The 83,247-nt window shown below is 58.3% G+C and carries 93 protein-coding genes and 9 pseudogenes (1 of these 102 running past the window's edge); 54 read left to right on the top strand and 48 right to left on the bottom strand.

Going from position 1 to position 83,247, the window contains the following annotated elements:
• Window positions 1-133: 133 nt before the first annotated feature.
• From ACIQV9_RS04635 to ACIQV9_RS04620, 4 genes are read right to left on the bottom strand one after another with little or no spacing between them, the layout of a single operon-like run.
• Window positions 134-925 (bottom strand): ABC transporter permease, encoded by a 792-nt coding sequence (locus ACIQV9_RS04635; RefSeq protein WP_403098576.1) that lies wholly within the window; start codon window positions 923-925, stop codon window positions 134-136.
• Window positions 922-1,653 (bottom strand): ABC transporter ATP-binding protein, encoded by a 732-nt coding sequence (locus tag ACIQV9_RS04630; protein ID WP_403098573.1) that lies wholly within the window; start codon window positions 1,651-1,653, stop codon window positions 922-924. Before ACIQV9_RS04630 ends, ACIQV9_RS04635 begins: the two co-directional genes overlap by 4 nt.
• The gene (locus tag ACIQV9_RS04625) at window positions 1,650-2,624 is read right to left on the bottom strand and encodes a YVTN family beta-propeller repeat protein (protein WP_403098570.1); all 975 of its coding nucleotides are present in this window, start codon (window positions 2,622-2,624) and stop codon (window positions 1,650-1,652) included. The genes ACIQV9_RS04630 and ACIQV9_RS04625 overlap by 4 nt, the downstream gene beginning before the upstream one ends.
• Before the next feature lie 41 nt (window positions 2,625-2,665).
• The gene (locus ACIQV9_RS04620) at window positions 2,666-3,850 is read right to left on the bottom strand and encodes an ABC transporter substrate-binding protein (protein WP_403098567.1); all 1,185 of its coding nucleotides are present in this window, start codon (window positions 3,848-3,850) and stop codon (window positions 2,666-2,668) included.
• Window positions 3,851-4,090: 240 nt separating this feature from the next.
• Between ACIQV9_RS04620 and pedF the strand changes: the two genes are divergently transcribed.
• The 12 genes and pseudogenes from pedF to ACIQV9_RS04560 all read left to right on the top strand — a co-directional run bounded on the left by pedF (window position 4,091) and on the right by ACIQV9_RS04560 (window position 17,347).
• Window positions 4,091-4,552, top strand: coding sequence for a cytochrome c-550 PedF (gene pedF, locus ACIQV9_RS04615; protein ID WP_403098565.1), 462 nt, complete (start codon window positions 4,091-4,093; stop codon window positions 4,550-4,552).
• A 3-nt stretch (window positions 4,553-4,555) separates the two neighbouring features.
• Window positions 4,556-5,428 (top strand): annotated as a pseudogene (locus ACIQV9_RS04610) (substrate-binding periplasmic protein); the annotation flags it as partial.
• The gene (locus tag ACIQV9_RS04605; protein ID WP_403098624.1) at window positions 5,420-6,193 is read left to right on the top strand and encodes a quinoprotein dehydrogenase-associated SoxYZ-like carrier; all 774 of its coding nucleotides are present in this window, start codon (window positions 5,420-5,422) and stop codon (window positions 6,191-6,193) included. The pseudogene ACIQV9_RS04610 and the gene ACIQV9_RS04605, both read left to right, overlap by 9 nt.
• Before the next feature lie 16 nt (window positions 6,194-6,209).
• Window positions 6,210-7,148 (top strand): quinoprotein relay system zinc metallohydrolase 1, encoded by a 939-nt coding sequence (locus ACIQV9_RS04600; RefSeq protein ID WP_403098562.1) that lies wholly within the window; start codon window positions 6,210-6,212, stop codon window positions 7,146-7,148.
• Between the two features lie 261 nt (window positions 7,149-7,409).
• Window positions 7,410-9,185, top strand: coding sequence for a PQQ-dependent methanol/ethanol family dehydrogenase (locus ACIQV9_RS04595; RefSeq protein WP_403098560.1), 1,776 nt, complete (start codon window positions 7,410-7,412; stop codon window positions 9,183-9,185).
• Between the two features lie 250 nt (window positions 9,186-9,435).
• On the top strand, window positions 9,436-10,956 hold the full coding sequence (locus tag ACIQV9_RS04590; protein ID WP_403098558.1) for an aldehyde dehydrogenase family protein: 1,521 nt from the start codon (window positions 9,436-9,438) through the stop codon (window positions 10,954-10,956).
• A 225-nt stretch (window positions 10,957-11,181) separates the two neighbouring features.
• Complete coding sequence (pqqA, locus tag ACIQV9_RS04585; RefSeq protein WP_010455123.1) at window positions 11,182-11,253, top strand: pyrroloquinoline quinone precursor peptide PqqA; 72 nt, start codon at window positions 11,182-11,184, stop codon at window positions 11,251-11,253.
• 53 nt (window positions 11,254-11,306) lie between these two features.
• Window positions 11,307-12,221 (top strand): pyrroloquinoline quinone biosynthesis protein PqqB, encoded by a 915-nt coding sequence (gene pqqB, locus ACIQV9_RS04580; RefSeq protein WP_403098555.1) that lies wholly within the window; start codon window positions 11,307-11,309, stop codon window positions 12,219-12,221.
• A 139-nt stretch (window positions 12,222-12,360) separates the two neighbouring features.
• On the top strand, window positions 12,361-13,113 hold the full coding sequence (gene pqqC, locus ACIQV9_RS04575) for a pyrroloquinoline-quinone synthase PqqC (RefSeq protein WP_403098553.1): 753 nt from the start codon (window positions 12,361-12,363) through the stop codon (window positions 13,111-13,113).
• Window positions 13,110-14,243 carry a pyrroloquinoline quinone biosynthesis protein PqqE gene (pqqE, locus tag ACIQV9_RS04570; protein WP_403098551.1) on the top strand — a complete coding sequence of 378 codons (1,134 nt, stop codon included), beginning with the start codon at window positions 13,110-13,112 and terminating at the stop codon, window positions 14,241-14,243. The genes pqqC and pqqE overlap by 4 nt, the downstream gene beginning before the upstream one ends.
• A gap of 229 nt (window positions 14,244-14,472) precedes the next feature.
• On the top strand, window positions 14,473-15,636 hold the full coding sequence (ercA, locus tag ACIQV9_RS04565; protein WP_403098548.1) for an alcohol dehydrogenase-like regulatory protein ErcA: 1,164 nt from the start codon (window positions 14,473-14,475) through the stop codon (window positions 15,634-15,636).
• Complete coding sequence (locus ACIQV9_RS04560; RefSeq protein ID WP_403098545.1) at window positions 15,620-17,347, top strand: NahK/ErcS family hybrid sensor histidine kinase/response regulator; 1,728 nt, start codon at window positions 15,620-15,622, stop codon at window positions 17,345-17,347. Before ercA ends, ACIQV9_RS04560 begins: the two co-directional genes overlap by 17 nt.
• Here ACIQV9_RS04560 and ACIQV9_RS04555 read toward each other — a convergent pair.
• The 7 genes from ACIQV9_RS04555 to ACIQV9_RS04525 all read right to left on the bottom strand — a co-directional run bounded on the left by ACIQV9_RS04555 (window position 17,332) and on the right by ACIQV9_RS04525 (window position 24,653).
• On the bottom strand, window positions 17,332-18,216 hold the full coding sequence (locus ACIQV9_RS04555) for an aldose 1-epimerase (protein ID WP_403098542.1): 885 nt from the start codon (window positions 18,214-18,216) through the stop codon (window positions 17,332-17,334). The two genes, ACIQV9_RS04560 and ACIQV9_RS04555, sit on opposite strands and share 16 nt — an antisense overlap.
• A 126-nt stretch (window positions 18,217-18,342) precedes the next feature.
• Complete coding sequence (locus tag ACIQV9_RS04550; protein WP_154501119.1) at window positions 18,343-19,623, bottom strand: TRAP transporter large permease; 1,281 nt, start codon at window positions 19,621-19,623, stop codon at window positions 18,343-18,345.
• On the bottom strand, window positions 19,624-20,151 hold the full coding sequence (locus ACIQV9_RS04545; protein WP_403098538.1) for a TRAP transporter small permease: 528 nt from the start codon (window positions 20,149-20,151) through the stop codon (window positions 19,624-19,626).
• A 78-nt stretch (window positions 20,152-20,229) separates the two neighbouring features.
• On the bottom strand, window positions 20,230-21,201 hold the full coding sequence (locus ACIQV9_RS04540) for a TRAP transporter substrate-binding protein (protein WP_403098535.1): 972 nt from the start codon (window positions 21,199-21,201) through the stop codon (window positions 20,230-20,232).
• A gap of 61 nt (window positions 21,202-21,262) precedes the next feature.
• Window positions 21,263-22,156 carry an SMP-30/gluconolactonase/LRE family protein gene (locus ACIQV9_RS04535; protein ID WP_403098533.1) on the bottom strand — a complete coding sequence of 298 codons (894 nt, stop codon included), beginning with the start codon at window positions 22,154-22,156 and terminating at the stop codon, window positions 21,263-21,265.
• A gap of 53 nt (window positions 22,157-22,209) precedes the next feature.
• Window positions 22,210-23,028: an NAD-dependent epimerase/dehydratase family protein gene (locus ACIQV9_RS04530; RefSeq protein ID WP_403098530.1), complete on the bottom strand. Its 819-nt coding sequence runs from the start codon at window positions 23,026-23,028 to the stop codon at window positions 22,210-22,212.
• A gap of 329 nt (window positions 23,029-23,357) precedes the next feature.
• On the bottom strand, window positions 23,358-24,653 hold the full coding sequence (locus ACIQV9_RS04525) for an OprD family porin (RefSeq protein WP_403098527.1): 1,296 nt from the start codon (window positions 24,651-24,653) through the stop codon (window positions 23,358-23,360).
• 257 nt (window positions 24,654-24,910) lie between these two features.
• On the opposite strand from ACIQV9_RS04525, the gene ACIQV9_RS04520 reads away from it, so the two are divergent.
• Complete coding sequence (locus tag ACIQV9_RS04520) at window positions 24,911-25,531, top strand: TetR/AcrR family transcriptional regulator (RefSeq protein WP_403098525.1); 621 nt, start codon at window positions 24,911-24,913, stop codon at window positions 25,529-25,531.
• A 142-nt stretch (window positions 25,532-25,673) separates the two neighbouring features.
• On the opposite strand, the gene preA is transcribed toward ACIQV9_RS04520, so the two are convergent.
• From preA to ACIQV9_RS04500, 4 genes are all read right to left on the bottom strand, one after another.
• Window positions 25,674-26,948, bottom strand: coding sequence for an NAD-dependent dihydropyrimidine dehydrogenase subunit PreA (gene preA / locus ACIQV9_RS04515; RefSeq protein ID WP_403098523.1), 1,275 nt, complete (start codon window positions 26,946-26,948; stop codon window positions 25,674-25,676).
• Window positions 26,949-28,316, bottom strand: a complete 1,368-nt coding sequence (locus ACIQV9_RS04510) for an NAD(P)-dependent oxidoreductase (RefSeq protein ID WP_403098521.1) — start codon at window positions 28,314-28,316, stop codon at window positions 26,949-26,951.
• Between the two features lie 154 nt (window positions 28,317-28,470).
• Complete coding sequence (gene hydA, locus ACIQV9_RS04505; RefSeq protein WP_403098518.1) at window positions 28,471-29,910, bottom strand: dihydropyrimidinase; 1,440 nt, start codon at window positions 29,908-29,910, stop codon at window positions 28,471-28,473.
• 261 nt (window positions 29,911-30,171) lie between these two features.
• The gene (locus tag ACIQV9_RS04500) at window positions 30,172-30,465 is read right to left on the bottom strand and encodes a hypothetical protein (protein ID WP_403098516.1); all 294 of its coding nucleotides are present in this window, start codon (window positions 30,463-30,465) and stop codon (window positions 30,172-30,174) included.
• Between ACIQV9_RS04500 and ACIQV9_RS04495 the strand changes: the two genes are divergently transcribed.
• On the top strand, window positions 30,464-31,948 hold the full coding sequence (locus ACIQV9_RS04495) for an NCS1 family nucleobase:cation symporter-1 (RefSeq protein WP_403098514.1): 1,485 nt from the start codon (window positions 30,464-30,466) through the stop codon (window positions 31,946-31,948). The two genes, ACIQV9_RS04500 and ACIQV9_RS04495, sit on opposite strands and share 2 nt — an antisense overlap.
• A 141-nt stretch (window positions 31,949-32,089) precedes the next feature.
• Complete coding sequence (locus tag ACIQV9_RS04490) at window positions 32,090-33,373, top strand: Zn-dependent hydrolase (RefSeq protein WP_403098512.1); 1,284 nt, start codon at window positions 32,090-32,092, stop codon at window positions 33,371-33,373.
• A gap of 64 nt (window positions 33,374-33,437) precedes the next feature.
• On the opposite strand, the gene ACIQV9_RS04485 is transcribed toward ACIQV9_RS04490, so the two are convergent.
• The 6 genes and pseudogenes from ACIQV9_RS04485 to ACIQV9_RS04460 all read right to left on the bottom strand — a co-directional run bounded on the left by ACIQV9_RS04485 (window position 33,438) and on the right by ACIQV9_RS04460 (window position 36,819).
• Window positions 33,438-33,851: a DUF6691 family protein gene (locus tag ACIQV9_RS04485; RefSeq protein WP_403098510.1), complete on the bottom strand. Its 414-nt coding sequence runs from the start codon at window positions 33,849-33,851 to the stop codon at window positions 33,438-33,440.
• A gap of 2 nt (window positions 33,852-33,853) precedes the next feature.
• Window positions 33,854-34,102 (bottom strand): annotated as a pseudogene (locus ACIQV9_RS04480) (YeeE/YedE family protein); the annotation flags it as partial.
• A 184-nt stretch (window positions 34,103-34,286) separates the two neighbouring features.
• Entirely contained in the window at window positions 34,287-34,508 is a 222-nt protein-coding gene (locus ACIQV9_RS04475) for a hypothetical protein (protein ID WP_403098508.1), read from the bottom strand.
• 108 nt (window positions 34,509-34,616) lie between these two features.
• Window positions 34,617-35,351 carry a substrate-binding periplasmic protein gene (locus ACIQV9_RS04470; RefSeq protein ID WP_403098506.1) on the bottom strand — a complete coding sequence of 245 codons (735 nt, stop codon included), beginning with the start codon at window positions 35,349-35,351 and terminating at the stop codon, window positions 34,617-34,619.
• A gap of 243 nt (window positions 35,352-35,594) precedes the next feature.
• Window positions 35,595-35,897, bottom strand: a complete 303-nt coding sequence (locus ACIQV9_RS04465) for a phage infection protein (RefSeq protein ID WP_403098504.1) — start codon at window positions 35,895-35,897, stop codon at window positions 35,595-35,597.
• Window positions 35,898-36,081: 184 nt separating this feature from the next.
• Entirely contained in the window at window positions 36,082-36,819 is a 738-nt protein-coding gene (locus tag ACIQV9_RS04460) for a response regulator (protein ID WP_403098500.1), read from the bottom strand.
• A 294-nt stretch (window positions 36,820-37,113) separates the two neighbouring features.
• On the opposite strand from ACIQV9_RS04460, the gene ACIQV9_RS04455 reads away from it, so the two are divergent.
• Window positions 37,114-37,359: a DUF2790 domain-containing protein gene (locus ACIQV9_RS04455; protein WP_403098497.1), complete on the top strand. Its 246-nt coding sequence runs from the start codon at window positions 37,114-37,116 to the stop codon at window positions 37,357-37,359.
• A gap of 244 nt (window positions 37,360-37,603) precedes the next feature.
• Here ACIQV9_RS04455 and ppnN read toward each other — a convergent pair whose 3' ends face one another.
• On the bottom strand, window positions 37,604-38,977 hold the full coding sequence (gene ppnN / locus ACIQV9_RS04450; protein WP_010455076.1) for a nucleotide 5'-monophosphate nucleosidase PpnN: 1,374 nt from the start codon (window positions 38,975-38,977) through the stop codon (window positions 37,604-37,606).
• Window positions 38,978-39,202: 225 nt separating this feature from the next.
• On the opposite strand from ppnN, the gene ACIQV9_RS04445 reads away from it, so the two are divergent.
• Together ACIQV9_RS04445 and ACIQV9_RS04440 are read left to right on the top strand one after the other, a co-directional pair.
• The gene (locus ACIQV9_RS04445; RefSeq protein WP_403098493.1) at window positions 39,203-39,730 is read left to right on the top strand and encodes a DUF3087 domain-containing protein; all 528 of its coding nucleotides are present in this window, start codon (window positions 39,203-39,205) and stop codon (window positions 39,728-39,730) included.
• 154 nt (window positions 39,731-39,884) lie between these two features.
• Window positions 39,885-41,462, top strand: a complete 1,578-nt coding sequence (locus ACIQV9_RS04440; protein WP_403098491.1) for a sensor domain-containing diguanylate cyclase — start codon at window positions 39,885-39,887, stop codon at window positions 41,460-41,462.
• Window positions 41,463-41,464: 2 nt separating this feature from the next.
• Here ACIQV9_RS04440 and ACIQV9_RS04435 read toward each other — a convergent pair whose 3' ends face one another.
• Both ACIQV9_RS04435 and ACIQV9_RS04430 read right to left on the bottom strand, forming a co-directional pair.
• A complete protein-coding gene (locus ACIQV9_RS04435) occupies window positions 41,465-42,382 on the bottom strand; it encodes a LysR family transcriptional regulator (protein WP_403098489.1) in 918 nt (305 codons plus the stop codon).
• A gap of 21 nt (window positions 42,383-42,403) precedes the next feature.
• A complete protein-coding gene (locus ACIQV9_RS04430; protein WP_403098487.1) occupies window positions 42,404-42,778 on the bottom strand; it encodes a DUF2784 domain-containing protein in 375 nt (124 codons plus the stop codon).
• A gap of 169 nt (window positions 42,779-42,947) precedes the next feature.
• Between ACIQV9_RS04430 and ACIQV9_RS04425 the strand changes: the two genes are divergently transcribed.
• From ACIQV9_RS04425 to ACIQV9_RS04415, 3 genes are read left to right on the top strand one after another with little or no spacing between them, the layout of a single operon-like run.
• Window positions 42,948-43,646 (top strand): AzlC family ABC transporter permease, encoded by a 699-nt coding sequence (locus ACIQV9_RS04425; RefSeq protein WP_403098485.1) that lies wholly within the window; start codon window positions 42,948-42,950, stop codon window positions 43,644-43,646.
• A complete protein-coding gene (locus ACIQV9_RS04420) occupies window positions 43,646-43,957 on the top strand; it encodes an AzlD domain-containing protein (RefSeq protein WP_401313559.1) in 312 nt (103 codons plus the stop codon). The genes ACIQV9_RS04425 and ACIQV9_RS04420 overlap by 1 nt, the downstream gene beginning before the upstream one ends.
• 55 nt (window positions 43,958-44,012) lie before the next feature.
• Window positions 44,013-44,168: a hypothetical protein gene (locus ACIQV9_RS04415; protein ID WP_403098483.1), complete on the top strand. Its 156-nt coding sequence runs from the start codon at window positions 44,013-44,015 to the stop codon at window positions 44,166-44,168.
• Between the two features lie 255 nt (window positions 44,169-44,423).
• Here ACIQV9_RS04415 and ACIQV9_RS04410 read toward each other — a convergent pair whose 3' ends face one another.
• From ACIQV9_RS04410 to ACIQV9_RS04390, 5 genes are all read right to left on the bottom strand, one after another.
• Window positions 44,424-44,696 (bottom strand): hypothetical protein, encoded by a 273-nt coding sequence (locus tag ACIQV9_RS04410; protein ID WP_403098481.1) that lies wholly within the window; start codon window positions 44,694-44,696, stop codon window positions 44,424-44,426.
• Between the two features lie 251 nt (window positions 44,697-44,947).
• Window positions 44,948-45,628: an SOS response-associated peptidase gene (locus ACIQV9_RS04405; RefSeq protein WP_403098479.1), complete on the bottom strand. Its 681-nt coding sequence runs from the start codon at window positions 45,626-45,628 to the stop codon at window positions 44,948-44,950.
• Window positions 45,629-45,677: 49 nt separating this feature from the next.
• The gene (locus ACIQV9_RS04400) at window positions 45,678-46,391 is read right to left on the bottom strand and encodes an ABC transporter ATP-binding protein (protein ID WP_403098477.1); all 714 of its coding nucleotides are present in this window, start codon (window positions 46,389-46,391) and stop codon (window positions 45,678-45,680) included.
• A gap of 3 nt (window positions 46,392-46,394) precedes the next feature.
• The gene (locus ACIQV9_RS04395; RefSeq protein WP_403098475.1) at window positions 46,395-47,231 is read right to left on the bottom strand and encodes an ABC transporter permease; all 837 of its coding nucleotides are present in this window, start codon (window positions 47,229-47,231) and stop codon (window positions 46,395-46,397) included.
• A gap of 42 nt (window positions 47,232-47,273) precedes the next feature.
• Entirely contained in the window at window positions 47,274-48,260 is a 987-nt protein-coding gene (locus ACIQV9_RS04390; RefSeq protein WP_403098472.1) for an aliphatic sulfonate ABC transporter substrate-binding protein, read from the bottom strand.
• Between the two features lie 294 nt (window positions 48,261-48,554).
• On the opposite strand from ACIQV9_RS04390, the gene ACIQV9_RS04385 reads away from it, so the two are divergent.
• Together ACIQV9_RS04385 and ACIQV9_RS04380 are read left to right on the top strand one after the other, a co-directional pair.
• On the top strand, window positions 48,555-49,502 hold the full coding sequence (locus tag ACIQV9_RS04385) for an ABC transporter substrate-binding protein (RefSeq protein ID WP_403098470.1): 948 nt from the start codon (window positions 48,555-48,557) through the stop codon (window positions 49,500-49,502).
• Between the two features lie 146 nt (window positions 49,503-49,648).
• Window positions 49,649-50,548: a polysaccharide deacetylase family protein gene (locus ACIQV9_RS04380; RefSeq protein ID WP_403098467.1), complete on the top strand. Its 900-nt coding sequence runs from the start codon at window positions 49,649-49,651 to the stop codon at window positions 50,546-50,548.
• Between the two features lie 263 nt (window positions 50,549-50,811).
• Here ACIQV9_RS04380 and ACIQV9_RS04375 read toward each other — a convergent pair whose 3' ends face one another.
• The gene (locus tag ACIQV9_RS04375; protein ID WP_403098465.1) at window positions 50,812-51,561 is read right to left on the bottom strand and encodes a LysR substrate-binding domain-containing protein; all 750 of its coding nucleotides are present in this window, start codon (window positions 51,559-51,561) and stop codon (window positions 50,812-50,814) included.
• Here ACIQV9_RS04375 and ACIQV9_RS04370 point away from each other — a divergent pair.
• From ACIQV9_RS04370 to ACIQV9_RS04355, 4 pseudogenes are all read left to right on the top strand, one after another.
• Window positions 51,493-51,633 (top strand): annotated as a pseudogene (locus ACIQV9_RS04370) (muconolactone Delta-isomerase family protein); the annotation flags it as partial. The gene ACIQV9_RS04375 and the pseudogene ACIQV9_RS04370 overlap by 69 nt on opposite strands.
• A 1-nt stretch (window position 51,634) precedes the next feature.
• Window positions 51,635-52,369: pseudogene (gene catA, locus ACIQV9_RS04365) on the top strand (catechol 1,2-dioxygenase); the annotation flags it as partial.
• A 24-nt stretch (window positions 52,370-52,393) separates the two neighbouring features.
• Window positions 52,394-52,501 (top strand): annotated as a pseudogene (locus ACIQV9_RS04360) (AraC family transcriptional regulator); the annotation flags it as partial.
• Window positions 52,483-52,602: pseudogene (locus ACIQV9_RS04355) on the top strand (AraC family transcriptional regulator); the annotation flags it as partial. The pseudogenes ACIQV9_RS04360 and ACIQV9_RS04355, both read left to right, overlap by 19 nt.
• Here ACIQV9_RS04355 and ACIQV9_RS04350 read toward each other — a convergent pair.
• A pseudogene (locus ACIQV9_RS04350) lies at window positions 52,572-52,727 on the bottom strand (transposase); the annotation flags it as partial. The pseudogenes ACIQV9_RS04355 and ACIQV9_RS04350 sit on opposite strands and share 31 nt — an antisense overlap.
• A 475-nt stretch (window positions 52,728-53,202) precedes the next feature.
• Between ACIQV9_RS04350 and ACIQV9_RS04345 the strand changes: the two are divergent.
• Window positions 53,203-53,568: a histone-like nucleoid-structuring protein, MvaT/MvaU family gene (locus tag ACIQV9_RS04345; RefSeq protein ID WP_403098462.1), complete on the top strand. Its 366-nt coding sequence runs from the start codon at window positions 53,203-53,205 to the stop codon at window positions 53,566-53,568.
• Window positions 53,569-53,620: 52 nt separating this feature from the next.
• Here the strand turns inward: ACIQV9_RS04345 and ACIQV9_RS04340 are convergent, their stop codons facing one another.
• Window positions 53,621-54,499, bottom strand: a complete 879-nt coding sequence (locus ACIQV9_RS04340; protein WP_403098459.1) for a LysR substrate-binding domain-containing protein — start codon at window positions 54,497-54,499, stop codon at window positions 53,621-53,623.
• Window positions 54,500-54,705: 206 nt separating this feature from the next.
• Here ACIQV9_RS04340 and ACIQV9_RS04335 point away from each other — a divergent pair, with 206 nt between their 5' ends.
• From ACIQV9_RS04335 to ACIQV9_RS04290, 10 genes are all read left to right on the top strand, one after another.
• Window positions 54,706-55,131, top strand: coding sequence for a VOC family protein (locus ACIQV9_RS04335; RefSeq protein ID WP_046054868.1), 426 nt, complete (start codon window positions 54,706-54,708; stop codon window positions 55,129-55,131).
• Between the two features lie 113 nt (window positions 55,132-55,244).
• Window positions 55,245-56,504: a cation:dicarboxylate symporter family transporter gene (locus ACIQV9_RS04330; RefSeq protein ID WP_403098456.1), complete on the top strand. Its 1,260-nt coding sequence runs from the start codon at window positions 55,245-55,247 to the stop codon at window positions 56,502-56,504.
• A 110-nt stretch (window positions 56,505-56,614) separates the two neighbouring features.
• Complete coding sequence (locus ACIQV9_RS04325) at window positions 56,615-57,196, top strand: TetR/AcrR family transcriptional regulator (protein WP_403098454.1); 582 nt, start codon at window positions 56,615-56,617, stop codon at window positions 57,194-57,196.
• Window positions 57,197-57,253: 57 nt separating this feature from the next.
• Window positions 57,254-58,357, top strand: coding sequence for an alkene reductase (locus ACIQV9_RS04320; RefSeq protein WP_403098452.1), 1,104 nt, complete (start codon window positions 57,254-57,256; stop codon window positions 58,355-58,357).
• Between the two features lie 72 nt (window positions 58,358-58,429).
• The gene (locus tag ACIQV9_RS04315; protein WP_403098450.1) at window positions 58,430-59,173 is read left to right on the top strand and encodes an SDR family oxidoreductase; all 744 of its coding nucleotides are present in this window, start codon (window positions 58,430-58,432) and stop codon (window positions 59,171-59,173) included.
• A 72-nt stretch (window positions 59,174-59,245) separates the two neighbouring features.
• Window positions 59,246-59,626 carry a nuclear transport factor 2 family protein gene (locus tag ACIQV9_RS04310; protein ID WP_403098448.1) on the top strand — a complete coding sequence of 127 codons (381 nt, stop codon included), beginning with the start codon at window positions 59,246-59,248 and terminating at the stop codon, window positions 59,624-59,626.
• Window positions 59,627-59,685: 59 nt separating this feature from the next.
• Window positions 59,686-60,072 carry a nuclear transport factor 2 family protein gene (locus tag ACIQV9_RS04305; protein ID WP_403098446.1) on the top strand — a complete coding sequence of 129 codons (387 nt, stop codon included), beginning with the start codon at window positions 59,686-59,688 and terminating at the stop codon, window positions 60,070-60,072.
• Window positions 60,073-60,141: 69 nt separating this feature from the next.
• Window positions 60,142-60,810: an NAD(P)-binding oxidoreductase gene (locus tag ACIQV9_RS04300; RefSeq protein ID WP_403098444.1), complete on the top strand. Its 669-nt coding sequence runs from the start codon at window positions 60,142-60,144 to the stop codon at window positions 60,808-60,810.
• Window positions 60,807-61,436, top strand: a complete 630-nt coding sequence (locus tag ACIQV9_RS04295; RefSeq protein WP_403098442.1) for an NAD-dependent dehydratase — start codon at window positions 60,807-60,809, stop codon at window positions 61,434-61,436. Before ACIQV9_RS04300 ends, ACIQV9_RS04295 begins: the two co-directional genes overlap by 4 nt.
• A 49-nt stretch (window positions 61,437-61,485) precedes the next feature.
• Entirely contained in the window at window positions 61,486-61,926 is a 441-nt protein-coding gene (locus ACIQV9_RS04290; protein WP_403098440.1) for an SRPBCC family protein, read from the top strand.
• A 459-nt stretch (window positions 61,927-62,385) separates the two neighbouring features.
• On the opposite strand, the gene ACIQV9_RS04285 is transcribed toward ACIQV9_RS04290, so the two are convergent.
• Window positions 62,386-62,781 (bottom strand): winged helix-turn-helix transcriptional regulator, encoded by a 396-nt coding sequence (locus ACIQV9_RS04285; protein WP_403098438.1) that lies wholly within the window; start codon window positions 62,779-62,781, stop codon window positions 62,386-62,388.
• Window positions 62,782-62,893: 112 nt separating this feature from the next.
• On the opposite strand from ACIQV9_RS04285, the gene namA reads away from it, so the two are divergent.
• The 4 genes from namA (at window position 62,894) to ACIQV9_RS04265 (ending at window position 66,270) form a co-directional block, all read left to right on the top strand.
• The gene (namA, locus tag ACIQV9_RS04280; RefSeq protein WP_403098435.1) at window positions 62,894-63,934 is read left to right on the top strand and encodes an NADPH dehydrogenase NamA; all 1,041 of its coding nucleotides are present in this window, start codon (window positions 62,894-62,896) and stop codon (window positions 63,932-63,934) included.
• A gap of 60 nt (window positions 63,935-63,994) precedes the next feature.
• Window positions 63,995-64,378, top strand: coding sequence for a nuclear transport factor 2 family protein (locus ACIQV9_RS04275; RefSeq protein WP_403098433.1), 384 nt, complete (start codon window positions 63,995-63,997; stop codon window positions 64,376-64,378).
• Window positions 64,379-64,583: 205 nt separating this feature from the next.
• Window positions 64,584-65,603, top strand: coding sequence for an alpha/beta hydrolase (locus tag ACIQV9_RS04270; RefSeq protein WP_403098430.1), 1,020 nt, complete (start codon window positions 64,584-64,586; stop codon window positions 65,601-65,603).
• 283 nt (window positions 65,604-65,886) lie between these two features.
• On the top strand, window positions 65,887-66,270 hold the full coding sequence (locus ACIQV9_RS04265; RefSeq protein WP_403098621.1) for a nuclear transport factor 2 family protein: 384 nt from the start codon (window positions 65,887-65,889) through the stop codon (window positions 66,268-66,270).
• Window positions 66,271-66,415: 145 nt separating this feature from the next.
• Here the strand turns inward: ACIQV9_RS04265 and ACIQV9_RS04260 are convergent, their stop codons facing one another.
• Window positions 66,416-67,435 (bottom strand): DUF4062 domain-containing protein, encoded by a 1,020-nt coding sequence (locus ACIQV9_RS04260; protein ID WP_403098428.1) that lies wholly within the window; start codon window positions 67,433-67,435, stop codon window positions 66,416-66,418.
• A gap of 69 nt (window positions 67,436-67,504) precedes the next feature.
• Window positions 67,505-68,197 carry a DUF421 domain-containing protein gene (locus ACIQV9_RS04255; protein ID WP_403098426.1) on the bottom strand — a complete coding sequence of 231 codons (693 nt, stop codon included), beginning with the start codon at window positions 68,195-68,197 and terminating at the stop codon, window positions 67,505-67,507.
• A 507-nt stretch (window positions 68,198-68,704) separates the two neighbouring features.
• Between ACIQV9_RS04255 and ACIQV9_RS04250 the strand changes: the two genes are divergently transcribed.
• From ACIQV9_RS04250 to ACIQV9_RS04240, 3 genes and pseudogenes are all read left to right on the top strand, one after another.
• Window positions 68,705-69,874, top strand: a complete 1,170-nt coding sequence (locus tag ACIQV9_RS04250) for a sensor histidine kinase (RefSeq protein ID WP_403098424.1) — start codon at window positions 68,705-68,707, stop codon at window positions 69,872-69,874.
• Between the two features lie 417 nt (window positions 69,875-70,291).
• Window positions 70,292-70,987 (top strand): VIT family protein, encoded by a 696-nt coding sequence (locus ACIQV9_RS04245; RefSeq protein ID WP_403098422.1) that lies wholly within the window; start codon window positions 70,292-70,294, stop codon window positions 70,985-70,987.
• 80 nt (window positions 70,988-71,067) lie between these two features.
• A pseudogene (locus tag ACIQV9_RS04240) lies at window positions 71,068-71,409 on the top strand (SDR family oxidoreductase); the annotation flags it as partial.
• Between the two features lie 15 nt (window positions 71,410-71,424).
• Here the strand turns inward: ACIQV9_RS04240 and ACIQV9_RS04235 are convergent.
• Complete coding sequence (locus ACIQV9_RS04235) at window positions 71,425-71,787, bottom strand: NUDIX hydrolase (RefSeq protein WP_403098420.1); 363 nt, start codon at window positions 71,785-71,787, stop codon at window positions 71,425-71,427.
• Window positions 71,788-71,999: 212 nt separating this feature from the next.
• Here ACIQV9_RS04235 and ACIQV9_RS04230 point away from each other — a divergent pair, with 212 nt between their 5' ends.
• Window positions 72,000-72,200 carry a DUF2188 domain-containing protein gene (locus ACIQV9_RS04230; protein WP_403098418.1) on the top strand — a complete coding sequence of 67 codons (201 nt, stop codon included), beginning with the start codon at window positions 72,000-72,002 and terminating at the stop codon, window positions 72,198-72,200.
• 118 nt (window positions 72,201-72,318) lie between these two features.
• Window positions 72,319-72,666, top strand: a complete 348-nt coding sequence (locus ACIQV9_RS04225; RefSeq protein ID WP_403098416.1) for a hypothetical protein — start codon at window positions 72,319-72,321, stop codon at window positions 72,664-72,666.
• Window positions 72,667-72,684: 18 nt separating this feature from the next.
• On the opposite strand, the gene osmE is transcribed toward ACIQV9_RS04225, so the two are convergent.
• Both osmE and ACIQV9_RS04215 read right to left on the bottom strand, forming a co-directional pair.
• Window positions 72,685-73,038 carry an osmotically-inducible lipoprotein OsmE gene (gene osmE, locus ACIQV9_RS04220; RefSeq protein ID WP_403098414.1) on the bottom strand — a complete coding sequence of 118 codons (354 nt, stop codon included), beginning with the start codon at window positions 73,036-73,038 and terminating at the stop codon, window positions 72,685-72,687.
• Window positions 73,039-73,051: 13 nt separating this feature from the next.
• Window positions 73,052-73,300 (bottom strand): hypothetical protein, encoded by a 249-nt coding sequence (locus tag ACIQV9_RS04215; RefSeq protein WP_403098412.1) that lies wholly within the window; start codon window positions 73,298-73,300, stop codon window positions 73,052-73,054.
• A 179-nt stretch (window positions 73,301-73,479) separates the two neighbouring features.
• Here ACIQV9_RS04215 and ACIQV9_RS04210 point away from each other — a divergent pair, with 179 nt between their 5' ends.
• The 3 genes from ACIQV9_RS04210 to ACIQV9_RS04200 all read left to right on the top strand — a co-directional run bounded on the left by ACIQV9_RS04210 (window position 73,480) and on the right by ACIQV9_RS04200 (window position 74,429).
• Window positions 73,480-73,698, top strand: a complete 219-nt coding sequence (locus ACIQV9_RS04210) for a hypothetical protein (RefSeq protein ID WP_403098410.1) — start codon at window positions 73,480-73,482, stop codon at window positions 73,696-73,698.
• Window positions 73,699-73,770: 72 nt separating this feature from the next.
• Window positions 73,771-74,106 carry a hypothetical protein gene (locus ACIQV9_RS04205; RefSeq protein ID WP_403098408.1) on the top strand — a complete coding sequence of 112 codons (336 nt, stop codon included), beginning with the start codon at window positions 73,771-73,773 and terminating at the stop codon, window positions 74,104-74,106.
• Between the two features lie 101 nt (window positions 74,107-74,207).
• Window positions 74,208-74,429: a hypothetical protein gene (locus ACIQV9_RS04200; protein WP_403098406.1), complete on the top strand. Its 222-nt coding sequence runs from the start codon at window positions 74,208-74,210 to the stop codon at window positions 74,427-74,429.
• Between the two features lie 18 nt (window positions 74,430-74,447).
• Here ACIQV9_RS04200 and ACIQV9_RS04195 read toward each other — a convergent pair whose 3' ends face one another.
• From ACIQV9_RS04195 to ACIQV9_RS04180, 4 genes and pseudogenes are all read right to left on the bottom strand, one after another.
• Entirely contained in the window at window positions 74,448-74,678 is a 231-nt protein-coding gene (locus ACIQV9_RS04195; protein ID WP_403098404.1) for a DUF6555 family protein, read from the bottom strand.
• 482 nt (window positions 74,679-75,160) lie between these two features.
• Entirely contained in the window at window positions 75,161-75,349 is a 189-nt protein-coding gene (locus ACIQV9_RS04190; RefSeq protein WP_403098402.1) for a hypothetical protein, read from the bottom strand.
• Between the two features lie 213 nt (window positions 75,350-75,562).
• A pseudogene (locus tag ACIQV9_RS04185) lies at window positions 75,563-75,808 on the bottom strand (alkene reductase); the annotation flags it as partial.
• Between the two features lie 25 nt (window positions 75,809-75,833).
• Window positions 75,834-77,429 carry a lactate dehydrogenase gene (locus ACIQV9_RS04180; protein ID WP_403098400.1) on the bottom strand — a complete coding sequence of 532 codons (1,596 nt, stop codon included), beginning with the start codon at window positions 77,427-77,429 and terminating at the stop codon, window positions 75,834-75,836.
• A gap of 155 nt (window positions 77,430-77,584) precedes the next feature.
• On the opposite strand from ACIQV9_RS04180, the gene ACIQV9_RS04175 reads away from it, so the two are divergent.
• Both ACIQV9_RS04175 and ACIQV9_RS04170 read left to right on the top strand, forming a co-directional pair.
• Complete coding sequence (locus ACIQV9_RS04175) at window positions 77,585-77,812, top strand: PLD nuclease N-terminal domain-containing protein (protein ID WP_403098398.1); 228 nt, start codon at window positions 77,585-77,587, stop codon at window positions 77,810-77,812.
• Window positions 77,813-77,953: 141 nt separating this feature from the next.
• Window positions 77,954-78,151, top strand: a complete 198-nt coding sequence (locus ACIQV9_RS04170) for a hypothetical protein (RefSeq protein WP_403098396.1) — start codon at window positions 77,954-77,956, stop codon at window positions 78,149-78,151.
• A gap of 404 nt (window positions 78,152-78,555) precedes the next feature.
• Here ACIQV9_RS04170 and ACIQV9_RS04165 read toward each other — a convergent pair whose 3' ends face one another.
• Entirely contained in the window at window positions 78,556-79,605 is a 1,050-nt protein-coding gene (locus ACIQV9_RS04165) for a tyrosine-type recombinase/integrase (RefSeq protein ID WP_403098394.1), read from the bottom strand.
• Between the two features lies 1 nt (window position 79,606).
• Window positions 79,607-79,849 (bottom strand): DUF4224 domain-containing protein, encoded by a 243-nt coding sequence (locus tag ACIQV9_RS04160; RefSeq protein ID WP_403098392.1) that lies wholly within the window; start codon window positions 79,847-79,849, stop codon window positions 79,607-79,609.
• Between the two features lie 103 nt (window positions 79,850-79,952).
• Here ACIQV9_RS04160 and ACIQV9_RS04155 point away from each other — a divergent pair, with 103 nt between their 5' ends.
• Window positions 79,953-80,174, top strand: a complete 222-nt coding sequence (locus ACIQV9_RS04155; RefSeq protein WP_403098390.1) for a hypothetical protein — start codon at window positions 79,953-79,955, stop codon at window positions 80,172-80,174.
• 268 nt (window positions 80,175-80,442) lie between these two features.
• Here ACIQV9_RS04155 and ACIQV9_RS04150 read toward each other — a convergent pair whose 3' ends face one another.
• Both ACIQV9_RS04150 and ACIQV9_RS04145 read right to left on the bottom strand, forming a co-directional pair.
• Window positions 80,443-80,631 carry a hypothetical protein gene (locus ACIQV9_RS04150; protein WP_403098388.1) on the bottom strand — a complete coding sequence of 63 codons (189 nt, stop codon included), beginning with the start codon at window positions 80,629-80,631 and terminating at the stop codon, window positions 80,443-80,445.
• Window positions 80,628-81,251, bottom strand: a complete 624-nt coding sequence (locus tag ACIQV9_RS04145; protein ID WP_403098386.1) for a hypothetical protein — start codon at window positions 81,249-81,251, stop codon at window positions 80,628-80,630. Before ACIQV9_RS04145 ends, ACIQV9_RS04150 begins: the two co-directional genes overlap by 4 nt.
• Before the next feature lie 195 nt (window positions 81,252-81,446).
• Between ACIQV9_RS04145 and ACIQV9_RS04140 the strand changes: the two genes are divergently transcribed.
• Complete coding sequence (locus tag ACIQV9_RS04140) at window positions 81,447-81,668, top strand: hypothetical protein (RefSeq protein ID WP_403098384.1); 222 nt, start codon at window positions 81,447-81,449, stop codon at window positions 81,666-81,668.
• A gap of 369 nt (window positions 81,669-82,037) precedes the next feature.
• Here ACIQV9_RS04140 and ACIQV9_RS04135 read toward each other — a convergent pair whose 3' ends face one another.
• Entirely contained in the window at window positions 82,038-82,652 is a 615-nt protein-coding gene (locus tag ACIQV9_RS04135) for a hypothetical protein (RefSeq protein WP_403098382.1), read from the bottom strand.
• 325 nt (window positions 82,653-82,977) lie between these two features.
• Window positions 82,978-83,247, bottom strand: the final stretch of a protein-coding gene (locus tag ACIQV9_RS04130) for a DNA cytosine methyltransferase (protein WP_403098380.1). The gene runs 1,776 nt beyond the window's last position; only the last 270 of its 2,046 coding nucleotides appear in the window; its start codon lies beyond the right edge, outside the window — the gene reads right to left on this strand; the stop codon is at window positions 82,978-82,980.

The raw sequence follows: 83,247 nt of genomic DNA, 5'->3' as shown, positions 1-83,247 counted from the left end.
GCAATAATCCTGTACCGCTGATAGCTTCGCTTGAATCGTGTACTTTCCCATGAAACACCCCATCGGTCGTGTCCAACTTTTGGGGTGCACACCACGGAGCGTGGGAACGATCGAGTACTGGGGAGATGCGGTGTCAGGTGGATTTGCGCAGGGCCGCGTGTTGTGGGTTGAAGGTGAGGACGGCGAGCAGCGCGAATACCAGTGTCAGCCCCGCGCACACCGCCAGCGCCAGCGGATTGAAGCGCTCATACAAGGCAAACCGCACCAGCTCCACCGCGTGGGTAAACGGGTTCAGCGCGCACAGCCAGTAGAGCCACTCGCTGGACTCACGCATTTTCCACAGCGGATACAACGCCGAAGACAGGAAAAACAGCGGGAAGATCACGAAATTCATCACCCCGGCAAAGTTCTCCAGCTGCCGGATCGCATTGGACAGCAGCAGGCCCAGGGCACTGAGCATCAACGCCACCAGCAACAACGCCGGCAACGCGATCAACAAACCCATGGCCGGTGGCTGCACGCCGTACACCCAGGCAATCGCCAGAAAGGCGTACACCTGCAACAGCGAAATCAGCGAAGTGGCCAACAGTTTGCTGCACAGCAGGAAAGTCCGGGGCAGAGGGCTGGTCAGCAGCACGCGCATGCTGCCCATCTCCCGGTCGTAGACCATCGACAGCGAACCCTGCATGCCGTTGAACAGCAGGATCATGCAGGCCAGCCCCGGGATGATGTAGACCTCATACGGAATGTAAGTGTCATAGGGCTCGATGATCGCGATCCCGAGGGCCGCGCGAAAACCCGCCGCGAACACCAGCAGCCACAGCAACGGCCGCACCAGCGCACTGAGAAACCGCGTGCGCTGCAACACAAAACGCAGCCATTCACGCAGCACGATACCGCTGAAGCATTGCCAGTACGCATTCATCGGGCGGCTCCTGATGTCGTCAGGCGGGTGAAGGCTGAACCGAGGTCGCCGCCATGTTCCTGGCTCAAGGCATCAGCCCGCCCGCTGGCCACCAGGCGGCCCTGATGAAGAATCAGCAAGTCATCGCTCGGCTGCACTTCATCCAGCAAATGGGTGGTCCAGAGCACGCTGATGTGCTGCTCGCGGCACAGACCGCGAATGTGTTGATTGAGCGCCAGCCGGCTGGCCAGGTCGAGGCCGACACTGGCCTCGTCGAGCAGCAACAACCGTGGCTCATGCAACAAGGCGCGGGCGATTTCCACCCGGCGACGGTGACCACCATTGAGTTCGCGGACCCGCTCGCGACGGCGTTCGGTCAGCGCCTGGCGCGCCAGCTCGGCGTCGACTCGCAGGCCGGTCTGGCGCCGCGACAGGCCATGCAGGGCGGCGTGATAACGCAGGTTCTGCTCGACGCTGAGGTCCAGGTCCAGTGTGCTCTGCTGGAACACCATACCCAATTGCTTGAGTGCCGGACGCGCTGCGTTGCGCAAGGAGCAGCCGCCCACCCGAATGTCACCGCGTTGAAGATCATAAAGCCGGGTGAGCAAGGCAATCAGCGTCGATTTCCCCGCACCATTCGGCCCCAGCAGCGCCGCGAAATGCCCGGGCGCAAGGCTGAAACTCACCTGCCGCAAGGCCTCCCGGCTCCCATAGGCGAAGCTCAGATCGCTGACTTCCAGTGCGTTCATGGCGTCACCACCACGCCCCACGGATAGCGCCCGACCTTCACCGATTTGGTCACTTTAAGGCTGTCGACATCAATCACCGACACATCACCGCTGACGCCGTTAGTGGCCAGCAACTGCTTCTGATCCGGGGTAAACGACATCTGCCAGACACGCCGGCCGACCAACAGATAATCAAGAATATCGAAGGTCTTGGCGTCAATCACGGCCACATGATTGGCCGGACCGAGGGCGACGAAACCGTACTTGCCGTCGGCGCTGAGCTTGATGCCCACCGGCTGGACTTTGTCCGGGTGCACGCCCTTGATCTGGAAGGTCAACGTCTTGAGGATCTGCCGCGTGGCGACATCGAGAATGGTCACCGTGCCGCCGATCTCCGCCGAGGCCCAGAGCTTGGAACCATCAGGCGCGAACTCGACGAAACGCGGCCGCTGATCCACCAGGGTGCTGTCAGCCAGTGTCTGAGTGCTGGTGTCGATCCAGTGCAGCATGTTGGTGGTTTCGCTGGTATTGACTGCCCACTTGCCGTCGGGGCTGACGGCCATGCCCTCGGGCTCGACGCCGACGTTGATCTGACCCAGCACCTTCGAGGTTTCGGTGTCGATCACGGTCACCAGTGCATCGTCTTCGTTGGAGACGTACAACCAGCGGTTGTTGGGGTGCAAGGCGAACTGCTCGGGGTCTTTGCCCGACGGCAATTCCTTGATGATCTTGCGCGTGGCGACGTCCATCACCTGAACCCGGTCCGAGTCGCTGGCGCAGATGTACAGCAGCTTGTTGTCGTGGGACAGCAGCAAACCGCGCGGGCGCTGGCCGACGGGCAGGGTGTCGGTGACTTGCAGGGTTTGCAGGTCGATCAGGCTGAGGCTGTTGTCTTTTTCGTTGGAGACCCAGGCGGTGCTGGCCGCGGCGTGCCCGGCGGCGAGCAGCAGGGCCCAGAAAAGCAGGGAGCGGCAGAGCAGGGTGCGGCGCATGGTGGATTCCTTTTTTGTTTTGGTTTTTATGGAAAGTTGGATCAGGGAAAGCGGCAAGTGACCTCGGGCTTGTCGTAGCCGAGGCTGTCCATTTCGTTAAAGGGGTGCAGGAAACCGTCCTGCGGCGACGTGCTGACCAGTGCCCGGGGCTGGACGATGGGAATCGGTTGGCGCAACTGACCGTTCCACGGGCGATAACTGAGCTTGCGACCCTTGAAGCCGTCCAGCGGCAATTGATCGCTGATTTCCAGCGTGCGGATCGCCACAGGATCGACCTGTCGCAGTTTACTCACCGCACTGGCGATGCTGCGCACGGCGATCCAGGCGGCGAAATCGCGGTCATTCATCCAGCGCCCGGCCAGGGCCTCGAAGCGTTTCTGCAATTGGGCGGCACCGTAGGTTTCCACGGTTTTGTGCCAGCCCACCGGGGTCAGGCCCTGTGTGCCGGCGACCGGCCGCGGGTACCAGGTCTGGTAGGGCACGTATTCACCGAAATCGCCGCGTTCGTCCGCCACCAGCACCACATCGTATTCGGCGGTCTGGGTGAACAGCGGCATGTCGGCCTGGGCGCTGCGACGCTGATCGTTGTCGAAGCTCCAGGCTTTTTCCGCCACCAGTTTCAGGCCGAAGCGTTTGGCGGCGCGGCGCAGGGCGGCGGCGTAGGCTTGATCGTCCGGGGTCGGGCCTACGATCAGCAGCGCCCGTTGCCATTTTCGCACCACCAGAAATTGCGCCAACGCATCGGCGAGCATCGCCCTGCTCGGCAGGCTGTGCAGCACGTTTGGCAGGCAGTCGGTGGTGCGCAGGCTGTCATCCGGGCTGCCGGCGTTGAACAGCAAACTGTCGGGCAGCACGGCGCTGAGCCGGCGCAGTGTCTCCACCGGCGCATTTACCACAAACAGGCGCAGACCCTGTGCATGCTGGGCCTTGGCCGCTTCGATCAGGGCATCCGGACTGTCGGCATTGGCGCTGACGAGGCTGTAACTCTGGTTGAGAAAACGCCCGGTGCTGTTGCTGTCGGTGATCGCCAGTTCGGCGCCGCGAAGCCCGGCATCGACCGGTTCGGGAATCACGTTGGAAAGCAGCGGGCCAGGGGCAGGCCGATAGCCCAAGTAGCCGATCTGCACCTGCAACGGCGCATCCGCCGCCTGGCTCTGCGTCGCCAGTCCGACGGCGCTGGCAATCGCCAGCAAGTAGATCAGGGCGTAAGGGGCAAGCGTTCGCATAACGGCACTCCATTACAGGTAGCGCCAGCATAGGAAGCCTCAACGGGCGGGGAAATATGCAGAAAGTACTGATGGGCCAGTACCAAGGTCGTAACGCATCCGGGTGTGCGCCCCAAGCCCTACTACCAAGGGACTAGAAGGCGACCACCAAAGCAGCATGGGGATCGTGCGAAGCCCGTACCAAGATGGGTGCCATAGCCTCTGCCAAGAGGTTTTGCGTGCAATCTTGAGGGCATAACAATGACAACAAAACGCAACGCCTTGCTCGTTGCCGGACTGCTGGCCGGTTTTATCAGTGCAGGCTCCGTCTGGGCCCATGGCAACGTGGTGCCTCAGGCCATCGAAACCAAGGGACTGACCCCGATCAAGGACGCCGGCTTGCAGGTGGATGCCGATGGTTGGGCGGCGGTGAACCCGTATCGCACTTCCCCGGAACACGATAAGGCTGTGGAAATCGGCTCTTCGGCCTACAACCAGAACTGTGCGGCTTGTCATGGACTGGAAGCCAAGTCCGGCGGCATTGCCCCCGATTTGCGCATGCTCGATGTCGGTGAAGCGGGTGATGAATGGTTCGTCGAACGCGTGCGTAACGGTGCGGTGCGGGATGGTCGGGTCTACATGCCGAAAATGGCCGATTTCTTGAGCCAGGAAGCTCTGTGGGCAGTGCGCACCTACCTGGACAGCGTTCACGTCGAGGAGTAATCCATGCGCCTGCTCGCTGTGTTGATCGGCGCTGTGTTGCTGTGCTGCCAGACGGTGCAGGCGCAGGTCCGTACCTATGACGAAATGATCGCTGCCGGGGAGCTGAAAGTGGCGGTCTACAAGGACTTCGCCCCCTACAGTTTTGAAGACGCCGGCCGGCCTCGTGGGGTTGATGTCGAGCTCGCCGAAGCCTTGGCCAAAGCGCTTGGCGTGCGCCTGACGTTGATCTGGGCGCCCGCCGGCGAGAAGCTCGATGATGACCTGCGCGACTACATCTGGCGGGCCAGCCAGTTGCATGATCTGCAATTGGCCGACCTGATGATGCGCGTGCCGTATGACCGCGATTACGCGCAAAAACGCAACGAACTGGGTGAGCTGGAAAACGGTCATGTGGTGATGTTCGGGCCGTACCAGACCGAACAATGGCAGGTCGCCTATGATCGCCGCCGACTGGAATCGGTGGGCAGCGTTGCGGTGTTCGAACACCACACGATTGGCGTTGAAGTCGACAGCGTGCCGTCGTTCTACCTGACCTCGGTGTTCAACGGCATGCTCGCCGGCAAAACCCACCACTATCCCGGTGTACCCCAGGCGTTCGCGGCGATGAAGGCCGGTGAAGTCGATGCAGTAATGGCCATGCGTGGCGAGATCGACTGGCAAGTTCACGAAGCCAACGATCCGCAAGTGGCGCTGGCGGAAAACGCCTACCCGAACATGGGCAAGCAACTCTGGGAGATCGGCATGGCGGTGCACGAAAGCAACCGTCAACTGGCCTATGCCGTGGAAGAGGCGCTGGAAGCGTTGATCCGCGAGGGTGCAGTCAACACCATTTATGGTCATTACGGCCTGCGCTATGACGTGCCCGAGATGTACCAACAGTGGAACTGGCGAGCGGGTTGTCTGCTGGTTTGCTGGTTACCCTTGGCGGCGCACGCTGCCGATATCGAGCCGGGCCAAGACCCGGTGCCCTCGGTGATGTGGGCCTTCTATCACAAGCAGATGCTCGGCGATGCGCCGTTCGTGTTCGACGAGCGGGTCAAGCTGCTGGCGCCGCCGTTCGCGGAGGATGCCCGGCAAGTGCCAATGGAAATCGACGCCCGTGCGTTCAAGGGCGAAGTGGTGAAAATCCTCGCCTGGGCGGAACTCAATCCGCTGCCAAAAATCGTCGATTTCCAACCGCTCGACCGCGTGCTGCCCTGGCTGTCGATCCGCATCCGTATCGAGCAAGCCACGCCGTTGCGCGCGGCGGTGCTGACGCGTGACGGGCTCTGGCATGTCGGCTCGACCCTGATCAATGCGGCGGGCGGCGGCTGCACAGCGCCGAGTGTGGTGCGCACTCAGCCAGGCTGGGAAGAGCACATCGGCGAAGTGCTGGGCGGTCGTTATCCCCGTGGCGAGTTCAGCCGTGTGCGCCTGCAAGTGGCGCACCCGATGGACAACGGCATGGTCAGCGGCATCCCGGAATTCTTCATCAACCACGCCGAACTGCGCGACCAAAACGATCAGCTGCTGGCAAGGCTGGAACTGTTTCCCGCCGTCAGCGAAAACCCCAACCTGGCCTTCGACATCGAAGGGGCAGGGCAGACGCGCCTGTTGTTGCGCGACAACAGCGGTAATCAATTCGATGCGGCCATACCCTGACCCCAAGGAGCGCGCGATGCGCTGGATGCTGCTGTTGTTCATGAGCCTGAGCCTGCCGGCCCTGGCGGACCTCGTCTACGTGCTCAAGCCCCGGCAGATCGCCGAAGACACCTGGCTGCTGGAAGGCAGCACTGACAATTTTGCCAAGGCCAACGGCGGCAACATCGTCAATACCGCGTTTATCGTGACCGAACGCGGGGTGGTGGTGATCGATACCGGGCCGTCGAAACGCTATGGCGAAGCGATGCGCAAAACCATTGCCACGGTGACCGATAAACCAGTGATTGATGTGCTGCTGACCCATCACCACCCGGACCATGTGCTGGGCAATCAGGCCTTCAGTGATGTGCCGATTGGTGCATTGGCTGGCACCACCGAGCTGTTGCATCGGCAGGGCGACGCCATGGCCGAAAATATGTATCGGCTGGTGGGGGACTGGATGCGTGGCACCGAAGTGCTGCTGCCGACGCGGACGTTGTCACCCGGCGTCCTCAGTTTTGGGAATCACGATTTGCGCCTGCTGAGCCTGGGTGGGCACACCGGCGCGGACCTGGCTATTCTCGACCAGCAAACCGGCGTGCTGTTTGCCGGGGACCTGGTGTTTTACCAACGGGCGCTGACCACGCCCAACAGTCCGGGGCTGTCGGTGTGGCTGGCGGACATCGCCACGCTTCAAGGCCTGCCGTGGACGCTGATCGTGCCCGGCCATGGGCCGGTGGCCAGCGATCCGCAACCGTTCGAGCAAATGCGCGACTACCTCGGCTGGCTCGATCAACTCATGCGCGACGGCGCCGCCAATGGCAGTGACATGGGGGAGATGATCCGCAGCCCCATTCCTGAGCGTTTCGCCGGGATCAGCCTGAGTCGTTACGAGCTGATTCGCAGCGTCAGCCATTTGTATCCGCGTTACGAACGCGGGCAGATGACCCGAGTGGACTCCGCCGCGAGCAAGTGATGATCGTTCCCACGCTCCCGCGTGGGAATGCCTCAACGGACGCTCCGCGTTCGGCTCCGGAAGGGACGCGGAGCGTCCCGGGCTGCATTCCCACGCAGAGCGTGGGAACGATCAAACCGGTGTTCGTCTAATCGGACCCGGTACTAAGGAACTAGCAATCTCAACACTGCGGGCAATTGTTCCAAGGGCGGCGGCGCCGAAGAATCTGCACCAGACCGGGAAAATTTCCCGGGTATAACAAAAACCGCAGAGGCAGCCGTCATGACCCAACCCGCACGTCGCCAACCCTTCGTCTTGAGCGTGCTGCTCAGTGCCATGCTGTTGTCCGGCACCGCGCTGGCCGGCGTCACCGACCAGGACATTCTCCAGGACCCCAAGAACCCGGAGCAGGTCGTCACCAACGGTCTGGGCGTCCAGGGTCAGCGCTACAGTCCGCTGGACACCCTCAACGTCAATAACGTGAAAGACTTGCGGCCGGTCTGGGCGTTTTCTTTCGGCGGGGAAAAACAACGCGGTCAACAAGCACAGCCGATGATCAAGGACGGCGTGATGTACATGACCGGTTCCTACTCGCGGGTGTTTGCGGTGGATGCGCGCACCGGCAAGAAGCTCTGGCAATACGATGCGCGCCTGCCCGATGACATCCGTCCTTGCTGCGACGTGATCAACCGGGGCGTCGCGCTGTACGGCGACCTGGTGATTTTCGGCACCCTCGACGCCAAACTCGTGGCCCTGAACAAAGACACCGGCAAAGTGGTCTGGAGCAAGAAAGTTGCCGACCACAAGGAAGGCTATTCCATCAGCGCCGCGCCGTTGGTGATCAACGGCAAACTGATCACCGGTGTCGCCGGTGGCGAGTTCGGGGTGGTCGGCAAAATAGAAGCCTACGACCCGAAAAACGGCGACTTGCTGTGGACCCGGCCCACCGTTGAAGGCCACATGGGCTTCACCTACAAGGACGGCAAAGCGTTAGAGAACGGTATCTCCGGCGGCGAAGCCGGCAAGACCTGGCCCGGCGATCTGTGGAAAACCGGCGGCGCCGCCCCTTGGCTCGGCGGTTACTACGACCCGGAAACCAATCTGCTGCTGTTCGGCACCGGCAACCCGGCGCCGTGGAACTCGCACCTGCGTCCTGGCGACAACCTTTACTCCTCGTCGCGTCTGGCGCTCAACCCGGACGACGGCACCATCAAGTGGCACTTCCAGAGCACGCCTCACGACGGCTGGGACTATGACGGCGTAAACGAGCTGGTCTCGTTCAACTACACCGAAGGCGGCAAAGAGATCAAAGCTGCCGCGACCGCTGACCGTAACGGTTTCTTCTACGTGCTGGACCGCACCAACGGCAAGTTCATCCGCGGCTTCCCGTTCGTGGACAAGATCACCTGGGCCACCGGCCTCGATAAAGAGGGCCGGCCGATCTACAACGAAGCCAGCCGCCCAGGCGCGCCGGGCTCCGAAGCGAAGGGCAGTTCGGTGTTCGTCGCCCCGGCGTTCCTAGGTGCGAAAAACTGGATGCCGATGGCCTACAACAAGGACACCGGGCTGTTCTACGTGCCGTCCAACGAGTGGGGCATGGACATCTGGAACGAAGGCATCGCCTACAAAAAAGGCGCGGCGTTCCTCGGTGCCGGTTTCACCATCAAGCCATTGAATGAAGACTACATCGGCGTGCTGCGCGCCATCGATCCGAAGACCGGCAAGGAAGTCTGGCGCCACAAGAACTTCGCGCCGCTGTGGGGCGGGGTGCTGACCACCAAGGGCAACCTGGTGTTCACCGGTACGCCGGAAGGTTTCCTGCAGGCGTTCAACGCCAAGACCGGCGAGAAAGTCTGGGAATTCCAGACCGGCTCCGGCGTCCTCGGCTCGCCCGTGACCTGGGAAATGGACGGCGAACAGTACGTCTCGGTGCTGTCCGGCTGGGGCGGCGCTGTGCCGTTGTGGGGCGGCGAAGTGGCCAAGCGCATCAAGGACTTCAACCAGGGCGGGATGCTCTGGACCTTCAAGCTGCCCAAAGACCTGGTCGCCAAGCACTGATAGCTGCCACTGATCGTTCCCACGCTCTGCGTGGGAATGCAGCCCGGGACGCTCTGCGTCCAAAGAGCCGAACGCGGAGCGTCCGTTGAGGCATTCCCACGCGGAGCGTGGGAACGATCATTGCCGCAAAACTACTACCAAATAACGAGAGTCCCCCTGCCAACGGCGCATTCGTCTGCCGCGCGAGGCTCTCTACTATCGGTTCATCGCCTGTTTGCCCGACAGGCATCGACCCAGACAGAGGCCCACCATGATCTACGCACAACCTGGAACACCCGGCGCCGTCGTTTCCTTCAAAGCGCGCTACGGCAATTTCATCGGCGGCGAGTTCGTTGCCCCGGTCAATGGCGAGTACTTCACCAACACCTCGCCGGTCACCGGTGAAGTCATCGCCGAATTCCCTCGCTCCAGCGCCGCTGACATCGAAAAAGCCCTCGACGCGGCCCATGCGGCGGCAGATGCCTGGGGCAAGACCTCGGCGCAGGATCGTTCGTTGGTGTTGCTGAAAATCGCCGACCGCATCGAACAGAACCTGGAAATCCTCGCCGTCACCGAAACCTGGGACAACGGCAAAGCCGTGCGCGAGACCCTGAACGCCGACGTGCCACTGGCCGCCGACCATTTCCGTTATTTCGCCGGCTGCATCCGTGCTCAGGAAGGCGGCGCCGCCGAGATCAACGAGCTGACCACCGCCTATCACTTTCACGAGCCGCTGGGCGTGGTCGGGCAGATCATCCCGTGGAACTTTCCGCTGCTGATGGCCGCCTGGAAACTCGCGCCGGCCCTCGCCGCCGGCAACTGCGTGGTGCTCAAACCCGCCGAACAGACGCCGCTGTCGATCATGGTCTTCGCCGAGTTGATCGCCGACTTGCTGCCGGCCGGTGTGTTGAACATCGTCCAGGGTTTCGGCCGCGAAGCGGGTGAGGCGCTGGCCACCAGCAAGCGCATCGCCAAGATTGCCTTCACTGGTTCCACGCCGATTGGCGCGCACATCATGAAATGCGCGGCCGAGAACATCATTCCAAGCACCGTCGAGCTGGGCGGCAAGTCGCCCAACATCTTCTTCGAAGACATCATGCAAGCCGAGCCGCAGTTCATCGAGAAAGCCGCCGAAGGCCTGGTGCTGGCGTTCTTCAATCAGGGCGAAGTCTGCACCTGTCCATCGCGAGCGCTGGTGCAGGAGTCGATCTACGACGACTTCATGAAAGTGGTGATGCAGAAGATCGTCAAGATCAAGCGCGGCAACCCGCTGGACACCGACACCATGGTCGGCGCCCAGGCGTCCGAGCAGCAATACGACAAGATCCTCTCGTACCTGAAAATTGCCCAGGAGGAGGGTGCCGAACTGCTCACTGGTGGCGCGGCCGAGCGTCTGGAGGGCGACTTGTCCAGCGGCTATTACATCCAGCCGACCCTGCTCAAGGGCCACAACAAAATGCGCGTGTTCCAGGAAGAAATCTTTGGGCCAGTGGTGGGCGTCACCACGTTCAAAGACGAAGCCGAAGCCCTGGCGATTGCCAATGACAGCGAGTTCGGCCTCGGCGCCGGCCTGTGGACCCGCGACATCAACCGTGCCTACCGCATGGGCCGGGCGATCAAGGCCGGGCGGGTCTGGACCAACTGCTACCACCTGTACCCAGCCCACGCCGCGTTCGGTGGCTACAAGAAATCCGGGGTCGGCCGTGAAAATCACAAGATGATGCTCGACCACTATCAGCAGACCAAAAACCTGCTGGTGAGCTACGACATCAACCCGATGGGGTTCTTCTGATTCGACCCGAAACCGTGTAACGGCCTTCGCGGGCAAGCCTCGCTCCTACAGATCACCTAAAACCTGTAGGAGCGAGGCTTGCCCGCGAATGGCCGTGTCTGACACCCCGCAACACCCCCTACCAACGCACGCCGCCACCTCGTCCCAAAGTAGCATTCGATCACTTGGCGCCCCGTGCATTAATGGCTTTACCGGAATAACCCGGCACAAGAAGAGGATTGACCCATGTGGAATAAACCCGCGTTTACCGATCTGCGCATTGGTTTTGAAGTGACGATGTATTTCGCCAACCGTTGATTGTCCACCCGGCCAGCCGTCGTGTTGGCCGGGCATGCCTTCAGGAGCCTCCCATGCACATCCGCGTTCTCGGTTCCGCCGCTGGTGGCGGTTTCCCGCAATGGAACTGCAACTGCCGCCAATGCGCCGGGATGCGCGACGGCAGCCTGCGTGCGCAACGGCGCACGCAGTCGTCGATTGCCCTGAGCGACAACGGTGTGGAGTGGGTGCTGTGCAATGCGTCACCGGACATTCGCGCGCAGCTTGAAAGTTTCCCGGCGCTGCAACCGGCCCGCCGCTTGCGCGATACGGCGATCGCCGCGGTCGTGCTGCTGGACAGCCAGATCGACCATTGCACCGGCCTGTTGAGCCTGCGTGAAGGCTGCCCGCATTCGGTCTGGTGCACGGAACGCGTTCATCAAGACCTGAGCAGCGGCTTTCCCTTGTTCCCCATGCTTGAGCACTGGAACGGCGGGTTGCAGTGGCAACCGGTCGGGCTGGACCGTGAGCCGTTCCACATCGCGGCCTGCGAACACCTGCAATTTCGGGCGATTCCCTTGGTGAGCAACGCACCGCCGTACTCGCCCAATCGCGGCAATCCACAACCGGGCGACACCATCGGTTTGTTTATCGAAGACCGGCGCAGCGGCGCCAGCGTGTTCTATGCCCCGGGCCTTGGGCAAATCGACGACGAAGTGCTGAGCTGGATGCAGCGTGCCGATTGCCTGCTGCTGGACGGCACCTTGTGGCGCGACGACGAAATGCGCGTGTGCGAAGTCGGCCAGAGCCTGGGCAGTGAAATGGGGCATCTGCCACAAAGCGGTCCTGGCGGGATGCTTGAGGTGCTGGAGGGGTTTGGCCGCCAGCGCAAAGTGCTGATCCACATCAACAATACCAACCCGATCCTCGATGAAGACTCGGCTGAGCGGGCGTTGCTGAAGCGGCGGGGGATTGAAGTGGCTTTTGATGGGATGAGTCTTGTGCTGTAGCTCATGGCCTCTTCGCGGGCAAGCCTCGCTCCTACAGGTTTTGTGTCGTGCGCCACTTCTGCGGTCGGCGAAACCTTGTAGGAGCGAGGCTTGCCCGCGAAGGCGTCAGCCGTAACACCGCGAAATCCGGAGAACCGCAATGACTGACCAACCAATGTCCACAGCCGAATTCGAGCAAGCCCTGCGCGCCAAAGGCGCCTATTACCACATCCACCACCCATTCCACCAAGCCATGTACGCCGGCCGCGCCACCCGCGAGCAGATTCAGGGCTGGGTCGCCAATCGCTTCTACTACCAGGTGAACATCCCGCTCAAGGATGCCGCGATTCTCGCCAACTGCCCGGACCGCGACGTGCGTCGTGAATGGCTGCAACGCATCCTCGACCACGATGGCGTCCCAGGCAGCGAAGGTGGCATCGAAGCCTGGCTACGGCTGGGCGAAGCCGTGGGGTTGGACCGTGAGCAAATCCTCTCTCAGGAATTGGTGCTGCCTGGCGTGCGGTTCGCCGTGGACGCCTACGTCACTTTCGCCCGTCGCGCCTGTTGGCAGGAAGCGGCCAGCAGTTCGCTCACCGAACTGTTCGCGCCGCAGATCCACCAGTCCCGTCTCGACGCCTGGCCCGCCCATTACCCATGGATCGACCCGGCCGGTTACGACTATTTCCGCACGCGCCTGAGTCAGGCACGGCGCGATGTCGAGCATGGTTTGCGCATCACTCTGGCGCACTACGTCACGGTCGAAGGCCAGCAACGCATGCTGGAGATTCTGCAGTTCAAGCTCGACGTGCTGTGGAGCATGCTCGACGCAATGAGCATGGCTTACGAGCTGGGCCGTCCGCCGTATCACACGGTGACCACGGAGAATGTCTGGCACCGGGGGATCGCCCTGTGAACCTGATCGAACAGCCACCCGGTCCACCCTTGTGGTTATTGGCCGAGCTGACATATCGCTGCCCGTTGCAATGCCCGTATTGCTCCAACCCGTTGGATTTTGCCCAGCAAGGCGAGGAATTGAGCACCGAAGAATGGATTCGGGTGTTCCGCGAAGCGCGGGAGATGGGTGCCGCGCAACTGGGTTTTTCCGGCGGTGAGCCGTTGGTGCGCCAGGACCTGGCCGAGCTGATCAAAGCTGCGCGGGATATGGGTTACTACACCAACCTCATCACGTCGGGCATCGGCCTGACCGAGCAAAAAGTCCGCGACTTCAAGGTCGCCGGGCTGGACCATATCCAGATCAGCTTTCAGGCCGCCGACGAGCAGGTCAACAACATGCTCGCCGGCTCGCGCAAGGCCTTCGCCCAGAAGCTCGACATGGCCCGGGCGGTGAAAGCCCAGGGTTACCCGATGGTCCTGAACTTCGTCACCCACCGGCACAACATCGACCAGATCGCACAGATCATCGACCTGTGCCTGGAACTGGAAGCGGACTTCGTCGAACTGGCTACGTGTCAGTTCTACGGCTGGGCCGAACTCAACCGCGTCGGCTTGCTGCCGACCCGCGAACAATTGCAGCGCGCCGAGCGCATCACCAACGAATATCGCGAGCGTCTTGAGGCCCAGGGCCATCCCTGCAAGCTGATTTTCGTCACCCCGGACTACTACGAAGAGCGCCCCAAGACCTGCATGAACGGCTGGGCCAACCTGTTTCTCGACATCACCCCGGACGGCACGGCGTTGCCTTGTCACAGCGCCCGCCAGTTACCGGTGGAGTTTCCCAGCGTGCGCGAGCACAGCATCTCGCACATCTGGACCGAATCATTCGGCTTCAATCGCTTTCGTGGCGATGACTGGATGAAAGAGCCGTGCCGCTCCTGCGATGAAAAGCACAAGGACCTGGGCGGATGCCGCTGCCAGGCGTTCATGCTGACCGGCGATGCCGAAAATGCCGACCCGGTGTGCAGCAAGTCGGCGCACCACGGGGTGATCCTCAAGGCCCGCGATGAAGCGGATGCGCCGGGGCAGGGGATGGAGCACCTGACGTTACGTAATGAGAAGGCTTCGCGGCTGATCTATCGCGGATAAAACGAGGACGACACAAATCCCCTGTAGGAGCGAGCCTGCTCGCGAAGAGGTACGCACATTCAACATCTACATTGCCTGACCCACCGCTTTCGCGAGCAGGCTCGCTCCTACAGGGGATCTGCGGTGAATACAAAATCCCCGGGTGAGCGCTACCCATTGGTCTGATTGCATTCGTGTCGGGATGGGTTAGTGTGGTTCTACCTTCAAAACAATAAAAACAGGCTTTCCAATGAGCCAGAGTCTCAGCCAGCTGCGTAAATTCGTTTCGCCTGAAATCATCTTTGGGGCCGGTTGCCGGCACAACGTCGGCAACTGCGCCAAGACCTTTGGTGCCCGCAAGGTGCTGGTGGTCAGCGACCCCGGTGTGATTGCCGCCGGTTGGGTGGCCGATGTCGAAGCCAGCCTGCAAGCCCAGGGCATCGATTACTTTTTATACAGCGACGTGTCGCCCAACCCGCGGGTCGAGGAGGTCATGCTCGGCGCCGAGTTGTACAAGGAAAATCACTGCGACGTGATCGTCGCGGTCGGTGGTGGCAGCCCGATGGATTGCGGCAAAGGCATCGGCATCGTCGTCGCCCACGGACGCAACATCCTTGAGTTCGAAGGCGTCGATACCATCCGCGTGCCCAGCCCGCCGTTGATCCTGATACCGACCACCGCCGGCACCTCGGCCGATGTCTCGCAATTCGTGATCATTTCCAATCAGCAAGAACGCATGAAGTTCTCCATCGTCAGCAAAGCCGTGGTGCCGGACGTGTCGCTGATCGACCCGGAAACCACCCTGAGCATGGACCCGTTTCTGTCGGCCTGTACCGGCATCGATGCGCTGGTGCATGCCATCGAAGCGTTCGTCTCCACCGGTCACGGGCCGCTGACCGACCCGCATGCGCTGGAAGCGATGCGCCTGATCAACGGCAACCTGGTGCAGATGATCGCCAACCCGACGGACATTGCCCTGCGCGAAAAAATCATGCTCGGCAGCATGCAGGCCGGCCTGGCGTTCTCCAATGCGATTCTTGGCGCAGTGCATGCGATGTCCCACAGCCTCGGCGGCTTCCTCGATTTGCCCCACGGTTTGTGTAACGCGGTGCTGGTCGAACACGTGGTGGCGTTCAACTACAGCTCGGCGCCGGATCGCTTCAAAGTGATCGCCGAGACCTTCGGCATCGATTGCCGTGGCCTCAATCACCGGCAGATCTGCGGGCGTCTGGTCGAACACCTGATCGCCCTGAAACACGCGATCGGCTTCCATGAAACCCTGGGTTTGCACGGGGTCAGCATGGCGGACATTCCGTTCCTGTCGCAACACGCCATGCACGACCCGTGCATCCTCACCAACCCGCGCGAATCCAGCCAGCGTGATGTCGAGGTCGTCTATGGCGAAGCCCTCTGACGAGCAGCAACGCGCGCTCGCCGGGCTACTGGGATTAGGTAGCCACTCGGCGCGCAAGAGCCATTACCCGGAACTCGCCGCTCGGCTGGACGAGCTGGAAGCCGAGCGCAATCGCTATAAATGGCTGTTCGAAAACGCCGTCCACGGGATCTTCCAGGCCAGCCTCACAGAGGGCATGCGCGCCGCCAACCCGGCCCTGGCGCGGATGCTTGGCTATCAGGACCCGCAAGAGGTGCTGTTTTCGCTGGCCGACCTGGCGAGCAACCTGTTTGTCGGCGGCGCTCAAGAGCTGGAGAAAATCCGTGAAATGCTCCAGCGCGAGCGCAGCCTGCATGGCTATGAAACCCAGTTGCGGCGCAAGGACGGCAGCAGCCTCGATGTGCTGATGAACCTGCTGCTCAAGCCCGATCAGGAAGGGCTGGTGGAGGGCTTTGTCGCCGATATTACCGAACGCAAACTAGCCCAGCAGCGCCTGCTACAACTCAATGACGAACTGGAGCAGCGGGTCACCGCGCGCACCGATGAATTGCTGGAAGCCAACCGCAACCTGCAACAGCAGATCACCCAGCGCAAACAGATCGCCGAAGCCTTGCGCGACGCCCGGGACGCCGCCGAAGCCGCCAATCGCAGCAAGGACAAATACCTCGCTGCCGCCAGCCATGACTTGCTGCAGCCACTCAACGCCGCCCGATTGCTGATATCGACGCTGCGCGAGCGCAAATTGCCGGATGTCGAGCAGGTGTTGGTGGAACGAACGCACCAGGCCCTGGAAGGCGCTGAGGATTTGCTCACCGATTTGCTGGACATTTCCCGGCTCGATCAGGCCGCCGTCAAACCGGACATTGCGCTGTACCGCCTCGACGAATTGCTCGCGCCGCTGGTCTCGGAGTTCCAGTCGGTGGCCGAGGCCGCCGGGTTGAACCTGAGGGTGCACATGGGCGATTACGCGATTCATACCGACCTGCGTTTGATGACGCGGATCCTGCGTAACTTTCTCAGCAATGCCTGCCGTTATACCGATGAGGGCAGCATTCTGCTGGGGGTCAGACGGCGCGGCGACATGCTGCGCCTGGAAGTGTGGGACACCGGGCGCGGGATCGCGGCGGATCGGCTGGACTCGATCTTCCTCGAATTCAATCAACTGGATGTCGGGCGCGCCGCCGATCGCAAGGGCGTGGGGCTGGGGCTGGCCATCGTTGAACGTATCGCCAAGATCCTCAACTACCGGATCCAGGTTCACTCGCGGCCGGGACGCGGTTCGGTGTTCAGCATCGATGTGCCGATTTCCCATGAGGTTCCGCTGCCGATCAGCCTGGCAGCGCCACAGCCGGGCACGGGCAATCCGTTGCCGGGCAGGCGCCTGCTGGTGCTGGACAATGAAGTGAGCATTCTTGACAGCATGAGCGCGCTGCTGGGGCAATGGGGCTGTGAGGTGGTCATTGCCACGGATGAGCACTCAGCGCTGGCGGCCCTGCTGGGACGGGCGCCGGAATTGATTCTGGCGGATTACCACCTCGATCACGGGGTGGTTGGCTGTGATGTGGTGCGGCATTTGCGCGAGCATTTCAGCCAGACGATTCCAGCGGTGATTATTACCGCCGATCGCACCGATCAATGCCGGCGCTCGTTGCAGCGACTTGGCGCGCCGCTGCTGAACAAACCGGTGAAACCCGGCAAGTTGCGCGCAGTGTTGAGTCAGATGCTGGGCTGATCAAGAGGGCGATAGTGCAGGCTGAAGCCGAGTTCGACGGATTGACCTTGCTCCAGCAAACGCAGCCCCGGACGCCCAGGCAAGTGGTGGGCGTTGACCGGGTGGCTGACCGGTTCGATGCAGAAAAATCCCATACCCACCGGGCAATAGAGCAGGTAGTAATCGCTGCCGGTGGCCTGGCATTCCAGTTCATAACCGAGCTCGGGTTGCTGGATCAGGCAATGACCGTCCCATTCGCAGAAACCGTTGTCGACCAGTGTGTCGGGCAGAGCTTTGAGCTGATGAAAGTCCCACTCCGCAGGCAGTGCGATGCGTTCGGTTGGCAGTTTCGATCCATCGCATAACCAGGTTTTTTCCGCCTTGGCCTGTAGCCGGGTGTTCGCTGTGCGCGGAAAGTACGGGTGCAGTCCGAGCCCATGCCACGCGGGGTGTTTGGCCAGGTGGGTGACGTGCATATCGATGCTCAGTCGGCCCTCGTTCAGATGAAACCGCTGACGGGCGCGATAGGCGAAGGGGCTTTTGCTGTTGAGTTGCAGGACGACCTCGTCATGGGTCTGCGACACCACCTGCCACGGTTGTTGCCAGGCGCTGCCGTGAATCGGCAGTGGATCGGTGAGGCTGTTGGGCTTCAAGGCGATCCATCCATCGGGGCATTCGAAGCCCCCTTCGGCGATGCGGTTTGACCACGGAATCAAGGGGTAGCAACCGAGTTTGCCTGGCAGGCCGGTGTTCAGCGCGTGGGCGTCGTTGTGGCGCAGCAGCGGTTGCCCGGTGCTGCGAACGGTCCAGTTGACGAGGCTGCCACCGAGTTCGGGGGCGAGGGTGAGGTGGGTGAGGTCGTCTGTGAGTTCGACAATGTTTGGCGTCATGTTGACCCGCGGTATTCAGGTTTTTTCGGTAATGGGTGAACAGGCTTTTTGTAGGAGCCAGGTTTGCCGGCGAAGGCGCACTCAGGGACGCTTTCGCCGGCAAGCCTGGCTCCTACAGAAAAGGTTTTACAACACCAAATGCGGCAACCACAGCGACAGCGCGGGAATGTAGGTCACGGCCAGCAGCACGAGGAACAGCACGGCGTAGAACGGCAGCAGCGCTTTCACGGTTTTTTCGATGCTGACTTTGCCCACGGCCGACCCCACAAACAATACCGCACCCACCGGCGGCGTGATCAATCCAATCCCCAGGTTCACCAGCATGATCATGCCGAACTGCACCGGGTCCACGCCAATGCCCAGAATCACCGGCATCAGGATCGGCGTCAGGATCAGGATCAGCGGCGCCATGTCCATCACGGTGCCGAGCAACAGCAGCATTACGTTGATGCACATCAGGATCACGTAACGGTTGTCCGACAGGGTCAGGAACATCGTGGTGATCTTCGACGGTATCTGCATCAGGGTCATGATGTAGCCGAAGCTCGCGGCGAAGCCGATCAGGATCATCACGATCGAAATCGTCCGCACCGTACGGTGCATCAGTTTCGGCAGCTCACTCCACTTGTAGTCGCGGTAGATGAACATGGTCACGAAGAACGACCACAGCACCGCAATCGCTGCCGATTCGGTAGCAGTGAAAATGCCCGAGAGGATCCCGCCGAGGATGATGACCATGGCCATCAGGCCCCACATCGCTTCACCGCAGATTTTCAGCGCCTGCTTCAAGGGAATGACTTCGCCCTTGGGGTAGTTGCGCTTTTTCGCGAAGATCAGGCACAGCACCATCAGGCACGCGCTCATCAGCAAGCCCGGCACCACGCCGGCCATGAACAGCGACGCAATCGACACGGTGCCGCCCGCGGCTAGGGAGTAGAGCACCGAGTTGTGGCTGGGCGGCGTCAGCAGGGCTTGCACCGAGCCGCTGACGGTCACTGCTGTAGCGAATTCACGGGGATAACCACGGCGTTCCATCTCTGGAATCAGCACCGAACCGACCGAGGCCGTATCTGCCACCGAAGAGCCGGAGATCGCGCCGAAGAAGGTCGAGGCCATGATGTTGACCAGCGACAAGCCGCCACGGACAAACCCGACCAGTACACCGGCAAACGCCACCAGCCGCCGGGACATGCCGCCCTCGGCCATGATTGCGCCCGCCAATACGAAGAACGGAATCGCCAGCAAGGAGAATTTGTTCACGCCGCCCGCGACCTGAATCATCAGCGCCTGGAACGGGATGTCGATCCACCACGCACCGATCAGGGCGGAAAGCCCCAGTGCATAGGCGACCGGCATGCCGATCAGGATCAACGCAATAAAACTGCCCAACAGAATCAACGCGTCCATTCAGGCAGCCCCTTCGCTTTCTTCAACCAGGTCGAAACGCACGACCCGACGGTTGCTCTGGTCACCGAGCAAGAGTTTTTCCAGGACAAAGATCAGCGTCAGCACACCACCAATCGGGATCGGCATGTAGGTAATGCCCACGCGCAGCGTCGGCATGGCGCTCATGAACTGGTTCCAGGTCGACAGGCACAGCTTGGTGCCCCAGATCGCCATGAACAGGCAAATGGTCGCCATCAACAACTGGGAAACAATACTCATGACTCTGCGCAACTCGGGCGCCATGCGGTCAGTGAGCATCGCCACGGCCATGTGCGCGCCGGCGCGGTAACTGGCGGCGGCGCCGATGAAGGTGAAGACCATCATCAGCAGGATCGCGGCGGGTTCCGGCCAGCTAGAGCCGGTGCCGAGTACGTAGCGGGCGAAGACGCCCCAGGGAATGATCAGGGAAATCGTCAAGACCGACAGACCGGCGACCCAGATGCAGGTCATGTAAATCCTGTCGTTGATGCGTAGCAGCAGATTCTTCATCGGGTTCCACCGTAACCGGGCGCGCGCTGACATTCACCAACGTCAACGGCGCCGGGCCTTTCATGAGGGCAGGGAGGGTTATTGAACGGCTTCGATGCGCTTGATCAGGTCGGCGTAAGGCGCGCCGTATTTCTCGCGAATCGAGGCGGTGGCCTCATAGAAAGGTTTCTTGTCGACGGTGATGAACTCGACGCCGGCTGCCTTGAGTTTCTCTTCGCTGCTGGCGGATTTTGCGTCCCACAACGTGCGTTCCTGCGCCTGTGCGGCCTTGGCGGTTTTCTTCACCAGCACTTGCTGCTCGGGGGTGAGTTTGTCCCAAGTGATCTTCGACATCACGATCGGCTCAGGCAGGATCAAGTGCCCGGTCAGGCTGTAGTACTTGGCGTTCTGGTAGTGGTTGTGTTCGAGCAGGGTCGGCGGGTTGTTTTCCGCGCCGTCGATCACGCCAGTCTGCAAGGCGCTGAAGATCTCGCCGGTGTCCATCGCAATGCCGTTACCGCCCATGGCGTTGATGGTCTCGATGAACATCGGGTTGCCTTGCACGCGGATCTTCATGCCCTTGAGGTCTTCAAGTTTGCGCACCGGTTTTTTCGTGTAGATGTTGCGCGTGCCTCCGTCCATCCAGGCCAGGGCGACCAGGTTGAATTCGGAGTTGGTGATTTTGTCGAGGATCTCGTCGCCGACGTCACCGTCGATGACTTTGCGCATGTGCGCCTGGTCACGGAACACGAACGGCATATTGAACACGTTCACGTCCGGCACCACCGGCCCGACGATGCCGAGGCTGACCCGGGCCATCTGGATGGCGCCGACCTGGGCTTGTTCAACCACTTCTTTTTCCGAGCCGAGCACACCGCCGGCGAACATCTTGAAAGTCAGCGCGCCGTTGCTGTCGGCGACCAGGGTTTTACCCAGTTGTTCCTCGGCCACCACGGTCGGGTAACCGGCAGGGTGGATGTCGGCGAATTTGATTTCCAGCGCCTGAGCGGCACTGCTGAGGGTGAAGGCCAAGGGGAGTGCAGCGGCGAGCAAGGTGCGTTTGAAGTCCATGGGGGTGTCTCCAGTTTGTTATTTTTTTTGTATTCAAGGCGCAGCGGTGCAGCAGGAGCGGTTAAAGCAGATCGTTGAACAACGGTTCCGGTAATCCTTTGACGCCGGGGTCGAGGGCGAACACGCCGCCGGCCAATGACTGCGGATCATGGTCGTCACCGGGGCGGATCGAGGTCACGAACAGCGTGTCCAGTCGACTGCCACCGAAGGCGCACATGGTGGGTTTTTTCACGGGGACGGCGAGGGAACGGTCCAGTCGACCGTCCGGGGTAAAACGGTGAATCAGTCCGGCGTCGTTGGCGCAGATCCAGTAGCCGCCTTCGGCATCAACGGCGGCGCCGTCGGGGCGACCGGGGAACTGATTCATGTCGACGAACAGCCGCCGGTTGGACGGGGTGCCGCTGTCGATGTCGTAATCGAAGGCCCAGATCTGCTGGACCAAGGGATGGGAATCGGACAGGTACATCGTCCGGCCGTCCGGGCTGAAGCTCAAGCCGTTGGGCACGATGAAGCCATCAAGCCGCGCTTCGAGCGGCCCACGCTGTCCGGAACTGTAGCGATACAACGTGCCGTCGGCGGCGTTGGCGCCCATGTTCAACACCATGCTGCCGGCCCAGAAACGCCCCTGACGATCACAGCGACCGTCGTTCAGGCGCATGTCGACGCGGGCGTGATCGACATGCGCGAGCAGCTCGGCGTCGAGGCTGCCGTCGTTGTGCGGCTGCAAATGGAAGAAGCCGCTTTCCATCCCGGCCACCCAGCCGCCGTCGCTGTGACGGGCGATGCAGGCGAGCATTTCCGGGGTGGTCCAGGCATGGACATGACCGCTGTCGGCGCTCCAGCGCTGCAGTCCGCCGGCAGGAATATCCACCCAATACAGGGCGTTTTCCTCGGGGACCCAGACCGGGCTTTCACCGACCGCGTTACGGGCATCGACAATCAATTCGGCTTGCATGGCGACTCATTCCCTTGGGTTTTTGTTGTGGGGATCAAGTGAGGTCAGCGGGTTCAGTCACCGAAAGGGCCGCACGCCACAAACGCGCCACCCTGGTAAACCATGGCCGGGTCATCAGCGGCGGGCATCGGCTGCGCTTCGACTTTTTCGCGGAACACTTCGGAGCTGTCCTGAGGCGCAAAGCCCAGGGCGGTCGCAAAACGGTTGTCCCACCAGACGTTCTTGTTGTCGGACATGCCGTAGACCACGGTGTGGCCGACGTTCGGCGCGTACAGCGCGCGTTCGAGCAAGTGGGTCAGGTCGCCGAAGCTCAGCCAGGTGCTCATCATTCGGCGGTTTTGCGGTTCCGGGAACGAGGAGCCGATGCGGATGCTGACGGTCTCGATGCCGTAGCGATCGAAGTAGAAACTCGCCATGTCTTCGCCGTAGGACTTGGACAAACCGTAATAGCTGTCTGGGCGGCGAGGGCAGTGGGCGTCGATCGTTTCGCCTTGCTTGTAGAAACCGATGACGTGGTTGGAGCTGGCGAAAATCACCCGCTTCACGCCATGGCGGCGCGCGGCTTCGTATATATGGAAGACGCCGCAGATGTTGGCGCCGAGGATTTCTTCAAACGAGCGCTCCGTCGATACGCCACCGAAATGCAAGATCGCGTCCACGCCTTCGACCAGTTGGTGCACCGCCTGCTTGTCGGCCAGATCGCAGGTGACGACTTCTTCGCGGTTATCGACGGCCGGTGCCATGTCGGCGATGTCCGACAGGCGAATGACGTTGGCATAAGGGCGCAGGCTTTCACGCAAGACTTTACCCAGGCCACCGGCGGCACCGGTCAGCAGCAGGCGATTGAAAGGGGCTGTAGGAGTGCTGGTCATGGAAGTCCCTGAGTACGCAATTATTGTTGTAGGTTGTCGTATGACTATGTCGAAGTATCGTTAGGCTTTCCGAGTCTTGTCAACGCGACTTTGGTTGAAAATGACGGAGGGTCTTGTGGCAAAGGTGTTTTCCTTTGGCAAAGGAGATACCTGAGCCAAAGGGAATACGTGTGGCGAGGGGATTTATCCCCGTTGGGCCGCGAAGCGGCCCCAAAACTGAATCTTCATTTCTTCAGGCAAACCGCGTAGCTGGATTGACGACTGCTTTGCAGCCGAACGGGGATAAATCCCCTCGCCACAGGTGATGTGAACCTGCAGAAGATGTCTGTCTACAACAACGAAATCGGGTAGCTGATGAAAATCCGGTTTTCGTCGAACTCGTTGGTGCTAAAGCTCTTGCGGATGGTCGCGTTGCGCCATTTGACGTTGAGGTTCTTCAGCGGGCCGCTTTGCACGGTGTAGGCCAGTTCCGATTCGCGGCCCCATTCCTTGCCATCGGTGATCGTGCCGGTGTGCACGTTATCGCCGCTGATGTAGCGGTTCATCATCGTCAGGCCGGGAACGCCGAGGGCGACGAAGTTGTAGTCGTGGCGCAGCTGCCAGGATTTTTCCTTGGCGTTGTCGTAGCTGGAGTTGTAACTGTCGTTGGCCAGGGTGCCGCCGCTGGTGCCGTTGACCCGCATCCAGACATCGTCGCCGCTGAGTTTTTGCAGGCCGACGTAGAAGGTGTTGCCGCCGTATTTGGCCGAGAGCATGGCGAACGCGGTTTTGTTGTCCAGGTCGCCGGCGAAGGCGCTGCCGTCTTCCTTGCCGATGAAATAACCGAGGTTGGCGCCCAGGGTCCAGTCGCCGATGGGCTGGCTGTGGCTCAGGTTGAAATACTGTTGCTGATAAATGTCACTGAGTTCCGAGTACCAGACGCCGACCTGGGTGCGTTTGTCGTTGAAAGCGTATTCGCCGCCGCCGAAGTTGAAGCGGTCCGAGGTGAACGCGGCTTTGGTGTTCATGGACATGTCTTCCATGCTCGCATCGTTGCGCGGGCTGTTTTGGCGGAACTGGCCGCCGTAGAGCGTCAGGCCGCTGATCTCGGTGGACGTCACCTGACCGCCACGGAAGGTTTGCGGCAGCGAGCGGCCGTCGTCGGAACGCAGGATCGGCAGCACCGGCATCCATTCCCCGACCTTCAATTCGGTCTTCGAGATTTTGCCTTTCAGCGCCACGCCCATGCGGCCGAAATTGTCGGCAGGGCGGCCGTCGTCGTGGATCGGCAGCAGCTGTGTGCCGCCAGTGCCTTTGCCGCCATCAAGTTTTTGCGAGTACAGGCCCAGCACGTCCACGCCGAAACCGACGGGCCCCGGGGTGAACCCGGACTTGGCGTCGAGGATGAAGTTTTGCGTCCACTCTTCAGCCTTGCCCTGTGGGTAGGCCGGGTTGGTGTAGTTGCGATTGATGTAGGCGTTGCGCAGGTTCAGCGTGGCTTTGGCGTCATCGACGAACCCTTCTGCGTTGCTGGTCATGGGCAAGGCGAAGGCCAGGCTGCTGCAACCGATCAGGCTCAGGGTGTGGCGGCGTACGAAGGTCGGGCGAGGGGTGCTGGCGAAGGAATTGCGGACGAGTTTGCTCACAGTGACGCTCCCTTTTTTCTTGTTGTTTTTATTTTTTGTCATACGTCGTCGTACAACATTGGTGGCGATTATTTGCGAGGCTTTCAGGGGTTGTCAATCAGAAGTTGTACGATGACTTAGGCAACTGCCGATATCTGAAGGGCGAACATCGGTTGCGCCAGCGGCTGATACGGCGACGAGTCATGGCTCGGAAGCAGAGGTCGCCGCGAGCTAGAGCGGATGCTAGTCTTGGCCAACGCTGTTGTCAGGGAGCCCTCATGGGCAATCACAAGATCGAGATTCGTCGCAGTAACGTCGAGAAAATTTTGCTGGGGGCCGAAAAGGTCTTCGCCGAAAAAGGCTTCGGCGGCACCGCCATGGCCGACATTGCCGCGCAAGTGCAACTGCCGCGCTCCAATCTGCATTACTACTTCAGCACCAAGACCGAACTGTACAGCGCAGTGCTGTTCGATCTGCTGGAGGTCTGGAAGCAGGATGCGTTGTGCTTCGAGATGTTCGACGATCCGCGCGTAGTACTCAGCAGCTACATCCGCGCCAAGATGAACCACTCCCGCAGCCGGCCTTATGGGTCGAAAGTCTGGGCCAATGAAATCATCCACGGCGCCCCCACCTTGGGCGTCGCGCTGGACGCGAGCCTGTACGACTGGGCCAAGATGAAAGAAGCGAAAATCCGCCAGTGGGTGGACGACAAACGCATCCTGCCGGTGGAGCCTTCAAGCCTGCTGTATATGATCTGGGCCTCGACCCAGCATTACGCGGACTTTGATCATCAGGTGAATATCCTCAATGATCATCAGCCGCTGTCGGACATGCAGTTCGAGCGGGCGGTGCAGACGGTGACGAGTGTGATATTGCGGGGGATTGGGCTGGAGCCTTGAGATTTTCGGTGTGGCTGCCGGCCTCTTCGCGGGCAAGCCTCGCTCCTACAGGTTTTGTGTCGATCCACGATTAAATGATCGACGGTGGACCCTGTAGGAGCGAGGCTTGCCCGCGAAGGCGTCAGCTCAGGCGACGCACATCTCAAACCGCGACATGGTACGGATTTCTCGGATCATGATTCCAATCCAGAAACGGCTTGCCGTTCTCCATCGGTACCATCTCGATGCAATCTTCCACCGGGCAAGTGATCTGGCACAGGTTGCAGCCGACGCACTCATCATCAATCACTTCATACTTACGCGTTCCGTCCGCCTGTTTCAGGCTGGCGACCGCCTGGTGCGAGGTATCTTCGCAAGCAATGTGGCAACGTCCGCAACCAATGCACGCGTCCTGATCAATCTTCGCAATCACCTGATAGTTGATGTCCAGGTACTTCCAGTCTGTGGTATTGCCCACCGCCCGGCCGGAAAACTCTGAGATGCTGGCGTAACCCTGACTGTCCATCCAGCGTGACAGACCGTCCTTCATTTCCTCGACAATCCGGAAGCCATGCAGCATCGCCGCGGTGCACACCTGCACCGATCCGCTGCCCAGAGCGATGAACTCCGCTGCATCACGCCAACTGCCAATGCCGCCAATGCCGGAGATCGGCAGGCCTTGGGTCTGTGGATCACGGGCGATTTCAGCGACCATGTTCAGCGCAATCGGCTTCACCGCCGAACCGCAATAACCACCGTGGGTGCTTTGGCTGCCGACGGTGGGGTTGGCGACCATGCGTTCCAGATTGACGCTGGTGATCGAGTTGATGGTGTTGATCAGCGACACCGCATCCGCGCCGCCGCGATGGGCCGCACGGGCGGCGACGCGGATGTCGGTGATGTTCGGCGTGAGCTTGACGATCACCGGCAGCGAGCAATACGTCTTGCACCAGCGGGTGACCTGCTCGACGTACTCTGGCACCTGGCCGACCGCTGCGCCCATGCCCCGTTCCGGCATGCCGTGGGGGCAACCGAAGTTCAGCTCGATACCGTCGGCGCCGGTGGCTTCCACCAGCGGCAGGATGAATTTCCACGATTCTTCGACGCAGGGCACCATCAGCGAAACGATCAGCGCGCGGTCCGGCCAGTCCTTTTTGACCTGGGTGATTTCCCGCAGGTTGATCTCCAGCGAGCGGTCGGTGATCAGCTCGATATTGTTGAAGCCCACCACTTCACGGTTGGCGCCGAAGTGCGCCGAGTAACGCGACGATACGTTGACCGCCGCCGGGTCTTCACCCAGGGTTTTCCAGACTACGCCACCCCAACCGGCTTCGAAGGCGCGAACCACGTTGTAGGCCTTGTCGGTCGGCGGCGCGGAGGCCAGCCAGAACGGATTCGGGGATTTGATGCCGGCGAAGACAATCGAGAGATCGGCCATTTACGCAGCCTCCACGTTGAGCATCAGTTGAGCGTTGATGGCCTCGGCGGCCCGTTTGCCATGTTGCACGGCTTGCACGGTGAGGTCCTGATCGAGGCTGGTGCAGTCGCCGCCGGCATACACGCCGGGGATGCTGGTGCGCAGATGTTCATCGACCTGGATTCGGTCGCCTTGGCGCTTGAGCTCGCGTGCCAGCGGGTCGGCGAGGGCGCCGGGATCGAAGGCCTGGCCGATGGCTTTGAAAATCGCGTCGGCGGCCAGCTCGAAGGTTTCGCCGGTGATTTGCAGGCGGCCGTCCACCAGGTGAGTGCGGGCGAAGCGCATGCCGCGCACGTTGCCTTGGTCGTCGAGCAGCACTTCTTCAGGTTGTGCCCACGTCAGCAAGCGCACCTGATTGGCCTTGGCGATGTCCTGTTCGTGACCGGTGGCGCCCATTTCCTCGACGCCGCGGCGGTACACCAGATTCACGTCGCGCGCCCCGAGGCGGGCCATTTGCACGGCCATGTCGATGGCCGTATTGCCGGCGCCGAGGACGATGCAATGGTCCGCCAGCGGCAGTTGGCTCAGGTCATCGGCCTGACGCAGTTCGCGGATGTAGTCGGTGGCAGCGAGCAGGCCGGGCGCGTCTTCGTGCGGCAAGCCGAGTTGTTTACTGGCGGCCAGGCCGAGGCCAAGGAACACCGCGTCGAATTGCTGATGCAGTTCGCTGAGGGTCAGGTTCTCGCCGAGCTTCTGACCGTGACGAATTTCGATGCCGCCAATCGCCAGCAGAAACTCAAGCTCCTTCTGCGCGTAGTCGTCCACCAGTTTGTACTTGGCGATCCCGTATTCGTTGAGGCCGCCCGCTTTTTCCCGTGCCTCGAAAATCACCACGTCATGGCCATGCATCGCACTGCGGTGAGCGCAGGACAAACCGGCCGGGCCGGCACCGACCACGGCGATGCGTTTGCCGGTGGTGGCGGCGCGCTGGAAGGGGTGTTCGTTGAAGTGCGCGTTGTCGACGGCGTAACGTTGCAACAGGCCGATCAGCACCGGTGCGCACTCATGATCGTTGTTGCGCACGCAGGCTTGCTGGCAGAGGATTTCCGTCGGGCACACCCGCGCGCAGCTGCCGCCAAGGATGTTGGCCGAGAGGATTTTCTGCGCGGCGCCCTGAACGTTTTCCTGGTGGATATTGCGGATGAACGACGGAATGTCGATCTCGCTCGGGCAGGCATTGACGCAAGGCGCGTCGTAGCAATACAGGCAGCGCGAGGCTTCCAGATGCGCCTGACGGTCGTTGAGCGGCGGTGCCAGGTCGGTGAAATGGCCGGCGAGGGCGGCCGCATTCTCGTAGGGATGCGGGAGGTGGTTCAGGGTCTTGATCACGGTGTTGGCCTCACGGTTAATTGAGGTGATGCCTCTGATGGGCTGATCGTTCCCACGCTCTGCGTGGGAATGCCTCTAGGGACGCTCCGCGTTCCATTGGGACGCAGAGCGTCCCGGGCTGCATTCCCACGCGGAGCGTGGGAACGATCGGGGGTCAGCGTTTCACAGCAATTGGCCTGTTCAACTCAGCCCGCTTACTCAGCAAATCAAACACCGCCGGATACGCCGGCCGTTCGACATACCGCCCGGCACCACGCTCGGCGCGCAAATCACCATCGGCCCATACCACTCGGCCCTGGCTGACGGTGTGGCTCGGCACACCGCGTACGGTCTTGCCTTCAAAGATGTTGAAGTCGACCTGCTGGTGGTGAGTCTTCGCCGAAATGGTCCGCGTCCCCTCCGGATCCCACAGCACCAGGTCCGCATCCGCACCCACACGGATCGCACCTTTGCGCGGGTAGAGGTTGAAGATCTTCGCGGTGTTGGTGGAGGTCAGCGCCACGAAATGCTGCATCGACAAACGCCCGGTGTTGACCCCTTCATCCCAGAGCACGGCCATGCGGTCTTCAATGCCGGCGGTGCCATTGGGGATCTTGCTGAAGTCATCCCGGCCGGCGGCTTTCTGCTCGGCGCAGAAGCAGCAGTGGTCGGTGGCGGTGGTGTGCAGGTTGCCTGATTGCAACCCGTGCCAAAGCGCTTCTTGATGGCCGCGAGGACGGAACGGCGGGCTCATCACGTAACCGGCGGCGGTCTGCCAGTCCGGGTGTTGGTAGACGCTATCGTCCAGCAGCAGATGCCCGGCGAGTACTTCGCCGTAGACTGGCTGGCCCTTGCTGCGGGCGTAGGTGATTTCGTCCAGCGCTTCCTTGGTCGAGACATGCACCAGGTACAGTGGCGTGCCCAGGGTTTCGGCAATGCGGATCGCCCGGCTTGCGGCTTCGCCTTCCACTTGTGAGGGCCGCGACAGAGGATGCGCTTCAGGGCCGGTGATGCCCTGGGCCATCAACTTGCGTTGCAGGTGATAAACCAATTCACCGTTTTCCGCGTGCACGGTCGGCACCGCGCCCAGTTCCAGGCAGCGCTCGAAACTCGCCACCAAGGTGTCATCGGCGGCCATGATCGCGTTCTTGTACGCCATGAAATGCTTGAAGCTGTTGACCCCGTGCTGGCTGACCAGCTCCGCCATTTCCTCGCGAACCTGTTCGCTCCACCAAGTAATGGCGACATGGAAACCGTAATCCGATGCCGACTTCTCGGCCCAGCCGCGCCATTGATGAAAGGCTTCCATCAAGGATTGCTGCGGGTTGGGAATCACGAAGTCGATGATCGATGTGGTGCCACCGGCAAGGCCTGCCGCAGTGCCACTGAAAAAGTCTTCACTGGCCACGGTGCCCATGAAGGGCAGTTGCATGTGCGTGTGCGGGTCGATGCCGCCGGGCATCAAGTATTGGCCGCTGCCGTCGAGCACTTCGGCGCCGGCCGGAACATCAAGATTTTCGCCGATGGCTTTAATCACGCCGTCGGCGCAATAGACGTCGGCGCGATAACTTTCATCATGGGTAATAACGGTGGCGCCACGGATCAACAGAGACATTCCGAGTTCCTCGCAGGCAATGACCGACTTGTGCCGGTTCTAAATGTTTTATATGAAGCCGGCGCAAACAGGTGTATTCCTGTCAACGCTGTCAGGAATAGAAGCTAGTCTGAGTTTATGGAATGAGCAAGAATATTTTTTATAAGCTTATGTCTGTTTTAACTTACTGATAAATAACGACTAAAACGTGAAATCACCAAAATGGGGTGGCCTCGAACCATTTTGACGCACTTGACAGGTTCTCAAAATGAACGAGATTTCTTATGTGAAATCAGCTGCTTGAGGATGGTCTATGGTTGATGCGCAACTTTGAAAAAAAGACTCATGCACCAGATTGAGCCCTGACTGTTCGGACAACTTGCCCGGCATTCGGCCTGAGTGAACAGGCAAGTAACCAAGGGGCCATTTGAACTGTATATAAAAACTGATAAACATCAGTTGGTTGCGAAGTTTTTGTGGAACTGCCCGATGCGCAAACGGGGTGCCCGGCACGCTTATTGATGCCGCCAGCCCCTGATGAGCAAAAAATAATTCAAAGAACAGTGGAGCGGCCATGCAACAGATCAGATCGCAAGTGACCGAGCGCGACGGCTTGTTTGAGCTCGAAGCCGGCAGCGACGTCCTCGACAGTCCCCGTTACAACCACGACATGGCACCGACCAAGGTGCGCGAGCGAACCTGGAACAAATGGCACATCACCGCCTTATGGGTCGGCATGGCGATCTGCGTGCCGACCTACACTCTCGGCGGCGTGCTCACCGCGTATTTCGGCCTGAGCGTCGGCGAAGCGCTGCTGGCGATTCTGTTCGCCAACATCATCGTACTGATCCCGCTGACCCTGAACGCCTTTCCCGGTACCAAGTACGGCATTCCGTTTCCGGTGTTGTTGCGTTCGTCCTTCGGCATCCTCGGCTCCAACATTCCGTGCCTGATCCGGGCGCTGGTGGCGTGTGGCTGGTTCGGTATTCAGACGATGTTCGGCGGGCTGGCCATTCATCTGTTTCTCGGCTCGGTGTTCGACGGCTGGAAAGCCCTCGGCGGGACCGGTGAAGTGATCGGCTTCATGATGTTCTGGGCCTTGAACCTGTGGGTGGTGATTCGCGGTGCGGACTCGATCAAATGGTTGGAAACCCTCTCGGCGCCGTTGTTGGTGCTGGTGGGCGTGGGGCTGCTGGTGTGGGCCATGCCGAACGTGTCGATGACCGAGTTGCTGGCGATCCCGCCCAAGCGTCCGGAAGGCGCCAGCGTGGTCAGTTACTTTGCCGCCGGGCTGACCGCGATGGTCGGGTTCTGGGCCACTTTGTCCCTGAACATTCCGGACTTCAGTCGTTATGCGAAAAGCCAGAAGGATCAGATCGTCGGGCAGATTATCGGCTTGCCCCTGACCATGTTCCTGTTCGCCTCGCTGGGCGTGGTGATGACCGCCGCCTCGGTCAAACTGGTGGGCGTCACCGTCTCCGATCCGGTCACCCTGATCGGCCATATCCAGAGCCCGGTCTGGGTCGCATTGGCCATGGCGGTGATCATCATCGCCACGCTGTCGACCAATACGGCGGCCAACATCGTGTCGCCAACCAACGACTTCCAGAACGTCGCCCCCAAGTTCATCAACCGCACCAAAGCTGTGATCCTCACCGGACTGGTTGGCCTGGCGCTGATGGCCCATGAGCTGTTGAAGAAGCTCGGGTTGATCGTCTCGGATCTGAGCCTGGAAACCGTGTATTCGAACTGGTTGCTCGGCTATTCGAGCCTGTTGGGCCCGATCGCCGGGATCATGGTGGTGGACTATTTCCTGATCAAGAAACAGCAATTGGACTTGGCCGGGTTGTATCGCGATGACGTGTACCCGGCGTGGAACTGGTTCGGGTTTATCGCGTTTGGCGTGCCGGTGGCGTTGACGCTGCTGTCGCTGGGCAGCGATGCGTTCAGCTGGTTTTACAGTTATGGCTGGTTTACCGGCTCGGCGCTGGGTGGGCTGATTTATTACGGGTTGTGCTCGATGCGACCCAACCCGTCTGTTGCGAAATCTGCGGTGTGAGCACTGGCCTCTTCGCGGGCAAGCCTCGCTCCTACAGGTTCGCGTATTCCTTGTAGGAGCGAAGCTTGCTCGCGAAGACGGCCTTCCAGACACCCAAAAATTGCCTGAAGAAATCCATAAGAACTGCCTGAGGAGATCACCATGAACGCTGCCGTAGATGTTCTGCAGTCCACCCATCAGCACATCAACCGCGACCGCTTGTGGCAGTCGCTCATGGACCTGGCCAAACTCGGTGCCACGGTCAAAGGCGGCGTCTGTCGCCTGGCCCTGACCGACCTCGACCGCCAGGCCCGGGATATTTTCGTCAATTGGTGCGAGGAGGCCGGCTGCACCGTCAGCATCGACGCCGTCGGCAACATCTTCGCCCGCCGCCCCGGCCGCAACCCGAACCTGCCTCCGGTGATGACCGGCAGCCACATCGACACCCAACCCACCGGCGGCAAGTTCGACGGCTGCTTCGGCGTGCTCGCCGGCGTCGAAGTGCTGCGCACCCTCAACGACCTCGGCGTGGAAACCGAAGCGCCGCTGGAAGTGGTGGTCTGGACCAACGAAGAAGGCTCGCGCTTCGCTCCGTGCATGATGGGCTCCGGCGTGTTCGCGGAAAAATTCACCCTCGAAGAAACCCTGGCCAAGGTCGATGCCGATGGCGTCACCGTTGGCGAGGCCCTCAACGCCATCGGCTACGCCGGGCCACGCAAGGTCAGCGGCCATGCCGTCGGTGCCTATTTCGAGGCGCACATCGAGCAAGGCCCGATCCTCGAAGACGAACACAAAACCATCGGCATCGTCATGGGCGCCCTCGGCCAGAAATGGTTCGACCTGAAACTGCGCGGCGTCGAAGCCCACGCCGGCCCGACGCCGATGCACTTGCGCAAGGACGCCTTGGTCGGTGCCGCGGTGATCGTCGGTGCCGTCAACCGCGCTGCCCTCGGCCATCAACCTCACGCCTGCGGCACCGTCGGTTGCCTGCAAGCCTATCCCGGCTCACGCAACGTCATTCCCGGCGAAGTACGCATGACCCTGGACTTCCGGCATCTGGAACCGGCGCGCCAGGACTCGATGATCTCCGAAGTGCGCGAAGTCATCGAAACCACCTGCGAAGAACACGGCCTGACCTTCGAACTCACGCCCACCGCCGACTTCCCGCCGCTGTACTTCGACAAGGGCTGCGTCGAAGCGGTACGCGGCGCGGCGCAAGGTCTGGGGCTGTCGCACATGGACATCGTCAGCGGAGCAGGGCACGACGCGATCTTCCTCGCCGAACTCGGCCCGGCCGGGATGATCTTCGTGCCGTGCGAAGGCGGCATCAGCCACAACGAAATCGAAAACGCCGCGCCGGATGATCTGGCGGCCGGCTGTGCGGTGTTGTTGCGGGCGATGCTGGCGGCGTCGGCAGCGATTGCCAGCGGCCAGTTGGCGGCCTGAAGCGCGAACACGATCGTAGACTTTGGCAGCGCCTGCGCCGCCAAAATCTACGATCTACGGTGATTCAGTGGCGCGCCTGCAGCGCTTTGAAGATCAGCATCCCCGCGAGCATCGCGATCACAAACACCCAGGCCTGCCAATGCCCCGTTGGCAATAACACCAGCGCGGGCCCGGGGCAGACCCCCGCAATGCCCCAACCGACCCCGAACAGCAGGCTGCCAGCGATCAAGCGTCGATCCAGTTCACGACTGACCGGCAATTGCATCGGAGCGCCCAGCAAAGACGTGGGGTGTTTCATCGCCCAATGAAACGGCGCCCAGGCCACCGCAATGGCAGCGATCATCACCAGTGCCAGGGAGGGATCCCATCGACCGGTGATATCGAGAAACCCCAGCACCTTCGCCGGGTTGGCCATGCCGGCCAACAGCAGGCCGATGCCGAACACCAGGCCGGCGAGGAAAGCGGTCAGTTTTTTCATGATCAAAACCCCAGCAGATGCCGCATCACAAACACGGTCACAAAGCCTGTGAACATGAAGCTCAACGTCGCGACGATGGAACGGGGCGACAGGCGCGAGATGCCGCACACCCCATGGCCGCTAGTGCATCCCGAGCCATATCGGGTACCGATCCCGACACACAATCCAGCGATAATCAGCCCCACGGCGCCCGTCTTGAATTCAATGGTCGGCCAGGCCTGAAACAACGCCCATAGCAGGGGGGCGACCAGCCGGATTTTTATCATGCGTAACCCGGGTAAGTTGGCGGGGCTGGAAGTGTCATTGCTGTTGCAGTAGTTGAATCCCGACTGTCGTCCTCGCACCGTCCGTAGCGGTGATTACCTGATACGAAGAAACCCCGGGCAGATCGGATCTACCCGGGGTTTCCTGTTTCAAGCAGCGCAAAGCCGTTAATCAATAACGCTGATACTTCGAACCAAACTCAGGGCGGTTTTCAGCGACGTAGAGTTTGCTTGCCTGGCTGTCTTTGTGATCAACGCTGACTGTGTTGACGTTCAGTGTTGCCGGTTGGACTTTAGCTGCCGCAACGACTTGCGAGGTGGCATGTGGGGCGGCGATGGCGGATGTAGCACCAAGAACCGACAGGGCGAAACCAAGACCAATGATGCTTTTCATGATGTTGCTCCAGTAGAGTGGGGAGAAGATGTGGCCACTGTAGTACTGGAGCGTCGGGATGAGAAAACACCCTTGCGCATAGTTGATATCGAGCGCGTTGATCCACTGTCAGCGGGGTGTGGTGTCGCTGAGCCAACGCTGCTTGAGTTGTTCGAGCCGTCCGTCGCGGCTCATCTCATCCAGCGCCTGTTGCCAGCGCGCCACCTGACGAGCATCGGTGAGCGGAGAAAAGGCAATGTAAGTGCCTTGCTTCATCAGCGGCATCTGATAATGCAACTGACTGGGCGCCAGGCCTTCTTCCCGCGCCAGGGTGGTGATTGAGAGGGTGTCCGCCACCACGAATTCGGTACGGCCCAGGCGCGCCAGGCGCATCATTTGTTCGGGCGTTTCCACGCCGTATAAATTGTTCAGACCCTGCTTCTGCAAATAGCTGTAAACCAGCCATTTTCGCGGGACGACGATGCGCCCCAGGCTGCCGGCGTCCTGCAAGTTGCGAACCGGTTGTTGGGTGTCATTGGCGGAATAGAGCGCCGTTTCCACTTCCATCAGCGGGCCGACCCACTGGTACTGACCATCACGCTCGGCGGTGCGCAACACGGTAAATACACCGGTGGCAGGCTCGGTGGTGGCGACACGCAAGGCGCGCAGCAAGGGGACTTGTTGAAAATGCACCTGATCGCCGGCGCTTTTGGCCAGCGCCTGCACCACATCGACACCAAACCCCACCAGTGTGTTGCCTTGCTGGAAATGCAGGGGCGGATGGTTGTCGGTGAGCAGGTTCAAATCGGCCGCCACCGCAGTGAATGTCAGGAAAGACAGCAGGCAACCGGCAATGCGCTTCATGAATCGTCCTTGATCGAATGAGGTGCAAATCTTAGTACGGGCTCATTCAACTGTCCCGAGAATCTGTCGGACTATTGCGTCAGATTTCAGGACTGATGGGGCGTCATTGAGGAAACACAATCGAATGTGTGTGCGGGCTTGCTCGCGAAGGCGGTGTATCAGGCGGCAATGATGTCGACTGAACTCCCACTTCGCGAGCAAGCCCGCTCCCACAGTTGATTGTTGCTGTGTTGTGGATATTGATCAGTAGCGCTGATATTTCGAACCAAACTCAGGGCGATTCTCCGCGACGACCACACCCCCGTGTACGGCATTCTTCGGGCTGATCGACGCGACACGTTCGCGCAGTTCTTGCAGGCGATCAGCACCGCCTTCGGCGACGCGGTTCTCGATCAGGCGATCGGAGCCACCTTCCACCAGCAATTGCTGGATCTGGCTGTGGGAATCGGCGCTGACGGTGTTGGCCGACGCCAGGTTCGACAGGCCAAGGCCGCCAACCAGTGCCAGACCGAGTGCCAGGGACGATACTTTCGAGAAGTTGAACATGGTTGATTCTCCGTGCGCTTGAGTGTGTGTGGGTCGGTAGCTGCTGCTATCCGGTGAACACAGTTAAACGCCGGGGTGTATCGGTGATGTGTGCTTGAACGTGCTGAAATCGGCTACTACGTATCCGTTCGGGGTTCATATACAGACGGATACAAAAACCCCTAAGGTCATCAAAGGGAGCATTTCACGGCGCGCCGAGCAATTCCACGGGGTAGGAGAAGACGTAGCCTTCGCTGCGAACCGTTTTGATGTAGGTCGACTCCCGGGAGTCATCCATGAGCCGTTGGCGCAGACGGCTCACCAGCAAGTCGATGGAGCGGTCGAACAGGTCGGCGTCGCGGCCTTGGGTGAGGTTGAGCAACTGGTCGCGGCTGAGCACGCGCTGCGGGTGATCGAGGAAAACCCGGAGCAAGCGGTATTCGGCGCCACTGAGTGCAACCATCGTGTCGTCTTCGTCCAGCAAGTGGCGGGCGGTGGTGTCCAGGCGCCAGCGACCGAAACCCAGCAACCGGCCGCTTTCGGTGATGAGCAGGTTGGGCGGCAGCATCCGGGTACGGCGCAGCACGGCGTTGATCCGCGCCAGCAGTTCGCGGGCGGCGAACGGCTTGGTCAGGTAATCGTCGGCGCCCATTTCCAGGCCGAGGATACGGTCCGTTTCGTCGTTGCGGGCGGTGAGCATCAGGATCGGCGTGGCCTTGTGTTTGCCTGAGCGCAGTTCGCGGCACAGCAGCAGGCCGTCGTCGCCGGGCATCATGATGTCGAGCACGATCAGGTCCACGGTGTTGGCTTCAAGAAAGCTGCGCATCTGTCGGCCGTCGGCGACCACCGTGGTGCGCAGGCCGTTCTTTTTCAGGTAATTACCGACCAGTTCGCGGATCTCGCGATCGTCATCGACGATCAGGATGTGGTTCACGTGTTCCATTGCTCAACCCTCTTGTTATTCGCAGTCGCGCATTCTAGGGAGCCGCGCCGCACCTGCCTGCCGGCCTTTGTATCTCACTGTATCTGGAGGTGACTTTGATACATGGGCATACAAGACGTCTTTTTTCAGGTGCGGGTGTATCGAATTGTATCGGGTGCCCTGTGTGACACCTTACGCCTTAATAATCCCGGTTCTACGACACATGGCAGATACCTGCGGCCGTTTAAATGGGTTCCATCGAGACAGGACGACTTGCCTCGCTCCACGACCCATTACGACTTTGAGGAAATCATCATGAACTGGAACAAACTGGTTGCCGCTGGCTTCTTTGCTGTCCTGAACGTTGCAGCGTTTTCGGCCCATGCGGATGTTCAGACCCACCGTACCCATCTGGATATCAAGAAGGTGATTTCTACTGTAGAAGACGGCGGGGCGAATTGCGGGATTGTGGATGCGCGGATGACATATCTGGATTCGAGCGGTACGCAGAAGGTATTGGATTACAGCAAGTTTGCGGCGTGTGGAAATCAGGGCGGTTGACCTTGGCGGCCTTCGGGCCGACCAGGTTTCCCCAGAGGTACTCCGTCCCCCTGTAGGAGCGAGGCTTGCCCGCGAAGGCGGCCTGACAGCCGACCAATCACTTGCCGGTGCACGCCGAACCCATTGTAGGAGCGAGCCTGCTCGCGAATGCGGTGTGCCATTCAGCATTGATGTTGGCTGTCACTCCGTCATCGCGAGCAGGCTCGCTCCTACAGGGTATTGGGTATTTGTCAGGCGCCGTTTATCAAGCAACCACCTGATAACACGGAACATACGCCGCGCCACCTGGCAGTTTCATCCGGTGCTGTGCGACAAACGCCTTGAGCAGTTGATCCAGCGGATGCATGACCGCCGCATCGCCACGGATCTGGTACGGCCCGTGTTCTTCGATCAGGCGGATGCCCTTGTCCTTGACGTTACCGGCGACGATGCCGGAGAACGCGCGGCGCAGGTTGGCCGCCAGTTCGTGGGGGGGCAGGTCGCGGCTGAGTTTCAGGTTGGCCATGTTTTCGTGGGTCGGGTCGAACGGGCGCTGGAAGCCTTCGTCGATTTTCAGCAGCCAGTTGAAGTGGAACGCGTCATTGCGCTCGCGGCGGAATTGTTTGACCGCCTTGAGGCCTTGAGTCATCTGGCGCGCGACTTCGGCCGGGTCGTCGATGATGATTTCGTAATGTTGTTTCGCGGCGTCACCCAGCGTCGCGCCGACGAACGCATCCAGTTGCTCCAGATACGGCGCCGCATGTTTCGGCCCGGTGAGGACCACGGGGAAGGGCAGGCCGGCGTTGTCCGGGTGCATCAGGATGCCGAGCAGGTACAGGAACTCTTCGGCCGTGCCGGCGCCGCCCGGGAAAATGATGATGCCGTGGCCCACGCGCACGAAGGCTTCCAGGCGTTTCTCGATGTCCGGCAGGATCACCAGTTCGTTGACGATCGGGTTCGGCGCTTCGGCGGCGATGATGCCGGGCTCGGTCAGGCCGAGGTAGCGGCCGCCGTGGATACGCTGTTTGGCGTGGGCGATGGTCGCGCCTTTCATCGGGCCTTTCATCACGCCGGGGCCGCAGCCGGTGCAGATGTCGAGGCTGCGCAGGCCCAGTTCGTGGCCGACTTTCTTGGTGTATTTGTATTCTTCGGTGTTGATCGAGTGGCCGCCCCAGCACACCACGATCTTCGGCTCGACGCCGGGGCGCAGGGTGCGGGCGTTGCGCAGCAGGTGGAACACGTAGTCGCTGATGCCTTGGGACGTGCTCAGGTCGATGCGCTGGGCATCGAGTTCGTTTTCGGTGTAGACGATGTCACGCAGGGCGCTGAACAGCATTTCCCGGGTGCTGGCGATCATTTCACCGTCGACGAAGGCGTCGGCCGGGGCATTCAACAGTTCCAGGCGGACGCCGCGGTCCTGCTGGTGGATGCGGATTTCAAAATCTTTGTAGGCTTCAAGAATGGTCTTGGCGTTATCAACGTGGGCGCCGGTATTGAGGATGGCCAGGGCGCACTGGCGGAATAAGGTGTAGGTGCTGCCGGATCCGGCTTCGCTCAGTTGCTGTACTTCACGTTGAGAAAGGGTTTCCAGGCTGCCTTTAGGGCTGACGGAGGCGTTGATTACTTGTCGTTGGGTCATTCAATGATCCTTAAAACGATGCCGTTCAAACAGGCAAATGGCATCCGAATAGTGTGTATCCATGAAAGAAGATGGCACGAACTGCGCTGTATCGCCATGTTCCCCGTTGACGATGAAAAGATGAAGAGGCGCCCAGCATAGCTAAATCCTGCACAGGGGCGATAATGCCCCGCAGTCTTTTCGCTCACCGAGCCTTTTACCATTGATGCAAGGAACCCCGTCACGATGTTCGAAATCCAGCCGATGAACGCCGAACTCTTTCGAAAGCAGACGCGGCGCAGCACGGTCATTATTGCCCTGATATTCCTGGCGCTGGCGATGGTGCTGTCCACCGCGGCGGTGACGTTGTTTGGTGAGCCCGGGGGCGACAATCTGCGGTTTAACGTCGGCGGCGTGTTCGTCGCGGTGCTGCTGATGGCGGCGCTGATGCGCGGCACGTTCTGGTCTCAGGCCTGGATGGCGCCGGCGGTTTACGGCTGGCAGCTCAAGCGCAGCCTGATGAGCATCACCAATGTGATGCATCAGGTGACGGCGGGGGTGGAGGCGGGTGATCCGACGGCCATGAAACTGCTGCGTTTCTACCATCTGGGCTTGAGCCAGATGCACGAACTGGACGGCAACTCCAGCGACCATGGCCAATTGAGCCGGGAGATGGAGCAACACAAGGCGCGAATGGAGGCACTGGGCCTCGACACCGAACAGACGCAATTGAACCCCGCCTGGCTTGAAGCGGTGAAGCAGACGCCGAAGTAAATCCCGTGGGGTGGCCTCGTCACCCCACACAAACCCGTCACAACGCGAGCAAATCGCCTATCTTGTTTCTGACAGGGCACAGCGATCCACGACTGGATGACGCTAAAAGGGCGAACGGGAAAATTCGCCATGTCATAACGATTCAGGGAGCGTCATGGGGCATCCGTCCATCAACGACCGTATTGAACACACCCGGCCTGTCGCGCCTTGGGTGCCCGAGCAGATTGAGTCCCGGCTCAGGGTCCGCTACGCGGTTGTTTTGCTCGTGGCCGTGTGCCTGTCCATGACGGCCATTGTGATCTGGGAAGCCTGGAACTCGCGCCAGTACCATTTGCATGACAAAGAAGTGGCGCTGTCCAACCTTGCGCAGACCTTGGCGTCGCAAGCGCAGTCGTCGATCAAACAAGCCGATACGCTGCTGTTTGCCTTGGTGGACCGCATCGAAAACGAGGGTGTAGACCCGGCGCAGTTGCCCAGATTCACACGTTTGCTCGCCGCCCAGCGCAGTGAGCTGACCCAGCTCCATGGCCTGTTCGTATTTGACGAACAAGGAGGCTGGATCGCCAATTCCAACGGTGCGGATATGCCCGGCGCGAACAATTCCGACCGTGAATATTTCATTTACCACCGCGATCATGCTGACCGGGGGCCTCATATCGGTCCGTCGATCAAGAGTCGATCGACCAGCGAATGGATCATGACCGTGTCACGCAGGATCAATCATCCGGATGGCAGTTTCGCCGGTGTGGCGCTGGCAACGATCTACCTCAACCATTTCCTCGGGCTGTACGACAGCATCGACATGGGCAAAAACGGCGTGATCAACCTGATCGCCGACGACGCCAGCATCATCGTTCGCCGGCCATTCAACGAAGCAGAAGTCGGCACCAGCGTCGCCAAGGGGCCGCTGTTCATGCAGCTGTTGCCCAAGGGCAATTCCGGCACGGCCACCGTCAAGTCTTATGTTGATGGTGTCGAGCGAGTGGTGGGGTTTCGACGGGTTGATGGTTATCCGCTGATCGTTTTTGCCGGCCTGGACAAGGCAGACGTCCTGGCCGGCTGGCGCGAGGAGTCCGTCCTCAGCGCTGGCATTGTGCTGTTGCTTTTGGTGTTTCTGGGAGGGCTCGGCTTTCGCCTCATTCGCTTCATGAAGCAGCAGAATCACATTCAGAGCGTGTTGCTCGACGCTCAGGAAAAGCTCATCGAGGTCAACCGCAGCCTCGAATTGCTGGCGCTCGAAGACGCACTCACCGGGCTCTCCAACCGGCGTCAGTTCGATCTGTTCATTCTCGCGGAAATGGGCCGTGCCAGGCGCACGGTGACCCACCTCGCCATGCTGATGATCGATGTCGATCACTTCAAGAGCTTCAACGATCGATACGGGCACGTGGCGGGTGATGAGTGTCTGCGCAAAATCAGCGCGATCATCAAGGACAACATCAAACGCCCCGGCGATCTGGCCGCCCGCTATGGTGGCGAGGAGTTCGCGGTGGTGCTGCCCGGCACCGACTATGTGGGGGCGTTTCTGGTCGCCGAAAAAATCCGTCGTGCGGTCCAGCAGGCCGGGATCGAACACAGCGAATGCGCGGAGGGTACGGTGACCGTCAGCGTGGGGGTGTGCGCCTACAACCCGGCCTCGCAGGATCAGCCCGACGATCTGGTCGGCGCTGCGGACAAGGCCTTGTACGTGGCCAAGGCCAGTGGGCGGAACATGAGCGTCATTGCCAACTGAATTCAAACGAAGCGGTCACTGCCCTGGACCAGTTGGGTGGACAGGTACGATTGCTTGAGTTTTTCCAGCCACCAGCCCAACGCGCGACCGTCATGATCGCCGCGCCATCCGGCGTACAGGATGTTCGGTTCTCGCGGATCAGCCATCTGCTTTTCCACCAGCGTGCCGTTTCTCAGTAACGCGCCGACCCGATGCCTGGGCAACCAGCCCACGCCCAGTCCAGCGCATTGGGCGAGAATCTTTGCGCGCATGGTCGGCACGGCGAGGACCGGTTGGCCGCCGGAGACACCATACGTGCTGCCTTCCGTGGCCCGGGACGAATCGGCCACGACAATCGCCCGGTGCTGGGCAACCATGGCCCGTGAAATCGGTTCCCTGGCTTTGGCCAGCGGGTGTTTGGGCGAGACCGCGAACACCCATTCCATTTGCCCCAATTGCATCCAGCGCAGGCTGGGGATGGCCGGCGGCTCATTGGTGGCGCCGATGATCAAGTCCGCACGGCCTTCACGCAGGGCTTCCCACACGCCTTTGAGCACTTCGTGAGTGATGCGCAGCGGTACGCCGGACTCCAGCGCATCGAACTCCTGAATCACCGGGATCAACGCGTCGAATTCGAGCAATTCGTCGGTGACGATCCACAACCGGCTTTCCCAGCCATTGGCCACTTGTTGCACCCGTTGCGTCAGCCGGGAGACATCCTGCATCAGCCGCGCCGCCTCATTCACCAGCAACTCGCCGGCCGGGGTCAGCTGCAAGCGGTAACGGCGCCGATCGAAGAGCAGCGCATCGAAGCGCTCCTCCAGTTGCCGTGCGGCGTAGGACACCGTTGAAGGCGCTTTGCCCAAGTGAGCGGCGGCCCGCGACAGGCTGCCGGTTTCGCGGATGGCTTCGAGCAACGCCAGGTCTTCAATCGACAGCATTTCCTATCCTCGGCGGGTGTTTCAGGCAGCCCGGCGTAATTTCCACAGCCTGATCAGCCGAAGATAGACCACGACGTTGATCGCCAGCACCACGCAGCCCAGCGCCAGTTGAATCGCCGGTGTCAGGCCGGCGGGGTAGATGACCGGCCACACGTAGTGTTCGATGAAACCACCGCCGTAACCGGTTTGCCCGGCGGCGTCGCGCATGAGGTTTTCCCATTGAGTCAGGGGGCACGTCAGGTGGAAGACCTCCACGGCCACGCCCCACGCTGCGGCGGGCAGGTGCCACCAGATCAGGGGGCGCCACTTGAGCACCAGCAGCCCGCCGAACAGCACGAACAGAATGAACAGCAAGTGAAACAGCACCAGCCCATCGGCGGCGATCCGGTAAAGCATGTCGACTCCCTGACGCGTTAGGCGAATGGCTCCATGGTACTCGGGTTCTCTTCATTTACAGCGATTCGCCGCCATTCGGCGAGCGTCGCGCGCAAGTGCGCAAGATTGTTCAAGCCATCGAACGCAACTGCTGGCACAGTCTGGCGTCTTCCCCTGGTTGTAGAGCGTTATGTCGAACTCACTCATGCCGCGCAATGCCTTTCTTCGCGGCGCCGCAGCGATCATGCCGTTGTCCCTGGCGACTGCGCCCTGGGGGCTATTGGCCGGGTCCATGGCCATCGAGGCCAATCTCACGCCCCTGCAAGGTCAAGGGTTGTCGAGCATCGTGTTTGCCGGTGCCGCGCAATTGGTCGCCATCGGCATGCTCAAGGGCGGCGCCGGGATCTTTTCGATTCTGCTGACCACGCTGTTACTGACCTCCCAGCATTTACTGTACGGGATGAGCATGCGCTCGGTGATTTCGCCGCTGCCGGGTCGCTGGCGCGTGGGGCTGGGTTTTTTGCTCACCGACGAGCTGTTCGCCCTGACCAGCCAGCATGACAAACAGCAGTTCAATCGCTGGTACGCCCTGGGCGTGGGCCTGACGTTTTACATCGCCTGGAACCTGTTCACACTGGCCGGTATCCTCCTCGGCAGCAGCATTCCCGGCCTCGAACACCTGGGGCTGGACTTCTCCATTGCCGCGACCTTTATTGCCCTGATCACCCCGGTGGTGCGCAACGTTCCGACGATGGTCTGCGTCGCGGTTTCACTGTTCTGTTCGGTGTTGTTCAGCTACTGGCAATGGGGCTCGGCGCTGGTGCTGTCGGGGTTGGCGGGCATGACCGCAGGTTTTGTCTGCAACAAATTCCATGGGGGGCGCACATGATGGTCTGGGCTGTGATTATCGGGATGGGCGCGCTCGTCTTCCTGAACCGTTACGTATTCCTCGAACCACGACTGCCGCTGCGCCTGAGCAGCAATGCCCGGCAGTTCCTCGGTTTTGCCGTGCCGGGGATGTTGACCGCGATCTGCGGACCGATTGTGTTCATGCCGGACAAACAGCTGAATCTGCAGTGGGACAACCCGTACTTGATCAGTTCGCTGGTGGCGGTGGGGTTGGTGCTGTACACCCGCAATACCTTGCTCAGCATGTTGTTAAGCATGGGGTTTTTCTTTTTGCTGCGTTGGTGGCTTTGAGTCGGGATTTGGAAAGTGTTCTACGCTTAAAGGGGATTCCCTTCAGGAGGTAAGCATGGCAAACGAACCTAAGCGTACGGATCTGGATGAAGAAGAGGATGAACCCTCGGAGGAAGAGCTTGAGCGGCAGAGGCGTTCAAGTCAGACATGGAGGCATGACGACAGTCGAGAGCTGTCAGACCGCGACGAAGAGCGGCCGCTGAAGCCCTGACCGATCAGCGCAAACCAAAAGCCCCGCTATCAAGCGCAATGCAGTTCACTCAACTTTCAGTCGAGCAAAAAACTGTGGTGAGGGGATTTATCCACGTTGGGTTGCGAAGCGACCCCCAGCGTCCGTGCAGACCGACCGAGTTGTCTGGATTTACGACTGTTTCGCAGAAAAGAAAGAGACCCTGATGGGTCTCTCCTTCAGAGTGCAGCGATGTACGGATCGTTCAGTTATGGGTGATCTGATCCGCGCATCACTTCAAAGATCTTCCAGTGACGGAAAATCCGGGTGGGAGGCCCGATAGCCCAACGTCTTGTCGATCCAGGCATTCAGCTCGTTGACCATCACCGGCGGCTTGCCGGAATAGGTTGCGAGGGTTGAACGCAGGATATCGTTGATATTGGGGATGGAACGCAGGTTTCGGGTCTTTATGTATTGCCCGATAAAACAGTCAAGTTGATAGCGTTCTGTCAGCGACAGGTACACGCACTCCAGACCGCTGACTTGATTAATTACAAGATCGTCGCGCAACTTAGTTCTCTACAAGGCTTGTTAGATTTAGGGATTTCCTTGTTTATTGACTCTTTGGTCAACTGGGTACCGCCGAGGGAAATGCGGCGCGCATGCTATGTGTAGCGTCACTAAATGTATGTACGATGATTCAATTGTCGGACAAGCGGTTAATTAGTCTTTTTGCCGAATTTCGGCCAATGTTTCTACTATGAAACAGTCTGCGTAACGTTTATGTCGTTCGGTTATTTAGTTACAAGAATGGATCCAATTTAAATAAGCTTATTAATCAACATTGCACCTTGGTTCCTGACATTTCCCACCGCTTTGTCGACCCTGTACCACTCGAACACGTCGCTGACTTCTCCCTGCATTAGCACCATCTGCTCGGCACGCTCTTTAGGCGTGGCCGGGTCCAGCCATTCGCGCGACAGTTCCGCAGACAACACCACCGGCCGCCGGTCATGAATGTCCAGCATGCCGCCGGCACTGTCCGCCGTGATGATGACGAAACCGTCGTCGCTGCGTGGTTCGCTGTCACCGTGGTGAAACTGGCCGATCGCCGCGCAGCAGATCGGCGCCTGGTCCCGTCGGCGAATGAGCCACGGCTGCCTCGTCGAATCGCCGGCATCCACCCATTCGAACCAGTTGTCGATCGGCACAATTGCACGGTGTGGCCAGATCGCCCGGAAGAACGGGCCGTGAGCGACTTTCTCGACCCGGGCATTGATCGGCGCCGCACGATCCTTCGCCCAGTGCGGACGCCATCCCCAGCGCACCGAATCGGCGTGCAACCCGTCGGGCTCAAGGTGCAGCAGGGCGAGCTGGGTGGTGGGCGCGGCGTTGTAGCGGGCCAGCGGTTCATCACCGACATGGTTGATCAGCGCGTCGGGGATACTCAGCACCGCGACAAAGTCGTGAATGCCACGGTATTGCGACAGTCGTCCGCACATCGGCTGATCTCCGGCTGGAAAGCGCTGGCTGGAGCGTTCAGCTTAGTCTTCAAATCACATGGGCACGCTGCAACTCGGTCAGCGACAACGCCTTCAGTTGCGCGAGCAACGGGTCTCGCCGATCACGAGGATGCGGCAGCTCCACAGCCAGTTCCTGGCGAATGCTGCTCGGGCGATTGTCCATCACCAAAACGCGATCACTGAGGTACAGCGCTTCATCGACGTCGTGGGTCACCAGCAGCAGGGCGATGGCATGACGCTCTGCCAGTTGCAGCAGCAGGTCCTGGAGTTTCATCCGGGTAAAGGCGTCCACGGCGCTGAACGGTTCATCGAGCAGCAAAACCTGCGGTCGCGAGTAGAGGCCACGGGCGATCGCCACCCGTTGCGCCATGCCGCCGGACAAGGCTTTGGGCAGCGCCTGAGCGAAACCACCGAGGCCGACTTCTTCGATCAATTGCGCGACCCAGGCCTTGTCGTAATGGCTGTCGGCGCTGAAACCGATGTTTTGCTCGACCGTTAGCCAGGGCATCAACCGGGGTTCCTGAAACACGAAAGCGACGTCCCCGGCGTTGTTGCGCAGCTCACCCTGGAAGTCCTTTTCCAGGCCGGCGACGATCCGCAGCAAGGTGCTTTTGCCGCAGCCGCTGGGGCCCAGCAGGCTGACGGTTTCCCTGGGCTGCAATTGCAAATGGACGTTTTTGAGGACCGTAATGGCGGCGAAGGTTTTGCGCTCGACGCGAATGTCCAGCAGGTGGTCGGTCATGGCTCAATCCTCTGCGCTTTGGCCGTTGAAGGTGTCGCGCCAGGCCAGGAAGCGTTTTTCCAGGCCGGCGAGGATGCCGTCGCTGAGTTTGCCCAGCAGCGCCAATACGATGATCGCGGCCAGGACGATGTCCGGGCGTGACGTCTCGCGCCCGTCACTGAGCAAATAACCCAGGCCCTTGGTGGCGGCGATCAGCTCGGCGGCCACCAGAAACATCCAGGCCAGGCTCATGCCACTGCGCAGTCCGGTGAACAGGCCGGGCAGGGCGGCGGGCAGCAGGATTCGCCGAACCAGGCGTCGCCGGCTGAAGCCGTACATTTGCCCGACTTCCACCAGTTTGCGGTCGATGTCGCGGATCGCCGCGACGCCGTTGAGGTACACCGGAAAGAATGCGCCGATGGCGATCAGGACGATTTTCGAGGTCTCGTCGATGCCCAGCCACAGCAACAGCAGTGGCACCCAGGCCAGGCTCGGAATCGAGCGCAAACCGGCGAACGTCGGCTCCAGATACGCTTCGGCTTCGCGGCTCAAACCGACCCACGCGGCGAACACCAGGGCCAGGCTGGCACCGATGGCGAAACCCAGCAGCACCCGCAGCAGACTGGCGCTGATGTGCTTCCACAGCGCGCCCTCGGCCAGGTCGCTGAGGGTCAACGCGATCTCACTTGGGGCTGGCATCTGATAGGACGGCAACCAGCCGATGCGCACGACGAATTCCAGCACGAGGACGATCAGCACGGGCAGGGTGAGGGCCTTGAGGCGCAGTTTCCAGGCGTTGTTGAGGCGTCGGGGTGCGGGTAATACCAAATGGGCGGGGAGATTTTTGCTTTTGCTGGTCATGGGGTTCTCCGACAGGCGCGGGCAAGATCTTTTGCTTTTGTTTTATTGACGCGCCACGGTTTCCTTGAACCCGGTGTCGATCAATTGATCGATCACCTGGTCGACATTCACCCCACGCCGAACCAGTTCTTCAGAGACCAGAATCGGTGCGGCCGCCTTGGAGGCGATCACATCCCTGGCGGTCAACTGCGGGCTGCTCAGGTCGGTGCGCGACAGTTGCAGCTTGGCCACTTCCAGCGGCAGACCGGATTCAGTGGCGAGCAACTTCGCCAGTTCCTCAGGGTTCTTCACCGCCCAGTCACGGGCCTTTTCATAGGCACTCAGGACGGTTTCGATGGTCTGCGGATGCTCTTTGGCGTAGGTGTCGGTGACGCTGACCACGCCATAGCTGTTGAAGTGGGTGTTGCGATACAGCAGGCGCGAACCGGCCTGGACTTCGCTGGCCGCCATGTGCGGATCGAGGCCGGCCCAGGCGTCGACATCACCTTTTTCCAGCGCGGTGCGCCCGTCCGGATGCTGCAAATGCACCAGCTCGACATCGTCCTTGCTCAGGCCGGCCTGTTGCAGGCTGCGCAAGCTGAACAGGTACGGGTCGGTGCCTTTGGTGGCGGCGATTTTCTTGCCTTTTAAGTCCGCCACGGTTTTGTATGGCGAATCCTTGCGCACCACCAACGCGGTCCATTCCGCGCGGCTGTACACATAGACCGATTTGATCGGGCTGCCGTTGGCGCGGCTGAGCACGGCAGCCAGGCTGGCGGACGACGCGAAGTCGACGCCGCCGCTGTTGAGGTATTCCAGCGAGCGGTTGCTGCCCTGGCTCAGCACCCAGCTGACCTTGGTCTGTGGCAGGGCCTTTTCGAGGAAACCGAAGTGCTTGAGCACCAGGCTGACCGGCGAGTAATAGGCGTAATCCAGGTGCACTTCGGCCGGTGCGGTTTCGGTGGCCTGTGCCACGGGTTGCAGGCTCAGGGCCAGGGCGCAGGCACTCAGCAGGTACCTGAAGTCAGGAAAGCGGAAGGTCAGTTTCATGGCACAGCTCCGGGCAAGACGGCGAGATTCTTATGTCCAAATAATTATTTTTAACAAATGCTTCCTGCATAAAAGGAATATTGCAGGCTCTGTGCCATGTCCGCAGTTGCAGGTTTTTCAGGGGGTTGGCGGCGCTGACGAGGGGATTGGTTGTACCGGTGAACGCAGTCTGTTGAGTCGCTGTTGCTGAGCGAACAGTGATTTGTGCCGGTCATTAGCTTATGCATAAATCGAATTTATAAAAGGGTCTGTAAGAGCGTTAGGGTCTATAAAAATACGTTCCTGGAGCCTTCGATGAACCTGTCCCGATTCGTGCGCGGTCTGCTGACCAGCGCGTTGTTTGCCGCGCCACTGAGCTACGCCGCAGAACCCGTCGTGTTGCACGTCGGGGATCAGAACTACTACAACGTTCGCGCCTCGGTGGAAGCGTCGGGTGTGCTGGAAGGGGCACCCTATACCGTCGACTGGAAGCACTTCCAGGCCGCCGCTCCGCTGGCCGAAGCCCTCAACACTGGCGCTCTGGATCTGGGCTTTCTCGGTGATTCCGGCTTCCTGTTCCTGGCGGCCAAACAGGCGCCGGTGAAGTTGATCGGCGTGTCGCGGCAGAATCCCGACACCATTGCCTTGCTGGTGCCCAAGGACTCACCGGTCAAAACCATTGCCGATCTCAAGGGCAAGAAAGTCGCTTACTGGCCGGGTGCCTGGAGCCAGCAACTGACCCTGCGCGCATTGGAAAAAGCCGATCTGCCGGAAGACTACGTCGACTTCATCAAACTGATGCCAATCGATGCCGCTGCCGCGTTACCGCAGGGCAGCATTGACGCCTTCCCGGTGTGGGAACCCTACATTTCCCAACAGATTCTGTTCTCCGGCGCCCGGCCGATTCTCACGGCCAAAAACCTCATGCCCGGCCTGAGCGCCATCGCCGCTTCGACGCCGTCGATCGATAGCAAGCGCGAAGCCATCGCCGACTTCCTGGTGCGCCTGAAAAAAGCCCGGGCCTGGGTCGACAGCCACACCGACGAGTACGCCGACCTCTGGGCGAAGAAGGCCAACCTCGACCAAAACGTGTCGCGCCACTGGCTGCGTCAGGCCCACATGACCGTCGGCCCGGTGGATGCGCAGGCTGCCAAGGATCTGCAGAGCACCGCGGACTTCCTGTTCAAGGTCAAGGCACTGCCGGCGGCATTGGCGACCGCACCGATTATCGACAGCTCGTTCCAGCAGTCGCTGGCGCAGTAACCCACGAGGGTGAGCGCTGGAACCAAACACTGTGTACCCTGATCCAACTTCGGTCTGCAGCGACCTGCGGGCCGACAAGGGATCAATGGGCGAAGGGTTTTTGCCGTTTAACGTGATGACCGTAAAGGTCTGGCCCAAGGCAAACCATGAAACAGTTGTTCAAGGTTCTCACTGCGCTCGCCATCGCTGTCGGGCTGGTGGGCTGCATCGCCTCACCGATCGAACTGACCTCGCAGACCGAACAGCGTCTGCGTGAGCAGCCACCAATCCGCTTCCTGCTGACCTTCGACGACGGTCCCAGCGCGTCGAGTTTCTGGAACCCGAGCATGACGGTGCTCGACAGCCTCGCGCAAAACCCGGTGCAACCGGGGATCAAAGCGGTGTTCTTTGTGCAGACCGGCGCGCCACGGGCCGGCGCCAGCGACATCGGGCGCGGGGTCATGCACCGGGAACAGGCTGAAGGGCATGTGTTGGGTTTCCACACGGCGACCCACTCGCACACCAATCACCGCTCGCTCAGTCCGGAAGAACTTGAACAGTCGCTGAGCAAGGGCAGTGCCGACATTGCTGCAATCACCGGTGCGCCGCCCGCGCTGGTGCGTCCGCCGTTTTGGAGTTACGACAAACGTGTGTTCGCCGCCTACCAGCGGCACGGCATGCATCTGTTGCTGACCGACCTGAGCGCCAACGACGGCAAGATCTGGGGCTTCAACGCCAGTCCCCGTCGACGGGCCAACATGCTGCGGCAACTGTCGGAAGTCCGCGAGCGCATTGTGCTGGGCGAGCTGCCGACGGTGGACGGTGTGGTTCCGGTGGTGGTGACCTTCCACGACCTCAATCGGTATACCGCCCGGCATGCCCGCGAATACCTGCAAATCCTGGTCGACAGCGCCCGTGCCACCGGGGTGACGGTGGCGCAAAAGCCGTTTTACGATGACAGGGCGGCGCTGCAACGGGCGGCTTTGGCGCGAACCGTCAGCAGTGGTTCAGAGGCAGTGAAGTTGCCGGGGATCTGGAATTGGCTTTGGGATGGGGATTCTCATTAGAGCCTCAGCCAAACGAACAGCGTCCAGCACATGGAGTGGGGGCATACGCACCGATTATCCAGGCATAAACACCGAACTGTGGCGAGGGGGTTTACCCCCGTTGGGTTGCGAAGCAGCCCCCAAAAAGACTTACACACTTTCAGAAATGAGCCGCGTGACAGCTTTTTAGGGCCGCTTCGCAGCCCAACGGGGGCAAGCCCCCTCGCCACAAAAGCCCGCTCACCACAGACTCCCTCACCGCAGGTCATTTGTTGGCGGCTCCATCACCGGGGCAACAACTCATCAATCATCTTCAAGCAATGATTCAACCCCGGCGTCACATCGCCCACGCGTCGGCTGAGAATGATCGGTGAGGTCGCGTTGTCTTCCAGCAACGGGGTAAACCCGATGTCGTCGCGGTGCAGCAACTGCACCGAAGCAGGCACCAGCGTGACCCCGATTCCAGCCCCCACCAGACCGATCGCTGTTTGCAGTTCGTTGGTCCATTGCGCCACTTGGATGCTCACGCCATAGGATTCGAACAGTGCAATCACGTGGTCGGCATAGCTGGGGCGCGGATTGCCGGGGTACAGCACAAAGGGTTCCTTGGCCAATTGTCGAAGGCTGATCGGCCCGGCCAGCAACGGATGGCCGGCGGGCAGGGCGGCGACCAGCCGGTCTTCGGTCAACACCGTCTGAATGATCGCCGGGTCGTCGATGCGAATCCGCCCGAAACCGATGTCGATGCGCCCGGCCTTGAGCGTCTGCAGCGTGGTCATTTCCGAAAGCCCGAGCTCAAGCTCCAGGGGCTCGCCACTGCGCAAATGGCGAATCAATTCCGGCAGCACGCCATACAGCGTCGAAGGCGCAAAACCGATGCCCAGCCAGGTTTTTTCCCCCAGACCGATGCGCTTGGTGTTGTCGCAAACCTTGGCCAGTTGTTCGAGCAGGGCGGTGGAGTGCTCATGGAAGAAACGCCCGGCGTCGTCACCCAGATGAAAACCGATGAAAAAGCCCTGGCCCAGCGCCTGCAAGAGCAAGGCAAATGGCGTCATCTGTGGCGCATCGCCGGGCACTACGCCAATTACAGCGTTTTCGACGTCGATAGACGCTGGCGACCCGCGGGTCAAAGCCTTGGTCTACCGCATTCTGCGTGACTCGGTGAACATCATCGAAGACCTCGCCGTGACCCCGGAAGAGTTCTGGAAAGCCGTCAACTACCTCAATGTTCTGGGCGCGCGTCAGGAAGCCGGTTTGCTGGTGGCCGGGCTGGGCCTGGAACACTACCTGGACTTGCTGATGGACGCCGAAGACGAACAGGCGGGGAAGGCGGGCGGCACGCCGCGGACCATCGAAGGCCCGTTGTATGTGGCGGGCGCGCCGCTGTCCGAGGGTGAGGCGCGCCTCGACGACGGCGTCGATCCGGGCGTGGTCCTGTTCATGCAGGGCCAGGTCCGCAACACGGCTGGCGAACCATTGGCCGGCGCGGTAGTGGATGTCTGGCACGCCAATACCGGCGGCACTTATTCCTACTTCGATACCACGCAATCGGAGTTCAACCTGCGCCGCCGCATTGTCACCGATGCCGAGGGTCGCTATCGCTTCCGCAGCATCGTGTCGTCGGGCAACGGTTGCCCGCCGGACGGTCCGACCCAGCAATTGCTCGATCAACTGGGCCGTCATGGCCAGCGTCCGGCGCACATTCACTTCTTCATCTCTGCTCCGGACCATCGTCACCTGACCACCCAGATCAACCTCGACGGTGACCAATACCTGCACGACGATTTCGCCTACGCCACCCGCGACGAGCTGATCGCCTCGCCTTTTGAGAGCGAGCCTGCTCGCGAAAGGGCCAGAACCTTTCACATGCCCAGGGTCGGCCGTCCGCTGGCCAGCCTCGATCATCGCAAATTCGCCAGCCTCGACCTGTGCCACATCAGCTACGGCGCCAGCGTGCGGATTACATCGCGCGCAACCTGAAACAGGACATCGACAGCGAACAACTCGCACGCCAGGCGCGGATGAGCCTGCGTTCGCTGTACGGCTTGTTCGAGCGCAACGCCGGGACCTCGCCGGGCAGTGCCGACTCGCCGACGCCGAGTGAACGGCTGGCTTCGATGTAGCTGTAGTTTTGCTTGAGCACGAGGTCGGCAGCCTCGCGTTTGAATTCAGCAGAAAAGGAACGGCGTTGTTTGGTCATCTGACACCTCGACCTGGCGAGCATTCTCGCCTAAATGGGTGTCCGGTTTCATTAGGCCACTACAGAACCGCTAGCGGCGTCACCAGAATGGGTTTCAGCTGGGGTAGGCTATACAAGGCCGACAAACGACAGGATGACTAGGACGATCACCACTGCCCCAACGATGTAGATGATATTGTTCATGAAATCTACCTCTTTATCTGAATGGGATTTCGACACCAAGGTGTCTAATACAAACGACACCACCGCTGACAATTCCGTTCCGCAAACGAGAGACAGATGCGGCGCCATCACGCCAATGTTCTGTTGCGATATTACGAACCGTCGCTCGTCGCCAAATGTTTATTAATCGACGTTTGCTCAAGTGCGAATCCTGCAACGGAGAAGACTTAATGAGTAAAGTAAATGCACCTCGCTTCATGCAAATTGGAGTTTTTGGTGTAACGTTAGAATAACAATCACGGAGAGATTTCCCATGTCCAAGCTCGCAGAGTTTCGTCAGCTCGAAAAACACCTGGCTGAACAGCTTCAAGCACTCGAAGCCCTCAAAGGTGACGCGGGCTTGAAGGCTGAAATCGAATTCGAAACAAAGCTCCGTGCCTTATTGGCGAAGTACGGCTTCAGCTTAAAAGACATCGTCAACCTACTTGATCCAAAGGCAGGTCGTCGCGCACCTGCTGCTGAGTCGAAGAGCAGCACTCGCAAGCCTCGCCAGGTGAAGGTCTATAAAAACCCTGAGTCTGGCGAAGTCGTTGAGACCAAGGGTGGCAACCACCGAACCCTGAAAGAGTGGAAAGCGAAGTACGGTTCCGACACCGTGGAGTCGTGGCTAACCAAGTGATTTCGATTTGAGTACAAAAGGGCCCGAGAGGGCCCTTTTTGCTGTGTGGATTTTATTCAGAGTCGGTCTTTACCTGGTCACTGATAAGTTGGGCCAAAATTCGTACAGGCTCGGTAAAACTCTGCCGAGACCGATGTACGAGCCCGATATCACGATGGAAGGTGTGCTGTCCGAGGTCGAGTGCTCGTACACCCGCAGGCCATTCCTGGTGGGTTGCTGTCTGCGGCACTAGAGCTACACCGACACCATTTTCAACCAGCTTGATGATGGCCTCCAGTTCATCCAGCTCGCAAACTTCACGCAAGGTGAAATGCAACTGCCGAAGGAAGCGATCCACTTGTCTGCCCCCGAATGATGATCGGTCATACCGAATGAACGGTTGGCTGGAAAGTAGTGCTGACCAATCTTCTCCCGGCAGTTCACGCGGCACAATCAGGCGGTAGGGCTCAAGCGCCAAGGTCGTCCAGCGTAGATCGCTCTGGAGCGAGAAGGGTGGGCGAATGATTGCGGCCATGTCGATCTCGCCGGCATCCACGAGGTTCACCAACTCCATCGATAGCCCCGGGATTACGCGGGTTCGGCACTGCGGGCATTGTTGGTGAAATTTGGCTAGTGCATCTGGAAGATAGGATCGCTGTACGGAAGCGATGGCGCCGATGTTCACCAGAACGCTCGCAGGAAGTCCGACCGTGGTGGAGCCCAGATTGTCGTAAAGGCGAAGCAGCTCTTGCGCTTGCAGGAGTATTTGATGGCCCATCCTGTTTAGGTGGGCCGAGCGTCCCTTTCTGTCGAATATCTCAAAGCCGAGCTCGGCCTCCAGACGCTGAATCTGGGCGCTCACCGCTGCTTGGGTGAGGCCGATTTTATTCCCTGCAGCGGCAAACGTACCTTCCCGTGCAACGGCGATGAGTGTTTTGAGTTCTTTGATCATTCACAAATATTAATTGTGTTTCTAAGAAAATTATATTGATTTTTTTGTTTGGTTGGCCGCCCTACGATGTGCCTATCCCCCGGCAACTGCCCGAACCGATAAGCCGATGTCGGTGGGACGGCGGAACGTGAAGCGTCGCGAAAAACCAACGACGAGCATTCATACGCTCCGTCCTTCACCAATAAAAAAACTGTATTGGAGTTCTGATGAGCCTCTCGCCTTTCCACCTCGCAATCCCCGTTTACAACCTCGCTGGCGCACGCACATTTTACGGCGAAGTGTTCGGCCTGGAAGAAGGTCGTTCCAGCAACCAGTGGGTCGACTTCAACTTTTATGGCCACCAACTGGTTATTCACGAACACCCAAAAACCGCTTCCCAGGAAAGCGTCCATAGCAACCCGGTAGACGGCCACGACGTACCTGTTCCGCACTTCGGCATCATCCTGGGCTGGGAAGAATGGGAAGCGCTGGCCGAGCGCTTGAAGTCTTTCGGCACGGAGTTTGTGATCGAACCCTACATTCGTTTCAAAGGGCAGGTCGGCGAGCAAGCCACCATGTTTTTGTTTGACCCTTGCGGTAATGCCCTTGAATTCAAGGCGTTCAAGGATATGAGCCAGCTCTTCGCAAAATAAGAAAAGTGTCGGCACAACAGCGTTGTGCCATTTGAACTCAAGTGAGCTGGAAGCTCATGAATCTAGCAACTGCCAATTAACGCAGTCCTTTCATTCCAACAAGAAGGCTAGACATGAAACGTATTCCCTTGGTGTGGCAAATCATTGCCGGGCTGTTGCTTGGCGTGCTCGTCGGTTGGTATTTCAATACCCATCCGCAGTATCAATCGTGGGTTAGCGCGGAAATCCTGAAACCGCTTGGCGATATCTTCATCAAGATGATGAAGATGGTAGTTGTGCCAATCGTGTTTTGTTGCATGATCCTGGGCATCGCAGGAGGCGGAGATAACAAGTCATTTGGCCGTATGGGCATAAAATCGCTGGGGTATTTTTTTGCGATAACCGGCCTGGCCATCGTGATGGGGCTGTGTTTCGCGAACATCTTCGAGCCTGGAACGGGCACTGATATTTCGGGCATTACGCATAGCGCTGCGTCGATCACCATGGAGCCTACCAAAGGAGCCCTCGTCATCGTGCAGAACATTGTCCCGGATAACGTCTTCGTTGCGATGTCGGAAGCGAAGCTGCTGTCGGTGCTGTTTTTCGCGGTGTTGTTCGGCATGGCCTTGAACTCGCTACCTAGAGAGAAAAGCGCGCCAGTGGTCGCGGTGGTTCAGGGTATTTCCGATGCGATGTTCAAAGTCGTCTCAATCGTAATGGCTTACGCGCCAATAGGCGTATTCGGAATGATCGGCGCTACCGTCGCAACCTTTGGCTTTGCCTCGCTATTACCCTTGCTCAAGCTGATTGGCGTGGTCTACCTGGCATTGATTGTCTTTGCATTGGTGGTACTTGGCGGTATTTGCTATCTGATCGGCGAGAACATTTTCAAGTTGATCAAGTATTTCCGAAATGAGCTGATTCTTGCGTTCTCGAGTGCCGCATCGGCAGCGGTCATGCCTCAGCTGATGAGCAAACTGGAAAGCTATGGTGTACCGCGTCGGATCGTCAGTTTTGTGGTGCCGGTGGGGTATGCGTTCAATCTGGATGGTGCATCGATTTTCCTGGGCGTTGCGACGATTTTTGTCGCTCAACTTTATGGAATTGATCTGTCGCTGTCTCAGCAGATCTTACTGGTGGTCACGATGGTGCTGACCTCCAAAGGTGCTGCAGGGGTGCCTGGATTCGCCATCATTATCTTGTCTGCGACGTTGGCCTCTGCCGGTCTTCCATTGGAAGGGGTGGCGCTTATCGCGGGGATCTTCAGGATTATCGATAGCGGAACCACCACGCTGAACGTGCTGGGTAATGCCATCGCACCCTTGGTAATCGCCAATTGGGAGAGGGCGGCCCTTGAGCCTTCACGAGTCAATCTGGTACCACAAAAAGCATAGCAATCCGCGAGAAGGCGTCCGACAGGAAACGCTAACTGCTGAGTCGGTTCATCAGATGCGGGCAGGAGTCTCTAGACGACCGGTCTAGTTTTGTGTAGGCTGCCTTCCCTATGAAGAAACCTATCCAAGATATGCGACAGCACATCATCGACGTGGCCAAGTCGCTGATGACCAACAAGGGTTACACCGCCGTGGGGCTGTCGGAAGTGCTGACAGCTGCTGGCGTACCCAAAGGGTCGTTCTATCACTACTTCCGCTCGAAAGAAGAATTCGGCCAGGCGCTGCTCGAAGAATATTTTCAGGAGTACATCGGGCGCGTCGATATCGTGATGGCCGCAGAAGGAACCGGAGCCGAGCGGCTGCTGGGCTATCTGCACTACTGGGCAAAGACGCAAGCGTTCGATCATCCCGAGGAGAAATGCCTGGTGGTGAAACTGGGCGCTGAAGTCTGCGACTTGTCGGAAGACATGCGCACGGTGCTGGAAGAAGGCACCGCGCTGATCATCCAGCGGATCACGCGTTGCGTCGAGCAGGGCATGGCCGACGGTTCCATCTCGCAGACCCAGGACGCGGAGACATTAGCCGAGTCTCTGTATCAGCTATGGCTTGGCGCCTCGCTGTTGGTCAAGGTCAAGAAGACTACGGCTCCCTTTGAAACCGCACTGATCACAAGTAAACGCCTGCTGGCCTAGGGGCGTTTTTTTTAACCAGATTACTAGACGACCGGTCTAATAATGGAGGTATTCAACATGATTGATAACAGTCATAACACCGACCTTTTTTCGCCCACGCAGATGGGCGCCTTGCAACTGGCCAACCGTATTGTCATGGCTCCAGTGACACGCAGCCGGATGGCGGAAGATGGGGTGCCGAATGAGCTGCACGCCACTTACTACGCCCAGCGTGCCAGCGCAGGCCTGATCATCGCCGAGGCTACGAATATTTCTCCTCAGGGGCGTGGCTATGCGATGACGCCTGGTATCTGGTCGGAAGAACAGGTGGCAGGCTGGAAAAAAGTCACTGACGCGGTACACGTGGCAGGCGGCAAGATCGTCAGTCAGCTATGGCACGTAGGCCGCTTCTCCAGCGTCGAGTTACAGCCAAACGGCGAAGCGCCAATCGCTCCGTCGGCGATCAAAGCCGAAGGCAGCACTTACACCGAGAACGGCTTTGTCGAAGTGTCGATGCCCCGCGCGCTGGAGACTTCAGAGATACCGGGAATCATCGAGCAATACAAACGGGCGGCAGAACATGCAAAACACGCCGGTTTCGACGGCGTGGAAGTTCATTCCGCCAATAGCTATCTGCTCGACCAGTTCCTGCGTGATTCCACCAACCAGCGCACTGACCAGTACGGCGGCTCCATCGAGAACCGGACTCGGCTGACGCTCGAAGTCACCGAAGCAGTGGTTGCGATCTGGGGCAGTGACCGGGTTGGCATCCGCCTCTCGCCGGTGACTCCTGACGCAGGCAATACCCCTCCTGACAGCAACGTCATGGCGACCTATGGCTACCTGATTCAGCGGCTCAACAAGTTCAACTTGGCCTATCTGCACTTCGTTGAAGGCGCCACTGCCACCTCTCGCACCGTTCCCGAAGGTGTGGATCTGGACGTGCTGAGTGCGCAGTTCGAAGGGCCGTTCATTGGCAACAACAACTATGACCTGGATATGGCGCTGGAGCGCCGGGCGCAAGGGCGGATTGATGCCGTGGCGTTTGGCCGCTTATTCATTGCCAACCCAGACCTCGTAGAGCGCTTGCGTCGTGGTGCCGAGCTCACTATCGCTCCGCGCGAGAGTTACTACGGCGGAGGTGCCAAGGGCTACACCGATTGGCCAACGGCAAGCTACTGAGTCGTGCCCTTGCGCGAGCCCGGCCCGGGGGAAGTCCGTCGCAACAGCATTCACCGTAATGAGGTACTAAACATGAATTATCTGCAAAGCAAAGTAGCAATCGTCACTGGCGCGTCTTCCGGTATTGGTGCTGCCACCACCCGCGCATTGGCCGCACAGGGCGTCCGCGTCGTGGCAGCAGCACTTGATCAGGAAGGGCTTGAATCGTTCGTTGCCGAGCTGCGTGTGGCAGGGAGCGACGTGGTCGCGTTCACTACCGATGTCACCCATCTGGATCAAACCAAAGCTCTCGCGAAGTTTGCACAAGACACCTACGGCGCCGTGGACATTCTGGTCAACAACGCTGGCCTGATGCTCTTTTCCAACTGGGTCGATCTGGCCGTGCAGGATTGGGAAAAGATGATCGATGTGAACATCAAGGGCTACCTCAACGCTACTGCTGCGGTACTGCCATTCATGCTGGAACAGAAGTCCGGGCAGATTCTCAACATGGACTCTGTCGCAGGTCACCAGGTTGGGCCGGCGGCGGGTGTTTACAGCGCAACCAAGTTTTTCGTCCAGGCCATTACCGAATCCATGCGAAAGGAGTTGGGCGTGCAGCATGGCATCCGCGTCAACACCGTCAGCCCTGGCGTGATCAATACCGGCTGGGCGGACAAGGTCAGCGATCCTGAAGGGCGCAAGGCTGCTCAGGAGCTGAACCGGATTGCCATTGCGCCTGACGATATCGCCCGTGCTGTGATTTACGCGCTCAACCAACCGGAAAACGTCACGGTCAACGATCTGATCATATCGCCGACGCGCCAGGATTGGTGATCGCTGACGGGTTGTGCCTGCGCCCATCTAGACCTGATGGGCAATCGGAAATTTTTCAATTAGGAGTCCACCATGAGCAATCCAACTTACGTCCAGGAATACAACGCTATCGTCGCCGTGCTTAGTCAATACAACGAAGGTGGTGCCAAGGCTGAGAGCGTTTTGATGAGGCCTGCGTTCAACGAGCAAGCGACCATGTTTGGGGTCGACGGCGACAAGCTCGTCGGCGGCGCGATCCAGAATCTGTACGACGTCATCGACAACTCGTTCCGTCCATCTCCCGAAGCCAAAGCCGCGATCGTTCGCATCGACATCGTGGGTACTGCCGCCAGTGCTCGGGTCGATACCGATAACGTTTCGGGATTTCGCTTCACCGACTTCTTCAACCTGCTGAAGGTAGAAGGCAAGTGGACGATCGTCAGCAAGATTTACCACACCCATCCGAGCGCTTGAGTACTCGAGCGCCTCTGGCGAGGTGTGTTGCACCTCGCCCCCAGTGAAAGGAGAGAATCATGTCAAAGAACATCAAGGCAGTACCAACCTCCGAGTACAACGCTGTCATCGCTACCGCCAATCAATACGTTGAAGGTCTGCGTGTGGGCAGCGCAGAAGGCGTTGCGCAAGCTTTCCATAAAGACGCAGTGATGTACGGTTTCACTAATGGGGAGCTGCTTGGCGGCCCGATCAAAAATCTGTTTGATTTCGTTCAGAAGAACGGCAATGCCCCCGAAATCACTACCCGACTCGACGTGCTGGCGATCACTCCCACGACCGCCGTGGTACGTGTCGATATGGAGAAGGATGCGATCGGCGCCGACTACAACGACTACCTGACCCTAATCAAAATCGACGGCACCTGGAAGGTCATCGCCAAGGTTTATCACCAGTTTGAAGGTTGAGCGTTCACCGATCCCGGTTGAATCAATGCCGGGATCGGAGCTCGTTCATCGTCAAATGGAGAAGCGATCATGAGTAAGGTTTTCATCATCGGCGCCGCTGGCAAAGTGGGGCGGCGATTGGTTAAGCAACTCGTCGGGCGAGGTCACGAAGCGATCGCACTGCATCGGAACCCGGAGCAGGGAAGTGAGCTTGCGGCTCTGGGCGCGACGCCCGTTAAAGGCAATTTGCTTGAGCTTGATCCCGTGCAAATGGCGCGACTTATGTCGGGCAGCGATGCCGTGGTCTTCACGGCAGGGGCAGGCGGCGCAGGTATGGATCTGACCAATGCGATTGATGGGCGAGGATTGGAGTTGGCAGTGGCCGCAGCCATTCAAGCAGGTGTCAGGCGTTTCATTCTGGTCTCGGCCTTTCCCGATGCGCTGCGGGGTAGCCCGTTATCCGAAGGCTTCGAAAATTACATTGCCGTGAAAAAACGAGCAGATGCTCATCTGGTGGGGTCGGATTTGGATTGGGTGATTGTGCGCCCAGGAACGCCTCTGGATGATACTGGCACCGGCAAAATCCGTGCTGATTTCGCTATTCCTTACGGTGAAGTTTCAAGAGATGACGTGGCAGCGACACTTGCCGAGTTGATCGACCAGCCCAGGCTGAGCCGAGTCATTATCGAGCTCACTCAGGGTGACACGCCAGTCTCCGAGGCGGTTCGCAGGCTTGATCGTGGGCGTTGCTCGCAATGAAGTTGGTATTGGTTGGCGCTACCGGTCTTGTTGGGCGCGAGGTACTGAAACAAGCGCTCGATGATCCACGAATCAGTCAGGTGGTTGCACCGACTCGCTGTGCGCTTGCTGCGCATCCCAAGTTACACGCGCCTCTAACAGACTTCGACAAGCTACCGGAAACAGTCGACTGGTGGCGGGCGGATGCCGTGATCTGCACATTGGGTACAACGATGCGGCGCGCTGGATCGAAAGACAGTTTTCGACTTGTTGATTACGAGTACCCGTTGGGTGTGGCGCGCTTGGCCAAGATGAATGGTACCTCAGCATACGTTCTCAATTCGGCCACCGGAGCGAACCCAAACTCGAGCTTTTTCTACAACCGGGTAAAAGGCGAGTTAGAGACATCTCTTACAGGGCTTGGTTTTGAATCACTCACCTATGTGAGGCCCGGCGTCATCAGTGGGAGGCGCGACGAACTGCGGTTGGGTGAGCGAGCACTGGTAGAGGTACTGGGCCTGGTGGGGAGATTGTTACCCGTTCGCTGGCAACTTACCCCCGCGTCGCGAATCGCCCAGGTGTTGCTCGAATCAGCCCTTGAGCACAGACCGGGTGTTCACATCATCACCTCCGAGTGCTGCATTTGAGCCGGAGTTAGCTGTTTTCACAAATAGATCATTTGAAGGGAGATACACAATGCCTATGGTTGAGTTTTCCGCTGTCTTGGACAGCGATACAGGACACGCTTGGAGCGTGTTGAAAAAATTTGGAGAGATTCATAAATGGCATCCCTCTATAGTCGAAAGCAGTATTGAGGATAACCAGCTTGACGGATTGGTTGGTTGTGTTCGCAAGCTCACACTGGCCGATGGCGCGGTTGTCAGGGAGCGTTTGTTAACGGTGGATGATCGCAATCTATCGTTGTGCTATCGCTTCGAGGAGTCCCCGTTACCATTAGATAACTATCTCGCCACTGTGAAATTGGTCTCACTTACGGGACAGTCCAAGACGTTCATCAATTGGTCTGCAAGTTTTGACCTGCAAGATTTGAACACAGCAGACCACTACCAGGAACTCATACGAGGACTGATCGTGGATGGCCACAATAGTCTTCAGTTGTTTCTAATCCGGCATTAAAGATTTAAATGAATTGACACGTTCAGTCTTGGCTAGGCAAGCATTCTAAACTTGAATGCAAAAGGGCCCTTGGAAGCTGATGACATTCAGCTAAGTTGACTTACTGCGGCCATCGCTGAACACCCGGGTTTCGGTCAGGGTGTTTTGTTTAACCAAGTGCATTGCTGGAACTCTGGCGGGCCGTAGCCTGCGTGACGTCAGTACAAGGATTAAAAACTCAGACCACTCGCTCGGCTGGCAGGATATGCACACCGGGCTGGGGCGTTAGGGTCACATAAAGCAACGCCTGGGTATGTTGGACGCCGGGTTAAGCCGCCATCGCTTGGGCAGCAGAGGCCCTTCGAACCCAAGATTGCCACCAGCAATCGCTTGGCGAGACGGAATTCGTTGTGATGGTCGCCGATCACGCCCGGGCGTATCAAGGCTAAGGCTGCGCTAAGGCCCAACGCTCGCGCGAGATCAAATGCTGGAACAGGAGGCGACCGAACTTACCGGCACCGCAGAGCGCCTGAGTTCCAAAATTTCACGCTCATGCACGGCTCCCCATTCCCGCATGGCACTCACCAAAGGCGCGAGAGAGCTACCTAATTCTGTCAGCGAATACTCCACCTTTGGCGGCACCTCGCGATAGATTTCGCGATGAATAATCCCATCAATCTCCAGCTCTCTCAGCTGGAGTGTCAGCATCCTCTGAGTGATATCTGGTATTAGGCGTCGCAGTTCGTTGAAGCGCTTCGTTCCTGACATCAGGTGAAACAGTATGAGCGATTTCCATTTTCCACCAATGACATCGACAGTAAACGCGACGGGACAAGCGAAGGCCTCAATTTCATCCTGAGGGTTACATTTTTTCACTGTTATCACCAAGGTATAAAAAGTGTGCCTACAGCACATAATTGTGCGTACTTACACGCAAGTGCTGCGTAAGTTAGCATGATTCCATATTAACCACTATGGAATCCGCTTGATGAGCTTGCTGCTTTCGCCCCATGAAATTAAAGGCCTTAGACTGAAAAACCGCGTCGTTATGTCCCCTATGTGCATGCACATGGCAGCGGATGATGGCTTTGTCACTGAATGGCACCGCGTTCATTATGGAGCTCGTGCTCTGGGTCAGGCGGCTCTGATTTTTCCCGAAACGTTGGCTATTCAGGCTGACGGTCGTATCGGAGCCGGTGACCTCGGTATCTGGAGCGATGAACACGTTGTCGGCTTGAAAGCGCTAACTGAACTGCTTCACAGTTTTGGTGCAAAAGCCGGCGCTCAGATCGGCCATGCGGGGCGCAATGCTGACCTGCCCAATCTCATTCACATCGCGCCATCGGCGATTCCGTTCACGCAAACAAGCCCTGTTCCTCGCGAACTCGCGGCTGATGAAATTCCGGGTCTGGTTAAGATTTACGGCGATGCCGCACGGCGTGCCAGCGACGCTGGATTCGATGTGCTTGAGATCCATGCCGCGCACGGCTACTTATTGAGTGAGTTTCTCTCGCCGCTGGCTAACACCCGCGACGACGAATATGGCGGTGATGCCAAGCGTCGCTATCGCTTTCTGCGCGAGGTGCTGGAAGAAGTAAAAAATCATTGGGGTGATCGTCCTCTGTTCGTACGGATATCCAGCTCTGATTACGCCGAAGGCGGAAACACGCCTGAGTCGTTCCTCGAATATGGTCGCTGGATGAAAGAGCAGGGTGTTGACCTGATCGACTGCAGCTCCGGCGGGATCAAGATGGTCAGGGTGGAAACCTACCCGGGTTACCAGGTACCGGCTGCTGAATTACTGCGTAAGGAGTTGCATATTGCTACAGGTGCTGTGGGTGTGATTCAGAGTGGGCGTCAGGCCGAAGAAATCTTGCAAAACGGCCGAGCTGATCTGGTGTTCGTGGGTCGCCAAATGCTGCGAGATCCATTCTGGGTGCGCACCGCAGCAGATGATCTGAGGGAGGTCATAGAGATTCCTGAGGCCTACACACGTTATGGATCTGTCTGGCTTGATACCAAAGCCTGAAGCTTTTCTGCATTAATCAAATCAGTAATCAATGCAATCCAACGAAGCAGGAGTAAAACCATGAGCAAACCTACTTACGTACAAGAGTACCAAGCTATTACCGAGGTACTGAACAAGTACATTGAGGGATGCAAGCAGGCCAAAAGTAGCGTCATGAAGCCGGCTTTCAGTGAGCAAGCAACGATGTTTAGCGTCGATGGCGAAGGTAAGCTGGCAGGCGGCGCGATTCCAATTCTGTTCGAAGGGATTGACAAGGGTTTCCGCCCATCTCCTGACGCACCGGCAGCCATCGTCCGCATCGAGATCGTCGGTACAGCGGCTAGCGCTCGCATCGACGCTAACGACATATCTGGCATTTCCTTCACCGACTTCTTCCATCTGCTAAAAGTCGATGGTCAGTGGACGGTAATCAGCAAGATCTTCCACACCCACGTCGTCCCTTGAGGCTTTCTCCTCCTTGAGCGCGCGGCGACGAGGCTGCACTGCATGCCTGCTGTGTTTTCTTTTGGAGCCGGGCGTCGGCGGAACTGTACGTCCGGCATACAGCCTTGAAGACGTTGCCTTCGACCGCCGGATCGAAGCCGAAACAGATAATAAAGTTGCTCGTTATTTGATGATGCAGACATTCAGGCTATACATAGGAAAGATCATGAAGATCCTCACTTCCGCTTTCGCCCTTTCCGTCGTGACGCTGTCGCTTGGTGATGCACTTGCAGCCGACCAGCCGGGCGTTGAACACCACGTAGCAGAATTTTTGAAATCCCTTGAAGGCGTCAAGACGCTGGACTCCATGACGCCGGTCGAGGCCCGCGCCACGCTGGTGGCCGCCCAGGCTGCCCCCCAGGTGTCGTTGCCGGCAGCTGATGTCAGCGAGATGACGATCCGCGTCAATGGCCGCGACCTGAAGCTAACCGTCGTGCGCCCGGTCGGCAGCGATCAGAAAACCCTACCCGCGTTCATGTACTTCCACGGCGGCGGCTGGGTGTTGGGCGACTTCCAGACCCACGAGCGGCTGGTGCGTGACTTGGTGGTAGGCTCGGGAGCGGTGGCGGTCTTCGTTAACTACACCCTCTCGCCTGAGGCGGGATATGGCGTCGCCATCGAGCAAGCCTATGCTGCGACAAAATGGGTGGCCGAACATGGCAAGGAGATGAACGTAGACGGCAAACGCCTTGCCGTAGCTGGCAACAGCGCAGGCGGGAACATTGCAGCCGTGGTTGCTTTGATGGCGAACGAGAAGGGCGCACCAGCACTACGTTCGCAAGTGTTGCTGTGTCCGGTGACGGATGCAAATTTTGACACGCCGTCCTACAAGGAGTTTGCCAACGGCTACTTCCTGACGAAGGACTTGATGGTGTGGTTCTGGGACAATTACACACTCGATGCCGAAGCACGCAAGCAGATTTACGCGTCGCCGCTGCAGGCGACAACCGAGCAGTTAAAAGGCTTGCCGCCGACGCTGATCCAAACTGCCGAATTCGATGTCCTGCGCGATGAAGCTGAAGCTTACGGCCGCAAGCTCGATGCTGCGGGTGTGCCTGTTAAGTCGGTACGCTACAACGGCATGATTCACGATTTTGGGCTTTCGAACGCATTCAGCCATCTGCCGGCGCCCCGCACCGCGATCGAGCAGGCATCTCAAGAGCTCAAAACCAGTCTGAGTGAGTAGATTCAAAAAAAGAGTCCGCAGGTGAATCTGCAGGAATCATCGTTGAAAACACATCGTTGGTTTCACTGCGAAGCTACAGTAGCACCAAGGTTTTCGGAACACCCGCTGTATTTTTTGCAGTTGAGCATAAATTAATAATCGAATTCCTTATTAAATTAAGAGTTAAAAAATGAAAATTACTTTTATCAAGAGTTTGTTTTTCGTCGCCCTAATTTCGAGCTTCGGCTCGATTGCTCAAGCAGAAAACCTACCAGGCGACCCACAAGTTATCAGTAATAAAACAATGAACAAACCTACGTACGTGGACGAACACCAAGCTATCACTGAGGTCTTGAACAAGTACATTGAGGGCTGCAGACAGGCTAAGAGCAGCATCATGAAGCCCGCGTTCAACGAACATGCAACGATGTACAGCGTCGGTGCCGATGGAAAGTTGTCCGGCGGAGCGATTCCAATCTTGTTCGATGGGATCGACAAGGATTTCCGCCCATCTCCTGACGCAAAGGCTGCTATTACCCGCATAGAGATTGTAGGTACTGCCGCTAGTGCTCGAATCGACGCCAACGATATGTCAGGCATCTCTTTCACCGACTTCTTTCATCTGCTGAAAGTCGAAGGCAAGTGGACTGTGGTTAGCAAGATTTTCCAAACGCATGTAGCGCCCTAATGACTTGAGCCGTCCGGCGGCTTTGTGCTCGACTAGGGCTTCTGCGCTGGAACCCTTCGATCACAGCTATCGTTTTGAGTAAGTGGAGTCGATACTCAACCGCCGGATGCCCTAGTCCTTTCTTGATACCACGAGATTTTGATTACTACATTGCGACGCTTTCCTGTACCCACTGCTCTGCTATGGGGTGCGTAGCAGGGATAAAAAGGCGCGATTCACTGACCGCCTTTTCGCGATGCATTGGCATTGAGTAACTGGTGGGCATAGTCGCTGGTGGTTCTTCTAACTTCGCCATCTCAAGGTTTTTTAGCGTGATGCGATACCAGCCGCTCCCGAATACGGCCACCTGGAAGCAGGAAAGGAGCAGTTTAGAGAGATGAGTGGGAGACACGAAGTAGAGGCCAGCCGAACGACCTTGCACAGGCACACTTGCATCTGTCTCGATGAGAATCAGCCCGTCGTCGAAAACCCGCCAGGTTGTATCTCCCGACTTCAGGCCGGTAAACGATTTGTCATCCCAATCTGAATAGCCTTGCTTGAGTGTTGCGAGGCCCAAGCTATGAAGACTTTGAAAAATCTCATAACGGCGCTGAGACGCTTCATGCACCGCATGATTCTCGGTAGGCTGCGGTAAGTATGCGAACTCGAGGCGCGGTGCGTAAGAATGGCTTCCGTAAGCACGCGAGTTCGAAGCCCCATTTAAGCGTTCTAGAAACTCCTTTTCGGGAACAGAGCTTTTGGACTTTTCCCTCCTGGTAAGGCCTTGGATGATCGCCGTTAGCAACTCCTGCGGCCCGGAAAATGAGGCGCGAAAGAAACCTAGCTTGTAGTCAGATACTTCGTTGACGAACACGGCCTGCTTTTCATCAAATTCCGTCTGCTGAATGAAGACCAAGATCGGTTTTCGCCTGCTGACTGCTTGGCGAAATTCCTGCTGAGTAACCGACATACCCGGCTCAGGCTCGTAGCCGTAGTTAGCGCCCAAGATGAGCACAAAGACGTCGCACTGATCAACCTCTGTCAGGCAGGCATGCTCGGAGGAATAGGTGCGGGCTCCAAAATGCGCACTCATGATCGGCTTCATATCCAGAGCTTCTACAGCGTCCTTTGCAGCCGCTCTGAATTGCTCAAATCCCCTTACCACCGAGCTTATGAATACCTTCATCTGTTCCTCCTCAAAATGCTGGCGCCTGTCGATTTGACTGATGCCTAGTGGGATTGTTTCCAGCAACCATCACCTACAGCGTCGAGTGCTCAGCGCCGTTGACCAGAGATCATGATCGCACCGTGAGCAGCGTGCTTGTTGCCCTGCATGAATAGATTGTGCAAAGCCACAACTCACGCAGCAATAAAGTCCCGAGGCGGGCACTTTTATAAACTCCGCACGATGCTCTAAAGGTAAGACTGACAAACCAGGGCGAACGTCTTCTTGATCGAAAAAATAAAGACTGATGTCTCCATCTGTTTCCATAAGCGCCAATCTTACTTGGCCTAGGTGCTCAACGCCCCGTTGTCGAAGCTCCATCAATATTTCACTCGATGAAATATTCAGCTTCTCCAAGGATTTAGGTTCATATAAGCCATTGCGAATGACGGTTACAGGTAGACCATCAATCCATGCTTCAAATTTCCTGCTTTTGGTCATGACCAAAACGGTCATGCGATAGAGCAGCAACAGCGTGAGGAAAACGACTGCGACGGGCAACAGTGGTACATCATGGTAGAAGGACACGTCTCCGGCAGCGGAGCCCAACGTCAAAATCACGACCAACTCAAAAAGTGAGAGCTGTCTTATCCCGCGCCGGCCACTTGATTTTAAAAACAAGAAAACGGCAAGAAAGGCAAAAGTTGCCCGAAACCCTACCTCTAGCAAAAATGATAGTGGGAACTCATCTATCAACATCCGTTGAATATCAAAGGGAGACATCATCACCTCTTTTTTGGTTTTTTAGATAATCATTGAATTGTGCGAGTCCTGCCCATCTAAAGAGTTACATCCTCTGGGTAGCTCCGCGGGGGCGATGAAAACGGTCTAGTCGTGGAATTTGAATCTCCATTACATGAACCTTAGCCTCGATTCACCAAAGAATGGTGAGCCTGATTTGCACAGTCCTTTACTCACCGGAAGGCTTGCTAGCGAAGGCGCGGAATCAGCCCTGTAGGTGCTTGTCGTTTCGCTGGCACGGATTTTACGATCAGGTAAGGTGGGTGAGGGATAGAACTGCGGGCAGCGCGATCATTGCCACCACCCACTGGATGATCGCAACGGTCTGTGTGCGTTTCCTGACACCCCTTATACAAACGTGAGACCATACATCGTTCTGCTACCATCCAGGCCACCAATCGAGTGCGACCTTGGTGCAACGGTTTGAAAGCGGGCATTCCATCGGATAACCCACTTAAAGCAGTGACCTTGAGCCGTTCGGGAGTAAAAATGACTGCGAACACCACGCCTCATTCCGTTAGCTCCAGTGAAACAGCTCCAGATGAATCCCTTCGGATGAACGTCGTTCGTAGGTACGCCATTCTTGATTCCCCTCCGGACGGCGCATTTGATCGTGTGACCGCAATAGCAGCGCGCCTTCTCGGTACTCCGATAGCAATCGTGAGCATCGTCGATACAGATCGAATCTGGTTCAAATCCCATCATGGGCTCGACGCAAATCAAATTTCCCGCAATCCAGGACTCTGTGCCTCCGCGATCTTACAGAATGGGCCTTGGTTAGTAACAGACGCTAGGCATGATCCTCGAACGCTTTCTAATCCCCTTGTCGCAGGCGAATTTGGTCTTCAATTTTATTTGGGTGTGCCGCTGCATACTCACGACGGCTTCAATCTCGGTACGTTATGTGTGCTGGACACGCAGCCGCGCACGGTTACCCAAGATCAGATAGACACGTTGGCGGATCTTGCTAGCGTTGTAATGGATCAGCTTGAACTGCGCCTTTCCGCCATGCGATCCATAGCTGAGAAGGAAGCAGCGCTGAATCATTCCCACTTGATGGCCGAGGAAATTGACCATCGAGTCATGAATAGCCTCCATTTGATTGTGTCAATGCTGAGCATTCAGAGTGCTCAGCTGGGCAACTCTGAAGCGGCTAAGGAGATTTCAAGAGCGGCTGCCAAAATATTTGCAGTAGCAAATGTGCATCAGCATATTAACGTCGGTAAGGCTGCCACGACGCTCGATAGTGCTGACTATCTGGTTCAACTGTGTGCTGGCTTATCAGCAATGTTAGGTTGTAGGGATCAGGTAGCTATCTCGGTCGAAGCCGTCCCACTCGCCTTGGCGAGCGAACAACTCAGTCAACTCGGCCTTATCGTTAATGAATTGGTGACGAATGCTTTAAAATATGGTGCCACCAAGGTCGATGTACAATTGGCACCATATGAACATCAGTATTGCCTGACCGTAAGTGACAATGGCAAGGGACTTCCAGCCGACTTTGGTGTGGATAAAATGTCGGGGTTGGGAATGAAAGTAATTACTTCGCTTGTTAAAAATCTGGGTGGCTCGCTAAGTCACCAGCCCAACGCAAACATCGGCGGCACCGCGTTTCAGATAATTTTTTCTCCGATGTTGAGTTTGCGTCCTCGAATTTGAAACGAAGCTTCTCGCTTTACTTACCAAGTACGGCAACAGCTTGAAGGACATCTTCAACCTGCTTGATCTACAGGCTGGTCGTCGCGCTCCGGCTGCCCTGCCGCAATCGGGCACCCGCAAGCCTCGCGAGGTAGGTTTACAAGAATCCGGAATCGGGTGAGGTCGTGGAACCAAGGGCGACTATCACAAAATTTGAAATAGCGGAAAGCGAAATACGGCTCAGACAAGATCGAGTCCTGGCTGACCAAGTGATTTTGGTTTGAGTACAAAAGGGCAGCGTAAAGCATCTTTCTGAAATTTAATCGGTTGATTCAGTCATTACCGGTGATTGGATCTCCGTTCATCAACATGAATCTCACGGTGCTCATGACGCCAGAGACCTGACCTAATGCAATTTTTCACACGGAGAATTCCAGAATGGCAGCGCATCATAAAGAGAAACACCCAATAGACAACATTGGTTGGCTGCGCGCTGCCGTATTGGGGGCCAATGACGGAATCGTTTCAACTTCAAGTCTGATTCTGGGCGTAGCCGCCTCTCACGCAACTCACAACAGCATCCTTATAGCGGGTGTCTCTGCTCTCGTCGCCGGTGCTATGTCGATGGCTACCGGAGAGTACGTTTCCGTGCAGTCCCAAGCCGACACGGAGGCGGCTGCCCTAGAGGCGGAGCGAATTGAGATTCAGGAAAATCCGAAGGGCGAGAATCGTGAACTGACAGGAATTTATGTTGAGCGAGGACTTGAGGTGCCGCTTGCAAAAGAAGTCGCGACTAAACTAATGGATCACGACGCCTTGGGGGCGCATGCCCGAGATGAGTTGGGAATCACCGATGCGATGAGTGCAAAGCCATTACAGGCTGCTCTTGCATCTGCGCTAAGCTTTGCCCTAGGTGCGGCACTACCATTACTCGTGGTCGTAGTAGTTCCACAAGAACATCTCATCCCAGTCATCGTCGTCGCGTCGTTGGTCTTCCTTGCTATCCTTGGCGGCTTGGCGGCCAAGGTCGGTGGGGCGAATATTAAAAATGGGGTTTTACGTGTGACTTTTTGGAGTGCGCTTTCGATGGCGGTGGCAGCAGGAGTCGGTACCCTGTTGGGAACCACAGTATAAAACCCGGAGCGGGTTCCAGAGTTAAATTCTTGATGGTGAGAGTGGGCCTTTATACAAGGATGGAACAGGGTTTATATATTCGCAGCATCGATCGCGTGCCGTATGGCGCGGCGAAGGGTGGCGTCAATGCGCTGACTGCTTGCCTGGCGTTCGAAACCGCCGGTCGTGGGGGCCGCGTCAATGCCACTGCGCCCGGTGGCACGGAAGCACCACCGCGAGTCATACCGCGTAACAGCACCGAGCAAAGCGCCGAAGAAAAGGTCTGGTACCAGCAGATCGTCGAGCAGACGCTCGACAGCAGTTTGATGAAACGCTATGGCACGCTCGATGAGCAGGCCGGCGCTATTCTGTTTCTGGCCAGCGACGAGGCGTCGTACATCACCGGCATGATCATGCCGGTGGGCGGTGGCGACCAGGGCTGAGACGACTGCGTAAACTTACAGGCGACGCTGGAAGGCTCTGACGATCTTGAGCGTGGCGTCGCTTGTGTTCAGGTTCTGGACAGCGTCGAGCGGATACCACATGCAATCGAAAATTTCGTTTTGTGGCCGTGCCTCGTCCAGGTTGAGCACCGACGCCTCATAAACATGGTGCCGGGTGCTGCCCGTTTCCAGCGCCATCAGATACAACAAACCGTCGACCCCAAGCCCTGTTTCTTCCTGGAGTTCGCGCATGGCTGCACCCGCAGTGGTTTCACCACGCTCGACTTTTCCCCCGGGCAAGGTCCAGCGACATCTGGGTTTGCGCACCAGGAGAACATGCCGATCCTGTTCGCAAATGACTGTTGCCCGTACTTTCATGTGTTACTAAACCGCCGCTTGTCATAAAACAGTCATTAAAATGCAATATTCAGGCCCATGCCTCTGTTTCAAAGGGTTGGAGTCAGGTAGGCGGTAGAAAGTGCAAAGGGATGTCGAAAACCTGACACGACGTCTGGTCGGCACTTGGGCAAAGGCCGGGTGTAAGGTAGCCAAGTCAATCGTGGCTTATCACTGCCGAAAAGGAGGTGACTATGAGCGTTCCGATGCTGAATAAAATGCACATGAACGGTTATGACGTACTCAGCGTAAACAACGGCCCTTGGCGGGTGTGTACCAAAGGCGACCGTCTCGGTGCCTTTGGCAGCAGAGAAGAGGCACTGGCATTTGCGGCAGCGCTTCCTGCCTACAGAGCAAGAGTGGTTCGATCGACGCCAAGCGAGAAATCAGAATGAACGTGAGCTTGAAGCCCTGGGATGCCGGGGCTTTTTTTGTCTTGAAACCAGGGGCGGGAGGATTTTAAACGTGACATTGGGATGATAGGGTGGCCGCTGTCAATTCAAAGAAGAAAGCATGTTGAAAGGTCGCGGGACTGCTCTGGCAATGTTGTCTGCTCTTTACCTTGCCGGTGTCGGTCAGGTGCAAGCCCAGACGCAAGGCGAGATCCACACCAATCAAAAGGTCTGCGATGTTTTCCGTACATTGGCCGGATCGATCATGCAGTCTCGGCAAAATGGCGAATCGAAGGAAAGTCTGCTGGCCGTGAAGTCGGGTAATCCTGATCATGACAAGTTGGGCGCCATGTTGATCAACGAAGCGTACAACCAGCCGGTCCAAGATTCTCCAGAACTCAAAAGCCGAAAGATCAATTCGTTCGCGGATAAATGGCGGGACACTTGTAATAAGCCAGCTTCCAGCTAGGTCGCTACCCGATGTTGGCTAGTAACCTCCGCCGCCTGCACTGCGAGAGGGTTCCCTGGCTTTTTGCTGTGCGTGACTCCATTCCGCGCAGGTCATGAAGCTTTTGTGGTCGACCTTGCCCCTGTCATCGAAGCTGATGTTGTAAGCCTTCTGTTGACCGGCCTGCGTCAACTTGTAGTCAAAACAAGTGCCAGGCACCACTGTGCGCTCCGTTATCGTTAAAGGCTGACCGCCAATCTGCTGAACCTGATCCTTGCTCATGCCGGACTCGACTTTGGCGACCAGTGGCTGGTCCCGATAAACGTGTGAATCAGAGCTGCAGCCACCCGTCGCCGCCAGCACGACGACCAGCGCGAATAGAGGCGTGTTCATGACAACGCTCCCGTTAACGAGCTTTCTGAGGTTTCGTCCGGCTGATGATCTTGGCTTTCACTTCTTCGGCATAGCCCGCCAGTCGCTCTTCATCACCTTGAAACAGGTCGCACAACTTCATGGCAGCTTGCGCATCCACATCATTGCCGGCCAGGCGTAGTTGCTCTGCGATGCGCAAGAGTTCCACTGCCGACCACCTCAGGTCCGACGCAACGCCTTGCAGGTCACGCCGAAGTTCGTTTTCATCTTCGTTGAGCCACATGATGACCTCCTGCTGATACCCCGCTACAAAAGAGTAGTCCCAATTAACGGGCGGGGCGTTTGCTCCTCTGCTGCTCAATGGATGGAAGGTGCGCCGCTTGTCGGGAGAATGAGCGCGAACGAACAGGTGTGATGTCGTACTGAAGTGGCGAATGTTCGCTAGGGCGAGGCAACTTTAAAATGACCACTACCGATGATTTCAGGTTCCATGCGCATGAGCTGATAGTTGATCTCGACGCAGCCACCACGGAGATGATGAAGCTGATTTCGGCCCATCAGTTGAACGGGCCGGAGTGGGAGCGGGTCACTCAATGGCAGCATGAAGCGTATGAGCGATGGATGACGTATTTGAACGAACGGTCTTATCCGAGCCCCGACGACCACAACGTAACCCCCTGAGCGACGATTCTATTGATGGATGTCTGGACCGCTACGCGCTACATTTCCCGTTTTTCAGGATAAGGAAGCGTCATGCGGATGTTGATTGGGGGAGTAGCGATGGCGATGCTGGCGGGTTGTTCATTGCCGGCATCCCTGGTTCCAGGTGAGCCTAACGTCAGCAAGTACAGTAACAAGGCGCCCAAAGAATACGCCGCGTGTCTTTTGCCACTATGGCAGCAGGAAGTCCCCAAAACGACTCAGATCGGTATTTCCAATGGCTACCGGATCAACGCGCCAAGCATTATTACGGCTGACGAGATTCTGGACATCGTGAAATACAAGGATGGCAGTCGAGTCTCGCTGTATCAGGGGCCACCATGGGCCAAGTCGGACGCGATGCGTAAAGCGGTTCGCAGCTGCTTGTAACTCACTGCATGTGAGTTTCGTATTAGCGCCGTATGTCGGAACCGTGGAACGGTGATTCGCCGGAAAACTTCCAAGTAACAACAGTCCTTGGGAGTTTGGCGATGAATGATGACCGAAAGAACGAAGCCCTGGCTGCCTGGCGCAAGCTCCTGAACGAGCCGGAAATTCGCATGGATGCTGAAGAGCAGTACGACGAGTTGCTCAAGGCGGCTGATGAAATGGAGCGTTTCGGGCTGATCAGCGGCGTGGAATGGCGCAAGTTAGTGCAAGAGGCGAACACTGCATTTGCAAAGGCTACAGAGGGCGTGGGCGGCGGCACTTAGGCAACCGCACACTGGCATTTACGGTAACTCCTCCCAACTGACCTGCATCAGGCCATATTCCTGTGCATGGCAGCGCAGCGCATCGAAATCTTGTTGAGCGTGATTGTCCCCATACGAAAACCCGATTCCCGAGTGCAGGCAGGCGTAGTACCAAGCGTCTGCCTCAGTCATGTGGGAGTCGGGTTGAACAAAAATTTGCCGAGTCTTGTTAAAGCCATACGTGATTTGAAAATATCGAGGGCGGGTCATCCGAATCTCCAGGTGCTGCCACTACGACATTGATGGCGTAGTGCCAGTTCCTTATGTTTCGGACTTTTGTCATCTTCAGAAAAGAAGTGAAGTTTTTCCTGCATTCAGTCTTGCATGCGCTCAGGGCACGTTGACGTGGGGGTGCTCAGCTAACATGCATTGAAGGCATTCGGTATTGAGCTGCAAACATTCTTCCTCGGCCTCTGTCCGTGTCGGGTAGGTGGTGGGAAGCCTGCGCTTTTCTTCATTGTCATAGAGGTTGAACCCTATGGGGGCGGTTTTGCAGTAGAAGCGCGTTCCGTTGCGCGTTGATCCCGTTTCCGTGGGAATTGCAGGAACCACAACGAATCTTGGAATCATCCTCGCGTACTCCTTCCGAATTCACCTTAACGTGTAGCGGCTACTGGCCACCACCGCAAGGGAGCCCTTGAAGTTTCCGATGAACAGGCCGGCCTGCTAAACAGTTGCTGGCAGGGAAGCCATCAGGAATTCGGGCGGCGACGTTCGGGGCCAGAAGGGTTGCCGGTGTCTATCAGCCTTCGTTCTGCCAGGACATTATCAAGTGCCTGGCGGGCATTTTGGTCCAGTTGGTCCTCTCTTTCCTTGAGAGCAAGCAAGATAGGGCTGGACCAGGCGCGATAGATTTTCTGGGCTTTGTAAATGGACGTCATCTATCCTCCTTGAGCACGCGCCCACTGGGTAAAAGGGCCATTCGATTCGGTAGAAACCCTAGTCGAGGAAACGGCTTTGCGCCAGTGAGTTGCACTGCAATGGTGCGCCTGGGTTGGCGTTGATTGCTCTATCCAGGAGCGCCATCGCGGCGCGCAGCCCCATCCCCCTGTCCTTAGCGGTGTAGAGCGCGTAAATCAAATGCGCAGCGACGGTCAGGGATGAACCGGGTAATCCACGTATCCACTCTGATCGCCACCAAAGAAGGTGCTCGGGTCGGGCGTATAGAGCGACAACCCGTCGCGAATTCTTCGTGGCAGATCAGGGTTGGCCAGAAACGGTCTGCCGAACGCGATGATGTTCGCGCGGCCGTCGATCAGGGCCTGTTCCGCCGTCTCGGGGTCGTAGCCACCGGCGACCATCAGCACGCCGTCCCATGCCGCACGCAATTGGCCGATGACCTCACGCCGCTCACTCCGTGTACCGTTAACCCTTGAGCTCGCTCGGATTGCTGATCAACATCACGTTGCCCTGAATAGTGGCCAAGGTGTATTCGAGCAATGACGTGCCCCGTCCCAGTGTTGCGGCCTTGTCCTGCTCCAGTGCTTGTTGCAGAACGACGAGGAAATTTTGCGTCTTCGAGGACGAGGCGGGGATCACATTGTCCTCTTCCAAATGCCCCTTTATGTATTTGGAAATGCGCGTGGACTGGCTTGCCGAATGGCTGACGGATGCTTCGACCATCTCACCTTCGACATAACCGATGCGGCTGGTGCTGCTGGCCTGATCGTTGATCTGGTAGTACCGGTAATTCTGCGATTCCGAGTCAGTGGTCAGTTCCAGCTTTTGCCCGGCATACAGTGGCTTATGGTACTGGGCTGTCAGATGAGATTGCTGGTTCTGGACAAGGGTGCGATTGAGCCGATTCAGACCTTTGGATTGCGTGGATTGGGATAAGTCGTAGCTAAACGAATCGAGCTCGCCGGGCCGCGCAGGATTACCGTTTACAGTCTTCTCGGTGACCGTCGCGTTGAAATCGGCCAGGCCGGAGAGCAAGCTGCGGTCGGTGTCTGTCAGATGGTTCGAGCCTGGGGGCTGCTGCACGGTTGCGGCGAGGCTTTCCGAGTAATTTGAGTGTACGGTCTTGAACGCGCTTTCGAACATCGATAGCAGGCGTTGGTCGCCGTCGCCTCGATCGCGCGCCGCTTCTATTTGACGGAGGTAGCTCTCGAGCGCCTTGGCCTTCTGAGTGCTGTTGCCGAGAATCGCAGCATTTTTCAAGTCCACGCCGATGTTGAGAGCGCCTGCCGCGCCGCTCATGCGCACGCGGCGCTGGCTTGCATCGGCACGCAGATCAAGGGTCTGCGTGCTGTCATCACTGAGCTTGAACCGTGTGACCAGGTCGACCGAAGAAAACACTTTGGAGTCGAACTGCATCAACGCGTCCAGCTTGAGTTGCGGCGGCACCGCAGTGAGTCCTTGAATGGCCGACTCAAAGCCATCCGCCATTGCGCCCAGCGCAGCCAGTTCTTCTTTGCTCAGATCACCGCCCTCGACCTGAGCCTGCACCGCCAGCGCATTGTCCTGACTGGACAGGGTCAACTGGACGGTTTTGCCACTCGCTGTTTTCAGCGTGAAGCTGATGGAATTGTCCGCGACGCCACTGTGAAGTTTGGCTTGGGCAGCCGCCAGCTCAGCAGCCTCAAGAGGTCTTCCAGTCGATGAGCGAATCACTGACTGGGAAATGTTCTTGTTGGTTTCAGCCAATTGCAAAAGCAGTGAAGCGCCCAGGTTCTGGAACCGGCCGGCAGTCGACGAATTCCCGAAATTGCCCCTCATGTGCAAGGACACTTTGTCATGCTGCGTGTATTCCCAGGAAAGCGGCGCGTCAAGCTCCGCTATCACACCCCGAGAGGTATATGTCTGGGCATCGATGGCTTTGTTGTCTTGCAGCAAAGTGACGATCGACGAGGGCGAAGACACGGTGACTGTCGATTCGGCGGGATGGCCGACGGGCACGGAGGTGGCCACTTTGGCGACCGTCAGTGGCTGTGTGGCGGAGATAGAAGATATTACGGTCACGGCTGCTCCATGCTGATGAGGTCCTGGGTAATTTGTCGGCGGTGATTGTGACAACTTGAGGTTTGAGTGCGGGAGGTAGAACCTGCGAATTGAAACTTTGGAAACCTTCGATCGCGACCGGCCTAATCCTCTATATGAATCAGGAGGGCATAATCATGTCCGAAGCCGCTAGTTACTTCGCGATTGCCGTAGCAGTGATCATCTTGCTCGTTGACCTATGGGCAATGGTCAGTGTGTTCCGCAGTGACAAGCCAGTGGGCACAAAAGCCGCCTGGGCAATCGGGTTGATCGTTTTCCCGGTGCTTGGATTGATTGCCTGGGGGATCGCTGGACCGCGTGGGGTCAAGGAAGGGCCGACATCACCTGAACACAGCAAGGGGTGATTCGACCTCGTACTGGGTGAGTAAAATCTTCTGATCGCTGGGCTTCCTTCCGCCGTTCGTCCAACGCTTGGCACTTGCGCTGCGCTTGTCGTCTCTCATGTACAAGCACGGACATCCCGCGCATCAGAACGGAGAGCCAGCATGGACATTGATGAAAATGCGCCTGGAAACATTTCTCAGGCGGGCGTGACGAGGGGCACGGATAACGAAACAGGCCATGATCCCAAGGGGAAGGAACCTGAGGTTCCGCTGCCTGCGGACGACGAAGCGCCTGTCGATGAAGAGATGGTAGATGTGGATGCCAATAACTCGGTGTCGAGCGAGCATCCCAGACCATAATGATTACTTTGAGTTGATGAGCCCGGCCAATGAGTCGGGCTTTTTGTTTTTTTGGTGCTGGTGTGTGGATTGCTCGCTAGCATCGAAATGGCTTGGAGCTATCAATGGCGGACGATCAAATGAACCCTGACAGTCATGGAATACACGCCGAACGAAGCGGGTTTTTCCAAACCCCAGAAACGACAAAGCCCTGAATAATCAGGGCTCTATCGGTACAAATATGGCGGAGGCGATGGGATTCGAACTCATGGACCTGTTACAGTCGACGGTTTTCAAGACCGATATATCGACGTAATCAGGCTGCGGCTTGTAGCGATTTTCCGTTCCATTACTTTAATTTTTCAGCACCTCTACAGACCGCATTCTACAAGGGGCCTGCTTTGAGTTATGGAACGGATTTTCGGCTATTTTGATGGCTTGGCAATGGCGCCAATCCGACGGTAAACACGCTCGGTGATGTCGCCTTTGGTGTGTCCCAGCAGCAAACTCGCCTCGCCGACGTCGATGATTTCCGACGCAGCTTTCGGCCTGATGTCACGGAACTGGAATCCACCGATTTTCGCCGCCAGCAGTTCGTCGCCGACTTCCATTGCCGCCAGTTTCGCTTTCTCTCGCGCTATGTCCCAGCGCTTTCTCAGCATCGTCGCGGTCATCCGTTTCCCGTGCCGGCTCACGATCAGGTAGTTTGAGACGTGCCGGGCGTTGCGCTCGGTTATCTCGGCGATCAGCCGGCCCAGGCTGTTTGCTTTGCCGTCGGTGGTCATCTGGATACGCAGTTTCTTGTGCGTCTTGTTCTGCTGCACTCCCAAATACCCCCCCTCTGCATCATCCTTTCGCATCACCAGGACGTCTGCCGGTCGCTGCCCGGTCAGATAGGCCAGGTCCATCGCGTCTTTCAGCTCTTGAGCTGCCTTCTTGTAAACCGCATCCCACACCAAATCATTCGCGTAATAGTCCCGTGGCGTTTCCTTGTTTTTGCGCACGCCCTGGCACGGGTTTTCCTTGATAGTCAGCCCCCACTCCCGGGCGATGTTGAACACGTGTGAAAGAGTGGCGATCTCCCGGTTTGCCCGGACCTTGGCCGTCCGCGCATCCCGATACCCGGCGATCGTTGCCGGGGTTATCGAGTCGATCGGGGCACTGTCGAACATCGGCCGGAGCTGCTTGATCTCCGACAGGTTGTCCTTTTGAGTTCGTGGCGCCTTTTTCGAGACGACGTCGCGGATATATCGGTCGAAGATGCCTTTCATGGTGCGCAGGTCGAGTGGCTTTTCCTTGGCTTCGAGTTCAGCCCATTTGATCCTGGCCTTGTCGAGGTCCTTGCCCAGCGAAATGTCTTTGCCGAGCAGGTCCCGGTAGTAGTAGGCCGTCCAGGTACTACCGTTTTTGCGTTTTCGAGATCGTTTATACATCCGAGGGGGCAGGTGGTGATGCTCAGTCTTGCGGGGGCGCATATCAGTTCACTCGCGAAAAATCAGGCGTCCATGCCGGCGCCGCCGGTGGAGGGTTTGGGTCGGCGATGGCGGGCGAGATCATGCCCAGTTTCATACGGGCGTACATCCGGCCAACAAGTGGCCGCTTCCCGCGGCTTTCGACGAACACCCACTGGCGGTCCACAAGCCAGCGCCGCTGGTAGGCCCTGGCCTTGTAGCCGGTGAGTTCCGCCAGCTCCTCGTCTGAGAGGATTTCAGTTTCCATAGCGATGCTCCATGCCGCGCGTGGCGGCAGAAGGTGGTTGATAGTGAGTGGTCGCGCCTGGTCTACAGTTGATCGATGCGCTACTTGATTAGGAGAAAAATGAATGTTCAACAGGTATCCCGAGCAGAAGCGGAGCCGAAGGTGGCTTGGGGTGCTTGGCGCCGCGTTCATGGCATTGGGGATATTTCTGATTGTCTTCGAGGCCGTTGGAGGCGTTCTTTTCGTTTGTATGGGCAGCGGCTTAGTGCTGTTGGTGTCTTTTGCGAATGAAAAGACGTTTGCGAGGGCACTGCGCGTGCTGGGCTGGTTCAACGGACTCTCGTGAGTGGATCGCCGTTCACCGGCAGGCACTGTGGTTAAATAAGAGAAATTAAGGAGAGGGGCTATGGAAAGGGTATTTCGAAATCCGTTGTTTTTAACCGGACTGGTGTTGGCTATCTGCGGCATTGCTATCACTGCGCCAGGCCTATGGATCCCCGGGATTGTCTTGGTGGTTTGTAGCTGGGCAAAGGGGAAGAGGTAAACCTGAGGTTATCGCCGTGGCCCCGAGTAGATGAGCCAGGCCATGTAGGCGAGGGCATAGACTGGGATGATCATGGCGTCACCTGCATATCGACGCCGTCGTGAATCCATTCGATGCTGAGCAGGTCGTCCTCGTCGATCTGGGCTTCGCGCAAGTCGTTGCTGGCTCGCAGGTACTCAATCTCATCATCGGTCATACTGTTGTAAATCTTGCGAAAGCTCACGACGGCTTTCCCTGTCAAAATGACTTGCTTGCTCATGGCGTCACCTTCTTGAACTCGACGACCCATACCCATGGGTTCGCGTCCCAGTTGCCGCCGGTGGATTCCCACAACTCCCGCCATGCCGCCGGATACCAGTCCCGATAGTTGGGCGTTACGTCGTCGCTAGCCAGTTCGGCCGGACACTCAAGACCCTCGGCTCGAATGTCAGATCGGCTGATGTCCTGCAACCGCTCGACACGGACGTCGGTTATCTCCAGCAGGATGCGACTGTCACGCCGGAACATGTGGATGCTGGGCTTCCAGCGGATGTCGGTCGCCGGCGGGATGTTTTCCAGATCCGGAGGCAGGCAAGCTGGGTAGGTCGCCCGGTAAGTCAGATAGCCCGGGTCACCATTGCCAGCGCGGGCCCAAGTCTCTCGCACCCACAGCCGGTCGCCGGGCTTGCCGAAGGGGCAGCAATGTTTGGAGAAGTTGCGGGCGGTCTCGCGATCGTCAGATCCGCAACCGAACAGATGGCCTTTCCACGAAATGCCCGAGCCTTCGGTTAGCACTGGCTGCGGATTCACCGCCCTCCGCGTGACTGTCTTCCGGCCTTCCAGGATGGCGCGCACCATCGGGGCCGAGAACGAGATCGGCCGTTCCTTGATTTCAGGCATGACTGTTCCTTTGCCGCTATAGCGGCTGACTTTGAAGGGGGATGGGATAATTTAATGCTGACCGGTGGTCACCCGGCATGAATCATCTGGCAACGTGGTACTCAACCATCCAAGGGTTTTCTGCTCCTCAATGGCTGTGGGCCGCTGCGGAGCAAAGCTAATGGGATCTCATTCCATTCGGTTAGGGGGGCAGATATGGCTTGGGTAGTGATGCTTACAAGCCCGGACGGAGATACCTTCTTTGGCGAGGCAATAGACCGCGATGGTTTTCGTTATCGCTGCAAGACACCCGAGGAGGCGGAAGCCTTTGAAACCAAGTCGGAAGCGGAGGCTAGCTTCTCTTACTTCCGATTAATGGGGGAGCTGCAGGGTTATCTGTTCGAGGCCGTTGAACTGCAAGGGCTCTCAACACAATAAGCGCAGAGATTGGCGCTCAGCTCATCAATCCGCTGAGCCGCCGCGTTCAGGCGCACCTGCAGGGCGTCTAGTTGAGGTCGGGTAGGGCGTTGCCGAAGTTGGGCTACAGTAGGTAAGTCATCGAAATGGAGATCGGACATGCAATGCTTAATTTGTCAGGCTGCTTCTAAAATTGTTCACATGGAAGGATGCTGGTCCGAGATCAAATGCTCGGCCGGGTGTGGACACTTTAGGGTCTCCGCGAACCTTGTTGCGAAGACGAGGCTCAAGAACGAATCCTTCGACGTTGAACGAACAAGGCAATGGCTCAAGACGGCTCGGCACGACGGCGCAATGCCGTTGATATCGACCTACGATTACAACGTTTCTTTATTGGCTCGCTGAGGTCGATGCGATTGATGCTGCCACCTTCGGCGTGTAGGTCAGCGTGCCGTTGAGGATCGCCGCTTTGATGGTTTCAAACTCCCAGCACCAGTACTGCGAGTCGACGTAAATCCGAAGTTCGCGGTAGTCGTGCTTCTTGCGGTTGATGAACGCCTCGGCCGCGGCATAGGTGAAATGGCAATTGACGTACTCCCATTCCTCCTCCCATCCGGTGACGGTGTGTTGGGGCAACTCGCCGAGCACATGCCATTGGTCGCTCCGCTCTGCCTTCATGAACTGACAGCTGGCCCATTCCTGCATCAGCTTGTTCAACTTGGCTTTGGCACCGCGATCGCAATCCTTCCAGTATTCCTGTGGGCTGAACCACTTCCAGTCATCGCAATAGACGACCAGCTTGTCGGTGTAGTCCATGTCCAGGCCGTAAATGATCTTGCGATTCTCGACCTTGAACAGTGCGGCACTGGTGCAATGGTCATTGGTGCGCGGGCCGATGCAGTCGTAGCGCAGGCGCTGGACGAAGTCAGTCCAGGTCGCGGCGTCCAGGTTGTGGCCGGTCGCCAGACTCGGTTCCGGTTCAGCGATATTGTTTTCTGTGGGCATGGGGCGTCCTATGCCGGGTCATGCCCGGGCGGTGGAGTGTTGGTTGGGATCTCGGCTACAGTTGAGCGATCAGTCAAAAGGGGAAGTTCATGACTTGCTTGATTTGCGGCGAGCCAGCAAAGGATGTAGATCCGGGTGGGGACTACGAGGAAAGAGTTTGTCCAAATTGCGGGCACTATCGAATCTCTGGTACGGCGCTAGTGCTGATGCATGCACACGGCTGGCGCTTCGACGTAGATCTGACTCGCAAGTGGATCGAGCAACACCAAGGCTTTGGAACGATTCCGACCATTGATTCGACCCAAGCACCTCGTCTGATCGATGTTTAAGCGGCGACGGGGTGCCGTTCGGCAACTCGCCAAGGGTCGTTCGCCCGGGCGAGCGCGGCCATCGGCGGAGGGCTGACGCTGTTGCCGCACATGTGGACTTGCTGGGTCTTGGTGAACGGTTTGCCGTCGGCGCCGTGGCTGATGATGTAGTCGGCGGGGAAGCCCTGAGCCTTGTACAGCTCGGCCGGTTGAAGCATTCGCAGACAGATGTCGACGATCACGTAGGGCGTGCCCTTGATGGTGACGGTGACCAAGCCGAGTCGATC

Origin of the sequence: Pseudomonas sp. NPDC099000 (genome assembly GCF_044759925.1) — a bacterium.
Classification (GTDB): domain Bacteria; phylum Pseudomonadota; class Gammaproteobacteria; order Pseudomonadales; family Pseudomonadaceae; genus Aquipseudomonas.
The sequence above is the reverse complement of the archived record's forward strand: the minus strand, read 5'-3'. Positions and strand labels throughout refer to the sequence as shown.

Bases quoted from the DNA above. Each gene is read 5' to 3' on its own strand.
- ACIQV9_RS04635 (WP_403098576.1), bottom strand. From the start codon at position 925: ATGAATGCGTACTGGCAATGCTTCAGCGGTATCGTGCTGCGTGAATGG.
- ACIQV9_RS04630 (WP_403098573.1), bottom strand. From the start codon at position 1,653: ATGAACGCACTGGAAGTCAGCGATCTGAGCTTCGCCTATGGGAGCCGG.
- ACIQV9_RS04625 (WP_403098570.1), bottom strand. From the start codon at position 2,624: ATGCGCCGCACCCTGCTCTGCCGCTCCCTGCTTTTCTGGGCCCTGCTG.
- ACIQV9_RS04620 (WP_403098567.1), bottom strand. From the start codon at position 3,850: ATGCGAACGCTTGCCCCTTACGCCCTGATCTACTTGCTGGCGATTGCC.
- pedF (WP_403098565.1), top strand. From the start codon at position 4,091: ATGACAACAAAACGCAACGCCTTGCTCGTTGCCGGACTGCTGGCCGGT.
- ACIQV9_RS04605 (WP_403098624.1), top strand. From the start codon at position 5,420: ATGTACCAACAGTGGAACTGGCGAGCGGGTTGTCTGCTGGTTTGCTGG.
- ACIQV9_RS04600 (WP_403098562.1), top strand. From the start codon at position 6,210: ATGCGCTGGATGCTGCTGTTGTTCATGAGCCTGAGCCTGCCGGCCCTG.
- ACIQV9_RS04595 (WP_403098560.1), top strand. From the start codon at position 7,410: ATGACCCAACCCGCACGTCGCCAACCCTTCGTCTTGAGCGTGCTGCTC.
- ACIQV9_RS04590 (WP_403098558.1), top strand. From the start codon at position 9,436: ATGATCTACGCACAACCTGGAACACCCGGCGCCGTCGTTTCCTTCAAA.
- pqqB (WP_403098555.1), top strand. From the start codon at position 11,307: ATGCACATCCGCGTTCTCGGTTCCGCCGCTGGTGGCGGTTTCCCGCAA.
- pqqC (WP_403098553.1), top strand. From the start codon at position 12,361: ATGACTGACCAACCAATGTCCACAGCCGAATTCGAGCAAGCCCTGCGC.
- ercA (WP_403098548.1), top strand. From the start codon at position 14,473: ATGAGCCAGAGTCTCAGCCAGCTGCGTAAATTCGTTTCGCCTGAAATC.
- ACIQV9_RS04560 (WP_403098545.1), top strand. From the start codon at position 15,620: ATGGCGAAGCCCTCTGACGAGCAGCAACGCGCGCTCGCCGGGCTACTG.
- ACIQV9_RS04555 (WP_403098542.1), bottom strand. From the start codon at position 18,216: ATGACGCCAAACATTGTCGAACTCACAGACGACCTCACCCACCTCACC.
- ACIQV9_RS04550 (WP_154501119.1), bottom strand. From the start codon at position 19,623: ATGGACGCGTTGATTCTGTTGGGCAGTTTTATTGCGTTGATCCTGATC.
- ACIQV9_RS04545 (WP_403098538.1), bottom strand. From the start codon at position 20,151: ATGAAGAATCTGCTGCTACGCATCAACGACAGGATTTACATGACCTGC.
- ACIQV9_RS04540 (WP_403098535.1), bottom strand. From the start codon at position 21,201: ATGGACTTCAAACGCACCTTGCTCGCCGCTGCACTCCCCTTGGCCTTC.
- ACIQV9_RS04535 (WP_403098533.1), bottom strand. From the start codon at position 22,156: ATGCAAGCCGAATTGATTGTCGATGCCCGTAACGCGGTCGGTGAAAGC.
- ACIQV9_RS04530 (WP_403098530.1), bottom strand. From the start codon at position 23,028: ATGACCAGCACTCCTACAGCCCCTTTCAATCGCCTGCTGCTGACCGGT.
- ACIQV9_RS04520 (WP_403098525.1), top strand. From the start codon at position 24,911: ATGGGCAATCACAAGATCGAGATTCGTCGCAGTAACGTCGAGAAAATT.
- preA (WP_403098523.1), bottom strand. From the start codon at position 26,948: ATGGCCGATCTCTCGATTGTCTTCGCCGGCATCAAATCCCCGAATCCG.
- hydA (WP_403098518.1), bottom strand. From the start codon at position 29,910: ATGTCTCTGTTGATCCGTGGCGCCACCGTTATTACCCATGATGAAAGT.
- ACIQV9_RS04495 (WP_403098514.1), top strand. From the start codon at position 30,464: ATGCAACAGATCAGATCGCAAGTGACCGAGCGCGACGGCTTGTTTGAG.
- ACIQV9_RS04500 (WP_403098516.1), bottom strand. From the start codon at position 30,465: ATGGCCGCTCCACTGTTCTTTGAATTATTTTTTGCTCATCAGGGGCTG.
- ACIQV9_RS04490 (WP_403098512.1), top strand. From the start codon at position 32,090: ATGAACGCTGCCGTAGATGTTCTGCAGTCCACCCATCAGCACATCAAC.
- ACIQV9_RS04485 (WP_403098510.1), bottom strand. From the start codon at position 33,851: ATGAAAAAACTGACCGCTTTCCTCGCCGGCCTGGTGTTCGGCATCGGC.
- ACIQV9_RS04475 (WP_403098508.1), bottom strand. From the start codon at position 34,508: ATGAAAAGCATCATTGGTCTTGGTTTCGCCCTGTCGGTTCTTGGTGCT.
- ACIQV9_RS04470 (WP_403098506.1), bottom strand. From the start codon at position 35,351: ATGAAGCGCATTGCCGGTTGCCTGCTGTCTTTCCTGACATTCACTGCG.
- ACIQV9_RS04465 (WP_403098504.1), bottom strand. From the start codon at position 35,897: ATGTTCAACTTCTCGAAAGTATCGTCCCTGGCACTCGGTCTGGCACTG.
- ACIQV9_RS04460 (WP_403098500.1), bottom strand. From the start codon at position 36,819: ATGGAACACGTGAACCACATCCTGATCGTCGATGACGATCGCGAGATC.
- ACIQV9_RS04455 (WP_403098497.1), top strand. From the start codon at position 37,114: ATGAACTGGAACAAACTGGTTGCCGCTGGCTTCTTTGCTGTCCTGAAC.
- ppnN (WP_010455076.1), bottom strand. From the start codon at position 38,977: ATGACCCAACGACAAGTAATCAACGCCTCCGTCAGCCCTAAAGGCAGC.
- ACIQV9_RS04445 (WP_403098493.1), top strand. From the start codon at position 39,203: ATGTTCGAAATCCAGCCGATGAACGCCGAACTCTTTCGAAAGCAGACG.
- ACIQV9_RS04440 (WP_403098491.1), top strand. From the start codon at position 39,885: ATGGGGCATCCGTCCATCAACGACCGTATTGAACACACCCGGCCTGTC.
- ACIQV9_RS04435 (WP_403098489.1), bottom strand. From the start codon at position 42,382: ATGCTGTCGATTGAAGACCTGGCGTTGCTCGAAGCCATCCGCGAAACC.
- ACIQV9_RS04430 (WP_403098487.1), bottom strand. From the start codon at position 42,778: ATGCTTTACCGGATCGCCGCCGATGGGCTGGTGCTGTTTCACTTGCTG.
- ACIQV9_RS04425 (WP_403098485.1), top strand. From the start codon at position 42,948: ATGTCGAACTCACTCATGCCGCGCAATGCCTTTCTTCGCGGCGCCGCA.
- ACIQV9_RS04420 (WP_401313559.1), top strand. From the start codon at position 43,646: ATGGTCTGGGCTGTGATTATCGGGATGGGCGCGCTCGTCTTCCTGAAC.
- ACIQV9_RS04415 (WP_403098483.1), top strand. From the start codon at position 44,013: ATGGCAAACGAACCTAAGCGTACGGATCTGGATGAAGAAGAGGATGAA.
- ACIQV9_RS04405 (WP_403098479.1), bottom strand. From the start codon at position 45,628: ATGTGCGGACGACTGTCGCAATACCGTGGCATTCACGACTTTGTCGCG.
- ACIQV9_RS04400 (WP_403098477.1), bottom strand. From the start codon at position 46,391: ATGACCGACCACCTGCTGGACATTCGCGTCGAGCGCAAAACCTTCGCC.
- ACIQV9_RS04395 (WP_403098475.1), bottom strand. From the start codon at position 47,231: ATGACCAGCAAAAGCAAAAATCTCCCCGCCCATTTGGTATTACCCGCA.
- ACIQV9_RS04390 (WP_403098472.1), bottom strand. From the start codon at position 48,260: ATGAAACTGACCTTCCGCTTTCCTGACTTCAGGTACCTGCTGAGTGCC.
- ACIQV9_RS04385 (WP_403098470.1), top strand. From the start codon at position 48,555: ATGAACCTGTCCCGATTCGTGCGCGGTCTGCTGACCAGCGCGTTGTTT.
- ACIQV9_RS04380 (WP_403098467.1), top strand. From the start codon at position 49,649: ATGAAACAGTTGTTCAAGGTTCTCACTGCGCTCGCCATCGCTGTCGGG.
- ACIQV9_RS04345 (WP_403098462.1), top strand. From the start codon at position 53,203: ATGTCCAAGCTCGCAGAGTTTCGTCAGCTCGAAAAACACCTGGCTGAA.
- ACIQV9_RS04340 (WP_403098459.1), bottom strand. From the start codon at position 54,499: ATGATCAAAGAACTCAAAACACTCATCGCCGTTGCACGGGAAGGTACG.
- ACIQV9_RS04335 (WP_046054868.1), top strand. From the start codon at position 54,706: ATGAGCCTCTCGCCTTTCCACCTCGCAATCCCCGTTTACAACCTCGCT.
- ACIQV9_RS04330 (WP_403098456.1), top strand. From the start codon at position 55,245: ATGAAACGTATTCCCTTGGTGTGGCAAATCATTGCCGGGCTGTTGCTT.
- ACIQV9_RS04325 (WP_403098454.1), top strand. From the start codon at position 56,615: ATGAAGAAACCTATCCAAGATATGCGACAGCACATCATCGACGTGGCC.
- ACIQV9_RS04320 (WP_403098452.1), top strand. From the start codon at position 57,254: ATGATTGATAACAGTCATAACACCGACCTTTTTTCGCCCACGCAGATG.
- ACIQV9_RS04315 (WP_403098450.1), top strand. From the start codon at position 58,430: ATGAATTATCTGCAAAGCAAAGTAGCAATCGTCACTGGCGCGTCTTCC.
- ACIQV9_RS04310 (WP_403098448.1), top strand. From the start codon at position 59,246: ATGAGCAATCCAACTTACGTCCAGGAATACAACGCTATCGTCGCCGTG.
- ACIQV9_RS04305 (WP_403098446.1), top strand. From the start codon at position 59,686: ATGTCAAAGAACATCAAGGCAGTACCAACCTCCGAGTACAACGCTGTC.
- ACIQV9_RS04300 (WP_403098444.1), top strand. From the start codon at position 60,142: ATGAGTAAGGTTTTCATCATCGGCGCCGCTGGCAAAGTGGGGCGGCGA.
- ACIQV9_RS04295 (WP_403098442.1), top strand. From the start codon at position 60,807: ATGAAGTTGGTATTGGTTGGCGCTACCGGTCTTGTTGGGCGCGAGGTA.
- ACIQV9_RS04290 (WP_403098440.1), top strand. From the start codon at position 61,486: ATGCCTATGGTTGAGTTTTCCGCTGTCTTGGACAGCGATACAGGACAC.
- namA (WP_403098435.1), top strand. From the start codon at position 62,894: ATGAGCTTGCTGCTTTCGCCCCATGAAATTAAAGGCCTTAGACTGAAA.
- ACIQV9_RS04275 (WP_403098433.1), top strand. From the start codon at position 63,995: ATGAGCAAACCTACTTACGTACAAGAGTACCAAGCTATTACCGAGGTA.
- ACIQV9_RS04270 (WP_403098430.1), top strand. From the start codon at position 64,584: ATGAAGATCCTCACTTCCGCTTTCGCCCTTTCCGTCGTGACGCTGTCG.
- ACIQV9_RS04265 (WP_403098621.1), top strand. From the start codon at position 65,887: ATGAACAAACCTACGTACGTGGACGAACACCAAGCTATCACTGAGGTC.
- ACIQV9_RS04260 (WP_403098428.1), bottom strand. From the start codon at position 67,435: ATGAAGGTATTCATAAGCTCGGTGGTAAGGGGATTTGAGCAATTCAGA.
- ACIQV9_RS04255 (WP_403098426.1), bottom strand. From the start codon at position 68,197: ATGTCTCCCTTTGATATTCAACGGATGTTGATAGATGAGTTCCCACTA.
- ACIQV9_RS04250 (WP_403098424.1), top strand. From the start codon at position 68,705: ATGACTGCGAACACCACGCCTCATTCCGTTAGCTCCAGTGAAACAGCT.
- ACIQV9_RS04245 (WP_403098422.1), top strand. From the start codon at position 70,292: ATGGCAGCGCATCATAAAGAGAAACACCCAATAGACAACATTGGTTGG.
- ACIQV9_RS04235 (WP_403098420.1), bottom strand. From the start codon at position 71,787: ATGAAAGTACGGGCAACAGTCATTTGCGAACAGGATCGGCATGTTCTC.
- ACIQV9_RS04230 (WP_403098418.1), top strand. From the start codon at position 72,000: ATGAGCGTTCCGATGCTGAATAAAATGCACATGAACGGTTATGACGTA.
- ACIQV9_RS04225 (WP_403098416.1), top strand. From the start codon at position 72,319: ATGTTGAAAGGTCGCGGGACTGCTCTGGCAATGTTGTCTGCTCTTTAC.
- osmE (WP_403098414.1), bottom strand. From the start codon at position 73,038: ATGAACACGCCTCTATTCGCGCTGGTCGTCGTGCTGGCGGCGACGGGT.
- ACIQV9_RS04215 (WP_403098412.1), bottom strand. From the start codon at position 73,300: ATGTGGCTCAACGAAGATGAAAACGAACTTCGGCGTGACCTGCAAGGC.
- ACIQV9_RS04210 (WP_403098410.1), top strand. From the start codon at position 73,480: ATGACCACTACCGATGATTTCAGGTTCCATGCGCATGAGCTGATAGTT.
- ACIQV9_RS04205 (WP_403098408.1), top strand. From the start codon at position 73,771: ATGCGGATGTTGATTGGGGGAGTAGCGATGGCGATGCTGGCGGGTTGT.
- ACIQV9_RS04200 (WP_403098406.1), top strand. From the start codon at position 74,208: ATGAATGATGACCGAAAGAACGAAGCCCTGGCTGCCTGGCGCAAGCTC.
- ACIQV9_RS04195 (WP_403098404.1), bottom strand. From the start codon at position 74,678: ATGACCCGCCCTCGATATTTTCAAATCACGTATGGCTTTAACAAGACT.
- ACIQV9_RS04190 (WP_403098402.1), bottom strand. From the start codon at position 75,349: ATGACGTCCATTTACAAAGCCCAGAAAATCTATCGCGCCTGGTCCAGC.
- ACIQV9_RS04175 (WP_403098398.1), top strand. From the start codon at position 77,585: ATGTCCGAAGCCGCTAGTTACTTCGCGATTGCCGTAGCAGTGATCATC.
- ACIQV9_RS04170 (WP_403098396.1), top strand. From the start codon at position 77,954: ATGGACATTGATGAAAATGCGCCTGGAAACATTTCTCAGGCGGGCGTG.
- ACIQV9_RS04165 (WP_403098394.1), bottom strand. From the start codon at position 79,605: ATGCGCCCCCGCAAGACTGAGCATCACCACCTGCCCCCTCGGATGTAT.
- ACIQV9_RS04160 (WP_403098392.1), bottom strand. From the start codon at position 79,849: ATGGAAACTGAAATCCTCTCAGACGAGGAGCTGGCGGAACTCACCGGC.
- ACIQV9_RS04155 (WP_403098390.1), top strand. From the start codon at position 79,953: ATGTTCAACAGGTATCCCGAGCAGAAGCGGAGCCGAAGGTGGCTTGGG.
- ACIQV9_RS04150 (WP_403098388.1), bottom strand. From the start codon at position 80,631: ATGAGCAAGCAAGTCATTTTGACAGGGAAAGCCGTCGTGAGCTTTCGC.
- ACIQV9_RS04145 (WP_403098386.1), bottom strand. From the start codon at position 81,251: ATGCCTGAAATCAAGGAACGGCCGATCTCGTTCTCGGCCCCGATGGTG.
- ACIQV9_RS04140 (WP_403098384.1), top strand. From the start codon at position 81,447: ATGGCTTGGGTAGTGATGCTTACAAGCCCGGACGGAGATACCTTCTTT.
- ACIQV9_RS04135 (WP_403098382.1), bottom strand. From the start codon at position 82,652: ATGCCCACAGAAAACAATATCGCTGAACCGGAACCGAGTCTGGCGACC.